This is a genomic window from Pseudomonas sp. LBUM1655, assembly GCF_059716085.1.
In genome coordinates, this window is the sequence record NZ_CP166801.1 from 5867629 (window position 1) to 5981334 (window position 113706).

At 60.3% G+C, this 113706-nt stretch carries 106 protein-coding genes and 1 other RNA gene (1 of these 107 only partly in view); 38 read left to right on the forward strand and 69 right to left on the reverse strand.

Features of this window, described 5'->3' with window-relative positions; all coding sequences use genetic code 11:
- Positions 1–168: 168 nt before the first annotated feature.
- A complete protein-coding gene (ilvD, locus tag ACA074_RS26440) occupies positions 169–2010 on the forward strand; it encodes a dihydroxy-acid dehydratase (protein WP_187679064.1) in 1842 nt (613 codons plus the stop codon).
- Positions 2011–2198: 188 nt separating this feature from the next.
- Here ilvD and ACA074_RS26445 read toward each other — a convergent pair whose 3' ends face one another.
- A complete protein-coding gene (locus ACA074_RS26445; protein WP_497678058.1) occupies positions 2199–3260 on the reverse strand; it encodes an HAD family hydrolase in 1062 nt (353 codons plus the stop codon).
- Positions 3261–3501: 241 nt separating this feature from the next.
- Here ACA074_RS26445 and ACA074_RS26450 point away from each other — a divergent pair, with 241 nt between their 5' ends.
- A complete protein-coding gene (locus ACA074_RS26450) occupies positions 3502–4893 on the forward strand; it encodes an L-cystine transporter (protein ID WP_401395774.1) in 1392 nt (463 codons plus the stop codon).
- 113 nt (positions 4894–5006) lie between these two features.
- On the opposite strand, the gene ACA074_RS26455 is transcribed toward ACA074_RS26450, so the two are convergent.
- Positions 5007–5519, reverse strand: coding sequence for a dihydrofolate reductase (locus tag ACA074_RS26455; RefSeq protein ID WP_497261553.1), 513 nt, complete (start codon positions 5517–5519; stop codon positions 5007–5009).
- An 85-nt stretch (positions 5520–5604) separates the two neighbouring features.
- Here ACA074_RS26455 and ACA074_RS26460 point away from each other — a divergent pair, with 85 nt between their 5' ends.
- Together ACA074_RS26460 and ACA074_RS26465 are read left to right on the forward strand one after the other, a co-directional pair.
- Positions 5605–6978: a DUF2868 domain-containing protein gene (locus ACA074_RS26460; RefSeq protein ID WP_497678059.1), complete on the forward strand. Its 1374-nt coding sequence runs from the start codon at positions 5605–5607 to the stop codon at positions 6976–6978.
- Positions 6971–8347: a GTPase/DUF3482 domain-containing protein gene (locus ACA074_RS26465; protein WP_497678060.1), complete on the forward strand. Its 1377-nt coding sequence runs from the start codon at positions 6971–6973 to the stop codon at positions 8345–8347. Before ACA074_RS26460 ends, ACA074_RS26465 begins: the two co-directional genes overlap by 8 nt.
- 103 nt (positions 8348–8450) lie before the next feature.
- Here the strand turns inward: ACA074_RS26465 and ACA074_RS26470 are convergent, their stop codons facing one another.
- From ACA074_RS26470 to ACA074_RS26505, 8 genes are all read right to left on the reverse strand, one after another.
- On the reverse strand, positions 8451–9008 hold the full coding sequence (locus tag ACA074_RS26470; RefSeq protein WP_497678061.1) for a phosphonate degradation HD-domain oxygenase: 558 nt from the start codon (positions 9006–9008) through the stop codon (positions 8451–8453).
- Positions 9008–10141, reverse strand: coding sequence for a TIGR03364 family FAD-dependent oxidoreductase (locus ACA074_RS26475; protein WP_497678062.1), 1134 nt, complete (start codon positions 10139–10141; stop codon positions 9008–9010). The genes ACA074_RS26470 and ACA074_RS26475 overlap by 1 nt, the downstream gene beginning before the upstream one ends.
- A gap of 146 nt (positions 10142–10287) precedes the next feature.
- Positions 10288–11313 (reverse strand): putative 2-aminoethylphosphonate ABC transporter substrate-binding protein, encoded by a 1026-nt coding sequence (locus ACA074_RS26480; RefSeq protein ID WP_187679072.1) that lies wholly within the window; start codon positions 11311–11313, stop codon positions 10288–10290.
- Positions 11314–11359: 46 nt separating this feature from the next.
- A complete protein-coding gene (locus ACA074_RS26485; RefSeq protein ID WP_489879298.1) occupies positions 11360–13084 on the reverse strand; it encodes a putative 2-aminoethylphosphonate ABC transporter permease subunit in 1725 nt (574 codons plus the stop codon).
- Positions 13084–14160: a putative 2-aminoethylphosphonate ABC transporter ATP-binding protein gene (locus ACA074_RS26490; protein ID WP_401270348.1), complete on the reverse strand. Its 1077-nt coding sequence runs from the start codon at positions 14158–14160 to the stop codon at positions 13084–13086. The genes ACA074_RS26485 and ACA074_RS26490 overlap by 1 nt, the downstream gene beginning before the upstream one ends.
- A gap of 206 nt (positions 14161–14366) precedes the next feature.
- On the reverse strand, positions 14367–14732 hold the full coding sequence (locus ACA074_RS26495; RefSeq protein WP_497678063.1) for a DUF6124 family protein: 366 nt from the start codon (positions 14730–14732) through the stop codon (positions 14367–14369).
- Positions 14733–15260: 528 nt separating this feature from the next.
- A complete protein-coding gene (locus ACA074_RS26500) occupies positions 15261–16124 on the reverse strand; it encodes a LysR family transcriptional regulator (protein ID WP_497615549.1) in 864 nt (287 codons plus the stop codon).
- A 15-nt stretch (positions 16125–16139) separates the two neighbouring features.
- Complete coding sequence (locus tag ACA074_RS26505) at positions 16140–18455, reverse strand: heavy metal translocating P-type ATPase (protein WP_497678064.1); 2316 nt, start codon at positions 18453–18455, stop codon at positions 16140–16142.
- Between the two features lie 84 nt (positions 18456–18539).
- On the opposite strand from ACA074_RS26505, the gene cadR reads away from it, so the two are divergent.
- Positions 18540–18989 (forward strand): Cd(II)/Pb(II)-responsive transcriptional regulator, encoded by a 450-nt coding sequence (gene cadR / locus ACA074_RS26510; RefSeq protein WP_008088440.1) that lies wholly within the window; start codon positions 18540–18542, stop codon positions 18987–18989.
- A gap of 125 nt (positions 18990–19114) precedes the next feature.
- On the opposite strand, the gene ACA074_RS26515 is transcribed toward cadR, so the two are convergent.
- From ACA074_RS26515 to ACA074_RS26525, 3 genes are all read right to left on the reverse strand, one after another.
- Positions 19115–20086, reverse strand: a complete 972-nt coding sequence (locus ACA074_RS26515; protein WP_187679078.1) for a thymidylate synthase — start codon at positions 20084–20086, stop codon at positions 19115–19117.
- Between the two features lie 50 nt (positions 20087–20136).
- Positions 20137–20952 (reverse strand): prolipoprotein diacylglyceryl transferase, encoded by an 816-nt coding sequence (gene lgt, locus ACA074_RS26520; protein ID WP_103304351.1) that lies wholly within the window; start codon positions 20950–20952, stop codon positions 20137–20139.
- A 79-nt stretch (positions 20953–21031) separates the two neighbouring features.
- Positions 21032–21814: a sulfite exporter TauE/SafE family protein gene (locus tag ACA074_RS26525; RefSeq protein WP_187679079.1), complete on the reverse strand. Its 783-nt coding sequence runs from the start codon at positions 21812–21814 to the stop codon at positions 21032–21034.
- Between the two features lie 130 nt (positions 21815–21944).
- Here ACA074_RS26525 and ACA074_RS26530 point away from each other — a divergent pair, with 130 nt between their 5' ends.
- Complete coding sequence (locus tag ACA074_RS26530; RefSeq protein ID WP_497678065.1) at positions 21945–22691, forward strand: NRDE family protein; 747 nt, start codon at positions 21945–21947, stop codon at positions 22689–22691.
- 109 nt (positions 22692–22800) lie between these two features.
- Here ACA074_RS26530 and ptsP read toward each other — a convergent pair whose 3' ends face one another.
- Positions 22801–25080: a phosphoenolpyruvate--protein phosphotransferase gene (gene ptsP, locus ACA074_RS26535; protein ID WP_497678066.1), complete on the reverse strand. Its 2280-nt coding sequence runs from the start codon at positions 25078–25080 to the stop codon at positions 22801–22803.
- A 22-nt stretch (positions 25081–25102) separates the two neighbouring features.
- Positions 25103–25582, reverse strand: a complete 480-nt coding sequence (locus tag ACA074_RS26540) for an RNA pyrophosphohydrolase (protein WP_497678067.1) — start codon at positions 25580–25582, stop codon at positions 25103–25105.
- A gap of 143 nt (positions 25583–25725) precedes the next feature.
- Between ACA074_RS26540 and ACA074_RS26545 the strand changes: the two genes are divergently transcribed.
- Complete coding sequence (locus tag ACA074_RS26545; protein ID WP_401271569.1) at positions 25726–26382, forward strand: histidinol-phosphatase; 657 nt, start codon at positions 25726–25728, stop codon at positions 26380–26382.
- A gap of 105 nt (positions 26383–26487) precedes the next feature.
- Here the strand turns inward: ACA074_RS26545 and ACA074_RS26550 are convergent, their stop codons facing one another.
- Both ACA074_RS26550 and ilvA read right to left on the reverse strand, forming a co-directional pair.
- Complete coding sequence (locus ACA074_RS26550; protein ID WP_489879287.1) at positions 26488–26901, reverse strand: DUF2269 family protein; 414 nt, start codon at positions 26899–26901, stop codon at positions 26488–26490.
- Between the two features lie 40 nt (positions 26902–26941).
- Positions 26942–28456, reverse strand: coding sequence for a threonine ammonia-lyase, biosynthetic (gene ilvA, locus ACA074_RS26555; RefSeq protein WP_497678068.1), 1515 nt, complete (start codon positions 28454–28456; stop codon positions 26942–26944).
- Positions 28457–28764: 308 nt separating this feature from the next.
- Here ilvA and rpiA point away from each other — a divergent pair, with 308 nt between their 5' ends.
- Positions 28765–29439, forward strand: a complete 675-nt coding sequence (gene rpiA / locus ACA074_RS26560; RefSeq protein WP_100846912.1) for a ribose-5-phosphate isomerase RpiA — start codon at positions 28765–28767, stop codon at positions 29437–29439.
- A gap of 84 nt (positions 29440–29523) precedes the next feature.
- Here the strand turns inward: rpiA and ACA074_RS26565 are convergent, their stop codons facing one another.
- The 4 genes from ACA074_RS26565 to ACA074_RS26580 form a co-directional block, all read right to left on the reverse strand.
- Positions 29524–30441: an SdiA-regulated domain-containing protein gene (locus tag ACA074_RS26565; protein ID WP_497658279.1), complete on the reverse strand. Its 918-nt coding sequence runs from the start codon at positions 30439–30441 to the stop codon at positions 29524–29526.
- 117 nt (positions 30442–30558) lie between these two features.
- On the reverse strand, positions 30559–31482 hold the full coding sequence (locus ACA074_RS26570; RefSeq protein ID WP_497678069.1) for an SdiA-regulated domain-containing protein: 924 nt from the start codon (positions 31480–31482) through the stop codon (positions 30559–30561).
- 287 nt (positions 31483–31769) lie between these two features.
- Positions 31770–32435 carry a fumarylacetoacetate hydrolase family protein gene (locus tag ACA074_RS26575; protein WP_401271587.1) on the reverse strand — a complete coding sequence of 222 codons (666 nt, stop codon included), beginning with the start codon at positions 32433–32435 and terminating at the stop codon, positions 31770–31772.
- A gap of 41 nt (positions 32436–32476) precedes the next feature.
- On the reverse strand, positions 32477–33871 hold the full coding sequence (locus ACA074_RS26580; protein WP_497678070.1) for a D-2-hydroxyglutarate dehydrogenase: 1395 nt from the start codon (positions 33869–33871) through the stop codon (positions 32477–32479).
- 206 nt (positions 33872–34077) lie between these two features.
- Here ACA074_RS26580 and serA point away from each other — a divergent pair, with 206 nt between their 5' ends.
- Positions 34078–35307: a phosphoglycerate dehydrogenase gene (serA, locus tag ACA074_RS26585; protein ID WP_064116317.1), complete on the forward strand. Its 1230-nt coding sequence runs from the start codon at positions 34078–34080 to the stop codon at positions 35305–35307.
- Positions 35308–35368: 61 nt separating this feature from the next.
- On the opposite strand, the gene ACA074_RS26590 is transcribed toward serA, so the two are convergent.
- Positions 35369–35794, reverse strand: a complete 426-nt coding sequence (locus ACA074_RS26590) for a DUF4399 domain-containing protein (protein WP_187681036.1) — start codon at positions 35792–35794, stop codon at positions 35369–35371.
- 134 nt (positions 35795–35928) lie between these two features.
- Between ACA074_RS26590 and ACA074_RS26595 the strand changes: the two genes are divergently transcribed.
- Complete coding sequence (locus ACA074_RS26595; RefSeq protein ID WP_497658281.1) at positions 35929–36504, forward strand: transporter substrate-binding domain-containing protein; 576 nt, start codon at positions 35929–35931, stop codon at positions 36502–36504.
- Positions 36505–36514: 10 nt separating this feature from the next.
- Here the strand turns inward: ACA074_RS26595 and ACA074_RS26600 are convergent, their stop codons facing one another.
- Positions 36515–37000: a 2-thiouracil desulfurase family protein gene (locus ACA074_RS26600; protein WP_497658282.1), complete on the reverse strand. Its 486-nt coding sequence runs from the start codon at positions 36998–37000 to the stop codon at positions 36515–36517.
- Positions 37001–37002: 2 nt separating this feature from the next.
- Positions 37003–37635: a 2OG-Fe(II) oxygenase gene (locus ACA074_RS26605; RefSeq protein WP_497678071.1), complete on the reverse strand. Its 633-nt coding sequence runs from the start codon at positions 37633–37635 to the stop codon at positions 37003–37005.
- Between the two features lie 108 nt (positions 37636–37743).
- Between ACA074_RS26605 and ACA074_RS26610 the strand changes: the two genes are divergently transcribed.
- Positions 37744–38496, forward strand: coding sequence for a DUF2059 domain-containing protein (locus tag ACA074_RS26610; RefSeq protein ID WP_401271600.1), 753 nt, complete (start codon positions 37744–37746; stop codon positions 38494–38496).
- 104 nt (positions 38497–38600) lie between these two features.
- Here the strand turns inward: ACA074_RS26610 and bipL are convergent, their stop codons facing one another.
- Complete coding sequence (gene bipL / locus ACA074_RS26615; RefSeq protein WP_401271603.1) at positions 38601–39548, reverse strand: phospholipase BipL; 948 nt, start codon at positions 39546–39548, stop codon at positions 38601–38603.
- 98 nt (positions 39549–39646) lie between these two features.
- Here bipL and ACA074_RS26620 point away from each other — a divergent pair, with 98 nt between their 5' ends.
- Both ACA074_RS26620 and ACA074_RS26625 read left to right on the forward strand, forming a co-directional pair.
- Entirely contained in the window at positions 39647–40225 is a 579-nt protein-coding gene (locus tag ACA074_RS26620) for a DUF6436 domain-containing protein (protein WP_497658283.1), read from the forward strand.
- Between the two features lie 103 nt (positions 40226–40328).
- Positions 40329–42737 carry a penicillin acylase family protein gene (locus ACA074_RS26625; protein WP_497678072.1) on the forward strand — a complete coding sequence of 803 codons (2409 nt, stop codon included), beginning with the start codon at positions 40329–40331 and terminating at the stop codon, positions 42735–42737.
- Between the two features lie 114 nt (positions 42738–42851).
- Here ACA074_RS26625 and ACA074_RS26630 read toward each other — a convergent pair whose 3' ends face one another.
- Complete coding sequence (locus tag ACA074_RS26630) at positions 42852–43817, reverse strand: GlxA family transcriptional regulator (protein ID WP_497678073.1); 966 nt, start codon at positions 43815–43817, stop codon at positions 42852–42854.
- 310 nt (positions 43818–44127) lie between these two features.
- On the opposite strand from ACA074_RS26630, the gene ACA074_RS26635 reads away from it, so the two are divergent.
- Positions 44128–44769 carry an HD domain-containing protein gene (locus ACA074_RS26635; protein WP_497678074.1) on the forward strand — a complete coding sequence of 214 codons (642 nt, stop codon included), beginning with the start codon at positions 44128–44130 and terminating at the stop codon, positions 44767–44769.
- A gap of 145 nt (positions 44770–44914) precedes the next feature.
- Here ACA074_RS26635 and ACA074_RS26640 read toward each other — a convergent pair whose 3' ends face one another.
- The 8 genes from ACA074_RS26640 to ACA074_RS26675 all read right to left on the reverse strand — a co-directional run bounded on the left by ACA074_RS26640 (position 44915) and on the right by ACA074_RS26675 (position 53728).
- Complete coding sequence (locus ACA074_RS26640) at positions 44915–45805, reverse strand: ABC transporter permease subunit (protein WP_187681046.1); 891 nt, start codon at positions 45803–45805, stop codon at positions 44915–44917.
- Positions 45802–46683: an ABC transporter permease subunit gene (locus ACA074_RS26645; protein ID WP_401271625.1), complete on the reverse strand. Its 882-nt coding sequence runs from the start codon at positions 46681–46683 to the stop codon at positions 45802–45804. The genes ACA074_RS26640 and ACA074_RS26645 overlap by 4 nt, the downstream gene beginning before the upstream one ends.
- 35 nt (positions 46684–46718) lie before the next feature.
- A complete protein-coding gene (locus ACA074_RS26650) occupies positions 46719–47861 on the reverse strand; it encodes an ABC transporter ATP-binding protein (protein ID WP_100846904.1) in 1143 nt (380 codons plus the stop codon).
- Between the two features lie 66 nt (positions 47862–47927).
- A complete protein-coding gene (locus tag ACA074_RS26655; RefSeq protein WP_187681048.1) occupies positions 47928–49025 on the reverse strand; it encodes a polyamine ABC transporter substrate-binding protein in 1098 nt (365 codons plus the stop codon).
- Between the two features lie 187 nt (positions 49026–49212).
- Complete coding sequence (locus ACA074_RS26660) at positions 49213–50325, reverse strand: polyamine ABC transporter substrate-binding protein (protein WP_497678075.1); 1113 nt, start codon at positions 50323–50325, stop codon at positions 49213–49215.
- A 171-nt stretch (positions 50326–50496) separates the two neighbouring features.
- Positions 50497–51861: an aspartate aminotransferase family protein gene (locus ACA074_RS26665; protein WP_497678076.1), complete on the reverse strand. Its 1365-nt coding sequence runs from the start codon at positions 51859–51861 to the stop codon at positions 50497–50499.
- Between the two features lie 56 nt (positions 51862–51917).
- Entirely contained in the window at positions 51918–53276 is a 1359-nt protein-coding gene (locus tag ACA074_RS26670) for a glutamine synthetase family protein (protein ID WP_034151968.1), read from the reverse strand.
- A 95-nt stretch (positions 53277–53371) separates the two neighbouring features.
- Positions 53372–53728: a gamma-glutamyl-gamma-aminobutyrate hydrolase family protein gene (locus ACA074_RS26675; RefSeq protein WP_489880611.1), complete on the reverse strand. Its 357-nt coding sequence runs from the start codon at positions 53726–53728 to the stop codon at positions 53372–53374.
- A 278-nt stretch (positions 53729–54006) separates the two neighbouring features.
- Here ACA074_RS26675 and ACA074_RS26680 point away from each other — a divergent pair, with 278 nt between their 5' ends.
- A complete protein-coding gene (locus ACA074_RS26680; RefSeq protein ID WP_007913842.1) occupies positions 54007–55383 on the forward strand; it encodes a glutamine synthetase family protein in 1377 nt (458 codons plus the stop codon).
- Between the two features lie 258 nt (positions 55384–55641).
- Complete coding sequence (locus tag ACA074_RS26685; protein WP_489880610.1) at positions 55642–56274, forward strand: TetR/AcrR family transcriptional regulator; 633 nt, start codon at positions 55642–55644, stop codon at positions 56272–56274.
- A gap of 80 nt (positions 56275–56354) precedes the next feature.
- Here the strand turns inward: ACA074_RS26685 and ACA074_RS26690 are convergent, their stop codons facing one another.
- From ACA074_RS26690 to ACA074_RS26725, 8 genes are all read right to left on the reverse strand, one after another.
- Complete coding sequence (locus ACA074_RS26690; protein ID WP_003229256.1) at positions 56355–56570, reverse strand: TOBE domain-containing protein; 216 nt, start codon at positions 56568–56570, stop codon at positions 56355–56357.
- A 27-nt stretch (positions 56571–56597) separates the two neighbouring features.
- Positions 56598–57404, reverse strand: coding sequence for an aliphatic sulfonates ABC transporter ATP-binding protein (gene ssuB, locus ACA074_RS26695; RefSeq protein ID WP_497678077.1), 807 nt, complete (start codon positions 57402–57404; stop codon positions 56598–56600).
- Entirely contained in the window at positions 57401–58183 is a 783-nt protein-coding gene (ssuC, locus tag ACA074_RS26700; RefSeq protein ID WP_187681054.1) for an aliphatic sulfonate ABC transporter permease SsuC, read from the reverse strand. Before ssuC ends, ssuB begins: the two co-directional genes overlap by 4 nt.
- 8 nt (positions 58184–58191) lie before the next feature.
- The gene (gene ssuD / locus ACA074_RS26705) at positions 58192–59340 is read right to left on the reverse strand and encodes an FMNH2-dependent alkanesulfonate monooxygenase (protein ID WP_187681055.1); all 1149 of its coding nucleotides are present in this window, start codon (positions 59338–59340) and stop codon (positions 58192–58194) included.
- 25 nt (positions 59341–59365) lie between these two features.
- Positions 59366–60352 carry a sulfonate ABC transporter substrate-binding protein gene (locus ACA074_RS26710; protein WP_497678078.1) on the reverse strand — a complete coding sequence of 329 codons (987 nt, stop codon included), beginning with the start codon at positions 60350–60352 and terminating at the stop codon, positions 59366–59368.
- Between the two features lie 102 nt (positions 60353–60454).
- Positions 60455–61048 (reverse strand): NADPH-dependent FMN reductase, encoded by a 594-nt coding sequence (ssuE, locus tag ACA074_RS26715; protein ID WP_497678079.1) that lies wholly within the window; start codon positions 61046–61048, stop codon positions 60455–60457.
- A gap of 223 nt (positions 61049–61271) precedes the next feature.
- Entirely contained in the window at positions 61272–61910 is a 639-nt protein-coding gene (locus ACA074_RS26720) for a peroxiredoxin (protein ID WP_187681058.1), read from the reverse strand.
- Between the two features lie 295 nt (positions 61911–62205).
- Positions 62206–63549 (reverse strand): OprD family porin, encoded by a 1344-nt coding sequence (locus ACA074_RS26725; RefSeq protein WP_497678080.1) that lies wholly within the window; start codon positions 63547–63549, stop codon positions 62206–62208.
- A gap of 364 nt (positions 63550–63913) precedes the next feature.
- Here ACA074_RS26725 and tauA point away from each other — a divergent pair, with 364 nt between their 5' ends.
- The gene (gene tauA / locus ACA074_RS26730; RefSeq protein WP_497615563.1) at positions 63914–64903 is read left to right on the forward strand and encodes a taurine ABC transporter substrate-binding protein; all 990 of its coding nucleotides are present in this window, start codon (positions 63914–63916) and stop codon (positions 64901–64903) included.
- Between the two features lie 116 nt (positions 64904–65019).
- Here the strand turns inward: tauA and argA are convergent, their stop codons facing one another.
- Both argA and argE read right to left on the reverse strand, forming a co-directional pair.
- Positions 65020–66321, reverse strand: coding sequence for an amino-acid N-acetyltransferase (gene argA / locus ACA074_RS26735; RefSeq protein ID WP_095186912.1), 1302 nt, complete (start codon positions 66319–66321; stop codon positions 65020–65022).
- A 239-nt stretch (positions 66322–66560) separates the two neighbouring features.
- Positions 66561–67706: an acetylornithine deacetylase gene (gene argE, locus ACA074_RS26740; RefSeq protein ID WP_489880606.1), complete on the reverse strand. Its 1146-nt coding sequence runs from the start codon at positions 67704–67706 to the stop codon at positions 66561–66563.
- 156 nt (positions 67707–67862) lie between these two features.
- On the opposite strand from argE, the gene ACA074_RS26745 reads away from it, so the two are divergent.
- Entirely contained in the window at positions 67863–69233 is a 1371-nt protein-coding gene (locus ACA074_RS26745) for a CYTH domain-containing protein (RefSeq protein ID WP_187678191.1), read from the forward strand.
- 148 nt (positions 69234–69381) lie between these two features.
- On the opposite strand, the gene ACA074_RS26750 is transcribed toward ACA074_RS26745, so the two are convergent.
- A complete protein-coding gene (locus ACA074_RS26750; protein ID WP_007913818.1) occupies positions 69382–69852 on the reverse strand; it encodes an Lrp/AsnC family transcriptional regulator in 471 nt (156 codons plus the stop codon).
- A gap of 126 nt (positions 69853–69978) precedes the next feature.
- Here ACA074_RS26750 and ACA074_RS26755 point away from each other — a divergent pair, with 126 nt between their 5' ends.
- From ACA074_RS26755 to ACA074_RS26775, 5 genes are all read left to right on the forward strand, one after another.
- Positions 69979–70317, forward strand: coding sequence for an ACT-like domain-containing protein (locus tag ACA074_RS26755; protein WP_497658291.1), 339 nt, complete (start codon positions 69979–69981; stop codon positions 70315–70317).
- A gap of 91 nt (positions 70318–70408) precedes the next feature.
- Complete coding sequence (gene tfpB / locus ACA074_RS26760) at positions 70409–72193, forward strand: type IV pilus assembly ATPase TfpB (protein WP_401264475.1); 1785 nt, start codon at positions 70409–70411, stop codon at positions 72191–72193.
- A 91-nt stretch (positions 72194–72284) separates the two neighbouring features.
- Positions 72285–73205 carry an SPFH domain-containing protein gene (locus tag ACA074_RS26765; protein ID WP_064116343.1) on the forward strand — a complete coding sequence of 307 codons (921 nt, stop codon included), beginning with the start codon at positions 72285–72287 and terminating at the stop codon, positions 73203–73205.
- A gap of 3 nt (positions 73206–73208) precedes the next feature.
- On the forward strand, positions 73209–73652 hold the full coding sequence (locus ACA074_RS26770) for an NfeD family protein (protein ID WP_187678195.1): 444 nt from the start codon (positions 73209–73211) through the stop codon (positions 73650–73652).
- A gap of 65 nt (positions 73653–73717) precedes the next feature.
- A complete protein-coding gene (locus tag ACA074_RS26775; RefSeq protein ID WP_169843014.1) occupies positions 73718–74038 on the forward strand; it encodes a DUF2388 domain-containing protein in 321 nt (106 codons plus the stop codon).
- Between the two features lie 130 nt (positions 74039–74168).
- On the opposite strand, the gene gcvP is transcribed toward ACA074_RS26775, so the two are convergent.
- Positions 74169–77042, reverse strand: a complete 2874-nt coding sequence (gene gcvP / locus ACA074_RS26780) for an aminomethyl-transferring glycine dehydrogenase (protein WP_497678081.1) — start codon at positions 77040–77042, stop codon at positions 74169–74171.
- Positions 77043–77200: 158 nt separating this feature from the next.
- Here gcvP and ACA074_RS26785 point away from each other — a divergent pair, with 158 nt between their 5' ends.
- Complete coding sequence (locus ACA074_RS26785; protein WP_489880602.1) at positions 77201–78343, forward strand: DegT/DnrJ/EryC1/StrS family aminotransferase; 1143 nt, start codon at positions 77201–77203, stop codon at positions 78341–78343.
- Between the two features lie 150 nt (positions 78344–78493).
- Here the strand turns inward: ACA074_RS26785 and gcvH are convergent, their stop codons facing one another.
- The 9 genes from gcvH to ACA074_RS26830 all read right to left on the reverse strand — a co-directional run bounded on the left by gcvH (position 78494) and on the right by ACA074_RS26830 (position 87858).
- The gene (gcvH, locus tag ACA074_RS26790) at positions 78494–78877 is read right to left on the reverse strand and encodes a glycine cleavage system protein GcvH (protein WP_401264480.1); all 384 of its coding nucleotides are present in this window, start codon (positions 78875–78877) and stop codon (positions 78494–78496) included.
- A gap of 48 nt (positions 78878–78925) precedes the next feature.
- Positions 78926–80008 (reverse strand): glycine cleavage system aminomethyltransferase GcvT, encoded by a 1083-nt coding sequence (gene gcvT, locus ACA074_RS26795; protein WP_187678198.1) that lies wholly within the window; start codon positions 80006–80008, stop codon positions 78926–78928.
- A 155-nt stretch (positions 80009–80163) separates the two neighbouring features.
- Positions 80164–81780 carry an ABC transporter permease gene (locus tag ACA074_RS26800; protein ID WP_489880601.1) on the reverse strand — a complete coding sequence of 539 codons (1617 nt, stop codon included), beginning with the start codon at positions 81778–81780 and terminating at the stop codon, positions 80164–80166.
- 151 nt (positions 81781–81931) lie between these two features.
- Positions 81932–82936, reverse strand: a complete 1005-nt coding sequence (locus ACA074_RS26805) for an extracellular solute-binding protein (RefSeq protein WP_497678082.1) — start codon at positions 82934–82936, stop codon at positions 81932–81934.
- Positions 82937–83046: 110 nt separating this feature from the next.
- A complete protein-coding gene (locus ACA074_RS26810; protein WP_497679350.1) occupies positions 83047–84264 on the reverse strand; it encodes a 2-octaprenyl-3-methyl-6-methoxy-1,4-benzoquinol hydroxylase in 1218 nt (405 codons plus the stop codon).
- 9 nt (positions 84265–84273) lie between these two features.
- Positions 84274–84759 carry a DUF4442 domain-containing protein gene (locus ACA074_RS26815; protein ID WP_187678201.1) on the reverse strand — a complete coding sequence of 162 codons (486 nt, stop codon included), beginning with the start codon at positions 84757–84759 and terminating at the stop codon, positions 84274–84276.
- The gene (gene ubiH, locus ACA074_RS26820) at positions 84752–85939 is read right to left on the reverse strand and encodes a 2-octaprenyl-6-methoxyphenyl hydroxylase (RefSeq protein WP_497615570.1); all 1188 of its coding nucleotides are present in this window, start codon (positions 85937–85939) and stop codon (positions 84752–84754) included. The genes ACA074_RS26815 and ubiH overlap by 8 nt, the downstream gene beginning before the upstream one ends.
- Positions 85936–87270, reverse strand: coding sequence for a Xaa-Pro aminopeptidase (gene pepP, locus ACA074_RS26825; RefSeq protein WP_187678203.1), 1335 nt, complete (start codon positions 87268–87270; stop codon positions 85936–85938). The genes ubiH and pepP overlap by 4 nt, the downstream gene beginning before the upstream one ends.
- Positions 87271–87297: 27 nt before the next feature.
- Positions 87298–87858, reverse strand: coding sequence for a YecA/YgfB family protein (locus ACA074_RS26830; protein WP_187678204.1), 561 nt, complete (start codon positions 87856–87858; stop codon positions 87298–87300).
- A gap of 118 nt (positions 87859–87976) precedes the next feature.
- Here ACA074_RS26830 and ACA074_RS26835 point away from each other — a divergent pair, with 118 nt between their 5' ends.
- The 4 genes from ACA074_RS26835 (at position 87977) to ACA074_RS26850 (ending at position 89396) form a co-directional block, all read left to right on the forward strand.
- On the forward strand, positions 87977–88186 hold the full coding sequence (locus ACA074_RS26835; protein WP_016985919.1) for a TIGR02449 family protein: 210 nt from the start codon (positions 87977–87979) through the stop codon (positions 88184–88186).
- Positions 88183–88500, forward strand: a complete 318-nt coding sequence (locus ACA074_RS26840; protein WP_007967943.1) for a cell division protein ZapA — start codon at positions 88183–88185, stop codon at positions 88498–88500. The genes ACA074_RS26835 and ACA074_RS26840 overlap by 4 nt, the downstream gene beginning before the upstream one ends.
- A 30-nt stretch (positions 88501–88530) precedes the next feature.
- Positions 88531–88709: non-coding RNA, 6S RNA (ssrS, locus tag ACA074_RS26845), on the forward strand.
- Positions 88710–88790: 81 nt separating this feature from the next.
- Positions 88791–89396 carry a 5-formyltetrahydrofolate cyclo-ligase gene (locus ACA074_RS26850; protein ID WP_489880597.1) on the forward strand — a complete coding sequence of 202 codons (606 nt, stop codon included), beginning with the start codon at positions 88791–88793 and terminating at the stop codon, positions 89394–89396.
- Between the two features lie 35 nt (positions 89397–89431).
- Here ACA074_RS26850 and ACA074_RS26855 read toward each other — a convergent pair whose 3' ends face one another.
- Positions 89432–89587 carry a hypothetical protein gene (locus ACA074_RS26855; RefSeq protein ID WP_095186895.1) on the reverse strand — a complete coding sequence of 52 codons (156 nt, stop codon included), beginning with the start codon at positions 89585–89587 and terminating at the stop codon, positions 89432–89434.
- A gap of 197 nt (positions 89588–89784) precedes the next feature.
- On the opposite strand from ACA074_RS26855, the gene ACA074_RS26860 reads away from it, so the two are divergent.
- On the forward strand, positions 89785–90234 hold the full coding sequence (locus tag ACA074_RS26860; protein ID WP_187678207.1) for an EVE domain-containing protein: 450 nt from the start codon (positions 89785–89787) through the stop codon (positions 90232–90234).
- 102 nt (positions 90235–90336) lie between these two features.
- On the opposite strand, the gene ACA074_RS26865 is transcribed toward ACA074_RS26860, so the two are convergent.
- Positions 90337–90744: a flagellar basal body-associated protein FliL gene (locus tag ACA074_RS26865; RefSeq protein WP_187678208.1), complete on the reverse strand. Its 408-nt coding sequence runs from the start codon at positions 90742–90744 to the stop codon at positions 90337–90339.
- Between the two features lie 150 nt (positions 90745–90894).
- On the opposite strand from ACA074_RS26865, the gene ACA074_RS26870 reads away from it, so the two are divergent.
- Positions 90895–91872 carry an NADPH:quinone oxidoreductase family protein gene (locus tag ACA074_RS26870; protein ID WP_497678083.1) on the forward strand — a complete coding sequence of 326 codons (978 nt, stop codon included), beginning with the start codon at positions 90895–90897 and terminating at the stop codon, positions 91870–91872.
- A gap of 72 nt (positions 91873–91944) precedes the next feature.
- Here ACA074_RS26870 and ACA074_RS26875 read toward each other — a convergent pair whose 3' ends face one another.
- A complete protein-coding gene (locus ACA074_RS26875) occupies positions 91945–92559 on the reverse strand; it encodes an energy transducer TonB (RefSeq protein ID WP_497678084.1) in 615 nt (204 codons plus the stop codon).
- A 179-nt stretch (positions 92560–92738) separates the two neighbouring features.
- Complete coding sequence (locus tag ACA074_RS26880) at positions 92739–93368, reverse strand: flagellar basal body-associated protein FliL (RefSeq protein ID WP_497678085.1); 630 nt, start codon at positions 93366–93368, stop codon at positions 92739–92741.
- Positions 93369–93594: 226 nt separating this feature from the next.
- Here ACA074_RS26880 and glpT point away from each other — a divergent pair, with 226 nt between their 5' ends.
- The gene (gene glpT, locus ACA074_RS26885; RefSeq protein ID WP_187678212.1) at positions 93595–94944 is read left to right on the forward strand and encodes a glycerol-3-phosphate transporter; all 1350 of its coding nucleotides are present in this window, start codon (positions 93595–93597) and stop codon (positions 94942–94944) included.
- Here glpT and ACA074_RS26890 read toward each other — a convergent pair.
- The 7 genes from ACA074_RS26890 to ACA074_RS26920 form a co-directional block, all read right to left on the reverse strand.
- On the reverse strand, positions 94920–95588 hold the full coding sequence (locus tag ACA074_RS26890; protein WP_187678213.1) for a gamma-glutamylcyclotransferase: 669 nt from the start codon (positions 95586–95588) through the stop codon (positions 94920–94922). The genes glpT and ACA074_RS26890 overlap by 25 nt on opposite strands.
- Positions 95589–95797: 209 nt before the next feature.
- Positions 95798–96766: a CDP-6-deoxy-delta-3,4-glucoseen reductase gene (locus tag ACA074_RS26895; protein ID WP_497678086.1), complete on the reverse strand. Its 969-nt coding sequence runs from the start codon at positions 96764–96766 to the stop codon at positions 95798–95800.
- Entirely contained in the window at positions 96766–98232 is a 1467-nt protein-coding gene (ubiD, locus tag ACA074_RS26900) for a 4-hydroxy-3-polyprenylbenzoate decarboxylase (RefSeq protein WP_187678215.1), read from the reverse strand. The genes ACA074_RS26895 and ubiD overlap by 1 nt, the downstream gene beginning before the upstream one ends.
- Before the next feature lie 80 nt (positions 98233–98312).
- On the reverse strand, positions 98313–100274 hold the full coding sequence (locus ACA074_RS26905; RefSeq protein ID WP_497678087.1) for an acyltransferase family protein: 1962 nt from the start codon (positions 100272–100274) through the stop codon (positions 98313–98315).
- A gap of 141 nt (positions 100275–100415) precedes the next feature.
- The gene (rho, locus tag ACA074_RS26910; protein WP_042561678.1) at positions 100416–101675 is read right to left on the reverse strand and encodes a transcription termination factor Rho; all 1260 of its coding nucleotides are present in this window, start codon (positions 101673–101675) and stop codon (positions 100416–100418) included.
- A 249-nt stretch (positions 101676–101924) separates the two neighbouring features.
- Positions 101925–102254 carry a thioredoxin TrxA gene (gene trxA / locus ACA074_RS26915; protein ID WP_003206727.1) on the reverse strand — a complete coding sequence of 110 codons (330 nt, stop codon included), beginning with the start codon at positions 102252–102254 and terminating at the stop codon, positions 101925–101927.
- Between the two features lie 120 nt (positions 102255–102374).
- Positions 102375–103082 carry a FadR/GntR family transcriptional regulator gene (locus tag ACA074_RS26920; protein ID WP_187678217.1) on the reverse strand — a complete coding sequence of 236 codons (708 nt, stop codon included), beginning with the start codon at positions 103080–103082 and terminating at the stop codon, positions 102375–102377.
- Between the two features lie 256 nt (positions 103083–103338).
- Here ACA074_RS26920 and ACA074_RS26925 point away from each other — a divergent pair, with 256 nt between their 5' ends.
- The 5 genes from ACA074_RS26925 (at position 103339) to ppx (ending at position 107895) form a co-directional block, all read left to right on the forward strand.
- Positions 103339–104124: a transporter substrate-binding domain-containing protein gene (locus ACA074_RS26925; protein ID WP_083353795.1), complete on the forward strand. Its 786-nt coding sequence runs from the start codon at positions 103339–103341 to the stop codon at positions 104122–104124.
- Between the two features lie 21 nt (positions 104125–104145).
- Complete coding sequence (locus tag ACA074_RS26930; protein WP_187678219.1) at positions 104146–104814, forward strand: amino acid ABC transporter permease; 669 nt, start codon at positions 104146–104148, stop codon at positions 104812–104814.
- Positions 104811–105461: an amino acid ABC transporter permease gene (locus ACA074_RS26935; RefSeq protein ID WP_187678220.1), complete on the forward strand. Its 651-nt coding sequence runs from the start codon at positions 104811–104813 to the stop codon at positions 105459–105461. Before ACA074_RS26930 ends, ACA074_RS26935 begins: the two co-directional genes overlap by 4 nt.
- A complete protein-coding gene (locus ACA074_RS26940; protein ID WP_489880590.1) occupies positions 105448–106185 on the forward strand; it encodes an amino acid ABC transporter ATP-binding protein in 738 nt (245 codons plus the stop codon). Before ACA074_RS26935 ends, ACA074_RS26940 begins: the two co-directional genes overlap by 14 nt.
- A gap of 207 nt (positions 106186–106392) precedes the next feature.
- Positions 106393–107895 (forward strand): exopolyphosphatase, encoded by a 1503-nt coding sequence (ppx, locus tag ACA074_RS26945; RefSeq protein ID WP_489880589.1) that lies wholly within the window; start codon positions 106393–106395, stop codon positions 107893–107895.
- A gap of 178 nt (positions 107896–108073) precedes the next feature.
- Here ppx and ppk1 read toward each other — a convergent pair whose 3' ends face one another.
- Entirely contained in the window at positions 108074–110299 is a 2226-nt protein-coding gene (gene ppk1, locus ACA074_RS26950) for a polyphosphate kinase 1 (protein WP_497678088.1), read from the reverse strand.
- Positions 110300–110317: 18 nt separating this feature from the next.
- Positions 110318–111331, reverse strand: coding sequence for a porphobilinogen synthase (hemB, locus tag ACA074_RS26955; protein ID WP_497615577.1), 1014 nt, complete (start codon positions 111329–111331; stop codon positions 110318–110320).
- Between the two features lie 207 nt (positions 111332–111538).
- On the opposite strand from hemB, the gene ACA074_RS26960 reads away from it, so the two are divergent.
- Entirely contained in the window at positions 111539–112189 is a 651-nt protein-coding gene (locus tag ACA074_RS26960; RefSeq protein WP_187678225.1) for a DedA family protein, read from the forward strand.
- Here the strand turns inward: ACA074_RS26960 and ACA074_RS26965 are convergent.
- A complete protein-coding gene (locus tag ACA074_RS26965; protein ID WP_401264516.1) occupies positions 112170–113405 on the reverse strand; it encodes a sterol desaturase family protein in 1236 nt (411 codons plus the stop codon). The genes ACA074_RS26960 and ACA074_RS26965 overlap by 20 nt on opposite strands.
- A gap of 115 nt (positions 113406–113520) precedes the next feature.
- On the opposite strand from ACA074_RS26965, the gene elbB reads away from it, so the two are divergent.
- Positions 113521–113706, forward strand: the start of a protein-coding gene (gene elbB / locus ACA074_RS26970) for an isoprenoid biosynthesis glyoxalase ElbB (protein ID WP_401264517.1). It continues 483 nt past the right edge of the window; 186 of the gene's 669 nt are visible here — the first part of the coding sequence; its start codon is at positions 113521–113523; its stop codon lies beyond the right edge, outside the window.

Genomic DNA, 113706 nt, shown 5'->3' on the forward strand with positions numbered 1-113706 from the left:
TGATTCATCGCCATTCATCCCCCGGCGGGTTTATGAGCTCAGGCTGAGGCAAGCGGCGATCCCGCAAAGTCATCGGCAACTTCAGGACACACGGCCATTTCTGAGTGTTCCAGACGTCAATAGAAGCTCACTCCCCTTTGATACCTGATTAGCCGCCCGGAGTGCTCCATGCCAGATTACCGCTCGAAAACATCCACCCACGGCCGCAACATGGCCGGCGCCCGCGCACTGTGGCGTGCCACCGGGATGAAAGATGACGACTTCAAAAAGCCGATCATCGCCATTGCCAACTCCTTCACCCAGTTCGTGCCGGGCCACGTCCACCTGAAAGACCTGGGCCAGCTGGTTGCTCGCGAAATCGAGCGCGCCGGTGGCGTTGCAAAAGAATTCAACACCATCGCCGTGGATGACGGCATCGCCATGGGTCACGACGGCATGCTTTATTCGCTGCCGAGCCGCGAGATCATTGCCGACTCCGTCGAATACATGGTCAACGCCCACTGCGCCGACGCCATCGTCTGCATCTCCAACTGCGACAAGATAACCCCCGGCATGTTGATGGCTGCCTTGCGCCTGAACATTCCGGTGATCTTCGTTTCCGGCGGCCCGATGGAAGCCGGCAAGACCAAACTCGCTTCTCACGGCCTCGACCTCGTCGACGCCATGGTGATCGCCGCCGACTCCAGCGCTTCTGACGAGAAAGTCGCTGAATACGAGCGCAGCGCCTGCCCGACTTGCGGTTCGTGCTCCGGCATGTTCACCGCCAACTCAATGAACTGCCTGACCGAAGCCCTGGGCCTCGCACTGCCGGGCAACGGTTCGACCCTCGCCACCCACAGCGACCGCGAACAACTGTTCCTGCAGGCCGGCCGCACCATCGTCGAGCTGTGCAAGCGGTACTACGGCGAGAACGATGAATCGGTTCTGCCGCGCAACATCGCCAACTTCAAGGCGTTCGAGAACGCAATGATGCTCGACATCGCCATGGGCGGCTCGACCAACACCATCCTGCACTTGCTGGCGGCTGCCCAGGAAGCCGAGATCGATTTCGACCTGCGCGATATCGACCGTCTCTCGCGCAGCGTTCCACAGTTGTGCAAGGTTGCGCCGAACATCCAGAAGTACCACATGGAAGACGTGCACCGCGCTGGGGGTATCTTCAGCATCCTCGGTTCGCTGGCCCGTGGCGGCTTGCTGCACACCGATCTGCCGACCGTGCACAGCCGCAGCATGGAAGAAGCCATCGCCAAGTGGGACATCACCCAGACCACCGATGAAGCGGTGCATCACTTCTTCAAGGCCGGCCCGGGGGGCATTCCGACCCAGACCGCGTTCAGCCAGTCGACTCGCTGGGAAACTCTGGACGATGACCGTGAAAACGGCTGCATCCGCAGTTTCGAACACGCTTACTCGCAAGAAGGTGGCTTGGCCGTGCTGTACGGCAACATCGCCCTGGACGGCTGCGTGGTGAAAACCGCCGGTGTCGACGAGTCGATCCACGTCTTCGAAGGCAACGCGAAGATCTTCGAGAGCCAGGACAGCGCCGTACGCGGCATCCTCGCCGACGAAGTGAAGGCGGGTGACATCGTCATCATTCGCTACGAAGGCCCGAAAGGCGGCCCGGGCATGCAGGAAATGCTTTACCCGACCTCGTACCTGAAATCCAAAGGCCTGGGCAAAGATTGCGCCCTGCTCACCGATGGTCGCTTCTCCGGCGGCACCTCGGGCCTGTCCATCGGCCACGCTTCGCCAGAGGCTGCGGCCGGCGGCGCAATCGGTCTGGTGCAGGACGGCGACAAAGTGCTGATCGACATTCCGAACCGCTCGATCAACCTGTTGGTCAGCGACGAAGAACTGGCTGCACGCCGCGCCGAACAGGACAAGAAGGGCTGGAAACCTGTTGAAGTGCGTCCACGTAAAGTGACCACCGCGCTGAAGGCATACGCCCTGCTGGCGACCAGTGCCGACAAGGGTGCTGTGCGTAACAAGGCGATGCTCGACGGGTTGTAAGTCTTAGCTATCGAACAAAAAATGCCCCGCCAAGTGCGGGGCATTTTTTTGTCTGACACGAGCTACTGAACACTGTAAATCCCCTGTGGGAGCGAGCCTGCTCGCGAATGCGGTATGTCAGAAACGAAGATGGTGACTGACACAACGCATTCGCGAGCAGGCTCGCTCCCACATTCGATCTGTGTGGGTTACTGGATTTCTTCAGGCTTGACGATCACCCAGTTCTTGTCCGCCGTCACCGGCAAACCTTCCTTGGCCTGCGCTGCCGCGTGCTTGGCCATCATGCCGTTTAGCTGGGTCATGTATTTGTCCTTGCGGTTGATCCACAAGTGAATACCGCCCTTGGCCACATCGACATCGTGGAACAGCATGTAGCCGTCACTGGTTGGCGTATCGCCGCCTACCAGAACCGGTTTTTTCCACTCATCGATGTAGGTCAGAATCGCCGCGTGCTTGCCGGCCATCCAGGTCGCCGGGGTCCACAGGTACGGGGTCAATTCGAGGCCGAGGTTGGCCTTCTCGTCATACTTGCCGGCGGTGATCTGCTTGCGCGCGGTGGTCAGTTCGCCAGTCTTCGGATCCTTGAGCAGCAGCGACACACCGATGACGTTCTGCGGTTTGACGTTATAGCCGTACTTCGGATCGGCCGCGACCATGCGCACCAGTTCTTCGGAGGCGGCGGTCATCACGTAGACCTCGATGCCGTTCTCCATCAACTTGTTGTAGAGCTCTTGCTGACCGGTGAAGATCTTCGGCGGATTGACGTCGAGCTTCTTGACCACATCGCCTTCGTAATACGTCGCCGGCACCGGCTTGCCCGAGGCCATCAGCTCATCGACATAGCCTTTGAGTTCCTTGAGGGTGAAGCCGGAGAACACCTGCGCCACCCACGGGTAGCAGACCATGTCGTCGACTTCGCACAGACGATAGTAGTAACTGAACAGGCTTTCCTTGTGGTCGGCGGTGTCCTTGAACGGCATCAGTTTCAGGGAAGGATCGAGTTTGTCGCGGGTGATCAGCCCCTTGTTTTCCATGAACGGCAGCAAGGATTCTTCAAGGTCGTAGCGGTAACTGGTGTTGTCCATGTCGAACACCGCGTAGTTACCCTTGTTGGCGTTGGCGGCGATCATCGCATCCAGTGCCTTGGCCTGATCGGCCGGCCAGTGTTTGAGGTCAGTGGCGAAAGCCTGACCGGCCAGGCCCAAACCTACCGTCAGTGCGACAGCCAGAAATTTCGGTGCGAATGTCATCGATGCTTTCTCCCTGAGCTAAAGACATCGACGCTAACAAATAAGTGTGACAGCCCTCGTCTGTCAGCGACTGTCCACGTCCCCATCGCGCCAGATGCATTCCCGAGAGCGACGCGCGCTTATTCCAAAAGCGACTATCACCATACGTTTTCGGTATTAATTCATTGGAAATCAAACTGTTAGGCTTGCCGGTTCGCAGCAGCCCCGGAAGGCTGCCGGCAAAGTCTTTCCTGGAGATCTCATGAATCTACCGCTGATTCTCAACCTGCTGGTGTTCCTCGCCCTGCTCTTCGGTCTGGCGCAAACCCGCCACACTTCGTGGAGCCTGGCGAAAAAAGTCCTGCTCGCGCTGGTGTTGGGCGTAGCGTTTGGCGTGGCCCTGCACAGCGTTTACGGTGCCGGCAACCCGGTGCTGAAAGCCTCGATCGGCTGGTTCGATCTGGTCGGCAACGGTTACGTGCAGTTGCTGCAAATGATCGTCATCCCGTTGGTGTTCGCCTCGATCCTCAGCGCCGTGGCGCGTCTGCACAACGCTTCGTCGCTGGGCAAGATCAGCTTCCTGACCATCGGCACGCTGCTGTTCACCACGGCGATTGCGGCGCTGATCGGTATCGGCCTGACCAACCTGTTCGGCCTCACCGCCGAAGGTCTGGTAGCCGGCACGCAGGAAATGGCCCGTCTGCAAACCATTCAGAGCGACTACGCCGGCAAGGTCGCCGACCTGAATGTGCCGCAACTGTTGCTGTCGTTCATCCCGCAGAACCCGTTCGCCGATCTGGCGCGGGCCAAGCCGACCTCAATCATCAGCGTGGTGATCTTCGCCGCGTTCCTGGGGGTTGCCGCGCTGCAACTGCTCAAGGATGACGTCGAGAAAGGTCAGAAAGTGATCAACGCCATCGATACCCTGCAAGCCTGGGTGATGCGTCTGGTGCGTCTGGTGATGAAGCTGACCCCGTATGGCGTGCTGGCGCTGATGACCAAAGTGGTCGCCGGCTCCAACCTGCAAGACATCATCAAGCTCGGCAGTTTCGTGGTGGTGTCGTACCTCGGTCTGGGCCTGATGTTTGTGGTGCATGGCTTGCTGGTGTCGGCTGCCGGGATCAACCCGCTGCGGTTCTTCCGCAAGATCTGGCCGGTACTGACATTTGCGTTCACCAGTCGTTCCAGCGCGGCGAGCATTCCGCTGAGCATTGAAGCGCAGACCCGTCGTCTGGGCATTCCGCAATCGGTGGCCAGTTTCGCGGCTTCGTTCGGTGCGACCATCGGCCAGAACGGTTGCGCGGGTCTGTACCCGGCGATGTTGGCGGTGATGGTGGCGCCGACCGTGGGCATCAACCCGCTGGATCCGCTGTGGATCGCGACGCTGGTGGCGATTGTCACGCTGAGTTCGGCCGGTGTGGCGGGCGTGGGTGGCGGTGCGACGTTTGCCGCGCTGATCGTGCTGCCGGCGATGGGCTTGCCGGTTTCACTGGTGGCGTTGCTGATTTCGGTCGAGCCGCTGATCGACATGGGTCGCACGGCGTTGAACGTGAGTGGTTCGATTACTGCCGGTGCGATTACCAGCCAGGTGATGCAGCAGACCGATAAAGAACTGCTGGATGCTGATGAGCATGCGGAGTTGGCGCAGGCTTAAGTAGCGCCTGAAAGACCGCTTTCGCGAGCGGGCTCGCTCCCACATTGGATCTGTGATCGACACAAATCCCCTGCGGGAGCGAGCCTGCTCCGGGCGGCGTTCCGACGAAGCTCTTAAGCTTTTTCCCAGACTTCGAAGTTGTACGCCGGTTTGTCGCCTTCAGCCGGATTCGGCACATTCGACACCAGTGTCCACTGGTTCAAATCAAACTCCGGAAACCACGCATCGCCTTCCGGGCTCAACGCTACACGGGTCAGATACAGACGATCCGCCTGCGCCAGCCCCTGCGCATACAACTGCGCGCCGCCAATCAGCATCAACTCATCGACGCCCTGCTCTTTCGCCCATTCTTCGGCGCGAACCACCGCAGCTTCCAGCGACGGATAAACCTCCGCACCTTCCAGTACCAGGTCTTGCTGACGGCTGACCACGATGTTCAACCGGCCCGGCAGCGGACGACCGAGCGAGTCCCAGGTCTTGCGACCCATGATGATCGGCTTGCCCAAGGTCGTGGCCTTGAAGTATTTGAAGTCCCCCGGCAGGTGCCAGGGCATGCTGTTGTCGACGCCGATCACGCGGTTTTCACCGAGGGCTGCAATCAGGCTGAGGGGGAGTGATTTAGTCATGCCGGCGAGGATACCAGAGCCTCGCTTGACCCGATAAGCGCCACAGCGGTTATGCTCACGGCTCAATTGAGCGACGGGATGCCGCGTGACACAACTGACTCCACTGCAAAACCTCTGGTTAACCGAAACCGTGCGCCTGCGCGAAGAACACGCAGGCCCCCTGGAAGATCTGGAAGCCAATCGTCTGGCCCGGGCGGCCGGCGGTGATCTGCCGAGCCGGATTCAGCGCCGTGCCTTGTGGCTGGCCGAGCGTGACGGGCTGACGAGCGCACTCACACACTGGCTGCAAGGCGCACGTCTGGCGCTGGTGCTGCTGATGGTTTTCGCCGTGTTGAGCGGCGCCGGACTGGCCTTCGCCGCGCTGGGGCAACCCCCGGTCAATGTGTTCTGGGCCTTGGGCAGCCTGCTCGGGCTGAATCTGATTCTGCTGCTGAGCTGGGCGCTAGGGCTGATCTTTGCCGGCGAACACGGCGCCACGCTCGGGCGCCTGTGGTTATGGCTCAGCGAAAAACTCGCCCGCGATGCCAAAGCCGCGCAACTGGCGCCGGCCCTGCTGCTGATGCTGCAACGCAAGAAACTCAATCGCTGGGCCCTCGGCGCAATGGTCAACGGCCTGTGGCTGCTGGCGATGCTCAGCGCGTTATTGTTGCTGCTGACCCTGATGGCGACCCGGCGCTACGGCTTCGTCTGGGAAACCACCATTCTCAGCGCCGACACGTTCATCAACATGACCCAGGCCCTCGGCTCGCTGCCGGCGCTGCTCGGTTTCAATGTGCCGACGGTGGAAATGATCCGCGCCAGCGGTGACGGTGCGCTCGATATCGAAAGCGCGCGTCAGGCCTGGGCGACGTGGCTGGTGGGCGTGCTGGTGGTTTACGGCGTGCTGCCGCGCCTGCTGCTGGCGCTGTTGTGCTTCTGGCGCTGGAGCAGTGGCAAATCGGCGCTGCGCCTTGACCTGAACCTGCCCGGCTACGCCCAACTGCGCGAACGCCTGATGCCGACCAGCGAGCGCCTCGGTGTCACCGACGCGGCGCCCGAGCACCTGCACCGCGTCGAAAGCAGCGTCAGCGAACACGCCAGCGACGGCGCATTGCTGGTGGCCATCGAACTCGACGAGCAACGCCCATGGCCGCCCGCGTTGCCGAAAAACGTCAGCAATGCCGGCGTCCTCGACAGCCGCGAATCGCGCAACAAACTCCTCGAACAACTCAGCCGCTTCCCCCCGGCACGGTTGGCGATTGCCTGCGACCCACGACGCTCGCCGGATCGCGGCAGCCTTGCGCTGATCGCCGAACTGGCGCGCAACGCCAGCGCCACCCGCGTTTGGCTGCTACAGGCGCCACCTGGCGAAGCGCTGGACGCTGAACGCCTCGGTGACTGGCACATCGCGCTGCAACAGTTGGAGCTGCCATTTGCCGATAGCGCGCCGTTGAACTGGCTGGAGAACGGTCATGAATGATGCCTTCAAAGCACCGCTGAAACTCGCGGTGGTGGGCCACACCAACGTCGGCAAGACCTCGCTGCTGCGCACGCTGACTCGCGACGTAGGCTTCGGCGAAGTCTCGCATCGGCCGAGCACCACCCGACATGTCGAGGGCGCGCGGTTGTCGGTGGACGGCGAGCCGTTGCTCGACCTCTACGACACGCCGGGGCTGGAAGACGCCATCGCCCTGCTGGATTTTCTCGAACGACTGGAACGCCCCGGCGAACGCCTCGATGGCCCGGCGCGATTGGCGCGGTTTCTCGACGGCAGCGAGGCGCGTCAGCGTTTCGAGCAGGAGGCCAAAGTGCTGCGGCAACTGCTCGCTTCCGACGCCGGTCTGTATGTGATCGACGCCCGCGAGCCAGTGCTGGCGAAATATCGTGATGAACTGGAAGTGCTGGCCAGTTGCGGCAAACCGCTGCTGCCGGTGCTGAACTTCGTCAGCAGCGCCAACCACCGTGAGCCGGACTGGCGCGAGGCGTTGGCGCGCTTGGGCCTGCATGCGCTGGTGCGTTTCGACAGCATCGCACCGCCGGAGGATGGCGAGCGGCGATTGTATGAAAGCCTCGCGCTGCTGCTGGAAAATGCCCGGCCGCAACTGGAGCGGTTGATTGCTGATCAGCAGGCTCAGCGCCTCGCCCGTCAGCAAAGTGCAGCACGGTTGATCGCCGAACTGCTGATCGACTGCGCCGCGTGCCGACGCAGTGTGGTCAGCGAGGCCGAGCAGGAACAGCAAGCCATCAGCGAATTGCGCAAGGCTGTGCGTCAGCGTGAGCAGAAGTGCGTCGAGGCGTTGCTCAAGCTCTATGCGTTCCGCCCGCAGGATGCAGCGGCCAGTGATTTGCCGTTGCTGGATGGGCGTTGGGGCGATGACTTGTTTAACCCGGAAACCTTGAAGCAACTCGGTGTGCGGGTGGGCGGTGGGATCGCTGCCGGTGCGGCTGCCGGGGCTGGAGTCGATTTGCTGGTGGGCGGAATCACCCTCGGTGCTGCCGCGTTGGCGGGTGCGATTGCCGGTGGCGCGCTGCAAACCGCACGCAGTTATGGCAGCCGCTTGCTGGGCAAGATCAAGGGGCAGCGGGAATTGACGGTGGACGATGGGGTGTTGCGGCTGTTGGCGTTGCGGCAGCGGCAGTTGCTGTTGGCGCTCGATCAGCGCGGGCATGCGGCGATGGATGCGGTTCAGGTGGCGACACCGCAGGACAAGACCTGGCGTGAGGGCAAGTTGCCTGAAGCGTTGAGCAAGGCGCGGGCACATCCGCAGTGGTCGTCGCTGAATCCGCACGCGAAGTTGAATCAGGCTGAGCGGCAGGAGCAGATTGAGTCTTTGGCCAAGGATTTGTAGCGGCTGATCTGGCGCTATCGCGAGCAGGCTCACTCCTACAGTGGATCGCGTTTACCTTGTAGGAGTGAGCCTGCTCGCGATAGCCGCACCTCGGTCCAAAGACTCAAGCAGCAAGAAGTCGCACCGCTTTCTCCTTCAACACCCGAAGATCAATCACCGGCACCGCCGTCTCCTTCGCCAACTCATCCCACTGGCGCATCCGCAGACTGATGGCACACAAGGGATCACGCTCGAAAGCATCCGCCTCGGCCTCAGTCATCACGCCGCCCTGATAGTCCAGCGTCCTGCGACTCGCCTCACTCAACCGCTCGAAGTACCCAAGCTCACGCAACGTCAGATAGCGCTTGGCCTGCACGTGATACTCCACCAACCGCGCCATCCGCTCGCCGAATCCCGCCTCACGCAAATAATCCGCGCCAAGCCGTTCATGGCTGACCACACCATAGCCGCCCATGTTCTCCGCGCCCTCGGCACACAAATGGCCGATGTCGTGGAAGAACGCTGCGAGCACCACTTCATCATCAAACCCTTCAGCCATCGCCAACTGCGCAGCCTGAGACATGTGCTCGATCTGCGACACCGGCTCGCCGATGTAATCGCTGCTGCCAAAGTGTTCATACAGGGTAAACACCCGATCAACGACATGCTCGTGACCTGCCATCAAACCTCCTCCAGCAACTGCGCCACATTGCGCTCGGCCATCGCCGGGCCGACGCTCATGCCGACACCAGTGTGCATCAGCGCCACACTGAGCCCCGGTGCCGGGCGCAAGAATGAAAACGGCCCCGGTCCCCGAGAACCATAGACGCCCTGCCAGCGCTCGACCACTTGCACCTTGCAGCCCAGCGTCTGCTCGGCCAGTTCAATCATCCAGTCATCCACTCGCTCGGCGTTGAACGGTGACGGATCATTACCATAATGGTGCGAGTCACCAATGATCAGTTCGCCGTAGGGGGTCGGGCTGATCAGCAAGTGAATGCCGTTTTCATGCAGGTGCGGTTGTTCACGCAGGATCTGCGCCTGCACTGCCGCCGCCTCTGGCAAATCAGCGAAGGCGCCGTAATGCACGCAACTCAGGCCGGTGAGCAAGGCGTGTTGCAAATTCAGTTCGACTTGCGGTTTGGCGCGGAGCATTTGCAGGCGGCAGATTTGTGGGTCGAGTGCGGCAATCGGCTCGGCCAGCAGGGTCTGATAATCGTGGCCGGAGCAGACGATGATTTGCTCGGCGGTGAAGATCCCGGCCGTGCTGTGCAGGCGCCCCGGTTCGACATCGCGCACCAGCGTGGAGAAGTGAAACTCGACGCCGAGGTCGCGGCGCAGGTAATCGATCAGCGCCAGAATCGCTTCACGCGAGTACAACTGTTGATCATCCATGCCGTGGAGTGCGGCGCGGTGATGGCTGAACTGGCCGTGGTACAGATCGCGCAATGCGGCGCCGCGCAGCAAGTCCACGTTGTAACCGTGTTCCACGGCGCGGCCGGCGCAGAAGGCCTCAAGCAAGTGCTCTTCGGCTTCGGTTCGGGCGAACAGGTACGAGCCGTTGCGCTTGATTTTCAGGCCGGCGAGTTGCGCCCAGTCGCCCCATATCTCGCGGCTGGCCTTGGCCAGTTCGAGCATCGGGCCGGGTGGCTGGCCAGTGACCAGTGCCTGACCGAAGTTGCGCACCGAAGCGCCGAGGGGCGTGGCGGTACGTTCGAAAACCGTAACCTTCAGGCCGCGCTTGGCGGCGGCGTAGGCGTGGGAGAGGCCGAGAATGCCGGCGCCGATGATGAGCAGGTCTTTGTGTTGTGTCATTTAGAGGTGCTCTGAATGAGAGACCGATTTCGCGAGCAGGCTCGCTCCCACAGGGGATTTTTGGTGCCCACGGACTTTGTGTTCACTGAAGATCCAATGTGGGAGCGAGCCTGCTCGCGAAGGGGCCCTGTCAGTCGATAAAGATCTTACTTGGCCACGACTTTCTCGGACTTGCCGTCATAGCGCTTGCGCCACTCGGTGAGGATCTCGTCGCGGTTCTTCGAGGCCCAGGCAAAGTCGTTCTTGATCAAACGCTGCTCATAATCCGCCGGCAATTCAGTCTGCGGTTTGGCGATGCCTGGTTGGGCGAGAACGGCGAAGTTCTCTTTGTACAGATCCATCGCTTGGGCGCTGGCGGAGAAGTCGGCGAGTTTCTTCGCGGCTTCTTCATGCGGCGTGCCTTTGATCACGGCGGTCGCTTCGATCTCCCAGCCCAGGCCTTCCTTCGGCAGGATGATGTCCAAAGGCGCACCTTGACGCTTCAGCTGTACCGCCGGGTATTCAAAGGAAATGCCGATCGGGAACTCCCCCGCCGCCGCCAGTTTGCAAGGCTTGGAACCGGAGTGAACGTATTGGCCGATGTTCTGGTGCAGGCCGTCCATGTAAGCCCAACCCTGCTTTTCGCCAAAGGTTTGCAACCAGGCGCTGACGTCGAGGAAACCGGTGCCGGAGGACGCCGGGTTCGGCATGACGATCTTGCCTTTGTACTCAGGCTTGGTCAGATCCTGCCAGCTCACCGGTTTGCTCAGACCCTGCTTCTCGGCCTCGACGGTGTTGAAGCAAATGGTTGCGGCCCACACATCCATACCGACCCAGGCTGGCGGGTTGGCGGCGTCGCGGTAGTTCGCGCCGATTTTGCCCAGATCCTTCGGCGCGTAGCTTTGCAGCATGCCTTGCTGATCAAGGATCGCCAGGCTGGAAGCGGCCAGGCCCCACACGGCGTCAGCTTGCGGGCGGGCCTTCTCGGCCAGCAGTTTGGCGGTGATGATCCCGGTGGAATCGCGCACCCACTTGATCTCGACGTCCGGGTTGGCCTTTTCGAAGGCTTCTTTGTAGGACTTGAGTTGTTCGGCTTCGAGGGCGGTGTACACCGTCAACTCGGTTTTTGCCGCGAAGGCATTCAGGCTGAAAGTAGCGAGCACAGCAGCGGCCAGGGCCATAGGCTTGAACATGATCGTTTTCCTGTCTTTTGAGTTGAAGGGCAGTTGAAGGTGCAAATCAGTGACCGGGCGCGGTTTGCCGCCAGGCCTGGGAACGGCGCAGCAAGCCGCGCGAAGCCCACGCCAGCAGCAAGGACACGCCCGCCGAAGTGAACAGAATCAGGGTCGACATCGCCGCCGCGCCGCCGACGTTGCCGGCGTCGTCCATATTCAGCACCGCCACCGCCGCGAGGATGGTGTCGGGGCTGTAGAGGAAGATCGCCGCCGACACGGTGGTCATCGCCGAGACGAACAGGTAGCGCACGATGTCGAGCAGCGCCGGCAGGCAGATCGGCACGGTCACGCGCAGGTAATGCCGGTACAGCGGCGCCTTGAGCGACAGCGCGGCGGCTTCGAACTCGGCGTCGAGCTGACGCAGCGCGGTGGTCGCGGTCATTTGTGCGGTGGTCAAATAATGCGCAATGGTGCAGACGATCAGCAGCGTCATCGTCCCGTACAGCACGTGCAGCGGGTTGCCGGTCAGGTTGAAAAAGAAGACGTAACCCAGACCGAGCACCAGCCCCGGCACCGCCATCGGCACAAAACTGAGCATGCGCAGGGCCAGGTTGAGGCCGCGTTGCGTGCGGGTCTTTTCCATCAGATACGCGCCAGTGAAGATCAGCACACTGCCGATCAGCGCCGTGCCCAGCGCCATCTTCAAACTGTTGCTGTAGGCCAACCAGCCACCGCCGGCGGTTTCGTTGAACTGGTAGTGGTTAAGCGACAGCGACAGGTTGTACGGCCAGAACTTCACCAGCGACGAAAACACCGCCATGCCGAACACCAGCAGCAGCGCCGCGCAGATCAGCAGGACGATCACCAGATAACAGCCATCGCGCAGTTTCGACGGCGCCGGTTTGAACACCTGAGCGCGGCCACTCATGGAATCGCCGTGACGTCGACGCAACCACGCATCGACGCCGAAGCTGAACAGCGCTGGCACCAACAGCACCATGCCGATCAACGCGCCGCGACCGAATTGCTGCTGGCCGACCACGGCTTTATAGGCTTCCAGCGCCAGCACCTGATAGTCGCCACCGACCACCACCGGCACGCCGAAATCGGTGATGGTCAGGGTGAACACCAAACAGAACGCGGCGAACACAGCCTGCCGGGTTGCCGGCCAAGTGATGCTGCGAAACGCCTTGGCCGGGCTGGCGCCCATGCTCGACGCCGCATCGAACAGCCGCGCATCGGCCAGCGACAGCGCCGAGAGCAAAATCATCAGCGCATGGGGAAAGGTGTAAATCACCTCACCCAGCACAATCCCCCAGAAGCCGTAGATGTTGTCCGAGAGCAACCCACGCAACATGCCCTGATTGCCGAACAGATAAACCAGCGCAATCCCCGGCAGCATCGATGGAGCCATCAGCGGCAGCAAGGAAATCCCGCGCCAGATGCCCTTGGCCGGAATCAATGTGCGTTGCAGGGCGTAGGCAAACAGGTAGGCCAGCGGTACGACGATGGCCGCAACGCTGAGGGAAACTTTCAGGCTGTTGCCGAGCAGCCAGTGGAAATTCTCACTGCTCACCAGCTCCTTCGCCGCAACCCAACCACCGCCCTGCCCGGCTTCGCTGCTGAAGCCACGCCAGAAGATCGCCAGCAACGGCAGCAACACCGCGACGCCGAGCAACACCAGCAGCAAGAGTTTGCCGCCGACCACAAAAATCCGGTCGCCGACTTCGGCACGGGAAGTCTGCCGCACCTGCTTGTGCGGTAGCGGCAGCGCGAGGTTGCTGTTCATCAGGCAAACACCTGCAAGCTGCGCGGCGGCAACGCGACCATGATCTGCTGGGCGCCGAGGCGCGGCATGGCTTCTGGCGCCAGTTCGGCGAGTAGCGCATGGCCCGGCAGTTGATCGAGTTCGAAGCTCATGCGGCAGCGATTGCCGAGGAAGGTGATCTCGCGCACCTTGGCCGGGAACAGGTTTTCCTCATGCACCAGCGGATTGACGCTGATCGCTTCCGGGCGGCAGAACAGTCGACCCGAGGCGCCGCTGACGCTGCCATCGGCCAGACGCACATCCATCCCGCCAACCCGGGCGTGGCTGTCGCTGCTGCGCTGGAATGGCAGCCAGTTGCCCTGACCGACAAACTCGGCCACGAACGGCGTAGCCGGGCGGTTGTAGATTTCCTGCGGGGTGGCGTACTGCTCGACGCGGCCGTTGTTCATCACGGCGATGCGGTCGGCCATCAGCATGGCTTCGTCCTGATTGTGGGTGACCATCAGGGTGGTGATGCCGAGGTTACGTTGCAGCTGGCGCAGCTCGGTGCACAGATGCTCGCGCACCCGGGCGTCGAGGGCCGACATCGGTTCATCGAGCAACAACAGCGACGGTGCCGGCGCCAAGGCACGGGCCAGTGCAACCCGTTGCTGTTGGCCGCCAGACAACTGGCCCGGGTACTTTTTCTCACTGCCGGTGAGGCCGACCAGCTCAAGCATCTCACCCACCCGGCGGCGCACTTCATCGCGACCGCTGCCGGCGAGGCCGTAGGCAATGTTCGCTTCGACGGTAAGATTGGGGAACAGCGCGTAGGACTGGAACAGAATGCCGTAGTCCCGGGCTTGCGGGGCGAGGTGCGAGACGTCGCGGGCGCCGAGGTACAACTCGCCGCTGTCCTGTTTTTCCAGCCCGGCGATGCAGCGCAGCAGCGTGGTTTTACCGCAACCCGAGGGGCCGAGCAGACAGACCAGCTCACCGGCCGCGACGTCGAGGGAGACGTTATCCAGCGCAGTGAACGCGCCAAAGCGCTTCTGCACGCCGCGCACTTTCATCGGCGCACCGGGGTTGGTCAGGGCAGTTGCGATTGCAGGATTCATGGGACAGACCTCATCAAGCAGATGAGGCCAATCCTAGAGTTGTAATGCGTCCGTCATGTGGCAGTGAGGCAAAAACGGCTGATAGTGGTATTCGGGGATTTGGGTTCCCCAGAGATCGTTCCCACGCTCTGCGTGGGAATGAAGCCCGGGTAAGCCCGGCCAACCGCACTCAGCGGCACCTGCACAGGCGCCGCTGAGTGCGTTGATCACTCCGTCGGCACTAACTTATCCAACACCCGATTGACCGCCAGCTCTGCCAGCATCACCACTTGGGCGATGCCTTGCAGGGTTTTGCGGTGCGTGCCTTCAACCATTGCCACATGGTTGTGCAGCAACACGATGGCCGAGCCGAGGGTTTCACTGGCGTCCGCGATCAGGGATTCGGTGTCGGCCTCGGGGTGCGCCATGTACAGGGTGTTGGGTTTGTAAGGTGCGGCCATGATGGCTGCAGTTGGCGGGCAGAGATAGTGGTCGAGGGCGCGCTCGGCGGCTTCGTGGAATTTCTTTGAATCGGGCGATTCGTAGGGGGAGCCCGGGTCGGTGACCGGCGGGTTTGGCGTTGGTTTAATCATCTTCAGGTTCCGAAATTAAGCTGGAACCGCTTCTCTGCTAAAAGAAGGGGGGGCAGCTGAACGCAGGTTAGCAGACCGGGGAACCTAAGGAAGCCGGCGCGCCGAAGCGCCCTGCGCACAGCCGCCATCGAGTGCAGGCACGGAGCCTGACTGATGATGTATGTGCACCCTTAGATTAACCACGGGCTGCTAAACCCGATCACTGGGAATCAGTGATGCGAACCAAGTTACGCAGCCCGCCCAAGGCGCACAAGCCGGCGGATTCTGGTGCATGCGTAGGCAGCGGCGCAAGGATTTGTAGGCTGTCGGGCGTAACACCGAGTGTCTTTAAACACCTGTGCTGGAAAGGGTTTATTGCACTACAGGGATTGTGGATTTGCCTGTCGGATTTTGCTGCGGCGACTGACGCCTTCGCGAGCAGGCTCGCTCCCACAGGGGATTTTGGGTGTTTACAAATTATGTGTTCACCACAGACCCTATGTGGGAGCGAGCCTGCTCGCGAAGAGGCCCGGCCATTCACCGCAGCATTCAGGCCGGAGACATCTCCTGCGCCAACCCCAGAAACGCCGCCGGCAACCGCGCACTCTTGCGCTCCTTGAGGCAGTACAGATACTCCGGAATCTGCGGCGCATTCTCGATGGTCAGCACGCGTAACTGCGGATCATGCGGCACTTCCTGGCGGGCAATGATGCTGATGCCGATGTTGCGCAGCACCGCCTCACGAATTGACTCGCGGCTGCCGATCTCCAGCAACGGGCCGAAACTCACCCCGGCGCTGGCCAGCAATTCTTCGGTCAAGCGCCGCGTGGTCGAACCGGACTCGCGCATCAGCAAGGTATGCCCGGCCAACGCACTCAACGTCACATGCTCATGCACCGCCAACGGATGATTGCGATGCACCGCCAGCACCAGCGGATCGGTGCCGAGCACCCGGCGAATCAGCCGCGCGTCATCGAGCAACTGCGATGACGCGGCGACGTCCACCCGGTAATCCTCAAGCGCTTCCAGCACCTGCTGCGAGTTGCCGATTTCCACCGACACTTCCACCTGCGGCAGACGCTCGCGGAAGGTCTTCACCAGATCAAGGATGTAATACGGCGCGGTGGCGGCGATGCGCAGCGTGCCTTGCACCTGGCCGCTGTTGCGCAGGAAGAACTCGATATCGGCCTCCTGCTGCAACAACGCCTTGACCATCGGCAGCAACCGCGCGCCTTCGTCGCTGACGCTGAGGCGGCGACCGCCCCGGTAGAACAGCTCTACCGAATACTGGCTTTCCAGATTGCGGATCTGCGTGGTCACGGTCGGTTGGCTGAGGCCGAGTTTCTTCGCCGCCAGGGTGATGCTGCCCAAGCGGGCCACCATGTAAAACGCCTTCAGCTCGGCACTCAGCACACCCGTCCCTCTCGTTTATTTGCGCAGCAGGCGCAAACCGTTGAACACCACCAACAGGCTCACGCCCATGTCGGCAAACACCGCCATCCACATGGTGGCGAGTCCGGCGAAGGTTACTCCAAGGAAGATCGCTTTGATCACCAGTGCCAACGCGATGTTTTGTTTCAGGATGCTCGCAGTATCGCGCGACAGGCTGATGAATGCCGGAATCTTGCGCAGATCATCGTCCATCAGGGCGACATCAGCGGTTTCAATCGCGGTATCGGTGCCGGCGGCGGCCATGGCAAAACCGATCTCGGCGCGGGCCAGCGCCGGGGCATCGTTGATGCCGTCGCCGACCATGCCGACGCGATGACCTTTACCGTAAAGCTCTTCAATGGCTTGCAGCTTGTCGGTCGGCAGCAAGTCGCCCTTGGCCTGATCGATGCCGACCTGCGCGGCAATCGCCTGCGCGGTGTGGACGTTGTCACCGGTCAGCATCAGTGTTTTCACGCCCAGTGCATGCAACTGACGGATCGCCTCGCGGCTGGTCTCCTTGACGGTGTCGGCCACAGCAAACAACGCCAGCGGGCCGGACTTGTCGAGCAGCAACACCACGGACTTGCCCTGTTTCTCCAGCGCAAAGAGCTTTTCTTCCAGTGCCGGCGAGCACAGGCCCAGCTCTTCAACCAGGCGATGGTTGCCCAAGTGATAGGTCTGGCCGTTGATATCACCCTTCACGCCACGCCCGGCCAGCGCTGCGAAGTTATCCACAATCAGCGCGGCGAAGTTTTTATCCACAGCATTCTTAGCGATGGCCAGCGACACCGGGTGGTCGGAGCGACCGGCCAGTGCGGCAGCAATTGCCGGAGCCGTGGCGTCGGCGGTCGGGTCGAGGGACAGGTAGTCCGTCTGCACGGGTTTGCCGTGGGTGATCGTCCCGGTTTTATCCAGCGCCAGATAGTCGAGCTTGAAACCGCCCTCCAGGTACACGCCGCCCTTGACCAGAATGCCTTTGCGCGCCGCCGCCGCGAGGCCGCTGACGATGGTCACCGGAGTGGAAATCACCAAGGCACAGGGGCACGCGACCACCAGCAACACCAGCGCGCGGTAGATCCAGTCGAACCACACGGCGCCCATAAACAGCGGCGGAATGATCGCCACGGCCAGGGCCAACACGAACACCACTGGGGTGTAGATGGTCGAGAATTGATCGACGAAGCGCTGGGTCGGTGCGCGTGCGCCTTGTGCCTGTTCGACGGCGTGGATGATCCGCGCCAGAGTCGAGTTGTTCGCCGCCGCGGTGACCGCGTATTCCAGCGAACCGGCCTGGTTAATGGTGCCGGCGAAGACTTTGTCGCCCACGGCTTTCTCAACCGGCAGGCTTTCACCGGTGATCGGCGCCTGGTCGATGGTCGAGTTGCCGCTGACGACTTCGCCGTCCAGTGCAATGCGCTCGCCGGGTTTCACCCGCACGCGGGCACCGAGTTCGACGACTTTCACGTCCTGCTCGAGCCAACTGCCGTCGGCCTGCTGCACGGTGGCCTGCTCCGGGGTCATCTGCATCAATCCGCTGATCGCATTGCGTGCGCGGTCCAGCGAGCGCGCTTCGATCAGCTCGGCCACGGTGAACAGGAACATCACCATCGCCGCTTCCGGCCATTGGCCGATGAGAATGGCGCCGGTCACCGCGATGCTCATCAGCGCATTGATGTTGAGGTTGAGGTTCTTCAGGGCGATCCAGCCCTTTTTGTAGGTGGTCAGGCCGCCGCTGAGGATCGACACCAGCGCAATGATCGCCACCACCCAGGTCGGCGCGGCGTTGGTGAAGTGGATGACTTCCGCCACCAGAGCACCGACGCCGGACAACGCCAGCGGCCACCAGTGTTTTTTCACTGGCGCGGGGGCCGGAGCTTCGACGCCAGCCTCCAGCGGCTCGGCGTGCATGCCGAGGGATTTGATCGCCTCGGTGATCGGCTCGGTGCCCGGCAGCGTGTGGGTCACGCCGAGTACGCGGTTGATCAGGTTGAATTCCAGTTGCTCAACGCCCGCAAGTTTGCCGAGTTTGTTCTGGATCAGCGTCTGCTCGGTCGGGCAGTCCATCGCCTCGATGCGGAAACTGCTCAGCCGGGCGTCCGCGCTTTTCGCCTCGCTCAGTTGCACCAGCGCAGGCGCGGTCGCTTTCGTCGAGCAGCATGAATCTGCGCTCGTTTGAACTGGCGCAGGCGCAGCGGCTTTCGACCCGCAGCAGGAATCGCCGCCATGGTCGTGCTTATGCACAGGCTGCAATTTTGGGCTGTGGTTATGATCGTGCCCGTCGCCGGGCTTGTGGGTGTGCTGGGAATCGCTCATTGGTCGCGTCCATGAAGGTGCCTGTTGCCAAGTAAAGACCCTGTAGCCACTATAGGGTCAAGCACCCTTTTGGAGATTGTCGTCATGAAGATCGGAGAACTGGCCAAACTGACCGATTGCGCCGTGGAAACCATCCGCTACTACGAGCGCGAAAACCTGCTGCCGGAACCGGCCCGCAGCGACGGCAACTACCGCGTCTACACCCAGGCCCACGCCGAACGCCTGACCTTCATCCGCAACTGCCGCACCCTCGACATGACCCTCGAAGAAATCCGCAGCCTGCTGGCCATGCGTGACAGCCCGCAGGATCAGTGTGAAAGCGTGAACACGTTGATCGACGAGCACATCCAGCATGTGAAGGCGCGGATTGATGGGTTGTTGGCGTTACAGACACAGTTGCTCGACCTGCGCCAACGCTGTGGCGAAGGGCCGGGGGCCGATCAATGCGGGATTTTGCAGCGGCTGGAAGTGAGTGGCGGGGTGGTGGCGACGGAGGTTGAGCATTCCCATGTGGGCCGCAGTCACGGCCACTGAGCCTTACACAAAACCAAATGTGGGAGCGAGCCTGCTCGCGAATGCGGTGTGCCAGCCAGTATCTCTATGACTGACACATCCTCTTCGCGAGCAGGCTCGCTCCCACATGGGTATCGCGTGGTGGCTTAAACCGCCATCGGCGCGGTCATTGGCGCGTGGTGCTCGTAGCCTTCCAGCGAAAAGTCGCTCGGCTCGACCAGCTCCAGCCATTCCGGCTGATACACGCCCGTCTTGGCAAACTCCGGCACACGATCCGAGATTTTCAGCTTCGGCATGGCGAACGGCTCGCGCTTGAGCTGTTCGTTGAGCATGTCCAGGTGGTTTTCGTAGACGTGGGCGTCACCGATGAAATAGGTGAACCAGCGCGGCGTGTAGCCGGTCAGGCGACCGATCAGGCTCAGCAGTGCGGCGCCTTCGGTGAGGTTGAACGGCGTGCCCAGGCCCAGATCGTTGGAGCGGATGTAGAGGGTCAGGGAAATTTCCTTGGTCTCGACATTCGGGTGGAACTGGTACAGCAGATGGCATGGCGGCAGGGCCATTTCATCGAGCTGGGCGCAGTTCCAGCCGTGGAACAGGATGCGGCGGCTGCCCGGATCCTTGATGATCGTGTCGACGCACTGGCGAACCTGATCGATGGCTTTGTAAAGCACCACGTAGGCCTGACCGTCTTCTTCGCCTTGAGCGATCTGCTTGTAACCGTTGCTCAACGTTTGTTCGATGGCCGCTGTGTTGCTCAGCGGGATCTGCTTGTACGCCGGCCATTTGCGCCATTGCACGCCGTAGATTTCGCCGAGATCGTCGTCGCCCTGACGGAACGGGTTGGCCAGCCACTGGGCGTTTTCGTTGGCGTTCTGGTCCCAGACCTTGCAGCCCAGCTCACGGAATTCTGCGGCGTTGTTCACGCCACGCAGAAAGCCGCACATCTCGCCGATGGCCGATTTGAAGGCCATCTTGCGGGTGGTGATCGCCGGGAAACCTTCCTGCAGATCGAAACGCAGCATCGCCCCCGGAAAACTGATGGTGTTGATGCCGGTGCGGTTGGCCTGCTTGGTGCCGTTCTGGATGACGTGCGAGACCAGTTCGAGATATTGCTTCATGAGTTACCTGTGTCCTTTGAGCCCCGGCGTCGCGCGCCGGGGTTCGTAGTTTAAGCCGTCGGAGCGAGCGGTGCCGCCGGCGCGCGACGATAGGCCAGCCAGATCAGGAACAGCCCGCCGATGATCATCGGCACGCACAACACCTGGCCCATGGTCAGCCAGTTCCAGGCCAGATAGCCCAGTTGCGCGTCCGGGACGCGGACGAACTCGACGATGAAACGGAAGATGCCGTAGAACAGCGCGAACATGCCGGAAACCGCCATGGTCGGGCGCGGTTTGCGCGAGAAGATCCACAGGATCAGGAACAGCGCCACGCCTTCGAGCGCGAACTGATACAGCTGCGACGGGTGACGCGGCAGTTGCGCCGGATCGCTGAATGGCGGGAAGACCATGGCCCACGGCACGTCAGTCGCCTTGCCCCACAATTCGGCGTTGATGAAGTTGCCGATACGTCCGGCGCCCAGACCGATCGGCACCATCGGCGCGACGAAGTCCATCAGCTGGAAGAACGACTTGCCATTGCGCTTGCCGAACCACAAGGCCGCCAGCATCACGCCGATGAAACCGCCGTGGAACGACATGCCGCCCTTCCACACTTCGAAAATCAGCGTCGGGTTGGCCAGGTAAGCGCTCAGGTCGTAGAACAGCACATAGCCCAGACGTCCGCCGACAATCACGCCCATCGACAGCCAGAAGATCAGATCCGAGAGCTTCTCCTTGGACCAGGTCGGGTCGAAGCGGTTGAGCCGGCGCGACGCCAGCAGCCACGCACCGCCGATGCCGATCAGGTACATCAGGCCGTACCAGTGGATTTTCAGCGGACCGATGGCCAGGGCCACCGGGTCGATCTGCGGGTAAGGCAGCATTGCGACTCCTCGTTAGAGTTGAAAGCAGAATTCCCGGGCGACGCTGCCACCTCAGGATTAAGTCAGGATTGCGACGCGATCAAAGCAAAAAGCTTAAACCCACGGTGAACAGCAAAGCGGCGAACAGTCTTTTCAGCAAGCGCGGCGACAATTTGTGCGCCAATCGCGCGCCGATACGGGCGAATACCATGCTGGTCAGAGCGATGCCCAACAGCGCCGGCAAATAGACAAAACCGAGACTATGGGCCGGCAGCAACGGATCATGCCACCCCAGAATCATGAAACTTAATGCACTGGCCAGGGCGATCGGCAAACCGCAGGCAGATGATGTCGCCACGGCCTGCTGCATCGGCACGCTGCGCCAGGTCAGGAACGGCACAGTCAGCGAGCCGCCGCCAATGCCGAAAATCGCCGACGCCCAGCCAATCACACTGCCGGCCACGGTCAGACCGAGTTTGCCCGGCACGGTTCGGCTGGCCTTGGGTTTGACGTCCAGCGCCAACTGCACGGCGATCACCAGGGCGAACACACCGATGATTTTTTGCAGGTTGGGCCCGGAAATCGCTTCGGCCGTCAGCGCACCAAAACCGGCGCCGAGCAAAATGCCCACGGTCATCCACATGAAGATCGGCCAGCGCACGGCACCGCGTCGATGATGCTCACGCACCGCGTTGACCGAGGTGAAGATGATCGTCGCCAGCGACGTGCCCACCGCCAGGTGGGTGAGAATCGACTGGTCAAAGCCCTGCAAGGTAAAACTGAACACCAGCACCGGGACAATGATGATCCCGCCACCGACCCCGAACAGCCCGGCCAGCACACCCGCACAGGCGCCCAGCGCCAGATAGAGCAGAAATTCCATGACCGTCTCCCAGACGCATCCCCAAAACCGGAGCGGCATGGTAACGGATGCATGGCCTCCTGCTCCACTTGCGATGGATGCACGGACGCTGGATGCGTAGAGTGGGCAAAAAACACACAAGGACCACCTTATGTGCCTGATTGTTTTTGCCTGGCGCCCGGGCCATGCCCAGCCGCTGATCGTCGCGGCCAACCGTGACGAGTTCTACGCCCGGCCGAGCCTGCCGCTGGCGCAATGGCCAGAGGCGCCGCATGTGCACGCCGGGCGTGATCTCGAGGCCGGCGGCACCTGGCTGGGAATCGGCGCCAATGGGCGTTTTGCCGCACTGACCAATATTCGTGATCCGCATCAGCCGCCGGCGCGCAAATCGCGGGGTGAGTTGGTGGCGCGGTTTCTCACCGGTGATCTGTCGATTGATGATTATTTGATCGATGTGGTCGGTCGCTCGCCGGAGTACGCCGGGTTCAATCTGCTGCTCGGCAACAGCCATGAGTTGTGGCATTTCAATGCGCGGATGTCGGAGCCGGTGATGCTCGCGTCGGGTGTCTACGGGCTGTCCAATGCCGGGCTGGATACGCCGTGGCCGAAGTTGCTCAAGGCCAAGGCCGCGTTGGGCGCAGTGCTTGAAGATCCGCAGCCTGAACGCTTGATGGGATTGTTGAGCGATGCGCAGACGGCGCCATTCAACGAGTTGCCAGATACCGGCGTGGGGCTGGCAACTGAATCATTGCTGTCGAGTGTGTTTATTGCCAGCCAGAGTTACGGGACGCGGGCGAGTACGGCGTTGATTGTGCAGGCGGATGGGACGCGGCGGATGGTGGAGCGCAGTTTTGGGCCGTATGGCGGGCATTTGGGGGAAGTGGAGATCATCATTTAGTGGTGCTCGAACTTACGCCTTCGCGAGCAGGCTCGCTCCCACACTGGATCTGTGATCGACACAAATCCCCTGTGGGAGCGAGCCTGCTCGCGAAGGGGCCCTAAGGGTGTTAGAGGGCTTTGTTGACCGCCGGCGGATTGATCTTCGACAACCCAAGGTTCTTCAGCGCCAATTGCAGCGAGCTGTGGATAACTTGAGGGTTGTCGATAGTCATCAACTCCGCCAGCAATTCCTGGGCCTTGCTCAGGTTCACCTGGCGCAGCATCCACTTCACCTTTGGCAAGTTGGTGGCGTTCATCGACAGGCTGTCAAAGCCCATCGCCATCAACAGCACTGCCGCCGCCGGATCACCGGCCATCTCGCCGCAGATACTCACGGGTTTGCCTTCGGCATGGGCGTCGCGCACCACGTTCTGCAAGGCTTGCAGCACCGCCGGATGCAGGTAGTCGTAGAGGTCGGCCACCCGCGGGTTGTTGCGATCAACCGCCAGCAAGTATTGAGTCAGGTCGTTGGAGCCGACCGAGAGGAAGTCCACCTGCCGCGCCAGTTCCTTGGTCTGGTACACCGCTGCCGGAATCTCGATCATCACGCCAATCGGCGGCATCGGCACGTCGGTGCCTTCGTCGCGCACTTCGCCCCAGGCCCGGTGGATCAGGTGCAGGGCTTCTTCGAGTTCGTGGGTGCCGGAGATCATCGGCAGCAGAATCCGCAGGTTGTTCAAGCCTTCGCTGGCCTTGAGCATCGCGCGGGTCTGCACCAGGAAGATTTCCGGGTGGTCGAGGGTGACGCGAATGCCGCGCCAGCCGAGGAACGGGTTGTCTTCCTTGATCGGGAAGTACGACAGTGACTTGTCACCGCCGATGTCGAGGCTGCGCATGGTCACCGGTTGCGGATGGAACGCGGCGAGCTGTTCGCGGTAGATCGCCAGTTGTTCCTTCTCGCTCGGGAAGCGCTGGTTGATCATGAACGGCACTTCGGTGCGGTACAGACCGACGCCTTCGGCGCCGCGCTTCTGCGCCCGCGCCACGTCCGCCAGCAGGCCGGTGTTGACCCACAGCGGCATGCGGTGGCCATCGAGGGTTACGCACGGCAGGTCGCGCAGGGTGTCGAGCCCCAGCGCCAGTTGTTTCTCTTCTTCCACCACCTCGGAGAACTGCTTGCGCAGCACGTCGCTGGGGTTGGTGTAGACCTCGCCGCGCGTGCCATCGACGATCATCTCGATGCCGTCGACCTTGGCGTACGGCAGGTCAACCAGACCCATCACCGTCGGAATGCCCATGGCCCGGGCCAGAATCGCGACGTGGGAGTTACCCGAGCCGAGTACCGACACCAGACCGACCAGCGTGCCCTCCGGCACCTCGCCGAGCATGGCCGGCGTCAGCTCTTCGCTGACCAGAATGGTTTTTTCCGGATAGACCAGATTCTGCTGACGCTCTTCCTGCAAGTAGGCGAGCAGGCGGCGGCCGAGGTCTTTGACGTCCGACGCGCGTTCACGCAGGTAAGCGTCGTCCATCAGTTCGAAACGGTTGACGTGCTCGGTGACCACTTGGCGCAGCGCGCCCTGAGCCCACTGGCCGGTCTTGATCACGGTGGTGATTTCGCTGCCCAGCGAGGCATCGTCGAGCATCATCAGGTAGACGTCGAACAGCGCGCGCTCTTCCGGGCGCAGCTGGGTTGCCAGTTTGGCGGACAACGCGCGCATGTCGGCGCGCACGCCTTCGATGGCGGTCTTGAACAGCCCCAGCTCAGCATCGATGTCGGTGATGGTCTTGTCCGGCACCACGTCCAGATCGGCTGGCGGCAGCATGACCACTGCGGTACCCACCGCCGCACCCGGCGAGCCCGGCACGCCGACGAATTTGGCTTCCTGGATGCCTTTGCCCTGACGGCCCAGACCCCGGATCGAACCGGTGGCCTCGGCGTGGGCGATAACGCCGGCGAGCTGCGCGCTCATGGTCACGAGGAAGGCTTCTTCACCTTCATCGAACTGGCGGCGTTCTTTTTGCTGGATGACCAACACGCCGACAACGCGGCGGTGGTGAATGATCGGTGCGCCAAGGAACGAGGCGTAGCGCTCCTCGCCCGTCTCGGCGAAGTAGCGATATCGCGGGTGATCCGCGGCGTTTTCAAGGTTCAGGGGTTCTTCACGCGTGCCGACCAGACCGACCAGACCTTCGTTGGGTGCCATGCTGACCTTGCCGATCGAGCGCTTGTTCAAGCCCTCGGTGGCCATCAGGACGAAGCGATTGGTCTCGGGATCAAGCAGGTAGACCGAGCAGACCTGGCTGCCCATGGCCTCTTTGACGCGCAACACAATAATCCCCAACGCCGCCTTGAGATCCTTGGCGGAGTTAACTTCCTGGACGATCTTGCGCAGCGTATTGAGCATGGCTCGGGGTCGAACTCCGTCGTCAGTCGCGCGCTAAAAGGCGCGGGGCAAGCTCTTTGAGGGCGCGGCGATACACCTCGCGCTTGAATGTCACCACCTGGCCCAACGGATACCAATAGCTGACCCAGCGCCAGCCATCGAATTCCGGTTTACCGGTCAAATCCATCCGCACCCGCTGCTCGTTGGAGATCAGGCGCAGGAGAAACCATTTCTGTTTCTGGCCGATGCACAGCGGTTGGCTGTGGGTACGCACCAGACGTTGCGGCAAACGATAGTGCAACCAGCCCCGAGTACAGGCGAGTATTTCAACATCTTCACGTTCCAGGCCAACTTCTTCGTTCAGCTCGCGGTACAAGGCGTCTTCCGGCGTCTCTTCGGGGTTGATTCCCCCCTGCGGAAACTGCCAGGCATCTTGATTGATACGGCGAGCCCATAGCACCTGGCCGGCGTCATTCGTCAGAATGATCCCGACATTGGGACGGAAACCATCGGGGTCGATCACGGCAACAACCTCGCAAACGCATGTCGCCGCATTGTTCCACAAAGCTTGATAAGGCGGCAACGAAGGTTCCTACCTTATGTGCACTCTTGTGAAAAGACCGTATTCTTGTCGCCTTTTTACTGACTTATCAGCGGGTAACTGCAATGCGCCTGGCACTCTTCGATTTGGACAACACCCTTCTGGGCGGCGACAGCGATCACGCTTGGGGCGACTATCTGTGCGAACGCGGCTTCCTCGACCCGATCGCATACAAGGCGCGCAACGACGAGTTCTATCAGGATTACCTGGCCGGAAAGCTGGATAACGCTGCTTACCTGAACTTCTGCCTGGAGATCCTCGGCCGCACCGAAATGGCCGTGCTCAATCAATGGCACAGCGACTACATGCGCGATTGCATCGAGCCCATCGTGCTACCCAAGGCGCTGGAACTGCTGAAAAAGCACCGCGATGCCGGCGACAAACTGGTGATCATCACCGCGACCAACCGCTTCGTTACCGCGCCGATTGCCGTGCGCCTGGGCGTTGAAACCCTGATCGCCACCGAGTGCGAGATGATCGACGGTCGTTACACCGGACGCAGCACCGACATTCCGTGCTTCCGCGAAGGCAAGGTGACGCGCCTGAATCGTTGGCTGGCAGAGACTGGTTATTCGCTGGATGACAGCTATTTCTACAGCGATTCGATGAACGATTTGCCGTTGCTGGAGCAGGTGGCGAACCCGGTGGCGGTGGATCCGGACCCGAATCTGCGCGCTGAAGCCGAGAAGCGTGGCTGGCCGGTCATCACGCTGCGCGACTAATATCGCCTTCGCGAGCAGGCTCGCTCCCACATTGGATCTGTGTCATTCACAAATCCCCTGTGGGAGCGAGCCTGCTCGCGAATAGGGCCGACTCGGTCTCAAGCCCTAGACAGGCTTGGCCCCCATCAACCCCGCAATGGCGAGAAACCCGACGCCGCTGACAATCGCCAGCGCCAGATTGAATGTCCGGTTGCCAGCCCCTGTTGTCCACAGCCGATTCAGCCGAACAAGCAGCCAGACCGCACTGAACGTGGCCACGGCATAGATCACGCTGGAACCCAGAATCCACAACTGCCCTAACGGCCAGCCCACCAGGTGTACCAACCACCAGCCGGTGAACGGCATGCTGAACATGCCGAGGAGCATCAAACACCAGACGAACAACCACGGACGCTGCATCGTGCTCGCCGGCCCTTCGCTGCGATTACGCCAGGACAGCGCGGCGAGCCCCAGCCCGCTCACCAGGATCACCACGGTAGCCGCGACGTGAAGGACTTTCAGGGTGGTCAGGGTTTCCATGTGTTTCTCTTCCTTGGGTCATGCCCATCAGCGTAGCCGTTCAGCCAAGAAACAGCTGATAGGCCGGGTTCTCGCTTTCATCCCAGTATGGGTAGCCGATTTCCTCGAGCGCCGCCGGCACCAGATGACGTTCGTCATGGGGTACTTGCAGGCCTGCGACCACCCGGCCATCCGCCGCACCGTGGTTGCGGTAGTGGAACATCGAGATGTTCCAGCGCCCGCCGAGCTTGTTGAGGAAGTTGAACAGCGCACCCGGACGCTCCGGGAACTCGAAGCGGAACACCACTTCATCGATCACATGCGCCGCGTGGCCGCCGACCATGTGGCGAATATGCAGCTTGGCCAGTTCGTTGTCGGTCAGGTCGAGCACCGGGAAGCCTTGCTCGGTCAGGCTCGCCAGCAATGCGCTGCGCGGGTCGTTTTCCGGGTGGGTCTGCACGCCAACGAAAATGTGCGCTTCGCTGCCGGTGTTGTAGCGGTAGTTGAATTCGGTGATCTGGCGCTTGCCGATGGCCTCGCAGAACGCCTTGAAGCTGCCGGCCTTCTCGGGGATGGTCACGGCGATGATCGCTTCGCGGCCCTCGCCCAGCTCGGCGCGTTCGGCAACGTGACGCAAACGGTCGAAATTGACGTTGGCCCCAGAATCGATGGCGACGAAGGTCTGACCGCTGACGCCGCGCAGTTCGACGTACTTTTTGATCCCGGCCACGCCCAGGGCGCCGGAAGGCTCGGTGATCGAGCGGGTATCGTCGTAAATGTCCTTGATTGCCGCGCAGATCTCGTCGGTGCTGACGGTGATCACTTCATCGACATAGTCTTTGCAGATGTCGAAGGTGTGCTGACCGATCTGTGCCACGGCGACGCCGTCGGCGAAGATGCCCACGGTCGGCAACACCACGCGCTCACCGGCAGCCATAGCCGCTTGCAGGCAGTTGGAGTCGTCCGGCTCGACGCCGATGACTTTGATGTCAGGGCGCAGGTATTTCACATACGCCGCGATGCCGGCGATCAGACCGCCACCACCAACCGGAACGAAAATCGCGTCCAGCGGCTGCGGGTGCTGGCGCAGAATCTCCATTGCCACGGTGCCCTGCCCGGCAATGGTGTGCGGATCGTCGTAGGGGTGGATGTAGACGTAGCCTTTTTCGTCGACCAGTTTCAGCGAGTAGGCCAGCGCTTCCGGGAACGAATCGCCGTGCAGCACCACTTTGCCGCCGCGCGAACGCACGCCTTCGACCTTGATCTCCGGGGTGGTCTTGGGCATCACGATAGTCGCTTTGACGCCCAGCACTTTCGCCGCCAGGGCCAGACCCTGCGCATGGTTGCCCGCCGACGCGGTGACCACGCCACGGGCGCGCTCTTCTTCGGTCAGCTGGGTCAACTTGTTGTAGGCGCCGCGAATCTTGAACGAGAACACTGGCTGCAAGTCTTCGCGCTTGAGCCAGATGTCATTGCCCAGCCGCTCGGAGAGCTGGCGAGCTTTCTGCAGCGGGGTTTCTACGGCAACGTCATAAACGCGCGAGGTGAGGATCTTTTTGACGTACTGTTCGAGCATCGGAAAGCATCACTGAGCGGGTTGGGCAGGGCCATGGAGTCTAACCCGGCTTTTGCCCGTGCGACCACACTAAACAGTGTGGTCATAACCCGGACACTGGTGATGGAGAACCTTTGTGGTGAGGGGATTTATCCCCGACCGGCGGCGCAGCCGTCGCAAAACTGAGACCAAGTTATTTCTGAAAGAATGCCGGGGGAGCGCTTCGCACTCCATCGGGGATAAATCCCCTCGCCACAGGAGGTTTTAGCCCGGCTTGCGGCTATAATGCCGGCCTTTCCGTTCTTACCTTGCCCGCTTCCGGAGCCCGCATGACCCAGGATCAACTCAAACAGGCAGTGGCTCAGGCCGCCGTCGACTTCATCCTTCCGAAACTCGACGACAAGAGCATCGTCGGGGTCGGCACCGGCTCCACCGCCAACTGCTTCATCGATGCACTGGCTCAGCACAAGGGTGCGTTCGATGGCGCAGTCGCCAGCTCCGAAGCCACCGCCGCACGCCTGAAGGGCCACGGGATTCCGGTGTATGAGCTGAATACCGTCAGCGACCTGGAGTTCTACGTCGACGGCGCCGATGAAAGCGACGCGCATCTGAACCTGATCAAGGGCGGCGGCGCGGCCCTGACCCGCGAGAAGATCGTCGCGGCCGTGGCCAAGACGTTCATCTGCATCGCCGATGCCAGCAAACTGGTGCCGGTGCTGGGCGAGTTCCCGCTGCCGGTCGAAGTGATCCCGATGGCTCGCAGCCACGTCGCTCGCGAACTGGTGAAACTGGGCGGTGACCCGGTGTACCGCGAAGGCGTGCTGACCGACAACGGCAACATCATCCTCGACGTGTTCAATATGCAGATCACCAACCCGGTGGAGCTGGAAGCGCAGATCAATGCGATTGTCGGTGTCGTCACCAATGGTCTGTTCGCGGCGCGCCCGGCGGATTTGCTGCTGCTGGGTACGAGTGAAGGTGTGAAGACGCTGAAGGCTGAGTAAGCCCCGTCACCCACACATTTGTGGGCAGACGAATAAACCTGTGGGAGCTAGCCTGCTAGCTCCCACAGTGTTTTGTGGTGTTGGTTAGTTCGGCGTTGGTTTTTTGAACACGTAAAACAGATTCGGCTCACTCACCAGATACAACGTCCCGTCGTCATCCATCGCAATGCCTTCCGCCTGCGGCACCGTTTTCTGCAAACCCTGCCGGCCCTTGTTCAGGGACATGGTGCTCAACGGGCGCCCGTTCACATCCAGCTCCAGAATCAGCCGCGACTCGTCCGACAGCGCCAGCAAATGTCCGCTGCGCTCGTCGTATTGCAGGCTCGACAGGTCACGCACGAACATCCCGGCGTCACGCTTTGGGTTGTTGATCACATGCACCGCGTAGGACTTTTCCGGGTTGAAGTGCGGAAAACCGTGCACTTCGTAGATCAGCATCGGATCTCGCTCTTTCGCAACAAACAGACGCTTGCCCACCGAGTCATAAGCCAGCCCTTCGAAGCCTTTGTTGCTGCTCATGTGCACGCCGAGAGTCATCTGCTCGGCGTCGGCGGCATCGAGGTACGTGGTGTCTGTTTCCAGGTGGATCTTGATCAGCCGCTGCTGGCGCTCATCGGTGATCACGTAAGTATCGGCGCTGATGAATTCCACGGCTTCAGGGTCGCCAAAGCCGATCAGTGAGATGCGGCGAAGGATCTTGCCTTCCAGCGATAGCTCGACCAGTTCGGAATTCTTGTTGGTCACGGTAAACAGACTTTTGCGCACCGGATCGTAGGTCAGCGCCGACACATCGTCGTCCAGTCCATCAATGACGCGCGCTTCGATGTCCACACGATATTGATCCAGATCGATCGCTTCGCTGCTCAGCGGCTGCCAGAGCAAGTGCAGATTGAACCAGGCGCGCTCGAACAGGCGCATGTACTGGCCGATCGCAATCAACGCGATCAGGGCAATCACCGACAGGAGGATAACCAGAGGCTTGGGACGGGCAAGTCGACGCATTCGGGCGGGCTCGGAATCAAAACAGGCGGATGAAATATCACGCCCGTCTGAACTGAAGCTTAATGGCCACTTGCCTGCGACGACAACTGCACAATTCTGCAATTGCCGTAGGGAAAGTTACTTCTGTTTTTCGAAGCGATAGAACAGGTTCGGCTCACTGACTATATACAGCGTGCCAGACTCATCCATGGTCACGCCTTCAGCGCGGGGGATGGTCGATTTCAAGCCGTTGAAACCGCCAAGCAAAGTCATGAAGCTGACTTGCTCGCCCTTCTCGTCCAGCTCCAGCAGCAGGTGCGAATCGGCGGAAAGTACCAGCATATGGCCGGTGCGCGGATCAATCGCCAGAGCAGACAGATTGCGGATATCCAGTTCATCACTGGCCAGCTTCTGCTTGTCGCCCTTCAGGGCCTGGCTACCATCACTCTTCCAGGTGAACAGCGCCGGCGGTCGCTCCTCGCCCAGCCACAGTTGCTGATTGCGCGGGTCCCAGGTGATGGCTTCGAAAGCCTTGTTCTGGTCTTTCGACGGGCCGAGGTCGTATTTGGGAAAATTGGCGATATTGAGCTCACGGGTGTCAGCATCGACTTTGACAATCGACAGCGTGTGCTGACGCTCGTCGACGATCGCCATCAGGCCGTTTTCCATGACGGTCAGGCCTTCCGGATTGCTCCAGCCCACCAATGGCATCTTGCGCAGCACATCGCCTTGCAGCGTCAGCTCGGCGAGGAACGGGTTTTTGCCCATCACCGAGAACAGGGTTTTGGTTTGCGGGTTGTAAGCCAGGTCCGAAGCTTCGTCCTTCTCCATGCCTGCCAGCGGCTTGGCATCAATCACCGCCCGGTAGTCCGGCAGCCAGATACTTTCCTTTTGCTCCGCCGTGCTTTCGAAGCGCTCCAGCACCCACAGCACACCCCGGTCATCCCAATGCATGGCGAACGCCAACCCATACGCCGCAGCAATCGCCAACAGCAGCCAGGCATACCAGCGCAGGGCAAAACGTGAGCGGCGTGGGGATTTGAGCTGAGTTTGAGATGACATCGAGGGACGCGTTCCGAAAATTCAGGCTATGGGTAATAGCACAAAGAGGCCGGCTAAGACGCCAGAATTGCGGAAATTATCCGGACGGGATGTGAAAAAAACGGCAAATGGCGCGATTGTCGTGTGCGTTGCGTGGCGCGACACAAAACAAATGGGGCTCTTGTGGCGAGGGGATTCATCCCCGATGGGCTGCAAAGCGGCCCCAACAAACTGGGGACTGCTGCGCAGTCCATCGGAGATAAATCCCCTCACCACAAAAGCTCATTTCATCAGGGGTATGCGTTGAATCAGCGCACGCTGCTGCTGAAGCTGCTGGCGCCAACCAGTTCCAGCACGAGGTCGTCGCCGACGTTCAGCGGGCCAACGCCCACTGGCGTACCGGTGAGAATCACGTCACCGGCCTGCAACGAGAAACAGCCGGCCATGTGCTGGATCATCGGCACGATCGGGTTGAGCATCGCGCTGCTGTTGCCGTCCTGGCGGACTTCGCCGTTGATGGTCAAACGAATGCCGATGTCGGTCAGATCCGCGAAGGTGCTACCGACCACGAAAGGCGCTAGCACTGCCGCGCCGTCGAACGACTTGGCGATTTCCCACGGCAGGCCCTTGGATTTGAGCTCGGCCTGCTTGTCCCGCAAGGTCAGGTCCAGCGCCGGGGCGAAACCGGATATCGCGTCCAGCACTTCTTCACGGCTTGGCTTGGTCGACAACGGCTTGCCGATCAACACGGCAATTTCCGCTTCGTAGTGCACCGAACCGCGCTCGGTCGGAATGCTGAAACCGCCTTCCAGCGGCACCACGCAACTGCCCGGTTTGATGAACAGCAGCGGCTCGGTAGGCACCGGGTTGTCCAGTTCCTTGGCGTGTTCGGCGTAATTACGGCCGATGCACACCACTTTCCCGATCGGGAAGTGAATGCGCGTGCCGTCGACGTACTGGTGCTGATAGCTCATTTACCGACTCCTGCCTTCATTGATTCTTCAAGAATTACAGATCAAACCGCGAAGATCTTGCCCGGGTTCATGATGCCGTTCGGGTCGAACACCGCTTTGACCGCTTTCATGTATTCGATCTCAACCGGCGAACGGCTGTAGGTCAAGTAATCGCGCTTGGTCATGCCCACGCCGTGCTCGGCGGAAATCGAACCGTTGTACTTCTCGACGGTTTCGAACACCCACTTGTTGACGGTGGCGCACTTGGCGAAGAACTCGTCCTTGCTCAGGTTTTCCGGCTTGAGGATGTTCAGGTGCAGGTTGCCGTCGCCGATGTGGCCGAACCAGACGATTTCGAAGTCCGGGTAGTGTTCGCCGACGATCGCGTCGATTTCCTTCAAGAACGCCGGCACTTTCGAAACCGTGACCGAGATGTCGTTCTTGTAGGGCGTCCAGTGCGAGATGGTTTCGGAGATGTACTCGCGCAGCTTCCACAGGTTCTGCAACTGGGTTTCGCTCTGGCTCATCACGCCGTCCAGTACCCAGCCCTGCTCGACGCAGTGTTCGAAGGTTTCCAGCGCGCTGTTGGCCACTTCTTCAGTGGTCGCTTCAAATTCCAGCAGTGCGTAGAACGGGCAGTCGGTCTCGAACGGTGCCGGCACATCACCGCGGCCCAGCACTTTGGCCAGGGCTTTATCGGAGAAGAATTCGAAAGCGGTCAGGTCGAGCTTGCCCTGGAAGGCATGCAGCACCGGCATGATCGAGTCGAAATCGGCGGTACCGAGGACCATCGCGGTAAGGTTTTTCGGCGCGCGATCCAGACGCATGGTCGCTTCGACGACGAAACCGAGGGTGCCTTCGGCGCCGATGAACAGTTGCCGCAGGTCGTAACCGGTGGCGTTCTTGATCAGGTCTTTGTTCAGCTCCAGCACATCGCCCTTGCCGGTGACGACTTTCATGCCAGCGACCCAGTTGCGGGTCATGCCGTAGCGAATCACCTTGATCCCGCCGGCATTGGTGCCGATATTGCCGCCAATCTGGCTCGATCCGGCAGAAGCGAAATCCACCGGGTAGTACAGGCCATTTTCTTCGGCGACGTTCTGCAAATGCTCGGTGACCACGCCCGGCTGACAAACGGCGGTGCGATCAGTGAGGTTCACGTCGAGAATCTGGTTCATGTAGTCGAACGACACGACCACTTCGCCATTGGCGGCCACCGCAGCGGCGGAAAGCCCGGTACGCCCGCCCGATGGGACCAGCGCGACTTTGTGGGTATTGGCCCAGCGCACAACGGCCTGTACTTGTTCGATGGTCTTGGGGAACACGATGGCGCTGGGCGCCGGGGCGAAGTGCTTGGTCCAATCCTTGCCATACGTGTTCAGGGAGTCGGCGTCGGTCAGGACCTTGCCAGGCTCGACCAGGGTCTTCAGTTCATCAATCAGGGCAGGATTGGTCATCGACAGAACTCTCGAACAATTCATGGTCATCCTGAGAACGCTTCACGTCGCAGGAATGAGTGTTTAGCGGGGTGGCTATGCTAGCATACCGACCCCGCAGAACAGTGCCCAAGGCCAGTTCTGCGGCGACGGCTTTCCTGCCGTTCGGGTCAGCTCCAAGCTGCTCCCCTCCCTGCCATTTTTCTCCGGGATACAGGTTTACGCAGATGAGCAAGACTTCTCTCGATAAGAGCAAGATCAAGTTCCTTCTTCTCGAAGGCGTCCACCAATCGGCTGTCGACGTCCTCAAGGCGGCGGGCTACACCAGCATCGAGTACCTCACAGGTTCTCTGCCGGAAGCCCAGCTCAAGGAAAAGATCGCTGACGCTCACTTCATCGGCATTCGTTCTCGCACCCAACTGACCGAAGAGATCTTCGATCACGCGAAGAAGCTTGTCGCTGTAGGCTGTTTCTGCATCGGCACCAACCAGGTTGACCTCAGTGCAGCCCGCGAGCGCGGCATTGCCGTGTTCAACGCGCCGTACTCCAACACTCGCTCCGTAGCCGAGCTGGTGCTGGCCGAAGCGATCCTGCTGCTGCGCGGCATTCCGGAGAAAAACGCTTCCTGCCACCGTGGCGGCTGGATCAAGAGCGCGGCCAACTCCTTCGAGATCCGCGGCAAAAAACTCGGCATCGTCGGCTACGGCTCGATCGGTACTCAGTTGTCGGTTCTGGCTGAAGGTCTGGGCATGCAGGTGTTCTTCTATGACACCGTGACCAAGCTGCCGCTGGGCAACGCCACTCAGGTCGGCAACCTGCACGAACTGCTGGGCATGTCCGACATCGTCACCCTGCACGTTCCGGAAACCGCGGCGACCCAGTGGATGATCGGCGAGAAGGAAATCCGCGCCATCAAGAAGGGCGGCATCCTGATCAACGCTGCACGCGGCACCGTGGTCGAGCTGGACGCCCTGGCGGACGCGATCAAGGACAAGCACCTGATCGGCGCGGCCATCGACGTGTTCCCGGTGGAGCCTCGCTCCAACGACGAAGAGTTCGAAAGCCCGCTGCGTGGCCTCGACAACGTGATCCTGACCCCGCACATCGGTGGTTCGACCGCTGAAGCGCAAGCCAACATCGGTCTGGAAGTGGCGGAAAAACTGGTCAAGTACAGCGACAACGGTACTTCCGTTTCGTCGGTGAACTTCCCGGAAGTGGCCCTGCCGGCTCACCCGGGCAAGCACCGCCTGCTGCACATCCACGAGAACATCCCGGGTGTGATGAGCGAGATCAACAAGGTCTTCGCCGAAAACGGCATCAACATCTCCGGTCAGTTCCTGCAGACCAACGAGAAGGTTGGTTACGTGGTGATCGACGTCGACGCCGAGTATTCGGATCTGGCGCAAGAGAAGCTGCAGCACATCAACGGCACCATCCGTAGCCGCGTGTTGTTCTGATCGAACGCTCAGCGACAAAAAAGGGAGCCCTCGGGCTCCCTTTTTCATGCACGCCGCAAAGTTACTCGACGTTGACGGTGATCTTCTTCGACACGATGGGTGGATCGAACGGCATGTGGCCGCTGTCACCCAGTTCAAGTTGCAAGGTGTGTTTGCCCGGGGCCAGCTTGATGTCGGCCTGAGTCTGCGCCTTGCCGAAGTGCATGTGGTTGGCATCGTTGGGAATCGGCGCACCGGCCGCCGGCAACTTGTCGACATCAATCAAAAGATGATGGTGACCGGAGTGTTTGGTGACATCGCCCGCCGGTGCCAGCGAGACGTCCTTGACGCCAAATTTGACGGTAAAGGTTTGCGATACAGTCGCCCCGTCTTCGGGAGAAACGATGAACACTTCGGCACCCTTTGGAGCCGGGGTGGCCGCACTGGCCAGCACCGAAACGCCCATCAGCACACCCGCCAACGCTGCACGTGACATAAAGCTTTTCATTTTCTTCTCCAGTTTTTCCGTAAAATCCGCGTGGTCATGACAACTTCATGACCATTCGTTGTCGAAGGCACTCGACAACCATAGCAAAGCGAGCCAGAAAATCTGGCCGCGATAATGATTTCAAAGGAGTGACCATGCGTTTTCTGCCTGGCCTGATCTGCCTGCTACCCCTTCTGAGCCCGCTGGCTCACGCCGAACTGATTGATGACGTCAACGACCGTGGCGAGTTGCGTATTGCTCTTGAGGCTAATACACCGCCCTTTAATTACAAGGACGGCGACACACTCACGGGGTTCGAGGTCGAGCTTGGGCAACTGCTGGCCAAGGAGCTGGATGTTCGCGCCGACTTCATCGTCACCGACGAGGGCGATCTACTCCAGGGCGTTGAAAGCGGCAAGTACGACGTCGCGCTCAACCACATAGCACTGACAGCCGAACTAAAGGATCGTTTCGACTTCAGCGAGCCTTACAGCCAGATCGATTCGCAGTTGCTGGCGAAGAAAGATGAGCAGCCGCGGCCGATGGTATTGGTGCAATCGTTGACTGAGGAGAAGCCAGCAGTGGGTGCGCCAGTGGATTTGGCGATTCCGTTTCAGAAGGGTAATCCGGCGTTTCGCGCCAGCCTTGAAGGTGCGTTGCAGCGGATCAAGGCGGATGGGCGGTTGGCGGCGTTGTCCGAGAAGTGGTTCACCGAACCCAAGCAGCAATGAAACCTGGGTTTTAATCGAGCTGGATCAAGGCCTGTACGGCTTGCGGCAATTCAAGCTCGCTGAAGACTTGCACGCCGTGGCGCTTGAGCAGTGCAGCCGTCACGCCTTCGCCACTGACTTTGACCCCACTGAACGTCCCGTCATAGGTCAGCAGATTCCCGCAAGAAGGACTGTTGGCCTTGAGCACCGCGACGCGAATGCCGTGCCTTTGCACCAACGCCAGCGCCTGCCGCGCCCCATCGAGAAACTGCGCACTGACATCCTCGCCGTCGGTGGTGATCACCGCAGCCGTGCCATCCAGCACTTCAGCCCCCTGCCCGCCCGGAATCTCCGCCGCCGCACGCGGGGTCGGCAAACCACCGGCCACCTCCGGACACAACGGCACCACCCGACCTTCAGCAATCCACTGTTCCAGCACATCAAACGGCCCGCTGGCCCCGCCGTCGTAACGCACGCGGTGGCCCAACAGGCAGCGGCTGACCAGAATCTTTTCCATGATCAGAAAGGCTCGTTGCCACGGCGACGGAACCAACCCGTCAGCGACAAGCGCTCGCGATTGGCCGGCAGCACTTCATGGGGGACTTCGCCGGAAAGAAACACCACGAGGCAGCCGCCGGTAGGCTGCACGTCGTGAACGCGATCATCACCCAGGTACATGCGCAACTGACCGCCATCCTCCGGCAACCACGCTTCGTTGAGGTAAACCACCACCGAAACCATGCGCCGGTCGTCGTCACGGAAGCGGTCGACGTGCTTGCGATAAAAAGCCCCCGGCGGATACAGCGCGAAATGGCATTCGAAGTCTTCAAGACCGAGGAACAAACCCCGATTGAGCGACTCGCGCAGACTGTCCATCAGGCTCAGGTATCGGTCGCTGGCCTCGGCCTGACCGGGATCGATCCACTGAATATGATCGCCGCGAATCCCCTCGCGAATCTCTGAAAACGGCCCACGGCCGACCGCCGCCGGCGCCAGTTCACCCTCGGCCTCACGTTTACGGCACTCGTCCGCCAGCTCGAGGGTCAAACCCGCGGGCAGGAAAATGTTCTGCTGCGACCAGCCGTGCTCGGCCAAGTCGTCGACGATACGTAACAGCAGCGGGTGTTCAGAGGATATTTGCATGGCGCGCATAGTATGTCGGCGGCAAGAAATCCGACAGAGCCACGCGGCGGCTTGATACGAATTCTCGACAAGTACCGGCACCGCACGGAGAATAGTGCGCTGCTGACAGGAGTCCCTATGCGCCGTTTGCTTTTTTCACTGTTGATGTTCTGCGTTTTGCCCGCCTGGGCGGACGGCTACGATCAGTTGTACAAGGTCGCCGGCTGGCCAGATCAACGTGCGCATTTCAATGACGCCTTGAGTGCCGCGCAGCAGCGCTATCAAAACAGCCTGCCACCCGCCGTCTTTCAAGCGCTGGTCAACAACAGCAATCAGCGCTTCGCCCCACAGGCCATGGATCAACGCGCCGAAGCCCAACTGCGGCAGAACCTCGCCGATCCCAAACCGGCCCTGTCCTTTTTCCAGTCGCCGCTGGGCAAGAAAATCGTCGCCGCCGAATTGCTCGCGACCCGCCGCGATCAACTGGCAAAGAATGCCAAAGGCCTGCCGAAGATGCCGGCCAGTGACAGCCGCTTGCTGATCATCGGCCATCTGGCTCAAGCCCTGCCCGCCCGTGAAGCCGGCGCAGAAGTGAGTCTGGCGATTGCCGGCGTGGCGGCGGACAGTTTGAGTTCGATGATTCCGGGACTGCTCGGTGGTGGACAAGCGCAAGGCATGTTGAACGGTCAGCGCCAACGCCTGATGGATCAGATCGGCGCGGACATGAACAACACGCTGCTCTACGTGTATCGCGACTTGTCGGATGAAGAGCTGGAAGAGTTTGCGACGTTTGCCGAGTCGACCGAGGGCAAGGCTTACTATCAAGCGGCGTTGGCGGCCATTCGGGCGGGGTTGGCGGTGGGGCAGAATACTTCGAACCTCAACCAATGATCTGCGCTGTCTGACCGCCGTCTTCGCGAGCAGGCTCGCTCCGACATTTGGGAACGCGTGCCCCTGTGGGAGCGAGCCTGCTCGCGAAGAGGCCCTGACAGACGCTAGAGGTTCCGGCCCCTGATCCGCTTGCTCAAGAACTCGAAATACTCCTCGCGCATATCCGCCGTCTCATTCGCCAGATGATGCCGCGCCTGGGGCAGCAGCAAGATCTGCGGCCGATCGAACTTCCACTTCAACACCTGCAGATTGTGCTGCCAGTCCACGGTCATGTCCGCCTGCCCCTGAATGATCAGCGGTCGCCGCGGGCTTTTCTTCGCGTATTCCACTCGGTTGATCCAACGTGACAAGGCGCCGACCCATGCGGTGGGCAGGCGCTTGGGCTGCAGCGGATCGGCCAGCAGAAACGGCAGGAAATCCGGATCATTGGAGTTCTCGCTGAAGCGCCGCGCAATGCCCCGCACGAACGGCCGCAGCAGGTAATAACTGAGTTGCGACCAGCCCCACGCTCGCGGCCGTACCAGCGGCGACAGCAGAATCAACTGACCCTGCGCCGGACTGTTCTCGCCATGATTGAGCACATGATCGACCACGATCGCCCCGCCGGTACTTTGCCCGCACAGGTGCCACGGCTGCGGCAGCGCAATCGAATGGGCCTCGGCGAACAAGGCTTGCAGAGCGTCCTGATATTCGGAGAAATCACGAATACTCGCCCGCTCGCCGCTGGACAGACCATGCCCCGGCAAATCACAGGCGATCACGGCAAAATCCTGATCCAGCGCCCACTCGATCACATGTCGATACAGCCCGGTGTGATCGTAGAAACCGTGCAACAGAAACAGCGTGCCCTTGACCTTCTCCGGCCACCAGCAATGGCTGACCAGTTCGTAACCGTCCACTGAAAACCGTCCCATGCCGCGCCAGACATCGCGCTCGGAAAAGTCGGTTTTGTAGAACTGCTGATAGGCCTTGGCCTCCTCCGACAACGGCTGCCACTCGGCCAAAGGCTTGAGGCTGGCGCGTAAATGATCGGGATCGAAAATGGCAGGCATGGGGCAATTCCAGAACGGTGAACAGACTTTATCGGCCTGCGATATTCATCTGTCGCGACAAGCATGGCAAGCTAGCCGGCCTCTGAGGACACAAATCCATGCGCTCGCCCTACCGCACCGCACTGTTTGCCAGCCTGCTCGCGCTCGTGTGTGCAGGGGTGCTGTGGGCGGCGTACGACTGGTTTCAGGGCCGCTATTTGCGGGCGTTCAGTGAACACACCGCGGTGTTCTCCGGCGACCCGCTGCGCCTGCCCGATGATCTCGCCGGCCCCGGCAATATCCGTCTGGTGCATTTCTGGGACCCGGCATGCCCCTGCAATGTCGGCAATCAACAGCACCTGACCGAAATGGTCGAGCAGTTCAGCGCCAAAGGCGTGGAGTTTTTTGCCGTGCAAAAGGTCGGTAGCCACGGCCAGTTGCCCACCACGTTAAGCACGCTGAAAACCATCACGGTATTGCCCGGCTCCGAGCAGATCCCCGCCAGCCCGGCGGTGGCGATCTGGGATCGCAACGGCAAACTGGCGTACTTCGGCCCCTACAGCGAAGGCCTGACCTGCAACTCCAGCAACAGTTTTATCGAACCGATCCTGAATGCGCTGACGGATGATCGCCCGGTCAACGCCACACACACCTTGGCGGTCGGCTGCTATTGCCCATGGCCGGTGGAGCCGCAGTAAGGCATTCCGGACTTTTCGAGGACAGCGATGCACGGCACAGAAGGTCTGTGCTAATTGTTTGCAGCCCGACGGGGCGGCAATCCCGCCTGCACAAGGAGTCACCATGAAGCGCGTGTTCACCGTTCTCGCCCTGCTCATCGTCGTCCTGCTCGCTGGCACGGGCTGGTACGTCTACAGCAAGCAACCGACGCGTCAGGGCCAGATTGAACTGCGCAACCTGCAAGGTTCGGTGACTGTGCGCTATGACGAGCGCGGCGTGCCGCACATCCGCGCAGAGAACGAAACCGACCTCTATCGCGCCCTCGGCTATGTGCATGCCCAGGATCGCCTGTTCCAGATGGAAGCCATGCGCCGACTTGCACGCGGCGAACTGGCCGAGGTGCTCGGGCCGAAACTGCTCGACACCGACAAACTGTTCCGCAGCCTGCGCATCCGTGAACGCGCGGCCAGTTACGTCGCCAGCCTCGATAAACAATCCCCGGCGTGGAAGGGCCTGCAAGCCTATCTGGATGGCATCAACCAATATCAGGACACCCACGCCGCGCCCGTCGAGTTCGACGTGCTGGGCATCCCCAAGCGGCCGTTCACCGCCGAAGACAGCATCAGTGTCGCCGGCTACATGGCTTACAGCTTTGCCGCTGCGTTTCGTACCGAACCGTTACTGACCTATGTGCGCGATCAACTTGGCGCCGATTACCTCAACGTCTTCGACCTCGACTGGCAGCCCAAAGGCGTTTTGGCCAAGGGCCGCAACCCCGTTCCAGCGCTCGCGGCCGGCGATTGGAAAGACCTCAACGCCCTCGCCCGCCTCAGTGAGCAGGCGCTGATCGACAACGGCCTGCCGCAATTTGAAGGCAGCAATGCCTGGGTGATTGCCGGCAACCGCAGCCAGAGCGGCAAACCCTTGCTGGCCGGCGATCCGCACATTCGCTTCTCGGTGCCGTCGGTGTGGTACGAAGCGCAGTTGTCCGCGCCGGGCTTTGAACTCTACGGGCATCATCAGGCGCTGGTACCGTTCGCGTTCCTTGGGCATAACCTGGATTTCGGTTGGAGCCTGACGATGTTCCAGAACGACGACCTGGATCTGATCGCCGAGAAGGTCAACCCGGACAACCCGAATCAGGTCTGGTATCGCGGCCAGTGGACCGACATGGTCAGGACCGAGCAGCAGATCAATGTGAAGGGCCAGGCGCCGGTGACGATCACCCTGCGTCAATCGCCTCACGGCCCGATCGTCAACGACGCCCTCGGCACGGCTGCCGGCAAAACACCGATCGCCATGTGGTGGGCGTTCCTCGAAACACCGAACCCGATCCTCGAAGGCTTCTACCAGCTCAACCGCGCCGATACCCTGGCCAAGGCCCGCGCCGCTGCGGCCAAAGTGCAGGCGCCGGGGCTCAATCTTGTCTACGCCAACGCCAAGGGCGATATCGCCTGGTGGGCTTCGGCATTGCTGCCCAAGCGGCCGACCGGGGTGAAGCCGGGTTTCATTCTCGACGGCAGCACGAATCAGGCGGACAAGGACGGCTTCTACCCGTTCAGCGCCAACCCGCAGGAAGAGAACCCGGCGCGCGGCTATATCGTCTCGGCCAACTTTCAACCCGTTTCGCCCACCGGCATGGAAATTCCGGGTTACTACAACCTCGCCGACCGTGGCCAGCAGCTCAACCGCCAGCTCAGCGACAAGACGGTGAAGTGGAACAACGAAGCCAACCAGAAGCTGCAACTGGGCACCACCACCGGTTACGGCCCGCGTCTGCTGGCGCCGCTGTTGCCAGTGCTGCGTGAAGTGGTGAGCGATCCGGCGCAACTGAAGCTGGTCGAGCAACTGGCGCAGTGGCAAGGCGACTATCCGCTGGAGTCGGTCAGTGCGACGGTGTTCAACCAGTTCCTCTACGACCTCGCCGATGCGGCAATGCGCGACGAGTTGGGCAATGACTTTTTCGAGACGCTGCTGTCGACGCGAGTGATTGATTCGGCACTGCCGCGACTGGCGGCAAACGCCGATTCAGCGTGGTGGGATAACCGCACCACGCCAGACAAAGAGACCCGTGCCGACACCGTGCGCGCGGCTTGGCAGGCGAGCATGAAGCACCTGAAACTGACCCTCGGAGAGGATGCCTCCACCTGGAAGTGGGGCACGGCGCACACGCTGACCCATGGTCATCCGCTGGGGCAGCAGAAGCCGCTGGATCGCATTTTCAACGTCGGCCCGTTTGCTGCACCGGGCAGTCATGAAGTGCCGAACAACCTCTCGGCGAAGATTGGCCCGGCGCCATGGCCGGTGACCTATGGGCCTTCGACGCGGCGCCTGGTGGACTTCGCCGACCCGGCGCACAGCCTGACGATCAACCCGGTGGGCCAGAGTGGCGTACCGTTCAACAGTCACTATGACGATCAGGCAGAGGCGTATGTCGACGGGATTTATGTACAGGCGCATTTCAGTGAGGAAGAGGTGATGGCGAATACGCGCAGTACCTTGAAGCTGCTGCCAGCGCGGGCTGCGCAATAGATTTGTGCTGAATGAACTGACCCCATCGCGAGCAGGCTCGCTCCTACATTTGGAATGCATTTCCCTGTGGGAGCGAGCCTGCTCGCGATGGGGCCCTTCAGATCAATTAAGGCCTCAAACCATCACCGCAAAATTCATTCGAAACTGCTGCGGCGTCACACCCAACCTTCGATTGAACACACCGCGCATATGCTGCGCATCGCGAAATCCGCACTGATACGCCACAGTCTTCAGCGGCGCCGTGGTGCTTTCGAGCATCACCCGCGCCGCATCCACTCGCGCTCGCTCAACGAACTCCGCCGGCGTGACCTTCGCCTCCCGCGCAAACACACGCGAGAAGTTACGCGCACTCATGTTCGCCGCATTCGCCAGATCGGCAATGGTCAGATCCCCGGTGAGATTGGCCAGCACGTACAACTGCACCATCGCCACCGCCGACGTCGGCTCCGCGTGGGGCGTCAGGAACGGGCTGAACTGCGACTGCCCGCCCGAACGCTGGGTGAACACCACCAGCCGCTTGGCCACGCTCAGCGCCACCTCCGCGCCGTGATCGCGGGCCAGCAGGTACAGCGACAGATCAATCCCCGCCGTCACCCCGGCCGAGGTGTAGAGCGCGCCGTCCTCGACATACAAGCGATCCGCCTCCACCTGCGTCGATGGGCACAACTGCGCCAGGGCGTCGGCATCGTTCCAGTGCGTAGTGACCGTGCGCCCCTCGAGCAATCCCGCCCGCGCCAACATGAACGCGCCGTTGCAGATCGACCCGAAACGCCGTGCCCGCGCACAGGCTTCACGCAGCCAGGCATCGAAGGTCTTGCCGAAATCCATGAACGGCAAGGTCGGCCCGCCAGCCACCAACAACAAGTCATAGGCCTCAAGCGCTTCGCTGAAATGTCGATGAGCATTCAGGGTCAGGCCGTTGGAGCATGCCATCGGCCCGTGTTCGACACCGATCACATCGAGGCGATAGTGATCCTCTGGTGCAAGAAAACGGTTGGCCTCGGCAAACACATCCATGGGCCCGCTGACGTCCAGCGATTGCACACCCGGGAACACCACAATGGCGACGGTTTTGTTCATCTCTCTCGCAAACTCCTCTGAACCTGTGGCGAGGGGATTTATCCCCGATCGGCTGCGCAGCAGTCGTAAATCCTGTAATCGCGTTTTAACTGATAAGCCTAATCAGCAGGTTCTGGGGCTGCTGCGCAACCCATCGGGGATAAATCCCCTCACCACAATGAGTATCGCGATATCTCTCCCACTGGTGAGTTGGCACGATTTGCAGGTCGATTGGCAAGGATCGCAGCCATGGGTCGATTGTTCGTTTTGCAGCGCGGGAACAGACTTTCCTCATCGGCGCCACACCGGCGTTTTTCAAGAGGAAACTCTCATGAGCACCACCATTGCCGGCATCAAAATCCCTGACAGCGCCCTGGCCCGCGCGACCACCGAGTACATCCGCGACATCGAATCCGACCTGCTCTATCACCACTCGCGCCGGGTGTTTCTGTTCGGTGCATTGAGCGGTGAGCGTCAGCAACTGGCCTACGATCCGGAGCTGTTGTACGTCGGCGCGATGTTTCATGACCTTGGTCTGGTCGAAGGTCACCGCAGCGATGACGAACGTTTCGAGGTCGACGGCGCCAACGCCGCAGCGGCGTTTCTCAAGCCTTACGGGTTGAGCGATGACGACATCGAACAGGTCTGGCTGTCGATTGCCCTGCACACCACGCCGGGCGTGCCCAAGCATTTGCGCCCGACCGTGGCGCTGGTGACGGCAGGCGTGGAAATGGATGTGCTGGGCATGGACTACGCGGCGTTCAGCAGCGTGCAGCGTGAAGCGGTGGTGCATGCGCATCCACGGGGGGAAGGTTTCAAGAAGTGCATCATCTGCGCCTTTGCCGATGGGCTGCGCCATCGTCCGCAGACCACGTTCGGCAATGTGAAGACTGATGTGTTGAAGGATCAGGAACCGGGGTTCAAGCCGATGAACTTTGTCGAGGTCATCCGTAAATCCCCTTGGATTTCCTGAACGCCAAAGAACCTGTGGGAGCGGGCTTGCCCGCGATGACGTCAGCACAGTCAACTTCAATGTTGAATGTCAGACAGCTATCGCGGGCAAGCCCGCTCCCACAGGGATTTGGGTTGATCACCGACTTGTGAACAACCCCATTGGCTTACGCCGCTTCCGGCGCAGGCGCGCGGCGCGCGTCCGGTTGTTTCCACGAATCGGCAGCGCTTTCTTCGATGGCTTGCTGGATGGCTTTCTTGCGGGCTTCTTCGGCGCGGCGGCTGAAGAACCAGACCAGGAACGTCACGATCGATACCGCCAGCAGAATCAGGCTGGCCACGGCGTTGATCTCAGGCTTCACGCCCAGACGCACCGCCGAGAACACTTCCATCGGCAAGGTCGTCGAACCCGGGCCGGAGACGAAGCTCGCCAGTACCAGGTCGTCCAGCGACAGTGCGAACGACATCATACCGCCCGCCGCCAGCGACGGCGCGATCATCGGGATGGTGATCAGGAAGAACACCTTCCACGGCCGCGCGCCCAAGTCCATCGCCGCTTCTTCGATCGACAGGTCCAGCTCACGCAGACGCGCCGACACCACCACCGCCACATACGCCGCACAGAACGTCGTGTGGGCGATCCAGATGGTGACGATGCCACGTTCCTGCGGCCAGCCGATCATCTGCGCCATGGCCACGAACAGCAGCAACAGCGACAGACCAGTGATCACTTCCGGCATCACCAACGGTGCAGTGACCAGACCACCGAACAGCGTGCGGCCCTTGAAGTGGGTGATACGGGTCAGCACGAACGCGGCCAGCGTGCCCAGCGCCACCGCGGCAACCGCGGTGTAGCAGGCGATTTCCAGCGAGCGCAGCACCGAGCCCATCAGTTGGCTGTTGTCGAGCAGGCCGACGTACCACTTGATCGACCAGCCGCCCCACACCGTCACCAGTTTCGAGGCGTTGAACGAGTAGATCACCAGGATCAGCATCGGCAGGTAGATGAACACCAAACCAACGACCAGCATCAGGCTGGAGAAACGGATGCGCTTCATTCTTTACCCTCCATTTCCTTGGCCTGACTGCGGTTGAACAGAATGATCGGCACAATCAGGATCGCCAGCATCACCACCGCCAGGGCAGACGCCACCGGCCAGTCACGGTTATTGAAGAACTCTTGCCAGAGCACTTTACCGATCATCAGGGTTTCCGGGCCGCCGAGCAGTTCCGGGATCACGAACTCGCCTACTACAGGGATGAACACCAGCATGCAACCGGCAATGATCCCGTTCTTGGACAGCGGAATGGTGATTTTCCAGAAGCTGTTGAAGGTGCTCGAACCGAGGTCGGAAGCCGCTTCCAACAGACTGTTGTCGTGCTTCACCAGGTTGGCGTACAGCGGCAGGATCATGAACGGCAGGTACGAATAGACCACGCCGATGTAGACCGCGAGGTTGGTATTGAGGATCTGCAGCGGCTCGTCGATCAGGCCGATGCTCATCAGGAAACCATTGAGCAGACCGTTGTTGCTGAGGATGCCCATCCACGCGTAAACGCGGATCAGGATCGCCGTCCAGGTCGGCATCATGATCAGCAGCACCAGCACCGTTTGCAGCTCTTTACGGGCGCTGGCGATGGCGTAGGCCATCGGGTAGCCGATCAGCAGGCAGAGGACGGTGCTGATCAGCGCCATCTTCAGCGAGCCAAGGTAGGCGGCGATGTACAGCTCGTCGTCGCCGAGCATCGCGTAGTTGCCCAGGTTCAGCAGCAGTTGCAGCTTCTGCTCGGCAAACGTGTAGATCTCGGTATACGGCGGAATGGCCACGTCGGCTTCGGCGAAGCTGATCTTCAGGACGATGAAGAACGGCAACATGAAGAACAGGAACAGCCAGATGAACGGAACCCCGATGACCAATTGGCGGCCATTGGGAATTATTCGGTTGAGCCGTCGTTTGAACTTGCGCATGTTCATGAGCGAAGTACCACGCCGCTGTCGTCTTCCCACCACACGTAAACCTGATCACCCCAGGTTGGACGGGCGCCACGGCGCTCGGCGTTGGCGACAAACGACTGCACCAGTTTGCCGCTCGGCAATTCGACGTAGAACACCGAATGCCCGCCGAGGTAGGCGATGTCGTGCACCTTGCCGCTCGACCAGTTGTATTCGCAGGTCGGTTGATCGGCAGTGACCAGCAGCTTCTCCGGACGGATCGCGTAGGTCACGGATTTGTCCTGCACCGAAGTGCTGATGCCGTGGCCGACGTAGATCTGCCGGTCGAGATCCTTGCAGGTGATGGTCGCGTGGCCCTCGGCGTCGTCGATCACTTCGCCTTCGAAGATGTTGACGTTGCCGATGAATTCGCAGACCAGGCGGCTGGTCGGGGTTTCGTAGATGTCGATCGGGCTGCCGATCTGGGCGATCCAGCCCAAATGCATGATCGCGATGCGCTCGGCCATGGTCATGGCCTCTTCCTGGTCGTGGGTCACCATCACGCAGGTCACGCCGACGCGCTCGATGATTTCCACCAGTTCCAGCTGCATCTGCGAACGCAGTTTCTTGTCCAGTGCGCCCATCGGTTCGTCGAGCAGCAGCAGTTTCGGCCGCTTGGCCAGCGAACGGGCCAGCGCCACACGCTGACGCTGACCGCCAGACAATTGATGCGGCTTGCGCTTGGCGTACTGGCTCATCTGCACCAGTTTGAGCATCTCGGCCACACGGGCTTCGACTTCAGCCTTGGGAATCTTGTCCTGCTGCAGGCCGAAGGCGATGTTCTGCGCCACGGTCATGTGCGGGAACAAAGCGTAGGACTGGAACATCATGTTGATCGGACGTTCGTACGGCGGCATGTCGGTGATGTCGACGCCGTCGAGGAAAATGCGCCCCTCCGTGGGCCGTTCGAACCCTGCCAGCATCCGCAGCAGAGTGGATTTGCCCGATCCCGAACCGCCGAGCAGGGCGAAAATTTCGCCCTTTTTGATTTCCAGGGACACATCGTCCACGGCAATCGTCTCGTCGAACTTCTTCGTGACCCGGTCGATTTTGACCAGCACCTGTTTAGGTGTCTGGTCGCCCTCGAGGGCTTTCTTGTAGGCGCCGGAGGCAACTGCCATTTACGAAACTCCCAGAAAAAAAGAGTGCAGTTCGCCCAATGCGGACGAACCCAGGATAGTTGTGCCTTATTTGCCCGACTTGACCTTGGTCCAGCTACGGGTCATCAAACGCTGAATATTGGGTGGCAACTCGGTCGACACGTAGGTCTTGTCGAGGACTGCTTGCGGTGGATAAACCGCTTCGTCGGTGCGAATGGACTGCTCCATCAGCTTGTCCGAACCCGGGTTGGGGTTGGCATAACCGACATAATCACTGACCTGGGCGATCACCTCAGGTTTCAGCAAATAATTGATGAAGGCGTGGGCTTCTTTGACGTTGGACGAGTCCTTGGGAATCGCCAGCATGTCGAACCACAGCGCGCCGCCTTCTTTAGGGATCGAGTAGGCGATGTTCACGCCCTTCTTGGCTTCCTCAGCGCGATTCTTGGCCTGGAAGATGTCACCGGAGAAACCGATGGCTACGCAGATGTCGCCGTTGGCCAGGTCGCCGATGTATTTGGACGAATGGAAGTAGGTCACGTAAGGGCGCACCGCGAGCAGTTTGGCGGTGGCTTTTTCGTAGTCTTTGGTGTTGGTGCTGTTGGCGTTCAGGCCCATGTAGTTGAGCACGGTCGGCATCATTTCATCGGCCGAATCGAGGAACGCTACGCCGCAGCTGTGCAGCTTCTTGATGTTTTCCGGTTCGAAAAGCACGGCCCAGGAATCGATCTTGTCGACGCCCAGCACGGCTTTGACTTTATCGACGTTGTAACCGATGCCGTTGGTGCCCCACAGATAAGGCACAGCGTACAGGTTGCCCGGATCGTTCTGCTCCAGACGCTTGAGCAGCACAGGGTCGAGGTTGGAATAGTTCGGCAGCTGCGTCTTGTCGAGCTTCTGGAACGCGCCCGCCTTGATCTGTTTGCCAAGGAAATGGTTCGACGGCACGACCACGTCGTAACCGGTACGCCCGGCCAGCAGCTTGCCTTCCAGGGTCTCGTTGGAGTCGAACACGTCGTAGACCGGCTTGATCCCGGACGCTTTTTCGAAGTCGGCCAGAGTGGTCTCGCCGATGTAATCGGACCAGTTATAAATATGCACCGTACCGGCGGCTTGGGCACCGACAGCAATCGTCAGGCCGGCAGTGGCCAGCAGGGCTTTGCGCAAAGAAGAAAAAATAGGCAAGTGGAGGTCCTCTAAATTAGTTGGGCCCAAGTTGCCCCGCGCTGCATGACAGCCATGGCTGCCCGGCAACAAAACCGGCGCGCAACTTACCCTCGAAAAACCGTTCCAGCAAAACTTTCTGTCATTTAATTATCCCGCTGGCCGCCGTCGCGGGGACGACGGCCAGCGGTTGCTGCTTCAAACCGGCTTATTTACCGGATTTGATTTTGGTCCAGCTGCGAGTGATCAGTCGCAGGGTGGCGGCATCCAGATCGCTGATCGCGTAGAGCTGTTTCTTCACTTCAGCCGACGGATAGATGCTCGGATCGCTGGTGATGTCTTTGTCCACCAGCGGCGTGGCCGCCTTGTTGCCGTTCGGGAAGCGTACGGCGTTGGTGATCCCGGCCATCACTTCTGGCTCAAGCAGGTAGTTCATGAATTTGTAAGCGGCTTCGACGTTTTCGGCATCCTTGGGAATGGCGACCATGTCGTAGAAAGTACCGGCGCCTTCTTTCGGAATGGTGTAGGCCAACTTGACCTTGTCACCGGCTTCCTTGGCGCGGGTCTTGGATTGCTCCAGGTCACCCGAATAACCGACCGCCACACAGATGTTGCCGTTGGCAAGATCGGAGATGTATTTGGAGGAGTGGAAGTAGGCAACCGAAGGACGCACCTTGAGGAACAGGTCTTCGGCGGCTTTCAGGTCAGCCTTGTCCTTGCTGTTGGTCGGTTTGCCCAGATAGTGCAGAGCCGCCGGAATCATTTCGGTCGGGGCGTCGAGGAAGCTTACGCCGCAGCTTTTGAGTTTCTCGATGTTTTCAGGCTTGAACACGATGTCCCAGGAATCGATCTTGTCGATGCCCAACGCAGCCTTGACCTTCGCCGGGTTGTAGCCGATCCCGATGGAGCCCCACATGTACGGGAACGCGTGCTTGTTGCCCTGGTCGCTGGCATCGCCAACGGCCTTGAGCAGGTCTTCGTCGAGGTTCTTCCAGTTCGGCAGCTTGGACTTGTCCAGCTCCTGGTAAACACCGGCCTTGATCTGCTTGGCGAGGAAGTTGTTGGAAGGCACCACAATGTCGTAACCGGATTTACCGGCCAGCAGCTTGGCTTCCAGGGTTTCGTTGCTGTCGAATACGTCGTAGACGACTTTGATCCCGGTGGCCTTCTCGAAGTTGGCGACCGTGTCCGGCGCGATGTAGTCGGACCAGTTATAGACGTGCAATACCTTGTCGTCCGCCTGAACCGCACCCGCCATCATGCCCGCCATGGACAGCGCGAGAAGTGTCTTGCCAGCAAGCTTTTTACCTAATGCCTTCATGCGTCATGCTCCAAATTTTTCTTTTTTGAACCACTTTGTTCAGCGGCCGAACCCGGACAACTGGAACCGCGGCTAGTCTGGCAACATCCGAGGCGGTCTTTCAAGAAAAGACCAGCCTTTCTGACAGCTTCGAGCGAGTGCGCCGCAGCTCCCCCGCTCGAAGCCTAGCACCTAGCCCTGCAATGCACTGAGGGTCAGGTCCAGACACTTGCGTGCCTTTGTAACCAACTCATCGATCTCCGCTTTGCTGATCACCAGCGGCGGCGCAATGATCATGGTGTCGCCCACGGCACGCATGATCAGCCCGTTATCGAAGCAGAACTGCCGGCAGATCATGCCGACGCCCTTGCCTTCGTAACGCTTGCGAGTGGCTTTGTCCTGCACCAGCTCGATCGCCCCCAGCAGACCGACTCCGCGAACTTCACCCACCATCGGGTGATCGTTCAGTTCCCGCAGACGTTTCTGCAAATACGGTGCCGTTTCGTTGTGGACGTTCTCGATAATTTTTTCGTCGCGCAGAATGCGGATGTTTTCCAGACCCACCGCCGCCGCCACCGGGTGACCGGAGTAGGTGAAGCCGTGGTTGAAGTCGCCGCCTTCGTTGAGCACGGCCACCACCGAGTCACGGACGATCAGGCCACCCATTGGGATATAGCCGGAGGTCAGACCTTTGGCGATGGTCATCATGTCGGGTTTGAGGTCGTAGAAATCGCTACCGAACCACTCACCGGTACGGCCGAAGCCGCAAATCACTTCGTCGGCGACGAAGAGGATGTCGTACTTGGCGAGGATTTCCTTGATACGCGGCCAGTAGCTGTCTGGCGGAATGATCACGCCACCGGCACCCTGGATCGGCTCGGCAATAAAGGCACCGACGTTGTCGACGCCGACTTCGAGAATTTTCTCTTCCAGTTGATTGGCCGCCCAGACACCGAACTCTTCCGGCGACATGTCGCCGCCTTCGGCGAACCAGTACGGCTGAGCGATGTGGACGATGCCCGGTATCGGCAAGTCGCCCTGTTCGTGCATATAAGTCATGCCACCCAGGCTCGCGCCAGCCACGGTGGAACCGTGATAACCGTTCTTGCGGCTGATGATGACTTTCTTGTTCGGCTGGCCCTTGATCGCCCAGTAATGGCGAACCATACGCAGCATGGTGTCGTTGCCTTCGGAGCCGGAACCGGTGAAGAACACATGGTTCATGCCTTCTGGCGCGACGTTGGCGATGGCCTTGGCCAGTTCCAGTGCCGGCGGGTGCGCGGTCTGGAAGAACAGGTTGTAGTAAGGCAGTTCGCGCATTTGTTTGGCGGCGGCGTCGGCCAGTTCATCGCGACCATAACCGATGGCCACGCACCACAGACCGGCCATGCCGTCGAGGATCTTGTTGCCTTCGCTGTCCCACAGGTAAACGCCCTTGGCGTTGGTAATGATCCGTGGGCCCTTCTCTTTCAATTGCTTGAAGTCGCTGAACGGGGCCAGGTGGTGGTCGCTGCTCAGCGCTTGCCACTCACGGGTTTGCGGGTTGTTGCTGGTCATGCCAATTCTCCTTGTTATCGGTGAAGACGCGGCGCCTGAGCACCGCGCCCGGCGTATCAGACGGCGAAGAGCAGGTACTCACGCTCCCACGAACTGATCACGCGCTTGAAGTTTTCATGTTCGGCCCGCTTGACCGCGACGTAGCCCGTGATGAAAGTTTTGCCCAGGTATTTCTCGATGGTTGCGCTGTTTTCCATACGCTCCAGCGCGTCCTCGATGGTCAGCGGCAGGCGCAGGTTGCGGCGCTCATAGCCACGACCGACCACCGGCGCACTCGGGTTGAGGCCTTCAACCATGCCGATGTAACCGCAGAGCAGGCTCGCGGCAATCGCCAGATACGGGTTGGCGTCGGCGCCCGGCAGGCGGTTTTCCACACGGCGGTTCTGCGGGCCGGCATCCGGTACGCGCAGGCCCACGGTGCGGTTCTCTTCGCCCCACTCCACGTTCACCGGCGCCGAGGTGTCCGGCAGGAAGCGGCGGAACGAGTTGACGTTCGGCGCGAACAGCGGCAACAGCTCGGGGATCAGTTTCTGCAAGCCACCGATGTGGTGCAGGAACAACTGGCTCATGGTCCCGTCTTCATTGGAGAAGACGTTCTTGCCGGTTTCGATGTCGATGATGCTCTGGTGCAAGTGCATGGCACTGCCCGGCTCGCCCGTCATCGGCTTGGCCATGAAGGTCGCGGCCACGTCGTGCTTGAGCGCGGCTTCACGCATGGTGCGTTTGAACACCAGAATCTGATCGGCCAGCGACAGCGCGTCGCCGTGACGGAAGTTGATTTCCATCTGCGCCGTGCCGTCTTCGTGGATCAGCGTGTCGAGGTCCAGCTCCTGCAATTCGCACCAGTCGTAGACGTCTTCGAACAGCGGATCGAATTCGTTCGCTGCTTCAATAGAGAACGACTGACGTCCGATTTCCGGACGCCCGGAACGGCCGATCGGCGGCTGCAACGGATAGTCCGGGTCGTCACTGCGCTTGGTCAGGTAGAACTCCATTTCCGGCGCCACGATTGGCTGCCAGCCTTTGTCGGCGTAGAGCTTCAACACTTTCTTGAGGACGTTGCGCGGCGACAGCTCGATCGGGTTGCCTTGCTTGTCGTAGGTGTCGTGGATCACCTGGGCAGTCGGCTCTATGGCCCATGGCACCAGGTACACGGCGTTCTGGTCAGGGCGGCAGATCATGTCGATGTCGGCCGGGTCGAGCAGTTCGTAATAGATGTCGTCTTCGACATAGTCGCCGGTCACGGTCTGCAGCAGCACGCTCTCAGGCAGGCGCATGCCTTTCTCGGCGATGAACTTGTTGGTCGGCGAGATCTTGCCCCGGGTGATACCGGTCAAGTCGGCGATCATGCATTCGACTTCTGTGATCTTGTGGTCTTTCAACCAATCGGTGAGCTGGTCGAGGTTGTTACTCATAAATGCCTCTGGGCTGAGTCTCCTGACAGGGTGTCAGGCAAAGTTTGACGCCTGGGCGTCGCGTTAAAGGGGGCTTGCTTGCGCGCAGTACCGGCTTACGCCCGGCACCGCGCATAGACAATGAAAGAGGAGCTTACCTGCCCTTTACGCTGGCGTTGCATTTCCTGTGCAAACTCATGGCGTGCAGAATCATGAGCACGCTTTGCGGAGCGGCACGGGCTTTGGGAGAGAAAGAGATCTATATTGAAAGGAGACGCCATAAAGCGGATGCCTTGTCGTGCGTCCAGAATATCGGACGCTGCCGTTTTGGCTGCGGCTGACGACAACTTCGTCGCCAGGCTGCGAGCCTCAAAGGCTGCACTCTGTACGGACGATTCGCCACTGATGGGATAAGCATGCAGACCGGACTGTTGCGAGCAGTCGGTGACGCCGATTATCGGCAGGCGAGACATGAAGCACCCCGGTATTATTGCTGTTATGGGTTTGATCGGAGCTTAGCCTTGTTCATTTTTTTACACAACACCCCCGTAAAAAATACAACACGGCCTGCTCAAGCCCGCGGGTGCCAAGTCTCCCAAGGACAAAAAAATGCCCAAAACTGCCCCATAAATGCCCTCACAGCGCTTTTTTAGGGCAAAAAAGGCCTTGCTTGACTTCGGCAGGCCGTTCGGGTTGACTGAAACCAGAAAAGATCAATGATTGATATTTTTAACAACAAAGGTGTTGCATCATGTCGGTACCCCCGCGTGCCGTTCAGCTCAACGAAGCGAACGCGTTCCTTAAGGAACATCCTGAGGTTCTGTACGTTGACCTTCTGATTGCGGATATGAATGGTGTGGTGCGCGGCAAGCGCATTGAACGCACCAGCCTCCACAAGGTTTACGAGAAAGGCATCAACCTGCCGGCCTCTCTATTTGCTCTGGATATCAATGGCTCTACGGTGGAAAGCACCGGCCTGGGCCTGGACATCGGCGACGCCGATCGTATCTGCTATCCAATCCCCGATACCCTGTGCAACGAGCCATGGCAGAAGCGCCCTACCGCGCAACTGTTGATGACCATGCACGAACTCGAAGGCGACCCGTTCTTTGCGGATCCGCGCGAAGTACTCCGTCAAGTTGTTGCAAAGTTTGACGAGCTCGGCTTGACCATCTGCGCCGCTTTCGAACTCGAGTTCTACCTGATCGACCAGGAAAACGTGAACGGGCGCCCACAGCCGCCACGCTCGCCGATCTCCGGCAAACGCCCGCACTCGACTCAGGTCTACCTGATCGACGACCTCGACGAATACGTCGACTGCCTCCAGGACATTCTGGAAGGTGCAAAAGAGCAAGGCATCCCGGCCGACGCCATCGTCAAGGAAAGTGCCCCGGCGCAGTTCGAAGTGAACCTGCACCACGTCGCCGACCCGATCAAGGCGTGCGACTACGCGGTACTGCTCAAGCGTCTGATAAAGAACATCGCCTACGACCATGAAATGGACACCACCTTCATGGCCAAGCCTTACCCGGGCCAGGCAGGTAATGGTTTGCACGTGCATATTTCGATTCTGGACAAAGAAGGCAAGAACATCTTTGCCAGCGAGGATCCCGAGCAGAACGCCGCATTGCGTCACGCAATCGGCGGTGTGCTGGAGACCCTGCCCGCTCAAATGGCGTTCCTGTGCCCGAACGTCAACTCGTACCGCCGTTTCGGTGCACAGTTCTACGTGCCGAACTCGCCGTGCTGGGGCCTGGACAACCGCACCGTGGCGATTCGCGTACCGACCGGCTCGTCCGATGCCGTGCGTATCGAGCATCGTGTAGCCGGCGCCGACGCCAACCCGTACCTGCTGATGGCTTCGGTACTGGCGGGCGTGCACCACGGCCTGACCAACAAGATCGAGCCGGGCGCGCCTGTCGAAGGCAACAGCTACGAGCAGAACGAGCAAAGCCTGCCGAACAACTTGCGCGATGCCCTGCGTGAGCTGGACGACAGCGAGGTGATGGCCAAGTACATCGATCCGAAATACATCGATATCTTCGTCGCCTGTAAAGAGAGCGAGCTGGAGGAGTTCGAACACTCCATCTCCGACCTCGAGTACAACTGGTACCTGCATACCGTTTAAGCGGATTGCAGCTTCAGAAAAAACGCCGTTGGCTGATTCAGCCCATGGCGTTTTTTTATGGCCTCTGTGGCGAGGGGATTTATCCCCGATCAGCTGCACAGCAGCCGTAAACCCTGAGAACCAGTTATTCCTGATACACCAAGCTGAATGGCTTTGGGGCCGCTTCGCAGCCCATCGGGGATAAATCCCCTCGCCACAGGTCGGCAGACAACACCGAACCCGCCTCGTACAATGCCCGCTGCCCCGCAGGAGACTTCCATGACGCGACCCGCCCCCCTTCGCAAACCCCGCGCCCGCAGTCAGGCACGGATCGATTCGATACTCGACGCCGCGCGTATTTTGCTGGCAACCGAGGGCGTGGCCAGTCTGTCGATCTACAGCGTGGCCGAGCGCGCACAGATTCCGCCCTCCTCGGTTTATCACTTCTTCGCCAGCGTCCCGGCGCTGCTCGAAGCACTGACGGCGGATGTGCACGCGGCATTCCGCGCCTGCCTGCAAGCGCCGATCGATCATGAGGCCCTGCGCGACTGGCGCGACCTGTCACGACTGGTTGAACAGCGGATGTTGGAGATCTACGACGAAGACGCTGCCGCCCGGCAGTTGATCCTCGCCCAGCACGGGCTCACTGAAGTCACCCAGGCTGACCGTCAGCACGACATCGAGTTGGGCGACCTGATGCACAAGCTGTTCGACCATCACTTCGAACTGCCGAGGCTGCCGAATGATGTCGATGTGTTTGCTCTCGCCATGGAGCTGGGCGACCGCGTCTATGCGCGCTCGGTGCAGCAGCACGGGCAGATCACGCCGCGCATGGCTGAAGAAGGGATGCGGGTGTTTGATGCTTATATCGGGCTGTATCTGCCGACGTATCTGCCCAAAAGATCTCTGTAGGTTACTGAGGCAATCGTTCCCACGCGGAGCGTGGGAACGATCAGGGCTCATACCCTCCGGGGTTGTTTTTATCCACAGCCTTACAACTTGGCGATGGAAACCTCAGTGGATTTCACAAAGGCAATCACTTCGCTGCCGACCACCAGTTCCAGCTCCTTGACCGAGCGAGTGGTGATCACCGAAGTGACGATGCCGGAAGCGGTCTGCACGTCGATTTCCGACAGCACGTCACCGAGAACGATTTCCTTGATCGAGCCTTTGAACTGGTTGCGGACGTTGATGGCTTTGATAGTCATGGCAATGATTCCTGTCGTTTGCTTGAGTTATTGAGCCCAACGCAGTTGCGTAGGCAGTGGTGAAACAGGTTCCGGCGCCGGCGGTTCGCCGGGCAGGGAGAGAACGCGGTTGAGCACTTCGGTTTCCAGCGCGGCCAACCGGTGCGAACCTCGCACCCTCGGCCGCGGCAGTTCCACAGGCAGATCGAGACCGACTTCGCCGTCCTCGATCAGAATCACGCGGTCGGCAATCGCCACCGCTTCGCTGACATCGTGGGTCACCAGCAACACGGTGAAACCATGCTGCTGCCAGAGGCGTTCGATCAGTTGCTGCATCTCGATCCGGGTCAGCGCATCCAGCGCGCCGAGCGGTTCGTCGAGCAACAGCAGACGCGGTTGATGGATCAGCGCTCGCGCCAGAGCGACACGTTGTTTCTGGCCACCGGACAAGGCTGCCGGCCATTCGTTGGCGCGATCCGCCAGCCCCACTGCTTCCAGCGCGTCCAGTGCTTGCGGGCGCCAGTTGCCCCTGAGGCCGAGACCAACGTTGTCGATGATCTTTTTCCACGGCAGCAGCCGTGCTTCCTGGAACATCAGGCGGGTGTCTTCCCGCGCATCGCTGAGCGGCGCCGAACCTGCGAGCAAGTCGCCACCAGTCGGCTGATCAAGCCCGGCGAGCAGGCGCAGCAAGGTACTTTTGCCGCAACCACTGCGCCCGACCACAGCGACGAACTGCCCCGCCGGAATGTGCAGATCGATGTCACGCAAAACCTGGCGCGTACCGAAGGTCTTTTGCAGATTGCGCACCGCCAGCGGAATCCCGCGCAGCAGGCGCGGAGGTTGTTGAGCGGTCATGCCGCACCTCCCTTGGCAACCTGATAGGCCGGATGCCAACGCAGCCACACACGCTCGAGTCCTCGTGCTGCGAGGTCGGCGAGTTTGCCGAGCACCGCGTAAAGCAGGATCGCCAGCACCACCACGTCGGTCTGCAAGAACTCCCGGGCGTTCATCGCCAGATAGCCGATGCCGGAGCTGGCCGAGATGGTTTCAGCGACGATCAGCGTCAGCCACATGAAGCCCAACGCGAAGCGCACGCCGACCAGAATCGAAGGCAGCGCGCCCGGCAGAATCACCTGCCAGAACAGGCTGAAACCGGAGAGGCCATAACTGCGCGCCATCTCCACCAGCGCCGGGTCAACGTTGCGGATGCCGTGATAGGTGTTGAGGTAGATCGGGAACAACGTGCCCAACGCCACCAGAAAAATCTTCGCCGACTCGTCGATGCCGAACCACAGGATTACCAGCGGAATCAGCGCCAGATGCGGCACATTGCGGATCATCTGCACCGAGCTGTCGAGCAAGCGTTCGCCCCACTTCGATAGGCCGGTGATAAAACCCAGTGCCAGACCGATGCCGCCACCAATGACAAAACCCAGTGCTGCGCGCCAGCCGCTGATTGCCAGGTGCGTCCAGATCTCGCCGCTGCGCACCAGACTGACGCCAGCCTCGATCACCGCCACCGGTGCCGGCAGGATCCGTGTCGACAACCATCCCGCCGACACCGACAACTGCCACACCGCCAGCAGCAACACCGGCAACGCCCACGGCGCGAGGCTGTGGATAATTTTCTTCATGGCGCGCCTCAGCTCTGCGACGCGGCTTTGGGAAGAATGTCGTTGGCGACCATCTCGCCGAACGGACTGACGTAACCGGTGCTTTTCGGCAGTTCCGGGCGCTCAATGTCGAGGTGTGGGAACAACAGTTCGGCGACGCGATACGACTCTTCGAGGTGTGGATAACCGGAGAAGATGAAGGTGTCGATGCCCAGATCGGCGTATTCCTTCACGCGAGCGGCCACAGTCGGGCCATCGCCGACCAGCGCCGTACCGGCACCGCCGCGCACCAGACCGACACCGGCCCACAGGTTCGGGCTGACTTCCAGGTTGTCGCGACTGCCGCCATGCAAGGCCGCCATGCGTTGCTGGCCGACCGAATCGAAACGCGCCAGCGAGGCTTGAGCACGAGCGATGGTTTCGTCGTCCAGGTGCGAGATCAGCCGATCCGCCGCTTGCCACGCCTCGGCATTGGTTTCGCGGACGATCACATGCAGTCGGATGCCGAAGCGCACGGTGCGGCCGAGCTTGGCGGCTTTGGCGCGCACCTGCTCGATCTTCTCGGCCACTGCGGCTGGCGGTTCGCCCCAGGTCAGAACCATTTCAACTTGCTCGGCAGCCAAGTCCTGCGCCGCCTCCGACGAACCGCCGAAGTACAGCGGCGGACGCGGTTGCTGGATCGGCGGATAGAGCAATTTGGCGCCTTTCACGCTGATGTGCTGACCGTCGTAATCCACGGTTTCGCCTTCCAGCACACGACGCCAGATGCGGGTGAATTCCACCGAGGCCTGATAGCGTTCTTCGTGGCTGAGGAATAAACCATCACCGGCCAGTTCTTCCGGATCGCCACCGGTCACCAGATTGAACAACGCACGACCACCGGACAGGCGATCCAGGGTTGCAGCCTGACGCGCCGCGACTGTCGGGGAAATGATCCCGGGGCGCAGCGCGACAAGGAATTTCAAACGCTGGGTCACCGGGATCAGCGACGCGGCCACCAGCCACGAGTCTTCGCAGGAGCGGCCAGTGGGAATCAGCACACCGCCAAAGCCCAGACGATCCGCCGCTTGCGCGACCTGTTGCAGATAGCCATGGTCGACGGCGCGCGCACCTTCGGCGGTGCCAAGGTAATGGCCGTCGCCGTGGGTAGGCAGGAACCAAAAGATATTGAGGCTCATGGAGTGGTCTCCTTGGGGATTCGAATTACGGGGCTTGGGTGACTGAGCTTTGGGCCACAGCGGCCGGTGGTGTCCAGATCACATCCTTGATGCTCAACGGCTTGGGAATCAGCTTGAGCTGGAAGAAGGTGTCAGCGATTTTCTGTTGCGCGGCGACCACTTCCGGGGTCAGGAACAGCGCGCCGTAGCCTTGGCGTTTCACCGAGGTCAGGGTGATATCCGCCGGCAGACCGAGCAGAGGCGCAACCTGCTGGGTCACGTCTTCAGGATTGGCTTTGGACCACTCGCCAACGGCGCGCACTTCTTCAACGAGGGCTTTGATCACCTCGGGATTTTTCTGCGCGTAAGGTTTGGTCGCCAGATAGAACTGGTGGTTGTCGACGATGCCTTTGCCGTCACGCAGGGTGTGCGCTTGCAGCTGTTTCTCGGCGGCCGCCTGGTACGGATCCCAGATGACCCAGGCGTCGACGCTGCCCCGTTCGAACGCGGCGCGGGCATCGGCCGGCGGCAGGAATACGGTTTGAATGTCGGTGTATTTGAGGCCGGCGTCTTCCAGCGCACGCACCAGCAGGTAGTGGACGTTGGAGCCTTTGTTCAGCACGACTTTCTTGCCCTTCAGATCCGCGACGGATTTGATCGGCGAGTCTTTCGGCACAAGGATCGCTTCGCTGTTCGGCGCTGGCGGCTCGTAGGCGACGTAGAGCAAATCGGCGCCGGCAGCCTGGGCGAATACGGGTGGGGTTTCGCCCGTCACGCCGAAGTCGATCGAGCCGACGTTCAGGCCTTCGAGCAGTTGTGGGCCACCGGGAAATTCAGTCCATTGCACGTCCACGCCTTGGGCGGCCAGACGTTTTTCCAACGTCCCTTTGGCCTTGAGCAGCACCAGCGTGCCGTACTTTTGATAACCGATCCGCAAAGTCTCGGCTTGAGCTTGAGCTTGAGTGATGGCGCCGAAAGACACAGCCGCAGCAAACAGAGCGACCAGACCACGACGCAAAAATACAGTGCGCATAGCGCTCTCCTTTTTTGCTGTTGGGTTTTGGCTGCACCTGCTGGGCCGTTGGCGGCTGAGTAAGGTGAGTACTTCAAATTCCGGTGTAACTGAAAAGCAGGCTCAAATGCTCCAGAGAGCACTCAACAAACGTTCGTTCAACAGTCCCGGCTCCAGCGGTTTAGGCCGGCGGGCCATGGCGCTGACAAACTGCTCCAGCGCTTCATGCAGACGCTGCTCCAGCGCCGGTGCCAGTTGTGCCGCGGCACTGCCTTCGCCATACGCGATCTGGCTGTCCTCGGCAAAAATCCCTTGCAGCATTTCCTGGGCTTTCAGTGCCGACAGCACAGGCTTGAGGGCGTAATCGACCACCAGCATGTGGGCGATGCTGCCACCGGTGGCCATCGGCAAAACAATCTTGTGGCTCAAGGCACGCTCGGGCAGCAGGTCCAGCAGAGTCTTCAGGGCGCCGGAGAACGAAGCCTTGTAAACCGGCGTGGCGATCAGCAGGCCATCGGCGCTTTCAATCTGAGCGAGCAGGTCGAGCACCTTGGGGCTGTCGAAACGGGCGTGGAGCAAATCCTCGGCAGGGAAGTCCCGCACCTGATAACTCACCACTTCCACCCCTTGCTCCTGCAACCAGCGTTGCGAGCGCTCCAGCAACACCCCGGATCGGGAGCGTTGGCTAGGACTGCCACCGAGTGAGACAACCAGCATTCAGACGATTCCTTGAGCGTTACAGGCGATTCGCGGGTTGCGATCTCGCTTCGATGGGAGTGACCTTACCAGCTGATTTATATATCCATAAATCATATTTATTCATTTAGTTATGCGTTTTAGAGATATACGTTCTACCTTTTTTCGGGCGAAAAAAAGGCCGTCGAAACGGCCCGAAATCCCCTGCTTTGTGGCTACACGCTGATCGGATCACCTCAAAAGGTTATTTGTTCGGCTGCGGCGTCAGGCGCAGATATGGCTTCACCGCGCGATACCCCTTTGGAAAGCGTTTCTTGATCTCTTCCTCATCCTTGAGCGACGGCACGATCACCACCTCCTCACCGTCCTGCCAGTTGGCCGGCGTGGCCACTTTGTAGTTGTCGGTGAGTTGCAGCGAATCGATCACCCGCAGGATCTCGTGGAAGTTGCGCCCGGTGCTCGCCGGGTAGGTGATGGTCAGGCGAATCTTCTTGTTGGGATCGATCACGAACAGCGAACGCACGGTGAGGGTGTCGTTGGCATTCGGGTGGATCAGGTCGTAAAGATCGGAAACCTTGCGATCGGCATCGGCCAGGATCGGGAAGTTGACGATCGTGTTCTGGGTTTCATTGATGTCTTCGATCCACTTGTGGTGCGAGTCCACCGGGTCGACCGACAGCGCGATGGCTTTGACGCCGCGCTTGCTGAACTCATCCTTGAGCTTGGCGGTAAAACCCAGCTCGGTGGTGCACACCGGGGTGAAGTCCGCCGGGTGGGAGAACAGCACGCCCCAGCTATCGCCCAGCCATTCGTGGAAACGAATCTTGCCGGCGCTGGAGTCTTGTTCGAAATCGGGGGCGATGTCGCCGAGTCTGAGGCTCATGGTGCTGCTCCTGATGAGTTGTTGGAGACCTCAACTGTAGCTTGGCTTTTGATCTTCTGAAAAAGAATAAATAAATAGATATCTAGATCTTAAAAGAATATTAAAGATCTGTTCACTGGACGCCCGGCCGCATCCCGACGAACATCGGTCGCAAGGTTCGAGAAGGCCTTGAGTTGCTGTAAAGAGGGAAATTCGGGGAGGGCTTACGGGGGTGGGCCTGACTCGAAAACGCAAAAGCCCCGTCCGGCGCGATGCCGGACGGGGCTTTTTTACATCAGCGGTTCGAAGCGCGCTATTACATCAGCGGGATCGAGTAGCTGACGATCAGGCGGTTTTCGTCCTGCGAACGGGTGTTCGGCAGGTCGGTGCGCCATACAGCGTTTTTCCACATCAGGCCGACGTTTTTGAACGGGCCTTCCGGCACTACGTAGCCGATGGTGAAGTCGCGTTCCCACTCGGAACGGTTCGAAGCATTCTCGCGACCGTTGGTGCCAACGGTATCGATCGAATCACCTTTGAGGTAAACCACACCAGCGGTCAGACCAGGTACGCCGACTTTAGCGAAGTCATACGAGTAGCGAGCCTGCCAGGTTTTCTCGCCGGCACGACCGAACTTCTGGATCTGCATGTCGGTGATGGTGTAGTTCGACGAACCGTCGCCCTGGTTCAGCCAAGGGAAGTCGCTGCTGCCGTTGGAAACCTGGTAGCCGCCGCCGAAGGTGTGACCGGCAACGGTGTACAGGAACAGGCCGCTATACAGGTTGTTGTCGACTTCACCACGACCGTTACGGAAGCCAGTGTAGTTACCCGAACTGTAGTAGGCCGAGTCAGTGCCGTTCTTGCCGTCATCGGAACTGTTGAAGTAACGGAAGTCCGACTTCAGCACGCCCGGGCCGATTGCCCAGTTGTGTACCAGACCCAGGAAGTGCTGCTTGTAGAAATCTTCCAGGTTGCCGTAGTAGTACTGGGCAGTCAGGTCTTTGGTGATTTTGTAGTCACCGCCACCGTAGATGAACTTGTTGCTGTCACGGAAAGCTGTGCCGCGGCTGTTTGCACCGCCGATGGACAGGTTTTCGTTGTTGCTGGAGTTACGACCTTTTACGGCTTCGATCTGACCACCGACCAGCGTCAAGTCTTTGATCTCGCCGGAAGTGATCTGGCCACCCTGCCAGGTTTGTGGCAGCAGACGACCGTCGTTGGTCACAATCACTGGCAGTTTTGGCTGCAGGGTGCCCAACTTCAGTTCGGTCTGGGAAACCTTGGCTTTGGCAGTCAGGCCCAGGCTGGAGAAGTTGTCCACCGCTTTGCCATTGGACTCGCTAGGGAACACAGTGCCGCCGTAAGCGGTACCACTGTTGCCGTTAGTGCCGCCGCCCGAATCCAGACGCACGCCCAGCAGGCCGATGGCGTCGATACCGAAGCCTACGGTGCCTTGGGTGTAACCGGAGGTGAAACGCAGATCGAAGCCTTGGCCCCATTCTTCGTTCTTGTTGGCGCCAGCGCCATCACGGTTATCAGTGTTGATGTAGAAGTTACGCAGCCCCAAAGTTGCCTTGCTGTCTTCGATGAAACCGGCGGCGCCTGCCTGCTGCGCCATAACCCCTACGGCCACAGCCAGGGCCAAGGTGGACTTGTTCATGTAAAGCTCCTCTCGTTTCTAATTCTTGTGTTCCTGGCCCGGGATCTGATGCCCTGGGTCCTAAGATGCGCGATTAGCGCCAGACCGTGACTGACAAGTCAATCGTAACCTTGTGTGTCTACGACCAAGGTCTAATCGCAGTGATTTGGTCCGTGCAGGGTAAAGACTTCCTGATAAACCCAAAAAGAATTTATTCATTCTTTTTCATATCATTTCGGAATATGGCCAGTAAGTGGCCATCAATGCCGGGATACAGCGTATCGGCGACTAAGCTCATTCCTAAATGGTATTTGTTAGCCTTTTTTTAGATCGATTAGCTTTGGCGCAACCCAAAAACGTCAAACCCTATCGAAAAGGCGACGCCATGATGGCCAAACGCGCACTATCTAGTCAATTTGTTACAGTTTGTGTGTCGGCACTGATTTCTTTTTCCGCTCACGCCGCCAACCTTACTGTGGGTTACCAGACCGGGATCGACCCGAGCAAAGTGCCTCAGGCCGACGGCGTCTACGAGAAAACCATTGGCGAGAAGATCGACTGGCGTCGCTTCAACAGTGGCCCGGAAGTTGTGACAGCCATTGCTTCCGGTGATGTGCAGATCGGCAACCTCGGTTCCAGCCCCCTCGCTGCAGCCGCTTCGCGCAACTTGCCGATTGTTGCCTTCATCGTGTCGGCACAGATCAACGCCGCCGAAGCCTTGGTGGTGCGCAACGGCAGCGGCATCAACAACCCGCAGGATCTGGTGGGCAAAACCATCGCCACGCCCTTCGTGTCCACCTCTCACTACAGCCTGCTCGGCGCACTCAAGCACTGGGGCCTGGACACTTCAAAAGTCAAAGTGGTGAACCTGCAACCGGCGGAAATCGCGGCGGCCTGGAAGCGCGGGGATATTGATGGCGCCTTTGTCTGGTCGCCGGCACTGGGTGAAATCCGCAAGACCGGCAAGACCCTGACCGATGCCGCACAGGTCGGCCAGTGGGGTGCTCCAACCTTCGAAGTCTGGGTCGCGCGAAAGGACTTCGCCGAGAAGCATCCTGAGGTCGTGGCCAAATTTGCCAAGGTCACACTGGACTCGTTCGCTGACTATGCGGCGCATAAAGACAGCTGGACGGCTGACTCCGAGCCTGTGCAAAAAATCGCCAAACTGACCGGTGCCAACGCGGTTGATGTTCCTGAGTTACTGGCCGGTTCTGCATTTCCTGATGCCAAGGCACAGAAAACTACTGCGCTGCTGGACGGCGGCACGGCGAAGGCGATCGGGGAGACGGCGAAGTTTCTGAAGGAACAGGGCAAGGTTGAGACGGTGCTGACGGATTACTCGCCTTATGTCAGCGCGAAGTTCGTAGCTGAATAAAAAACCTGTAGGAGCTGCCGAAGGCTGCGATCTTTTAATCTTGTCTTTTTATAAACAAGGTCAAAAGATCGCAGCCTCGTTTCACTCGACAGCGCCTACAGAGCTCCTGATCAGGATCAAAGGGTTTTTTCGAAGATCTTCGAATTACGCTGATAGTTGTACAGCGACGCCCGCGCCGCAGGCAGACGTTCAACGCTGCTCGGTTCGAACCCGCGCTCACGGAACCAGTGCGCGGTGCGGGTGGTGAGGACGAACAGCGTCTTCAAACCCTGCGCACGGGCACGCGTCTCGATGCGTTCCAGCAGTTCATCACCACGACCGCCATGACGGTACTCCGGGTTCACCGCCAGACAGGCCAGCTCACCGGCATCCGAATCGGCAATCTGATAGAGCGCCGCACAGGCGATGATCATGCCTTCACGCTCGACCACGCTGAACTGCTCGATCTCGCGCTCCAGCACTTCGCGCGAACGACGCACCAGAATCCCCTGCTCTTCCAGCGGACTGATCAGGTCGAGCAAGCCACCGACGTCTTCAATCGCCGCCTCACGCACCAGTTCGAATTGCTCCTGGGCCACCAGCGTACCGCCACCATCACGGGTGAACAGTTCGGTCAGCAGCGCGCCGTCCTCGGCATAGCTGACGATGTGGCTGCGCGCCACGCCGCCACGACAAGCTTCGGCGGCGGCATCCAGCAGTTCCGCCTGATAGTTGCTGCTGCCCAGACGCTGCAAATGCGCCGGCACTTGCTGTGGGCGCAGTTCGCGCACCAGCCTGCCGTTCTCGTCGATCAAGCCGAGGTCAGCGCCGAACAGCAGCAGCTTGTCGGCACCCAGATCGATGGCGGCGCGGGTGGCGACGTCTTCGCAGGCGAGGTTGAAAATCTCACCGGTCGGCGAGTAGCCCAGTGGCGACAGCAGCACGATGGAGCGCTCGTCGAGCAGACGATTGATGCCCTTGCGATCGACCCGACGCACTTCGCCGGTGTGGTGATAGTCGACGCCTTCAAGTACGCCGATCGGGCGCGCGGTGACGAGGTTGCCGCTGGCCACGCGCAGGCGCGAGCCCTGCATTGGCGATGAGGCCATGTCCATCGACAGCCGTGCTTCGATGGCGATGCGCAACTGGCCAACCGCGTCGATCACACACTCAAGGGTCGCGGCATCGGTGATGCGCATGCCGTGGTGGTAATGCGGGGTCAGGCCACGCGCGGCGAGGCGGGTTTCGATCTGTGGGCGCGATCCGTGGACCAGCACCAGACGCACGCCGAGACTGTGCAGCAGCACGATGTCGTGAACGATGTTACCGAAGTTCGGATGCTCCACCCCATCGCCGGGCAGCATGACGACAAAGGTGCAGTCGCGATGGGCATTAATATAAGGAGACGCGTGACGAAGCCAATTGACGTATTCGGGCATGAACCTGGGCCTGTAATAAAGAGCAGCCGGGAAAAAGGGCGAAACGGAAAACGCACAGCGGGCTGATGGTTATCGTCGGAACAGGCTTGGCGACACGCGCGCTCTCCTCATGAATACGGGTTGGGTAACCGCTAATTTAACGGCTTGCCCCTGTAGGAGCTGCCGAAGGCTGCGATCTTTTGATCTTCAAAACAAAACCAAAAGATCGCAGCCTTCGGCAGCTCCTACAAGGAATGCGTTCAATTCTTCAGGCAGTAATGTTCAATCAGCTGTCGCAATAGATGCACGGTAGGCTGTAAACGTGACATTTCAAGGTACTCGCCGGGCTGATGCGCACAGGCGATGTCGCCGGGGCCGAGCACGATGGTTTCGCAGCCAAGGCGCTGAAGATAAGGCGCTTCGGTGCCGAACGCTACCGCTTCAGCCTTGTGGCCTGTGAGTTTTTCCGCTATCCGCACCAGTTCAACGTCTTCAGCCTGCTCGAACGGCGGCACTTCGGGGAACAGTGGCTTGTAATCGATCTTCACCTGATGCCGCTCGGCAACCGGTTTGAGCTTACGCAGAATCTCGGCACGCAGGACTTTCGGGTCCATGCCCGGCAGCGGTCGCAAGTCAAACTCCAGCGAACACTGGCCGCAGATGCGGTTGGGGTTATCGCCGCCATGGATGCAGCCGAAGTTCATCGTCGGTTGCGGCACGCTGAATTGCGGATTGTTGAATTCGCGCTGCCACAGCAGGCGCAGACCACGCAGTTCACCGATGGCATCGTGCATGGCTTCGAGGGCGCTATGGCCCAGGCGCGGATCCGACGAGTGGCCGCTCTGCCCGAGAATGTCGATGCGCTCCATCATGATGCCTTTGTGCATGCGGATCGGTTTGAGCCCGGTCGGCTCGCCGATCACTGCAGCACGGCCTAGCGGACGTCCGGCCTCGGCCAGCGCACGGGCGCCGGACATCGAGCTTTCTTCATCGCAGGTCGCGAGGATCAGCAGCGGTTGCTTGAACGGCTGATCGAGCAGCGGTTGCACGGCCTCGATGATCAGGGCGAAGAAGCCCTTCATGTCGCAACTGCCCAAGCCAACCCAACGGCCATCGACTTCGGTGAGTTTCAACGGATCGGTCTGCCACAGCGCGTCGTCGTACGGCACCGTGTCGCTGTGCCCGGCCAGCACCAGCCCACCGGGGCCGCTGCCGAAACTGGCGAGCAGGTTGAATTTTCCGGGGCTGACCTGCTGGATATCGCAACTGAAGCCCAGATCACCCAACCATCCGGCGAGCAAATCGATCACGGGCCGGTTGGACTGATCCAGGCTCGGTTGCGTGCAGCTGACCGACGGCGCAGCAATCAGCGCGGCGAACTGGTCTTTCATGGACGGCAAAGGCATCGCTGACTCCAACTCCCGAATTGAGGTCCATCATAGAACCATCCGGCGCCAGGAATAAACCGCCGCAGGGCGTAGGACGAATCAGTCCTGTACACTGCACGGCCTTGGCAGCCACACATTCCCCCGGCTGCGCTCCCGATCCTGGATTTTCCGGCCATGCAGAAAGAAACCGAAATCAAACTCCGCGTCAGCCGCGAAACCCTCGCTGCCCTGCGCGAGCACCCGTTACTGAAAAAACGCAACAAAAATGGCTGGGAACGCCGTGAGTTGATGAACCAGTACTTCGACACTCCAGAGCGTGACCTGGCCCAGGCCAAAGTCGCCCTGCGCCTGCGCAAGGATGGCGATGAGGTGATTCAGACCCTCAAAACTCGCGGCCAAAGCGTCGCCGGTCTGTCCGAGCGTAACGAGTACGACTGGAAATTGCCCAAAGCCAAACTCGACGTGAAGAAACTCGACGGCGAATGCTGGCCCGAGTCGCTGGCCGAGCTGGACAAGAAAACCCTGAAGCCGATCTTCACCACCGATTTCGTCCGCGAGCGCGCCGAAATCGCCTGGGGCCGCGGCAAGGCCAAAGTGGTCATCGAAGCCGCTCTGGATCTGGGCCACGTCGTGGTCGGCAAACAGAAAGAAGAAATCTGCGAGCTGGAACTGGAATTGCGCGAAGGCGAGCCTGCCGCGCTGCTGGAGCTGGCCGCCGAACTGGCTGAAACCCTGGCCCTGATGCCGTGCGACATCAGCAAGGCCGAGCGCGGCTATCGTCTTTACGACGCCAACAGCTACTCGCTGAGCCTGCCGGCGCCACAACTGACGACCGAAACCCAGCTGGACGATGCATTCGCCGCGCTGTGCTGGCATTTGCTCGGTAGCAGCCAGCGTCTGGCTGAGCAATACCGTTTCAACGGTCACTGGCGTCTGCTGCTGGACTGGGTCGAGAACCTCGCCGAAATGCGCGCCCTGCTCAGCAGCCTCGGCCAGGCCGCACCGCGTCCGTCGACCCACGACCTGCGTGTGGCCCTCGATGCACTGCTGGAAGACTGGCGCCCGCTGGTTCAGGCCGGTATCGAAGATGAAGACGTGCGCAAAGCCGCGCCGGAGCAATTCCTCGAAGAACTGGAAGATCCGCGCTGGGGCCTGTTCTCGCTGAACGCGTCCCGCTGGTTACTGGCTCGCACCTGGACTGCCGAGCGCAACACTCGTGGCAACCGTCAGGGCGCCGCGCAACTGCACAGTTGGTTGCCGCGCATGCTGGGCGAAGAAGCCACCTCCCTGCAATTGCAGCGCTATCAGCAGCAGCCGGAAGATCTGGCTGAGCAACTGCCGCGTATCGAGCGCATTCAGGTCTGGCTGCACCACGCGCGTAACGTGCTGGAGATCCCGGAAATGGATCGCCTGTACGGCGAGCTGAACAAACTGGCACAACTGGCCAACGAGCCGACGATCACTGACGAACTGCTCGATGCGCGCAAGCAGCAGGCGATTGCCGTTTATCAGAATCGTGCGTGGAAAATGCTGCTGCGTATGTGATTACTTTGTGGTGAGGGGATTTATCGAAACGTCGCACCGCCCCGATGGGTCGTGAAGCGGCCCGCTTTTATTAGAAAGCTGGGACTGCTCCGCAGTCCATCGGGGATAAATCCCCTCACCACAGTAAATCTCCTCACCACAAAGGCTTTCAGCGCAGTACCGGCAAACTGGTGGTGGACTTGATCTCCGACAACGCCACAATCGAATTCACTTCCTGTATCCCCGGCACCAGCGACAGCTTCTCGAAGAAGAACCGCTCATACGCCTCGATGTCCGCCGCGACGATGCGCAACAGAAAATCCACCGCGCCCATCAGCACATAACACTCCAGCACTTCCGGAAACCCACGAATCGCCTCGGTGAATTCGGTGAAGTTCGAACGCCCGTGCGCATTGAGTTTGATCTCGGCAAAAATCTGCGTGTTCAGGCCGATTTTCTTGCGATCCAGCAACGTCACCTGCCCGCGAATGATCCCCTCTTCTTTCATCCTCTGAATCCGCCGCCAGCACGGCGATTGCGACAGTCCCACCTGCTCGGCGATCTGCGCACTCGAAAGAGAAGCGTCCTCTTGCAGCAGGGCGAGAATCTTGCGGTCGTAGCTGTCCAGCTCGCTATGCATAGGAAAACCTCTAATTAACCATCTTACGAATTGATCAATTCGATCATTCGCCAATAACGCCCATCATAGATAAGAAATACCCGGCACCGAATGTAAAAATTCCTCCTGTGATTTTGGAGACCTGCCATGCCCCACCTCGAAGCCGTCAACACCAGTCCGACCCGCGCCGACGTCTGGAACGTCAGCAACGCCCACTGCCTGGCGCAGTATCAGATCCTCGCCGAGGCCGAGCCGGATGTGCTGGTGCGGGTGCTGAATTTATTCGCGCTGCAATTCCTCACGCCCGAGCAGGTCAACGTGCAGCGGCTGGATGACATGCTGTCGATCGACCTGGTGATGAGCGGTTTGAGCTGGCACCGCGCCCAAGTGATTGCGGAAAAACTTCGTAACCTGATCAGCGTCTGCTCGGTGAATCTGCAAAACGCCGACACGGTGTGGGATGCGCCGGCGCAAGCGGCCGGCTGAAAAATCCGGCAACGGCTTCGTCGGGTAGTGGCCCAACGGTCTGCGGGGCCACGACTATCCTTTGCGCAATGTCGCTCAAAAGGAAGCCCGCATGTCCGTTCAACTCGCCACTCAGGACCGCTGGCTGGAACTCAACGATGTATTGCGTGAACTGGTCGCCCAAGGCTTCATCAGCCAGGACTCGGCGGAACAGGCGCTGAATGCCCGTCGTCGCCACGCCGCACATGGCCAGAAGCATCCGCTGGAGTTCATCGCCGGCCAACAACTGGACGACCTCAGCCGACCGGGCAAACACCTCGATCTGGAAAGCCTGACCCTGTGGCTGGCGCAACAGGCCGGGCAGCCGTATTTGCGCATCGACCCGCTGAAGATCAACGTCGCCGCCATCACGCCGCTGATGTCCTATGCCTTTGCCCAACGCCACAAGATTCTCGCCGTCGCCGTCGACCGCGACTCGGTGACCGTGGCCAGCGCCCAGCCCTACGTGAATGGCTGGGAAGCCGACCTGACTCACGTCCTGAAGCTGCCGGTCAAGCGGGTGGTGGCCAACCCGGCGGACATACAGCGTTTCAGTGTCGAGTTTTTCCGCTTGGCCAAATCGGTCAGCGGCGCCAGCAACGCCGATCAGCAGAGCGGCAATCTGGGCAACTTCGAACAACTGCTCAATCTCGGCGCCAGTGATCAGGAGCCGGATGCCAACGACGCGCACATCGTCAACATCGTCGATTGGCTGTTCCAGTACGCCTTTCAGCAGCGCGCCAGCGATATCCATATCGAGCCGCGCCGCGAGCAAGGCACCGTGCGTTTTCGCATCGACGGCGTATTGCACAACGTCTACCAATTCCCGCCGCAGGTGACCATGGCGATTGTCAGCCGCCTGAAAAGCCTCGGCCGGATGAACGTCGCCGAGAAGCGCAAACCTCAGGACGGCCGGGTCAAGACCAAGACCCCGGACGGTGGCGAAGTCGAATTGCGCCTGTCGACCCTGCCCACCGCGTTCGGCGAAAAAATGGTCATGCGGATCTTCGACCCCGAAGTGCTGCTCAAGGATTTCGATCAGCTCGGGTTTTCAACTGACGACCTGCGCCGCTGGCAGGACATGACCCGCCAGCCCAACGGCATCATTCTGGTTACCGGCCCCACCGGTTCGGGCAAGACCACCACGCTCTACACCACGCTGAAAAAACTGGCGACGCCGGAGGTCAACCTCTGCACCATCGAAGATCCGATCGAGATGGTCGAACCAGCCTTCAACCAGATGCAGGTTCAACACAACATCGACCTGAGCTTCGCCGCCGGGGTGCGCGCACTGATGCGGCAGGACCCGGACATCATCATGATCGGCGAGATTCGCGACCTCGAAACCGCCGAAATGGCGATTCAGGCGGCGCTGACCGGTCACCTAGTGCTATCGACCTTGCACACCAACGACGCCCCCTCCGCGATCAGCCGCTTGCTGGAACTCGGCGTGCCGCACTATCTGATCAAAGCCACCGTTCTCGGGGTGATGGCGCAACGACTGGTGCGCACCTTGTGCCCGCACTGCAAGGCACCGCTGACCCTGGACGAAGAAGACTGGCAAACCCTGACCCGTCCTTGGCAGGCGCCGTTGCCGAACAATGCACAACGCGCGATCGGCTGCGTGGAGTGCCGCGACACCGGTTATCGCGGCCGCGCCGGGGTCTACGAAATCATGCAACTGAGTGATAGCCTCAAGGCCTTCATCACCCCCGACACCGACCTCACGGCGATCCGTCGCCAGGCGTTCAAGGAGGGTATGCGCAGCTTGCGTCTTTCGGGTGCACAGAAAGTTGCGGCCGGGCTGACGACGATTGAGGAGGTGTTGCGGGTGACGCCGCAAAGCGAGCAGAAATAGCCAAATTGCCATCAAGCGGTTCTTAACCCCGGGCCACGCCGTTACACTTGCGCCATTGCAACTCTATTGATCCATCCAACAAGGAATCGTTATGCAAACCGGAAGTGTGCTTTTACTGTTTGTGGCCCTGGCAATCGCCATCCTGTTCATGGGTTTCAAAGTCGTGCCACAGGGTTTCGAGTGGACGGTCGAGCGCTTCGGTCGCTACACCAACACCCTTAAACCGGGCCTTAACATCATCATTCCAGTGATGGATCGCATCGGTCGCAAGATCAACGTGATGGAAAGCGTGCTGGATATCCCACCGCAGGAAGTCATCACTGCCGACAACGCCACGGTACAGATCGATGCCGTGTGCTTCTTCCAGGTTGTGAACACGGCCCAGGCCGCTTACGAGGTAAACAACCTCGAACACGCCATTCGCAACTTGCTGCAAACCAACATCCGCACCGTGCTCGGTTCCATGGAACTCGACGCCATGCTCAGCCAGCGTGACAACATCAACGAAAGACTGCTGCGCACCGTGGACGAAGCCACCGCACCGTGGGGCATCAAGATCACCCGGATCGAAATCAAGGACATCAGCCCGCCTGCCGACCTGATGGCTGCAATGTCCGGCCAGATGAAGGCCGAACGAATCAAACGCGCGCAAATCCTCGAAGCCGAAGGCCTGCGAGCCTCGGCGATTCTCACCGCAGAGGGCAAAAAGCAGGCACAGATTCTGGAAGCCGAAGGTAGCCGTCAGGCGGCGTTTCTTGAATCCGAAGCCCGGGAGCGTCAGGCCGAAGCCGAAGCCCAGGCGACCAAAGTGGTGTCCGAAGCCATCGCTGGCGGCAACGTGCAGGCGGTCAACTATTTCGTCGCGCAGAAATACATCGACGCGCTGGGCAAGCTGGCTTCGGCCAACAACAGCAAAGTCATTCTGATGCCACTGGAAGCCAGCTCGATGATCGGTGCAGTGGGTGGCATCGGCGAGATCGTCAAAGCGACCTTCGACGGCAAGAAGGCCTGAGCCATGCCAGCTGAACTGTTCACTTTCTGGAGCTGGCTGGGGCTGGGCACTGTGTTGCTCATTCTTGAAGTGTTCGGGGCTGGCGGTTACCTGTTGTGGATCGGCATGGCCGCCGCTGCAGTCGGCGTCACGACGTTTGTCCTGCCGACGCTGCCGTGGGAAATCCAGCTGGTGCTGTTTGCGCTGTTTTCGATCCTGACCGCGCTGTATTGGTGGCGACGCCAACGCACTGCCGTGCGCCGCAGCGATCAACCGAATCTGAATCTGCGGGGCCAGGAGCTGATCGGCAAAGTGTTTGTGGTCAGCGAGGCGATCGTCGACGGCCGCGGCAAAATCAAAGTTGCAGATGGCGTCTGGATTGCCCGTGGGCCTGACACACCGGTCGGCGAGCGCGTTCGCGTAACGGGACAACAAGGCGTGATATTCCTGGTGGAACGTGCCGATTAGTGTGCATGGAACCGGATCGGTAAATGACGATCCAACGCCGTAGTTAACCCCCAGGAGTCACCTAAATCATGCGTCTCAAACTTGCTGTCGCCACTCTGGCCTTGCTGTCCCTTCCCGTTGGTTCAGCGATGGCCGACAGCTTTTGGCGTAACGTCATTTCGTCCGGCGCCACCACTGGCTCGACTTACCTGACCTTCAAGGATCACAAGCTGATCGTCGCTGCGCAGGATGATGCCGGCAGCTTCGTTGCCAGCGATGGCGGCATTCGTGGGCCGTATCTGGAAGCAGCGATGCAGAAAGTCCGCGCCGACAACCCGGGCCTGCAAGCGACGGACATGGAACTGGCGAATGCGATTCTGGCGAAGAACGCCGTGGCTTCCGAGTAAGCCTTTCGCCCACAAAAATGCCGCTCATATGAGCGGCATTTTTTTTGGGACGAAATCAAAAAATCGCAGCCTTCGGCAGCTCCTACACCCGTCCCTGTAAGAGCTGCCGAAGGCTGCGATCTTTTGATCTTCAGCGGTAATCGTCCACGGGGACACAAGCGCAAAACAGATTGCGATCCCCGTAAACGTTATCCACCCGGTTCACCGCCGGCCAATACTTGTGGGCCTTGGTATGCGCATCCGGTGTGATGCCTTGCTCGATGCTGTAGGGCCGCTCCCAGACTCCGGTGACATCCGCCAACGTGTGCGGCGCACGTTTGAGCGGGTTGTCTTCCGCCGGCCAGTTGCCGTTCTGAACTTCGGTGATTTCTGCACGAATGCTCAACATGGCGCCGATGAACCGGTCCAGTTCAGCCTTCGATTCACTCTCGGTCGGTTCGACCATCAATGTCCCCGGCACCGGGAATGACATGGTTGGCGCATGGAAACCGTAATCCATCAAACGCTTGGCGACGTCCTCTTCGCTGATGCCGGTCTGTGCCTTCAACGGCCGCAGATCGAGGATGCATTCATGGGCCACCCGCCCGTTGCGCCCGGTGTAAAGCACCGGGAACGCTCCAGATAAATGCTGCGCCAGATAGTTCGCCGCCAGAATCGCCACTTCACTGGCGTCCGCCAGTTGCGAGCCCATCATGGCGATGTACATCCAGCTGATCGGCAGAATACTTGCGCTGCCCCACGGCGCCGCGCTGACCGCGCCGTTCTGCGCCAGCGGCCCGTCGATCGGCACCACCGGATGATTGGCGACGAACGGAGCGAGATGCGCGCCAACCCCGATCGGCCCCATCCCTGGCCCACCGCCGCCATGGGGAATGCAGAAAGTCTTGTGCAAATTCATGTGCGACACATCGGCGCCAATGTCCGCCGGCCGCGCCAGCCCGACTTGTGCGTTGAGGTTCGCGCCGTCCATGTAAACCTGACCGCCGTGCTGGTGGATAACCTCGCAGATTTCGCTGATGCCCTCCTCGTACACGCCGTGGGTCGATGGATAGGTCGCCATCAGGCACGACAACCGGGCCCCGGCTTCGGCGGCCTTCGCCTTCAAATCCTCCAGATCGACGTTCCCCGCTTCATCGCACTCGACGATTACCACACGCATCCCCGCCATCTGCGCCGAGGCCGGGTTGGTGCCGTGGGCCGAGGACGGAATCAGGCAGATGTCCCGCGTACCCTGCTGGCGGCTCTCGTGATATTTGCGGATCGCCAGCAACCCTGCGTACTCACCCTGTGCGCCGGAGTTTGGCTGCATGCAGATCGCATCGAACCCTGTGATCGCGCACAGCCAACGCTCCAGTTCTTCGATCATCAACGTGTAGCCGACTGCCTGCTCTCGCGGCGCAAACGGATGCAGATGGGCGAACTGCGGCCAGGTGATCGGGATCATCTCGCTGGTGGCATTGAGTTTCATGGTGCAGGAGCCCAGCGGGATCATCGACTGGTTGAGCGCCAGATCCTTGTTCTCCAACTGCTTGAGATAACGCAGCATCTCGGTTTCGCTGTGATGGGCATTGAACACCGGATGGCGCAGATAAGGCGTCTTGCGCTGGAGGTTTTCGGGAATGCCGCAAACCAGTGCCTCAGCGTCAAGATCGTCGACGATCAGCCCATGATCAGCGCCGAGCAACACATCAAACAGCTTCGCTACGGTGTTCTCATCGCAAGTTTCATCGAGGCTCAGGCCGACTCGACCACGGCCCAGAATTCTCAGGTTGATCTGCGCGGCTTGGGCACTTTCGATGATCGCAGTTTGCGCGCCGCCAACCTCCAGCGTCAGCGTGTCGAAAAACTGCGCGTTGACCCGTTTGATGCCGTGGCGCTCAAGACCGGCAGCCAGAATGCAGGTCAGCCGATGCACGCGCTGGGCGATGCGTTTCAAGCCTTCCGGCCCGTGATAGACCGCATAGAAACTGGCGATATTGGCCAGCAAAACCTGCGCCGTGCAGATGTTCGAATTGGCTTTTTCGCGGCGAATATGTTGCTCGCGGGTCTGCAGGGCCATGCGCAGCGCCACATTGCCCCGAGCGTCTCTCGACACACCGATGATCCGCCCGGGGATTGCCCGTTTGTATTCCTCGCGACTGGCGAAAAACGCGGCGTGCGGGCCGCCGTAGCCCATCGGCACGCCAAAGCGTTGGGATGAACCGAACACCACATCGGCGCCCAGTTCGCCTGGCGGTGTGAGCAACAGCAAACTCAGTAGATCGGTGGCAACACAGGCCAGCGCTTGCTGCGCATGCAAATGATCAATCAATGGCCGCAAATCCCGGATCTCACCATGGCTGTCAGGATATTGCAGCAGCGCACCGAACACCTGGTGCTGCCTCAAGTTATCGACAGCGTCGACGATCACTTCGAAACCGAAGCCTTCGGCGCGGGTCTGCACCACGGAAATGGTCTGGGGATGGCAGTTCTCATCGACGAAAAACAGATTGCTCTTCGACTTGGCAACGCGCTTGGCCAGCGCCATGGCTTCGGCGGCGGCGGTGGCTTCATCGAGCAGCGAGGCGTTGGCCAGTTCGAGGCCGGTGAGGTCGATGGTCAGTTGCTGGAAATTCAGCAGCGCTTCGAGCCGGCCTTGGGCGATTTCCGGTTGGTAGGGCGTGTACGCGGTGTACCAACCGGGGTTTTCCAGCACGTTGCGCAGGATGACGGTCGGCGTGAGGGTGCCGTGATAGCCCATGCCGATCAGGCTGGTCCAGACCTGATTCTGCTCGGCATACCCGCGCAGTTTCGCCAGCGCGGCTTGCTCATCCAACGCTGGCGGCAGATCCAGTGCGCGATTGAGGCGGATGCCCGGTGGCACCGTCTGTTCGATCAGCTCGGCCCGGCTGCCGAGGCCGAGGCTGTCGAGCATCGCCTGTTGCTCGGCGGCATCGGGGCCGAGATGACGGCGCAGGAAGGCTTCGGGATCACGTAACTGGCTCAGGGACGGCAACTGGGACATGACGGGCTCTCTCTTGGCTGGCGCTCGGCGTCAATGCAGCACGGTCAAACCAGCATAGCAGCCGATATCGGTGCGCACGGCTTGGCGCGAGCGGCGGTTTCGGGCCATGCTGTGGCGCGCCGGCCCCAGGCACCCAACCAGCGGACGATCAATGCACGATGAGCCAATTGCCCTTTCTGCCATTTTCCAAACCGGTCATTGATGAAGCCACGATTGCCGCCGTGGGCGAGGTGCTGCGCTCCGGCTGGATCACCAGCGGCCCCAAGGTTCAGGCCTTTGAGGCGCAGTTGTCGGAATATTTCGGCGGGCGTCCGGTTCGCACCTTCAACTCCGGCACCTGCACCATGGAAATCGCCTTGCGCATCGCCGGCATCGGCACGGGCGACGAGGTGATCACCACGCCGATTTCCTGGGTGGCCACCGCCAACGTGATTCTTGAGGTCGGAGCCACACCGGTGTTTGCCGATATCGACCCGGTGACCCGCAACATCGATCTGAACCAACTGGAAGCAGCCATCACACCGCGCACCAAAGCGATTATTCCGGTGTATCTGGCCGGTTTGCCGGTGGACATGGATCGCCTGTACGCCATCGCCCGCAAACACAATCTGCGCATTGTCGAAGACGCGGCGCAGGCCTTGGGTTCGGGCTGGAATGGCCAGCGCATCGGCGCCACTGGAGACTTCGTGTCGTTCAGCTTTCAGGCGAACAAGAACGTGACCTGCGCCGAGGGCGGTTGCTTGGTGCTGAACACGCCCGAGGAAGCAAGGCTGGCGGAGAAATACCGCTTGCAGGGCGTCACCCGCAATGGCTTCGACGGTCTGGACGTTGATGTGCTGGGTGGCAAGTTCAACATGACCGATATCGCAGCCACCATCGGCCTTGGCCAATTTGCCCATATCGATGCGTTGACCGCCCATCGGCGTGAACTGGCCCGGCACTATTTCAAATGTTTCGGCGAGGACTTCGAAAGCACCTATGGCGCACAACTGCCGCCGGCGGATTTCGAGAACAGCAACTGGCACCTGTTTCAGTTGCTCTTGCCGGAGCGCAAGGATGGCCTGCCGGCGCGGGCGACGTTCATGGAGCAGATGCAGGCGCGGGGAATCGGGATCGGCTATCACTACCCGCCGATTCATTTGTTGAGCCTGTACCGCGAACGCGGTTTCAAGGAAGGTATGTTACCGGTGGCGGAACGGGTTGGACGGCTGATTGTGTCGCTGCCGATGTTCACGGCCATGAGCAGAGACGATGTCGAGCGCTCGGTGGCCGCCGTAAAAGCCGTACTGCACCACGCCTGACAGGCAGGCACACGCAACTGTGGCGAGGGGATTTATCCCCGATCGGCGGCGCAGCCGTCGTAATCCACCGCACTGGGTCTGCCTGATAATCCGATGCAGCACTTGGGGGCGGCTTCGCCCCCATCGGGGATAAATCCCCTCGCCACAGGCTTACTCGCCGATGGCAGCCTTGTAGGCGGCGGCGTCGAGCAGTTTTTCCAGATCAGCGGTGTTGCTTGGCTTGAGCTTGAAGATCCAGGCGCCGTACGGGTCGGAGTTGAGCAATTCCGGGGAGCCGCTCAGCTCTTCGTTGACTGCAATGACTTCACCGGCGATTGGCGAGTAGATATCGGAAGCGGCTTTCACCGATTCGACCACACCGGCCTGATCTTCAGCAGCAAACACTTTGCCCACTTCGGTCAGCTCGACGAACACCACATCACCCAGCGCTTCCTGCGCGTGATCGCTGATGCCCACCGTGACGGTGCCGTCGGCTTCCAGACGTACCCATTCGTGACTTTCGGCAAAACGCAGTTCGGCAGGGATATCGCTCATCTTCGGTGTCCTCGAGAAATTGTCAGCGGTCGTGCCCGCCGGGAAAGGTTAGATCAAAGTTTTGCCATGGCGAACGAAGGTCGGTTTGACCACTCGTACCGGATACCACTTGCCACGGATTTCCACTTCGGCGCGGTCGGCGGTTGCCATCGGAACACGCGCCAGAGCAATCGATTTGCTTAGCGTAGGAGAGAAACTACCACTGGTGATCTCCCCTTCGCCAACATCGGCGATGCGAACCACTTGATGAGCGCGCAAAACACCCCGCTCTTCCAGCACCAGACCGACCAGTTTGTGCGCAACGCCGGCGGCTTTTTCCGCCTCTAGCGCGGCGCGGCCGATGAACTGACGCGAGACTGGCTCCCAGGCAATGCTCCAGGCCATGTTCGAAGCCAGCGGCGAAACATCCTGATGAATGTCCTGACCGTAGAGGTTCATCCCGGCTTCCACCCGCAGGGTGTCCCGAGCGCCGAGACCAATCGGGGAAATGCCTGCACCGACCAGATCGTTGAAGAACGCCGGCGCCTGATCGGCCGGCAGGGCGATTTCCAGACCATCTTCACCGGTGTAGCCGGTGCGGGCAATGAACCAGTCGCCGTCGGCGTGGGCTTCGAAAGGCTTGAGGTGCTGGATCAGCGCGGCGCGGGACTGGGTCACCAGCTCGGCAATCTTGTGCCGGGCCTGCGGCCCCTGAATGGCCAGCATCGCCAGCTCCGAGCGTTCGTGCAATTGCACGTCGAAACCGCCGAGCTGCGCCTGCATCCACGCCAGATCCTGATCGCGGGTGGAGGCGTTGACCACCAGGCGATAACCGTCGTCGAGGCGGTAGACGATCATGTCGTCGACGATGCCGCCACGCTCGTTGAGCATGGTGCTGTACAAGGCACGGCCGGGGCGGTGCAGGCGTTCGACGTCATTGGCCAGCAAATGCTGGAGCCAGGCTTTGGCCTGGGCACCGGTGACGTCGATAACGGTCATATGGGAAACATCGAACACCCCGCAATCGCGGCGCACTTCGTGGTGCTCCTCGACTTGCGAGCCGTAATGCAGTGGCATGTCCCAACCGCCAAAATCGACCATCTTCGCGCCAAGGGCGAGATGCAGGTCATACAGAGGCGTACGCTGTCCCATGGGTTTCTCCTTCCGGGCGTGGCGAGGGTGCGGACAGCCGCTGCACGGGTGAAAGCCTTGAAATAGAGGGCTTTCAGCCAATCCCAGCGAACAGATCTGTCAGACGAACCGCACCGAATGCCGCGCATTGTAGCCGCATGATTCAGGACTGACGACTAAGTGTTTCGATGCGCCGAGCGGCGGATCAGGCCAATGACCGGCAATAGTCCGACCAAGACAAGCGTCAATGCCGGCAGCGAAGCCCTCGCCCACTCGCCTTCGCTGGTCATTTCAAAGATGCGCACCGCCAGCGTGTCCCAGCCAAACGGGCGCATCAGCAGGGTCGCAGGCATTTCCTTGAGCACATCGACGAACACCAGCAACGCCGCACTCAGGGTGCCGGGTAGCAACAGCGGCAGATACACTTTGAAAAACAGTCGCGGCCCACTGACACCCAGGCTACGTGCCGCTTCGGGCAAAGACGGCCGTATACGCGCCAGACTGTTTTCCAGCGGGCCATAAGCAACGGCAACAAAACGCACCAGATACGCCATCAGCAACGCCGCCAGACTGCCGAGCAGCAGCGGTTTGCCGGCACCACCGAGCCAGCCGGAAAGCGGGATCACCAGTTCGCGATCCAGATAACTGAACGCGAGCATGATCGATACCGCCAGAACCGACCCCGGCAAGGCGTAGCCAAGGTTGGCCACACTGACGCCTGAGCGGATCGCCCGGGTCGGCGCCAGCCGTCGGGCGAAGGCCAGCAGCAACGCGACGCTGACGGTGATCAGCGCAGCCATCCCGCCCAGATACAAGGTATGCAGGATCAACCCGGCGTAGCGCTCGTCCAGATCAAAGCGACCGCGCTGCCAGAACCACACGATCAGTTGCAGCAGCGGAATGACGAAGGCGCAGGCGAATACCAATCCGCACCAGCTCATTGCCGCGAACGCCTTTAATCCGCGCAGGTGATACAACGCCTTGACTCGCGGCCGCTCGTTGCTAGCCCGATTGGCCCCGCGCGCGCGACGTTCGCCGTAGAGCACCAGCATCACCACCAGCAGCAACAGGCTGGCCAGTTGCGCCGCGCTCGACAGGCTGAAAAAGCCGTACCAGGTTTTGTAGATCGCGGTGGTGAACGTGTCGAAGTTGAACACCGAGACCGCACCGAAATCCGCGAGGGTTTCCATCAGCGCCAGCGCCACACCCGCACCAATGGCCGGACGCGCCATCGGCAACGCCACACGCCAGAACGCTTGCCACGGCGACTGGCCAAGCACCCGCGCGGCTTCCATCAGGCCTTTGCCTTGAGCAAGGAACGCAGTGCGCGCCAGCAGGTAGACGTAGGGATAGAAAACCAGCACCAGCACCACGATCACACCGCCGGTGGAGCGCACGCGTGGCAGGCGCAGCCCAGTGCCGAACCATTCGCGCAGCAGGGTTTGCACCGGGCCGGCGAAGTCCAGCAGGCCGACGAAGACAAACGCCAGCACGTAGGCAGGAATGGCGAACGGCAGCATCAGTGCCCAGTCGAGCCAGCGTCGGCCGGGGAATTCGCAGAGGCTGGTGAGCCAGGCGAGGCTGACACCGAGCAGCGTCACACCGATGCCGACGCCGAGTACCAGCGTCAGGGTGTTGCCCAACAGGCGCGGCATCTGGGTTTCCCACAGGTGCGACCAGATCTGTTGATCGATGGTTTGCCATGAGAGCAGCAGAACGCTCAGGGGCAACAGCACCAACGCGGCGATGGCGAAGACGATGGGGTACCAGCGGCGTTGGGCGGGGTGGGCCAAGGAAACTATCTCGTTCAAATGATTGTGCCCACGCTCTGCGTGGGCACACATCCTGTGACGCTGCTCGTCACGGTTTCAGCAAATCGACGCGGAGCGTCGAGGGATGCATTCCCACGCGGAGCGTGGGAACGATCAAATTATACGAAAAGCCTCAGTTCCAACCCGCCCGATCCATCATCCGGATCGCCTCGGCCTGACGCTTGCCCGCCACTTCCACCGGCAAGGTGTCGGCAATGAACTTGCCCCACGCCGCCACTTCTTCCGAAGGCGCAACCTTCGGGTTGGCCGGGAACTCCTGGTTCACGTCAGCGAAGATTTTCTGCGCTTCGGGCGTGGTCATCCACTCGACCAAAGCCTTGGCCGCTTCAGGGTGCGGTGCATGTTTGGTCAGGCCAATGCCCGATAGATTGACGTGCACGCCGCGATCCGCCTGGTTCGGCCAGAACAGTTTCACCGGCAGCTCCGGCTTCTGCTTGTGCAGGCGGCCGTAGTAGTAAGTGTTGACGATGCCGACATCGCACTGCCCGGCGTTGATCGCTTCCAGCACCGCGACGTCGTCGGAGAACACATCGGTGGACAGGTTGTTGACCCAGCCCTTGAGGATTTTTTCCGTCTTCTCGGCGCCGTGGACTTCGATCATGGTCGCGGTCAGCGACTGGTTGTAGACCTTTTTCGCCGTGCGCAGGCACAGGCGCCCTTCCCAGTTCTTGTCGGCCAGCGCTTCGTAGGTGGTCAACTCGCCCGGCTTCACGCGCTGGGTGGAGTAAGCGATGGTACGCGCGCGCAGGCTCAGACCGGTCCAGCCGTGAGTGGACGAGCGGTATTGCGCGGGAATGTTGGTGTCGATGGTTTTCGAGGTGAACGGCTGAAGAATGCCCATTTGCTCGGCCTGCCAGAGGTTGCCGGCGTCGACGGTCAGCAGCAGGTCAGCGGTGGCGTTTTCGCCTTCGGCCTTGATGCGCTGCATCAGCGGCGCTTCCTTGTCGGTGATGAACTTGATCTTCACCCCGGTCTTGGCGGTGTAGGCATCGAACACCGGTTTGATCAGCTCATCGATACGCGAAGAGTAAACCACCACCTCGTCGGCGGCCTGGGCAGTGGTGCTGCCGATCAGGGTCAAGGCCAGTGCGGTCAGAAGACGCTTGGGTGCCAACATGGGAGTGGTCTCTCGGTCGGGAAATGTGGGTCAAATGATAAGGACTCACATTTAGCTTCTCAATCGAACACTTTCCCAAGGAGTTACCAGATGTTGCACAAATGTAGACCTTAGGGTTTAGCGAGCGCCGGAAGGTCGCCGGTTAACCCGAGTGCTTCGCGCACAAACAACGCCTTGGCCTCAGGCATTTGCTCCACCAGCTTCAACCCGGCATTACGCAACCAGCGCACCGGCAGCGGATCAGCCTGGAACAAGCGCTCGAAGCCTTCCATCGCCGCCATCAGCGCCAAATTGTGCGGCATGCGCCGACGCTCGTAACGGCTCAGCACCTTCACATCTGCCAGTCGCTCGCCACGCTCGACCGCTTGCAACAGCACTTCGGCCAACACCGCGGCGTCGAGGAAACCCAAGTTCACGCCCTGACCGGCCAACGGGTGAATGGTGTGCGCCGCATCGCCGATCAGCGCCAGCCCTTCGGCCACATAACGCTTGGCGTGACGCTGACGCAGCGGCACGCACAGTCGCGGATCAGCACTGATGACTTCGCCGAGGCGACCCTCAAAGGCACGCTCCAGCTCACGGCAGAAGTCCGCCTCACCCAGCGCCATCAAACGCTCGGCTTCGCTCGGCGTGGTCGACCAGACGATCGAGCACCAATCCTGCTGCCCGTCGCGTTCCAGCGGCAGGAATGCCAGCGGCCCGTGATCGGTAAAGCGCTGCCACGCAGTCATCTCATGCGGTTTACTGCTGCGCACGCTGGTGACGATGGCGTGATGCAGGTAATCCCACTCGCGGGTGGCGACGCCGGTCAGGCGACGCACTGCCGAGTTGGCGCCATCCGCCGCGATTACCAGCGGCGCGCGCAATTTGCGACCATCCGCCAGGGTCAGCAGCCAGTCGTCACCGGAGCGGCGCATCTGCTCCAGCCGCGCGTTGGCCAGCATGCCGAGATCGCAATCGTGCAAACGATCGAGTAAGGCATCCTGCACCACGCGGTTTTCGACGATATGGCCGAGTACCTCGGCATGCACACTGCTCGCCGAAAAGTGAATCTGCCCGGTGCCGCTGCCGTCCCAGACGTGCATGTCGGTGTACGGACTGCTGCGTCGCTGGGCGATGCCGTCCCACACGCCGAGGCGTTCGAGAATGCGTTGGCTGGCCGCCGACAGCGCACTGACACGCGGCTCAAATGGCGCTTGAGCATCGAACGGTTTGACGCTCAAAGGGCTGCCGTCGAGCAGCAGGACTTCCAGCCCGCTGTCCTGCAACGCCAGCGCCAGGGCGCTGCCGACCATTCCGGCTCCGACAATCAGCAGATCTGCGCGCATTTCCATGCTTTAAGCCTGTCTCGCTTGCGGCTTGAGCCGCACGTAAAGGGTTTTACCGACCCGCGCGACAAGGTTGCCGGCGCCGTCATGAATATCGACCTGCAACTGCGGCAGGTATTTCTCGCCATTGGCGGTCTGCCGGCGGATCTCGTCGAGCAAGGTCTCGTCGATGTTGAATCGGGCGAACACCGGGCCTTTGCCCGGCGCGATGAAATCGATGTCGGCGGCCTTGTCCCAGACGATGTAACGCGACCCGAGGTTTTCCATCAGCATCAGCATGAAAAACGGATCGACCATCGAGTACAGGCTGCCGCCAAACTGGGTGCCAACGTAGTTGCGGTTGTACAAGCCCAGGCCCATCGACACCTGTACATCGCGAAAGTCATCACTGATGTGTCGCACACGCACACCGGCGCCGAGGTAGGGCGGATAGAACGTCATGATCCAACGCATCAACCGCGCCTTGCCGAACGTACGGATCAGCCAGTTACGCATCCGGGCGTGTTCCCAGGCCCATGGCCTGACGGGCGAACCAGCGCTTGGCCGGCGGTAGCAGATCGAGACCGAGCAGGCCGATGTTGCGACCCAGCGAGACCAGCGGCTGGGTGCTGCCGAACAGGCGCGTGACCTGATCGGAGAAGCCCACGGTGAGGTCTTGATCCAGACGCTGACGCTCGCGATACGCCTGCAACGTGGCGAAGTCGCCCGGCGGTTTGTCGCTGGCCAGCAACGCGGCGGCCAGAGCATCGGCATCGCGCAGGGACAGGTTGAAACCCTGCCCGGCAATCGGATGCAGGCTGTGCGCAGCGTTGCCGAGCACGGCCAGATGCGAACGCACTTGCTCTTCAGCTTCCACCAGCGACAGCGGATACAAATGCCGCGCGCCGACTTGTTTCAGGGTGCCGAGGCGGTAACCGAACACGCCCTGCAATTCACTGAGAAAATCGCGCTCACTCAAGTCGGCCAGACGTTGCGCGTCCATGCCCAAACGGGTCCAGACCAATGCGCAGCGGTTTTCCGGCAGCGGCAGCAGTGCCATCGGCCCGTCGTCGGTGAAGCGCTCGAAGGCCATGCCGTTGTGCGCTTCGCTCGGGGTGATGTTGGCGATCAACGCACTCTGGTTGTACGGACGTTTGCGCACGTTGATGCCTAACTGCTCGCGCAGCCCCGAACGGCCGCCATCAGCGAGCACCGCGAGGTCGCACTCAATGGTGGTTTCATCGTTGAGGGTCAGGCGATAACCATCAGGCAGCGGCTCCATGCGCGTGACTTCTGCCGGACAGCGCCAAGTGATCACATCTTTATCAATGTGTTGCCACAGGCACTGGCCGAGCCAGGCGTTCTCCACCACATAGCCAAGCGCCGGCACACCCTCTTCCATCGCCGACAAACGCGCGGTGGAGAAGCGGCCACGGTCGGAGACGTGAATCTGTTTGATCGGCTCGGCGCGGCGGGAGATTTCCTGCCACACGCCCAACCGCTGATAGATTTGCCGCGAACCAAAGGACAGCGCCGACGAGCGCGCATCGTAGCTCGGCTGCCAACTGTTGCCGGGGGCGAACGGTTCGATCAAGACGATTTTCCAGCCACGGGCCTTGGCCCCGGCCTGCAAGGCCAACGCCAGACTGGCGCCGACCAGACCACCACCGATGATTGCCAGATTGACTCGACTCATGCCGCGTGTGTCCGCGCTTGCGCCATCAGTGCTTCGATGTCGGCGACGGTTTTCGGTACGCCGTTGGTCAGGATTTCACAGCCAGTCTTGGTCACTACCACGTCGTCCTCGATGCGCACGCCAATGCCGCGCCATTTCTTCGCTACGTTCTGATTGTCCGGGGCGATGTAGATGCCCGGCTCCACGGTCAGCGCCATGCCGACCTCGAGCACGCGCCATTCGCCGCCAACCTTGTACTCGCCGACGTCGTGTACATCCATGCCCAGCCAGTGGCCGGCGCGGTGCATGTAAAAGGCTTTATAGGCTTCCGTCGCGATCAACTCGTCGACGTCGCCTTGCAACAGCCCCAGTTTCACCAACCCGGTGGTGATCACTCGCACCGTGGCTTCGTGCGCTTGGTTCCAGTGTTTGTTCGGGGCGATTTCGGCGAATGCGGCTTCCTGCGAAGCCAATACCAATTCATAGATCGCTTTCTGCTCGGGCGAAAACCTGCCGTTGACCGGCCAGGTGCGAGTGATGTCGCTGGCGTAGCAGTCGATCTCGCAACCGGCGTCGATCAGCACCAGATCACCGTCCTTTAGCAACGCGTCATTCTGCTGGTAATGCAGGATGCAGCTATTGCGCCCGGCCGCGACGATCGAGCCATAGGCCGGCATCTTCGCCCCGCCCTTGCGGAATTCGTAATCGAGTTCGGCTTCCAGGCTGTACTCGTAGAGCCCGGGACGACTGGCCTGCATCGCGCGGATGTGGGCCTGGGCCGAGATTCGCGCAGCCTCGCGCATCACCTTCACTTCTGCCGCCGATTTATACAGGCGCATGTCGTGGAGCAGATGATCCAGGGCAACGAATTCATTCGGCGGCTGGGCGCCGAGGTGCGCTTTGGAGCGGATCACGTTGATCCAGTCCATCAAATGCCGATCGAATTCAGGGTTGCTGCCCATCGCCGAATACACCCGGTCGCGCCCTTCGATGAGGCCCGGCAGGATGTCGTCGATGTCGGTGATGGGGAAGGCGTCGTCGGCGCCGAAGTCGCGGATCGCGCCTTCCTGCCCTGCGCGCAGGCCGTCCCACAATTCGCGTTCGGCATTGCGTTCACGGCAGAACAGCACGTATTCCCCATGCTCGCGGCCGGGCATCAAAACGATGACGGCTTGCGGCTCGGGAAACCCGCTGAGGTACTGAAAATCGCTGTCCTGACGGTAGACGTGCTCGACGTCGCGGTTACGGATAGCAACCGCGGCGGCGGGCAGGATCGCGATGCTGTTGGGTTCCATCTGCGCCATCAGGGCCTTGCGGCGACGGCTGTATTCCGCTTTCGGGATATGGGTCATGGGCAGATGGCTTTCCCTGGCTCGCGATTAATGCAGCGACGGCTTGGCGGCTGGCGGCACGTCGGCTTTTTTGGTTTCCGAAAACAGCAGCAACGGCGCAACGCGCAGGTACTCCATGACTTCCATGTAGTCGGTTTCGCCGTCTTCGGATTCTTCCAGGGCGTCTTGCACTTGGGAAATTGCTGCCAGATCCTGCAGCACTTCGGTAGCTTCGGTGCTGAGCATGCTGCTGTCGCGGCAGTTCAGGCCGAACCCGCTGAGGAAGCCCTGGCACCATTCGCCCAGTGCGGCGGCGCGGTCAGCGAGAGGCGCGTCATCGGTTGGCAGCAGCAGGACGACAGTGACGTCGTCGCCGGTCAGCTCGCCTTTGACCATCTCTTGCAGGCCGATCAGGGCGTTGCGGACGTTGTCCTGAATGTCGCCTTCGAGCAGTTCAGCGGCGTCGATCAGCCAGCCTTCGTTATCGAAGCCGGCACCGGCGCAACTGCGTCCGAGCAACTGGCCATGCAGTTCGGCAGGCGAGACGTTGTGGCCGCTGGAGGTCAGCAGGGTGGCAAAGGCTTGGTACGGGGAATTCGCAATGGTCATGGGCAGCTAGGCGCCAGACGGCGCTATGTCTAGAATGAAGGCCTTGTATCCTACATCGACAGACTCGCCAAGACTATTAAAGGCTGTCCGCCAGCTAACCCATCAGACAGTGAACCCAATGGAAGACAACGACCTGCAAGCGCTGATGGCCAGACTCGAGCTGCTGATTGGCCGAGTCGAGCAACTAAAGAGTCAAAACGCACTCTTACTAGCTCAGGAAAAGACCTGGCGCGAGGAACGCGCTCACCTCATTGAAAAAAACGAAATCGCCCGGCGTAAGGTCGAATCGATGATTTCGCGCCTCAAGGCCCTGGAGCAAGACTCATGAGTTCAAGCAATAGCGTTACCGTGCAGATCCTCGACAAAGAATATTCGATCATCTGCCCGCAGGAAGAGCGCAGCAACCTGGTCAGTGCCGCGCGCTACCTGGACGGCAAGATGCGCGAGATCCGCAGCAGCGGCAAAGTCATCGGTGCCGACCGCATCGCCGTGATGGCCGCACTGAACATTACCCATGACCTCTTGCACAAAGAAGAGCGTCCGGACATCCAGGCCAGCGGCTCGACCCGTGAACAGGTGCGCGACTTGCTTGATCGTGTCGATCTGGTCCTCGCCGACGATCCGGACATCAGCAAGGGCTGATTCGCCAGACCGCTTGAGGTATACTCGCGGCACTCCCTGGGGTGCTTGCCAGTTGACGATGTCCCTGAGCCGATTCGCACTACCCTGGAAGTTGCACGTTGGGCTGGTGTGCATGTCCGCCAGACGGAAAGCCTTAAAGTCTACTGCATCTTCCACCTTGAACTTTCGGGTTCAAGGGCTAAGTTGACAGCGGTTCATCCGGGGAGCCTGATTCGAATCCGATGTCGGTGAATGCCGACATCGGATTTTTTATGCGTACGTTTTTGCACCCACCCTGCCGAAGCCGAACCATGACCGAACCCTCGCTGCTGCCCCGCCCGCAACTCCGCCGCCTGCTGCGCAAGGCGCGCCGCTCACTGACTCCCGGTGAACAACGTCAGGCCGCCAAAGGGCTGTTTCGGCAATTGGCGCAAGACCCGCACTTTCGTCGGGCCAAACATATCTCCCTGTACCTGCCTACCGACGGTGAAATCGATCCGCGCTTGCTGCTGCGTGAAGCGCAGCGTCGGGGCAAGGCCACGTATCTGCCGGTGCTCAGCGCCTGGCCGCGAACCAAAATGGTCTTTCAGCGCATCCATCCAGGCGAAAAACTCAAACCCAACCGTTTCCGCATTCTCGAGCCGCGCGCCAATCTGGCTCGCCAGCGCAAGATCTGGACGCTGGATCTGGTGTTGTTGCCGCTGGTGGGATTTGACGACGTCGGCGGACGGCTGGGGATGGGCGGCGGTTTCTATGATCGTAGCCTGGCGTATCTGGCGCGGCGCAAGAACTGGCGCAAGCCGACGCTATTGGGCCTGGCCCATGAATGTCAGAAGGTCGAACGACTGGCGCAGGCGAGCTGGGATGTGCCGTTACAAGGCACGGTCACTGACAAGGCGTGGTATTTCGCGGAATAGACGCCGCAGGGTACAGCGGCGTCGGGAGAGCAGTTTCAGCGCTTGAAGGCTGTCGACTGTTGAACCTGTTGCGCCACTTCAATCGGCGCGTCGGTCTTGTTGGACCACAGGCTCTGCGCATAACCGGTGGTCACGACGCCCAAGCCGAACAAAATAACCAAAGTCCATAGCAAATCCGGTTTGCGTTTCATCGATTGCCCCCCTCAAGGCACATCATCACGATGACAGCAGCGGTTTCCGTTCGTAGGCCGTGCAGCAGCGTCAAGCTTTAAAGGCCGGCATTTTGCGACAACGTGAACCTGCGCGCAAACGCTGAAGTCAACCGACTGTCGGTTTGTCATAAAATTGCCCGACAACTTGCCCAAAGAACGCTTCAGGAGCAAAAACCATGGCCTATTGGCTGATGAAATCCGAGCCGGACGAACTCTCGATCAAAGGTTTGGAAAAACTCGGTAAAGCGCGCTGGGACGGGGTTCGCAACTATCAGGCGCGCAATTTCCTGCGGACGATGGCGGTTGGCGATGAGTTCTTTTTCTATCATTCCAGCTGCCCGGAGCCGGGGATTGCCGGGATTGGAAAAATAATCGAAGCGGCGTACCCGGATCCCACCGCACTGGAACCGGAAAGCCACTACTTCGACCCGAAGGCTACCCCCGAGAAAAACGCCTGGAGTGCGATCGATGTGGCGCATGTCGAGACGTTTGGGCGGGTATTGAAGCTCGATTACCTGAAGCAGCAGACGGCGTTGGCGCAAATGCCGCTGGTGCAGAAGGGTTCGCGGCTGTCGGTGATGCCGGTGACGGCGGAGCAGTGGGCGGCGGTGCTGGGATTGCGGTAACGGCCACAAAAAAGATCGCAGCCTTCGTCAGCGCCTACAGGGGAACGCATTCCAATGTAGGCGCTGACGAAGGCTGCGATCTTTTGACTTTCAGAATTTGTATTACTGAATGATCAGGTTGTTGAACAACAGATCCTCGACCACCGGTTTGCCGGTCTCGTCATTCATCACTTGCTGAGTCTGCTTCAGCGCTTCCTGACGCAGCTTTTCCTTGCCCTCGATGCTGCCCATCGCCTCGGTGCTCTGCTGGGTGAACAGCGCCACCAGCTGATTGCGGATCAGCGGCTCGTTGGCCTTGACCAGTTTGGTCGCCTCTTCGCCAGTCACGCGCAGCGCCACGTCGGCCTTGTAGACCTTCAGTTTCGGCGTGCCGTCCAACCCGTAATTGCCCACGAACGGCGGGCTCAGGGTGATGTAGTTGACCTTCGGCGCCTCGCCTTCTTTGGCTTCTTCGGCCTGCGCTGCCACAGGCAGAGACAGGGCCAGCAACAACATGATCCACGCTTTCACAATTCGCTCCTTATCCGGTTTGCGGCCTAGCATAACGACCCGCCGCGCAAGCACAAGCTTATGGCTGACTATCAGGGCCGGGCATGCTCGTTGACCCGTTGACTGACACACCTACACTTATCGGCCATCACTCCCAAAGGAATAGCCCTGATGAAAGCCGTGCTGTGCAAAGCCTTCGGCCCTGCCGAATCGCTGGTGCTGGAAGACGTCGCCAGTCCTGTCGCCAAGAAGAACGAAATCCTGCTGGACGTGCACGCCGCCGGGGTCAACTTCCCGGACACGCTGATCATCGAGGGCAAATACCAGTTCAAGCCGCCCTTCCCGTTTTCTCCGGGTGGTGAAGCGGCCGGTGTGGTCAGCGCTGTGGGTGAAAAGGTCAGCCATCTGAAAGTCGGCGACCGGGTCATGGCCCTGACCGGTTGGGGCAGCTTCGCCGAACAAGTCGCGGTGCCCGGCTACAACGTGCTGCCGATTCCGCCATCGATGGACTTCAACACCGCCGCCGCTTTCAGCATGACCTACGGCACCTCGATGCATGCGCTCAAGCAGCGCGGCAACCTGCAACCGGGCGAAACCCTGCTGGTGCTCGGTGCTTCCGGCGGCGTCGGCCTGGCGGCGGTGGAAATCGGCAAAGCCATGGGCGCGCGGGTCATCGCCGCCGCCAGCAGCGCGGAAAAACTCGCCGTGGCCATGGCCGCCGGCGCCGATGAGCTGATCAACTACAGCGAAACCAATCTCAAGGACGAAATCAAACGCCTCACCGATGGCCAGGGAGCCGATGTGATCTATGACCCGGTTGGTGGCGACCTGTTTGACCAGGCCGTCCGTGCCATCGCCTGGAACGGCCGACTGCTGGTGGTCGGTTTCGCCAGCGGGCGCATTCCCGAACTGCCGGTCAACCTCGCCCTGCTCAAGGGCGCAGCGGTGGTCGGCGTGTTCTGGGGCTCGTTCGCCCAGCGTCAGCCGCAGGACAACGCGGCCAACTTCCAGCAGCTGTTCGGCTGGTTCGCCGAAGGCAAGCTGAAACCGCTGGTGTCGCAGGTGTACCCGCTGAGTAATGCGGCGCAGGCGATCAATGATCTTGGACAGCGCAAAGCTGTGGGCAAGGTCGTGGTGCAGGTGCGCTGAGTTTTCTTTTTAAAAAAGCCAGAACTGTCCGCGCGGTAGTTCTGGCCTCTCTTTAGATGCGCAGACCCGAGATCAAAGCAACTCCCGAATTTCTACCGGCAACAGGCTCATGTATTTACGTGTCGGGCTGTCCCGACAGCCCCGCACAATCGCGGGCACGCGCTTGTTCATCTTGGCGATCATCGCCAGACGCTGCTCATCCGGTAGTTGTTTCTTGTGGAATACATTCGAAAGATAAGCGCGAGTCTGCGCAAACACCGGCGAATCGATCCACGAATACTCGTCAATGTTTGCAAGGTTTTCGTTAATCGCACGGCATCTCAGCGCCTTCAGCTGCTGGTTGACATGAATCGGCTGGTCCAGATCAAGCCGGAAAACCATCGGTGCGAGGAGTGTCTTTTCAGCGGGCTTGCCCGCATCAACCGCCCAAGGCTTGAAACGCCACTGTGCTACCGCGACCCTGACCGCTTCGGCCATATCGGGGTGATCACTTTGCACAATGGCGATCTCGTTGACCGAGCCATCCGCCCTGACGTTGAAACGGACCTTCACCTCACCCGTAACACCCGCCCTAGACAGCGCTTTTGGATAAATCGGTACGGGATTGTTTTCGGGTATCAACAACACCTCTGAAGCCTGCGCAAAACCGGCAACCACCAACAAACACAAAGCAAAAATCCATCGCATGATCCCGCCCCTTCACTACTGAAATGCCCTTCCAGGCAACAGCTCAAAGGTTACGGAGCAATGGTTTTTAACTGAATGGCGCTGCTTCGCCTTTATGCGCAGGACATTTCCTAAACCCATACGGTAAAACGGGTAAAAACGCCTCGCGGCCGTTAGCAGGTAATTTTTCTGACGGACATTTAGCCTCCGCTGGTGGAGCCAACATCCCCCGGCAGCAGGTGTTCCTGAATCTTCTGACTGCGGGACTGCATCAGTTGTCCCTTGTCATCGAAACGCAGCACGATGAGCCAGTCATAGGTATCCACTGGCCATTTCGCTTGGCCGATCAGTGCCGGGCCATCACCGCCGAAAGCTGCGATGAGTTTGTTGATGTGCCCATGGTGCCAGGCAATCAGCACTGTCTTGGCCTGATTGCTCTCGCGCAACAGACTCACCAGCTTATCGACCTTGCTATTGGCAAATGGCTGTTCGATCGGCAATTGCAGACGTTGTGACAGAGGGATCAGCGTCTGACGAGGGCGGATGCTTTCCGGGCTGTCGGCGGTAGCAATGAGGCGCTGGGGCGTGAGTGCCTCGCCAGCCAGTTTCAGCGGATTGAAGTAGTCGGAATAGGCGGCGGCGCGCTGTTCACCGCGGGCATTGAGCTCCCTGCCGACATCGGGTTTTTCCGCATGCCGGACGATCAGCACCGTGACATTGCGCAGCCCCGGTGCAGCAGAACCTTGCGCGAAACTCAATGCCAGAACAGAAACGGTAAGGGCTACTGCCACCAACAATCGCGGCAGCAACATGCGAACCTTCAAGTCCATTATTTATCTCGGTTGACTCAGTCGGAGTGACTGATCACGAGTCTATGACAGCCATCGTCGACCGCTTCAAAAACGCCCTGTTCTTACAGCTGAGCGACAGGTTCGTAAAGGAACATGCGAGTTCCAACATTTTCCGCTGTTTGGTCGATGCGAACCGGTGCTATTTTCGGTAACGAAACTGTAACATTCGCATCCGCAGTCAAAACAAGAAATCTGGAGCTCTTGAATGTTTGCTTTCTTTCGTCCTGCCGCACATCAGGCTCCATTGCCTGAAGAAAAAATAGACAGCACGTACCGACGCCTGCGTTGGCAGATCTTCGCCGGCATTTTCATTGGCTACGCGGGTTATTACCTGCTGCGCAAAAACTTCTCCCTGGCCATGCCGTACCTGATCGACGAAGGCTACAGCCGCGGTGATCTGGGGCTGGCGATGTCGGCCATTGCCATCGCGTATGGCTTGTCGAAATTCCTCATGGGCCTGGTCTCCGACCGTTCCAACCCGCGTTACTTCCTGCCGTTCGGCCTGTTGGTATCGGCCGGGGTGATGTTCGTTTTCGGTTTCGCGCCTTGGGCGACGTCCAGCGTGACCATGATGTTCATCCTGCTGTTCATCAACGGCTGGGCCCAAGGCATGGGCTGGCCGCCGAGCGGACGCACCATGGTGCACTGGTGGTCGCAGAAGGAACGTGGCGGCGTGGTCTCGGTGTGGAACGTGGCGCATAACGTCGGCGGCGGCCTGATCGGCCCGCTGTTTTTGCTCGGCATGGGCCTGTTCAACGACTGGCACGCGGCATTCTACGTACCGGCAGCCGTGGCGCTGGGCGTGGCGGTGTTTGCCTTCATCACCATGCGCGACACCCCGCAATCGGTCGGCCTGCCGCCGATCGAGAAGTACAAAAACGACTATCCGGAAGGCTACGACGCCAGCCACGAAGACGAATTCAGCGCCAAGGAAATCTTCGTCAAATACGTGCTGCGCAACAAAATGCTCTGGTACATCGCCATGGCCAACGTCTTCGTCTACCTGCTGCGCTACGGCGTGCTGGACTGGGCGCCGACCTACCTCAAGGAAGCCAAGGGTTTCACCGTGGATAAAACCTCGTGGGCCTATTTCTTCTACGAGTGGGCAGGTATTCCGGGCACGCTGCTGTGCGGCTGGATGTCGGACAAGATCTTCCGTGGCAACCGTGGCCTGACCGGCATGGTGTTCATGGCGCTGGTGACTGTCGCGACGCTGGTTTACTGGCTGAACCCGGCCGGCAACCCGACCGTCGACATGATCGCGCTGTTCTCGATCGGCTTCCTGATCTACGGCCCGGTGATGCTGATCGGCCTGCAAGCGCTGGAACTGGCACCGAAAAAAGCCGCCGGCACCGCTGCGGGCTTCACCGGTTTGTTTGGTTACTTAGGTGGTTCGGTGGCGGCCAGTGCAGCCATGGGCTACACCGTCGACCATTTCGGCTGGGACGGCGGTTTCGTCCTGCTGGTAGGCGCTTGCCTGTTGGCGATGGCCTTCCTTGCCCCGACGCTATGGCACAAGCAAGTCGCCAGTCAGAGCCGCGAAGCCGTCGCCTGATCGGCTTGTGACTGACAGCGCTTGAGCCGCGCCTCCAGATTCCGGTCTGGCATGGCGTGGCTGCGCAGGGCGTGGGCGGTCTGCTCGACATAATCGCGAGTGGTGCCGTAACGCCCTCTCGCGCTTTCGAACACCTGGCTCAGCACATGATCCGGCAAGTTGCCGGCATAGCTGGGCAGGTGTCGCTCCAAAACAAATCCCAACGCCTGCACCTGAGTGCCATCTTCGAGCCGGCAGTTGAGCCAGTGCGGCCGATACGACGGCACCGGCATCTCGCGTTTCCACAGGGCATACAGCGCGCTATCGAGATTGTCTTCCGGCAACCGGTAGGCGAAGCCGCTGCACGAACCGCCACGATCCAGACCAAACACCAGCCCCGGCATTTCCGGCGTACCCCGGTGCTCGTGCGACCACAGGTACAAACCGCGATGGTAGCCATGCACGCGTCCACGTACTCGCTCCACCGCTGAGCACTCCGGGCGCCAGATCAGCGAACCGTAGGCGAACAGCCACACCGGCCCGCCCTTATGGCGCGCCATTGTCGATTGCATCGAGGCGAGAAGTTGTTCGTGCGTCAGCTGCGGCCCAAGATCGAGCCGCGGAGGGTAATTCAAATTCAGAAAAGCGTTTTCAATGGCGCTCATGGCGAATAGCGTTCAGCTCCCCGCGGGTAAAGAATTACTTAATAGAACGCACCGCTGTAACAATAAGGCACATATGTTTTAAGGCAATTTAAGTGCCATGGCACAGTTCTTAATTAATTGCCTGATGGATATATAACCTACCGATATTTACGCCATTGCATAAATACCGATCGGCTATATAGGGAGTTATAAAGAATCAGCCACGCGGCTCAAGAGCGAGGTGCGTAGGCGAACACGTCGGCGAGCATTTGATGAGCATCCATCCCCGCTTCCACCAGCGCGTCCAGCGTGCCGTAGACCATGGCCGGCGAGCCGCTGGCGTAGACGTGCAGAGGCTTGAGATCCGGGAAGTCTTCGCAGACCGCCTCGTGCAGCATCCCGCAACGCCCTTCCCAGCCGCATTGGTCGCTGACGACTTTGTGCAGGAACAGATTGGGTAGCTTCAGCCACTCGTCCCAATGTTCTATGTCATAGAAGTCTTCCGGACGGCGCACACCCCAATACAGATGCACCGGGTGTTTGAAGCCCGCAGCGCGGCAGTGCTCGATCAGGCTGTGAATCTGGCCCATGCCGGTGCCGGCGGCAATCAGCACCAGTGGCCCGTCGGGCAATTCGGCAAGGTGGGTATCGCCGAACGGCAGCTCGACGCGCACCATCGCGTTGCGTTGCAGCTGCTCGATCAGGCTCAGCGCACTGGCTTCGCGCGCCAGCACGTGGATTTCCAGGTCACGTCCACCGTGCGGGGCCGAGGCCATGGAGAACGCCGACTTCTCGCCGCTCTCGCGCTCGATCATCAAATACTGCCCGGCGTGATAGCGCGGAGGTTTACCGGCCGGGGCTCGCAGGCGCACACGCCAGGTGTCGCCACCCACGTCCCGGCATTCGATGACCTGACACGACAGGCTGTGCACCGGCAGTTCTCCCAAAGCGAGCACGCCATCCCACAGCAGGATGCAGTCTTCCAGCGGCTCGGCTATGCAAGTGTAGAACTCGCCATGGTCATGCACCTTGCCAGCCTGTTCGACCCGGCCTTCCACCAGCAGCGCCGCACACACGTGGCAATTGCCGTTGCGACAGCTTTGCGGGCAGTCGTAGCCCAGGCGCCGTGCACCATCGAGAATTCGCTCACCGGGCTGTATCTCAAGCACCGCTCCGGAGGGCTGCAGGGTTACACGCATCAATCTATTCCTAACTGATTCCAGATGGCATCGATCCGTTGGGTGACGGCGTCGTCCTTGACGATCACGCGGCCCCACTCGCGAGTGGTTTCGCCCGGCCACTTGTGGGTGGCATCCAGGCCCATTTTCGAACCCAGGCCGGAAATCGGCGAGGCGAAGTCGAGGTAGTCGATCGGCGTGTTATCGATCATCACCGTGTCGCGCTTGGGGTCCATGCGCGTGGTGATGGCCCAGATCACATCGTTCCAGTCCCGTGCGTTGATATCGTCGTCACAGACAATAACGAACTTGGTGTACATGAACTGTCGCAAAAACGACCACACACCCAGCATCACGCGCTTCGCATGCCCCGGATAAGACTTTTTCATGGTCACGATGGCCATGCGATACGAGCAGCCTTCCGGCGGCAGGTAGAAGTCGGTGATTTCCGGGAACTGCTTCTGCAGAATCGGCACGAACACTTCGTTCAGCGCCACGCCCAATATCGCCGGCTCATCCGGCGGACGGCCGGTGTAGGTGCTGTGGTAGATCGGCTTGATCCGGTGGGTAATGCGCTCGACGGTGAACACCGGGAAGCTGTCAACTTCGTTGTAGTAACCGGTGTGATCGCCGTAAGGGCCTTCATCGGCCATTTCGCCCGGGTGGATCACGCCTTCGAGGATAATCTCGGCAGTGGCCGGCACTTGCAGGTCATTGCCACGGCACTTGACCAGTTCGGTGCGGTTGCCGCGCAAGAGACCGGCGAAAGCGTATTCAGAAAGGCTGTCCGGCACTGGCGTCACAGCGCCAAGGATGGTCGCCGGATCGGCGCCAAGGGCCACGGACACCGGGAACGGCTGGCCCGGGTGCTTCTCGCACCACTCGCGGTAATCCAGCGCGCCGCCACGATGGCTGAGCCAGCGCATGATCACCTTGTTGCGGCCGATCACTTGCTGACGGTAAATGCCGAGGTTCTGCCGCTCTTTGTTCGGACCTTTGGTGACGGTCAGGCCCCAGGTGATCAGCGGGCCGACGTCGCCGGGCCAGCAGGTCTGCACCGGCAGCATGGCCAGATCGACGTCGTCGCCTTCGATGACCACTTCCTGGCACACCGCGTCTTTGACGACTTTCGGCGCCATCGAGATGATCTTGCGGAAGATCGGCAGTTTCGACCACGCGTCTTTCAAGCCCTTCGGCGGCTCCGGCTCCTTGAGGAAGGCCAGCAGCTTGCCAATTTCGCGCAGTTCGCTGACCGACTCGGCGCCCATGCCCATGGCCACCCGCTCGGGGGTGCCGAACAGGTTGCCGAGCACCGGGATGTCGTAGCCCGTCGGCTTCTCGAACAGCAGCGCCGGGCCTTTGGCCCGCAGCGTGCGGTCGCACACCTCAGTCATCTCCAGCACCGGCGAGACGGGAATCTGGATGCGTTTCAACTCTCCGCGCTGCTCAAGCTGCTGCACGAAATCCCGAAGATCCTTGAATTTCATTGACGATGACACCCTCAAAATAGGCGTACATCCTACCTGCTCTGAAGGGCAAACAGCAGCCCGTCAGAGCCTGGCATCGCTCAATTTTGACTAGCACCCAACAGCAACGGCGCAAACAACGGGCTCAGTCGGGCGCTGCCCACGTCCGAAAGATGATCCGCATCCTTGTACTGTGAGTGGCCGTCGACATCGATGGGGCACAAGCCGTCCTTGCACATCAGCGGCGTCGGATCGATGACATGAATGCCGGGATCGGCGGCGCTCATCGAGCCAAACAGCGAAGTGAAAAACTGCTGGCGAGCCAGGTGTTCGTTGAGCGGGCGACCGAGACCTTCTGCCGAACGGCCGATGCGCGCCAGGCTGGTCAGACGGTCGATGAAGCTCTTGTGTTGCAGCGGCACTTCCTTGAACAGCCAGACTTGCACACCGGCTTCACGCAGCTCAGCCACTTGCGCCTTGATGGCGGCGGCCATGCGCTGCTCTGCCTGGCGTGGATTGTCTTTGCGATCAAGCAGGAACTGCAGGTCGCCGTCGCCGTCTTCACGACCATAAACGTACAGGCTCCAGTTCGCTGCCAGCACCACGTCCTTGATCCCCAGACTGATGACGCGCTCCATGTTGCGCTTATTGAAGTCTTTGCACTGCTGGCGCAGCTTGTCATCGATAATCGGCGGGCAACCCGTCAGGCTGTACAACCACGCCGGCTGGACATTACGACCGGTGTTGCCTTCGATGGCCGGCAACAATGCGGCGGCGTGGCTGTCGCCCCAGAACAACTTTGTCGCCCCACTCTCCGGATCGCCGCCCACCAGACATGACTTGGTCAGCGCCTTGTCTGTGCTCAAGTGCATGCATTTCGATTGCCCGGCGTTCCACTCCCGGGACTGAGCGTACTCCAGCGCCTTGCCGCTCAGACGCTGTGGAACACCGTCTGCCGAGCGAATCGCCGAACCGGTGATCGCCAGAACGGTGATCGACACCAAACCACCGACCAATACCGAGTTACGGCTGGCAAACACACGCTTTTCACGAAACGGAAGCTCGATATAGCGCAGGCTCAACCAGGCCAGGCCCAGCGCCAGGGCCATCCAGCCCAGCGCCTCAAGCGGCTGGATGCCGTCGATCGAGATCGCATTGGCATACACATAGACCGGCCAATGCCAGAGATAAAGCGAATAGGACAGCAGGCCGATCCACACCAGGACTTGCATACTCAACAGCCGGCTAGTCCATGTCGCGCCCTGCGCGCCCGACCAGATCAGCGCCGTCGTGCCCAATACCGGCAGTAATGCTGCCCAGCCCGGAAACACCGTGGAACGGTCAAAGGTGAAGATCGCCACCAGCACCGCAGCCAATCCGGCTAGGCCGACAGACTGCCGAAGCCATGCGCGTGGTGCCTGCTTCGGCGCAGGCACCACCGCCAGCATGGCGCCGCACAGCAACTCCCAGGCGCGGGTAGGCAATGAGAAAAACGCAAACTCGGGCCGACGCTCGATGTAGACGATGTTCAGGCCGAACGACACCAGCAGCACGGCGAACAACATCCAGCGCCAATGCCGGACATAGCGCATCAGCAACACCATCATCAGCGGGAAGAAGATGTAGTACTGCTCTTCCACCGCCAGCGACCAAGTATGCAGCAGCGGTTTGAGCTCGGACGCCGGCGCAAAGTAGCCATCTTCACGCATGAACAGGATGTTGGAGATGAACAACGACTGGTAACGAATCGTGCGCCCCAGCTCGGAAAGGTCTTTGGCCGTCAGCAACAGCCAACCCAGCGCCAGCGTTACCACGACCACCACGGTCAAGGCGGGCAGGATGCGACGGGCGCGGCGCCCCCAAAAATCAAGGAAGCTGAAACGCTGCGCACTGATTTCACGGAACAGGATAGTGGTGATCAGGAAGCCGGAAATGACGAAAAAGACGTCAACCCCGACAAAACCGCCACTGAATGTATTGAAGCCGAAATGAAACAGTACGACGGGAATAACCGCCAATGCCCGTAATCCGTCGATATCACGGCGATTGCCAAACGTATGCATGAAAAACCTTTCTTCTTTTGGATACAAAGTCCCTGAAAGCGCGAAAGTTATCAGCAGCGTCCATTTCAAGCCAGATACAAATAATCCGGCGCAAAAAAAAACGCCCCCTTTCGGGAGCGCTCTTTTTAAACAGCTTTCGTATTACTTGCGCTTCATCGACAAGAAGAACTCATCGTTGGTCTTGGTCGTCTTCAGCTTGTCGATCAGGAACTCGATGGCCGCCACTTCGTCCATCGGGTGCAGCAGCTTGCGCAGGATCCACATGCGCTGCAGTTCGTCATCGGCGGTCAGCAACTCTTCGCGGCGGGTGCCGGAACGGTTGATGTTGATCGCAGGGAACACACGCTTCTCGGCGATCTTGCGATCCAGAGGCAGCTCCATGTTGCCGGTACCCTTGAACTCTTCGTAGATCACTTCGTCCATCTTCGAGCCGGTTTCAACCAGCGCCGTGGCGATGATGGTCAGCGAGCCGCCTTCTTCGATGTTGCGCGCAGCGCCGAAGAAACGCTTTGGTTTCTCCAGGGCGTGAGCATCGACACCACCGGTCAGTACCTTGCCGGAGCTCGGGATCACAGTGTTGTAGGCACGGGCCAGACGAGTGATGGAGTCGAGCAGGATCACCACGTCTTTCTTGTGTTCGACCAGGCGTTTGGCCTTCTCGATCACCATTTCGGCAACCTGTACGTGACGGGTCGGCGGCTCGTCGAAGGTCGAGGCAACCACTTCGCCGCGCACGGTGCGCTGCATTTCGGTCACTTCTTCCGGACGTTCGTCGATCAGCAGAACGATCAGGTGAACTTCAGGATTGTTACGGGCGATGTTCGCTGCGATGTTCTGCAGCATGATCGTTTTACCGGCTTTCGGCGGTGCAACGATCAGACCACGCTGGCCTTTGCCGATCGGGGCGCACAGGTCGATCACACGACCGGTCAAGTCTTCGGTGGAACCGTTGCCGGCTTCCATCTTCATGCGCACGGTCGGGAACAGCGGGGTCAGGTTCTCGAAGAGAATCTTGTTTTTCGCGTTCTCGGGACGATCGAAGTTGATCGTGTCGACCTTGAGCAGGGCGAAATACCGCTCGCCTTCCTTCGGAGGGCGAATCTTGCCAACGATGGTGTCACCGGTGCGCAAGTTGAAACGGCGGATCTGGCTTGGCGAGACGTAGATATCGTCCGGGCCGGCCAGGTAGGAAGCGTCAGCGGAGCGCAGGAAGCCGAAGCCGTCCTGGAGAATCTCCAGCACGCCATCACCGGAGATTTCCTCGCCGCTTTTAGCGTGCTTTTTCAGCAGGGAGAAAATCACGTCCTGCTTGCGCGAACGGGCCATATTTTCTATGCCCATCTGTTCGGCCAATTCGAGCAGTTCGGTAATCGGCTTTTGCTTGAGTTCAGTCAGATTCATATAGGAATGACGTAATCATTTATGGAGGGGGGGAAATTAAGCTTTTGGCTTAATGAGGCCGCGCCGCAGAGAAGGCGACAGGATCGCGTACTTATTCGAAAAGGAGTGCGTCGGCGACGGCTAGCAGGGGGCAATGGAGAAACCAGTGCGGGGCCGAATGTACCACCTGAGTTTCGGAGCGTCTAGCCCTGATTACGCAAAAAGCCCCGCAATTTGCGGGGCTTTTTTTCAGGCACTTTGCAGCGACGCTTAGATGTTGGCGTCGAGGAAAGCAGCCAGTTGCGACTTCGACAGGGCGCCGACTTTGGTCGCTTCAACGTTGCCGTTCTTGAACAGCATCAGAGTAGGGATACCACGCACGCCGTGCTTGGCCGGGGTTTCCTGGTTCTCGTCGATGTTCAGTTTGGCAACGGTCAGCTTGCCTTTGTAAGTCTCGGCAATCTCGTCCAGAACCGGAGCGATCATTTTGCAAGGGCCGCACCATTCAGCCCAGTAGTCGACCAGTACAGCGCCTTCGGCCTTGAGTACGTCGGCTTCGAAACTAGCGTCGCTAACGTGTTTGATAAGATCGCTGCTCATGGAATTCTCCAGGTTGTAAGCAAAAAAACGTGGCCCATCATATCCGCCCTTCCCCCGTTCAGGAAGCCGCAGATGATTGAGTCTTGCTATGGTGCCCTATGAGTTTGGGTATAGCTCAAGTCACGCCGTGGCGGGGGCGATGAAGGCGATTCCGGTGCGCAACGCAGCGTTGCGCACGTGTTCCTGCATGGCTTTTTGCGCGGCACCGGAGGCTCGGCGGGCCAAAGCACGAAGGATTTTGCGGTGTTCCTGCCAGGTTTCCATGGCGCGCTCGGCGCGGATGAACGGTAGTTTCTGGCTTTCCAGAAAGATTTCCGCGCTGGCGGTAAGGATGCTGAGCATCGCCTGATTGCCGCTGGCCAGCAGGATTCGCCGGTGGAATTCGAAATCCAGCTTCGCCGCCGCCTCGAAGTCGCCGACCTTCAGTTGCTCGCGCATGGCCGCGACGTTGTCTTCCAGCGCATCCAGATCGAACGTGCTCAACGTTACCGCCGCCAGCCCCGCCGCAAAGCCCTCCAGCGCATAGCGCAATTGAAAGATATCCAGCGGCGACGCCTGCGCTGCGAACGACCAGCCCGGCGCGCTCTCACCGCGCGACAATTCCACCGGCGACTGCACGAAAACACCCTTGCCCGGCTGAATGCTCACCACGCCGAGCGCACTCAACGACGACAACGCTTCACGCAGCGAGGCCCGACTGACGCCCAACTGCAACGCCAGATCCCGTTGCGACGGCAAGGCATCGCCCGCGCCGAAACCTTGTTCGGTGATCAGTTTGCGGATCGCTTGCAGTGCCACTTCGGGTACCGCGCGGGAGATCGAGTTCATGGTTTTTCAGACGCGCCAGGCCAATGTGCGGCTAGTTGTAAAGCTATTCGCCGAGTCCGGCAAGTCGTGCCCCAGCGGGGTTCGGCGATTTCGGCCGATGCGCCATCGCAGTGCGAAAAACAACCTGACTGTTCAGACCAGTAAGACCGAGCAAAACCGCTGAAACCGCGGCCTGCCGAGGCAAAACCCACGTATTGGCACGGCCCATGCTCTGTCCGATCGCAGAAATCACTTCCCGCCGATCCGGAGATTGTCCATGACCCAGCGTTACAGCGCCCTCCTCGCTTCCCTGTTTGCCGGCCTGCTGTTGTGCCAAGCCCCCGCCCACGCCGACGGTCTGGACGACGTGGTCAAACGTGGCACGCTGAAAGTCGCCGTGCCTCAGGACTTCCCGCCGTTCGGTTCGGTCGGCCCGGACATGAAACCCCGCGGCCTGGACATCGACACGGCAAAACTGTTGGCCGATCAATTGAAGGTCAAACTCGAACTGACCCCGGTCAACAGCACCAACCGTATTCCGTTTCTGACCACCGGCAAGGTCGACCTGGTGATTTCCAGCCTCGGCAAGAACCCTGAGCGCGAGAAAGTCATCGATTTCTCCCGCGCCTACGCACCGTTCTACCTCGCCGTGTTCGGCCCACCAGACGCTGCGATCACCAGCCTCGACGACCTCAAGGGTAAAACCATCAGCGTCACCCGTGGCGCCATCGAAGACATCGAATTGAGCAAAGTCGCCCCCGAAGGCGTGACCATCAAGCGCTTCGAAGACAACAACTCGACCATCGCCGCCTACCTCGCCGGCCAAGTCGATCTGATCGCCAGCGGCAACGTGGTCATGGTTGCGATCAGCGAGAAGAACCCGAAGCGTGTGCCGGCCCTGAAAGTGAAGCTCAAGGACTCGCCGGTCTATGTCGGCGTGAACAAGAACGAAGCGGCGCTGCTGGCCAAGGTCAACGACATCCTGACCACCGCCAAGGCTGACGGCGCGCTGGAAAAGAACTCACAGACCTGGCTGAAAGAGCCGCTGCCGGCCGATCTCTGATCGACTGCGCGGGAGACCTTCATGGCTTATCAGTTCGATTTCATGCCGGTGGTGCAGAACACCGACCTGCTGTTGCGCGGGGCGCTGTTCACCCTTGAGCTGACGGCCATCGGTGCGGTGCTCGGGGTGGGCGTGGGCATCGTCGGGGCGCTGGTGCGGGCGTGGAACATTCGCCCGTTCTCGGCGATCTTCGGCGTCTACGTCGAGTTGATCCGCAACACGCCGTTTCTGGTGCAACTGTTCTTTATCTTCTTCGGTCTGCCGTCGCTCGGCGTGCAGATTTCCGAGTGGCAGGCGGCGGTGCTGGCGATGGTGATCAACCTCGGCGCGTATTCGACCGAGATCATCCGCGCCGGCATCCAGGCGATTCCCAAAGGACAACTGGAAGCCGCAGCAGCGCTGGCAATGAGTCGCTTCGAGGCGTTCCGCCACGTGGTGCTGCTGCCGGCGCTGGGCAAGGTCTGGCCGGCCCTGAGCAGCCAGATCATCATCGTCATGCTCGGCTCGGCGGTGTGCTCGCAGATCGCCACCGAAGAGTTGAGCTTTGCTGCCAACTTCATTCAGTCGCGCAACTTCCGCGCCTTTGAAACCTACGCGCTGACCACACTGATCTACCTGTGCATGGCGCTGCTGATCCGCCAACTGCTCAACTGGCTCGGTCGCCGCTACATCTCCAGGAGCAGCCAATGAGCGACTTCACGTTCTGGGACATCCTGCGCAACCTGCTGATCGGCCTGCAATGGACACTTGCATTGTCGCTGGTGGCGTTTATCGGCGGTGGGCTGGTCGGGCTGCTGATCCTGATCATGCGCATCTCGAAAAACGCCCTGCCGAGCAGCATCGCGCGCACCTGGATCGAGCTGTTCCAGGGCACGCCGCTGCTGATGCAACTGTTTCTGGTGTTCTTCGGCGTGGCGCTGGCCGGGATCGAAATCTCGCCGTGGATGGCGGCAGCGATTGCGCTGACGTTGTTTACCAGCGCTTATCTGGCAGAGATCTGGCGCGGCTGCGTCGAGGCGATTCCCAACGGTCAGTGGGAAGCTTCGTCGAGTCTGGCGCTCAATCCGCTGGAGCAATTGCGCTACGTGATCCTGCCACAGGCCCTGCGCATCGCCGTGGCGCCGACCGTGGGTTTCTCGGTGCAAGTGGTCAAAGGCACCGCTGTGACCTCGATCATCGGCTTCACCGAGCTGACCAAGACCGGCGGCATGCTCGCCAACGCCACGTTTGAACCGTTCATGGTCTATGGCCTCGTCGCCCTCGGCTACTTCCTGCTCTGCTACCCCTTGTCCCTCAGTGCGCGCTACCTGGAAAGGAGACTGCATGCCTCTGCTTAGAATTTCCGCCCTGCATAAATACTACGGCGATCACCACGTACTCAAAGGCATCGACCTCAGCGTCGAGGAAGGCCAGGTGGTGGCGATTATCGGCCGCAGCGGCTCGGGCAAGTCCACTCTGCTGCGTACCCTCAATGGTCTGGAGTCGATCAACGACGGGGTGATCGAAGTCGACGGCGAATATCTCGACGCCGCACGCGCCGACTTGCGCAGCTTGCGGCAGAAGGTCGGCATGGTGTTCCAGCAGTTCAACCTGTTCCCGCACCTGACGGTCGGCGAGAACGTGATGCTCGCCCCGCAAGTGGTGCAGAAAGTGCCGAAGGCCAAGGCGGCGGAGCTGGCGCGCAAGATGCTTGAGCGTGTGGGTCTGGGGGAAAAGTTTGATGCCTTTCCGGATCGGCTGTCCGGTGGGCAGCAGCAACGGGTGGCGATTGCCCGGGCTTTGGCGATGTCACCGAAAGTGCTGCTGTGCGACGAGATCACCTCGGCGCTGGACCCGGAGCTGGTCAACGAGGTTCTCAGCGTGGTTCGTCAATTGGCCAGGGAGGGCATGACGCTGATCATGGTCACCCACGAAATGCGTTTTGCCCGCGAGGTGGGGGATAAGTTGGTGTTCATGCATCACGGCAAGGTGCATGAGGTGGGGGACCCGAAGGTGTTGTTTGCCAATCCGCAGACGGCGGAGCTGGCGAATTTTATTGGGACCGTTGAAGCCGCCGGTTAACGATCATTCCCACGCTCCGCGTGGGAATGCAGCCCGGGTCGCTCGGCGTCCCATTGGAACGCGAAGCGTCCCTTGAGGCATTCCCACGCAGAGCGTTGGAACGATCATCCGCCCCGGTGCTCTGGATCAAGGCTTTGAGCTCTGCGCGTTGGCGCCAGCGTTTGATCGTGGCACGATGTCGGGGTTATCGACCGAGACCCCCTGACCATGCCGCAATCCCAAGCCAAGAATCTGTCCCTGATCGCCGCAATCGACCTGGGCTCGAACAGCTTTCACATGGTCGTGGCCAAGGCCCAGAACGGCGAGATCCGTATTCTCGAGCGCCTCGGCGAGAAGGTTCAACTGGCCGCCGGCATCGACGATGAGCGCAAGCTCAACGAAGAATCGATGCAACGTGGCCTCGATTGCCTCAAGCGTTTTGCCCAACTGATCAACGGTATGCCGCTGGGCGCCGTGCGCATCGTCGGCACCAACGCCCTGCGCGAAGCGCGCAACCGCCTCGAATTCATTCACCGCGCCGAAGAAATCCTCGGCCATCCGGTGGAAGTCATCTCCGGCCGTGAAGAAGCGCGCCTGATTTATCTGGGCGTGTCGCATACCCTCGCCGACACCCCGGGCAAACGTCTGGTCGCCGACATCGGCGGCGGCAGTACCGAGTTCATCATCGGCCAGCGCTTCGAACCACTGCTGCGCGAAAGCCTGCAAATGGGCTGCGTCAGCTTCACCCAGCGCTACTTCAAGGACGGCAAGATCACCCCGGCCCGCTACGCCCAGGCATATACGGCGGCGCGACTGGAGATCATGAGCATCGAACACGCCCTGCATCGCCTGACCTGGGATGAAGCCATCGGCTCCTCGGGCACCATCCGCGCCATCGGTCTGGCGCTGAAGGCCGGCGGGCATGGCACAGGGGAAGTGAATGCTGAAGGCCTTGCGTGGCTCAAGCGTCGACTGTTCAAGCTCGGCGACGTCGACAAGATCGATTTCGACGGCATCAAACCTGACCGCCGGGCAATCTTCCCGGCCGGCCTGGCGATTCTCGAAGCGATTTTCGACGCGCTCGAACTGCAACGCATGGATCACTGCGAAGGCGCGCTGCGAGAAGGCGTGCTCTACGACCTGCTGGGTCGCCATCACCACGAAGACGTGCGCGAACGCACCCTGACCTCGCTGATGGAGCGCTACCACGTCGACCTGGAACAAGCGGCGCGGGTTGAACGCAAAGCCCTGCACGCCTTCGATCAGGTGGCCGTGGACTGGGAACTGGATGACGGTATCTGGCGCGAACTGCTGGGCTGGGCGGCGAAAGTGCACGAAGTCGGCCTCGACATCGCCCACTATCACTACCACAAGCACGGCGCCTACCTGATCGAGCACTCGGACCTGGCCGGTTTCTCCCGCGAAGACCAGCAAATGCTCGCCCTGCTGGTGCGCGGCCATCGTCGCAATATTCCCAAGGACAAATTCGCCGATTTTGGCGAAGACGGCGACAAGCTGATCCGTCTGTGCGTGCTGCTGCGTTTTGCGATTCTTTTCCACCACATCCGTGGTACTCAGGCAATGCCACAGGTGGTGCTACATGCCAAGGGCGACAACCTTGACGTGGAGTTCCCGGAGAATTGGCTGGATGAGAATCAGCTGACTCAAGCGGATTTCGGCCTCGAAGCCGATTGGCTGACGCGGGTTGGCATCGCCCTCACCGTCCACTGATCACCCTGTGGCGAGGGGATTTATCCCCGATGGGCTTCGGAGCAGTCCCAGCATTCTTGGCGAAAAAGACCGGGGCCGCTTCGCGCCCCATCGGGGATAAATCCCCTCACCACGAATGACTGCATGCAGGTACAAAAAAGGCGATCCCATGGGATCGCCTTTTTTATTGGGCTGAAGGTCAGCTACTCACCGGCAAAATCGGACTACCCAACCGCTCCAGCAGCGTCGCCTGCGCACTGCGCGGGTTCTGGTTGCCGGTTGGCGTGTTGCGGATGTAACGGCCATCCGATTGCAGGCTCCAGCTGTGGGTGTTGTCGGACAGGTACAGCTCCAGCTCTTTCTTCACCCGGGTCAGCAGCTTCTTGCCTTCCACCGGGAAGCAAGTCTCGACGCGCTTGTCGAGGTTGCGCTCCATCCAGTCGGCGCTGGAGAGGAACATCTGCTCCTCGCCGCCGTTGAGGAAGTAGAACACTCGGGTGTGTTCCAGGAAGCGACCAATGATCGAGCGCACATGAATGTTGTGCGAAACCCCGGCAATGCCCGGTCGCAGGCAGCACATGCCACGCACCACCAGATCGATACGCACGCCCGACTGGCTGGCCTTGTACAGCGCGCGGATAATCTTCGGATCGGTCAGCGAGTTGAACTTGGCGATGATGTGCGCCGGTTTGCCTTCGACGGCGAACTGGGTCTCGCGGGCAATCATGTCGAGCATGCCCTTCTTCAAAGTGAACGGCGCATGCAGCAGCTTCTTCATGCGCAGGGTTTTACCCATGCCGATCAACTGGCTGAACAGTTTTCCGACGTCTTCGCACAAGGCGTCGTCGGAGGTCAGCAGGCTGTAGTCGGTATAGAGCTTGGCGTTGCCGGCGTGGTAGTTACCGGTGCCGAGGTGCGCGTAACGCACGATCTCGCCCTGTTCGCGACGCAGAATAAGCATCATCTTGGCGTGGGTCTTAAAGCCGACCACGCCGTAGATCACCACTGCCCCGGCCGCTTGCAGACGGCTGGCCAGTTGCAGGTTGGACTCTTCGTCGAAGCGCGCCCGCAGCTCGATGACCGCCGTCACTTCCTTGCCGTTACGCGCGGCATCCACCAGCGCATCGACGATTTCCGAGTTGGCGCCGGAGCGATACAGCGTCTGGCGCACGGCCAGAACATGCGGATCTTTCGCGGCTTGACGCAGCAGATCGACCACCGGGGTGAACGACTCGAACGGGTGCAGCAGCAAAATATCCTGCTTGCTCACCACGCTGAAAATGTTCTCGCTGTTTTGCAGCAGTTTCGGGATCTGCGGGGTGAACGGCGTGTATTGCAGCTCCGGATGGCTGTCCAGGCCGGTGATGCTGAACAGTCGCGTCAGGTTGACCGGGCCGTTGACCTGATACAGCTCGGTCTCGCTCAGGTTGAACTGCTTTAGCAGATAGTCCGACAGATGTTTCGGGCAGGTGTCGGCGACTTCCAGACGCACCGCATCGCCGTAGCGACGCGAGAACAACTCGCCACGCAGAGCGCGGGCCAAGTCTTCGACGTCTTCGGAATCGAGCGCCAGGTCGGCGTTTCGGGTCAAACGGAACTGGTAGCAGCCCTTGACCTTCATGCCCTGGAACAGGTCATCGGCGTGGGCGTGGATCATCGACGACAGGAACACATAGTTGTCGCCAGCGCCGCCGACTTCTTCCGGCACCTTGATGATGCGCGGCAGCAGGCGCGGCGCCGGGATGATCGCCAGACCGGAGTCGCGACCGAAGGCGTCGATACCTTCAAGCTCAACGATGAAGTTCAGGCTCTTGTTCACCAGCAACGGGAACGGGTGCGTCGGGTCGAGGCCGATCGGGGTGATGATCGGCGCGATCTCGTCGCGGAAATAACGACGAACCCAGGTCTTGAGCTTGGTCGTCCAGTTGCGGCGACGGATGAAGCGCACCTGATGCTTTTCCAGCTCTGGCAGCAGGATGTCGTTGAGGATCGCGTACTGGCGATCAACGTGACCGTGCACCAGTTCGCTGATCCGCGCCAGTGCTTGATGCGGTTGCAGGCCATCGGCACCGGCCTGTTCACGGGCAAAGGTGATCTGTTTTTTCAGGCCGGCAACGCGGATTTCGAAGAATTCGTCGAGGTTGCTGGAGAAGATCAGCAGGAACTTCAGCCGCTCCAGCAACGGATAGGACTCGTCCAGCGCCTGTTCCAGCACGCGGATGTTGAACTGCAGTTGCGAGAGCTCACGGTGGATATACAGGCTGCTGTCATCCAGGCCTGGGATCGCAATCGCCGGCACCGCCGCAGCGGGTTCGGTGACCGGCGCGGGTGGCGCTGGCTCCAGCTCCGGCGGGGTTTCGGTGATTTGTTCCACCACCGGCTGAGCTTCTTTTACTGCAACTTCAGTGAGTCCTTCGGTATTCATTGAATGTTCCTGGGAGGGCTATTTCTGCTCTCGTAACAATTGAGCGGCGCGGACAGCAAAATAAGTCAGGATGCCATCAGCACCGGCACGTTTAAAGGCGGTCAGTGATTCGAGAATCACCGCCTCGCTCAACCAGCCATTCTGGATCGCCGCCATGTGCATGGCGTATTCGCCGCTAACCTGATAGACGAAGGTCGGCACCTTGAAGGCATCTTTTACCCGGAAAAGAATGTCCAGGTACGGCATGCCCGGCTTGACCATGACCATGTCCGCGCCTTCAGACAAGTCCGCGCCGACTTCGTGCAGCGCTTCGTCGCTGTTGGCCGGGTCCATCTGATAAGAAGCCTTGTTCGCCTTGCCAAGGTTCGAGGCCGAACCCACGGCATCGCGGAAAGGCCCGTAATAGGCGCTGGCGTACTTGGCCGAGTAGGCCATGATCCGCACGTTGACGTGGCCGGCGATTTCCAGCGCTTCGCGGATCGCCTGAATGCGCCCGTCCATCATGTCCGACGGAGCAACGACCTGAGCGCCGGCCTCGGCGTGGGACAGCGCCTGGCGCACGAGCGCATCGACGGTGATGTCGTTCTGTACGTAGCCTGCTTCGTCGAGAATGCCGTCCTGACCGTGGGTGGTGAACGGGTCGAGCGCGACGTCGGTGATCACGCCCAGTTCCGGGAAGCGATCACGCAGGGCGCGAGTGGCGCGCTGGGCGATGCCTTCGGGATTCCAGGCTTCGGCGGCGTCGAGGGATTTGAGTTCTGCAGGCGTGACCGGGAACAATGCCAGCGCCGGAATCCCCAGTTCGACCCACTTGGCGGCTTCTTCAAGCAGCAAATCGATGGTCAAGCGCTCTACACCCGGCATCGAGGCCACGGCTTCGCGGCGGTTTTCACCGTCGAGCACGAAGACGGGCAGGATCAGGTCGTCGACCGTCAGTACATTTTCCCGCACCAGCCGACGCGAAAAATCATCACGGCGATTGCGACGCAGGCGGGTGGCGGGGAACAAACGGTTGGCAGGGGTAAAGCTCACGGCAGACTCCTGAGCCCGCGCAAACGGGCGAGCGTGACAGTTATAGACGGCCATTATGACGAACAGATTACAGTTGTGCGCACCCCGTGACATGTAGCCGCATTCCATTGTCTGTGTAGGAAATGTTCACGTCGAGACACATTTGGACACTTTCCTGAATGTGTTCGAAGGGTTAGGCTGCGCGTTCATTTCGCCAGCACCCAGACAATGCTCCAACAATTTCTGCATGACTTCGGCTACTTTGCCCTTTTTCTCGGCACGTTCTTCGAAGGCGAAACCATCCTGGTGCTCGCGGGTTTCCTCGCGTTTCGCGGATACATGGATATCAACCTGGTCGTGGTCGTGGCGTTCTTCGGCAGTTATGCCGGTGATCAGTTGTGGTACTTCCTGGGGCGCAAGCACGGGCGCAAATTGCTTGCACGCAAACCGCGCTGGCAATTGATGGGCGACCGGGCACTGGAGCACATCCGTAAGCATCCGGACATCTGGGTTCTGAGTTTCCGCTTCGTTTATGGGTTGCGCACGGTGATGCCCGTGGCGATCGGCTTGTCGGGTTATCCGCCGGGACGTTACCTGCTTCTGAACGGCATTGGCGCAGCGATCTGGGCCACCGCGCTGGCCGCTGCCGCTTACCATTTCGGCGCTGTGCTCGAAGGCATGCTCGGCAGCATCAAGAAATACGAGCTGTGGGTACTCGGCGCGTTGCTGGTGCTGGGTGTTGGCCTGTGGCTGCGCCGCCGCTTCAAGAATGCCCGTTTGGCGAAGCAGGTTTACGCCGACGAGCAGGCAGCGAAAGCCGCGCAGTTGCATCAGATCGAGCAGGCCAAAGTCGCCGACCCTAAGACGCCAAACGAGTAATTCGCTGGCGAACGCCATACAGCCCGATGCCACTGAGCAGGCTGTAACCGAGCAAGCCAGCCCAGGCCACCGGGCTGGCCGGCCATAGCCCGACCAGCGGCGCCAGCCACACCAGCGGCAGATTCGACGCCAACCGCAACAGCTCGACCTTCAGCGCCCACGGGCGATTCTCCAGGGCCACGCCCAACGCAAACAGACCGAACGCCACCGCCCCCCAACCGAGCACCAGCGCGGCGCTCGGCAGAGTGGTTTCCAGATTCATCAGGTAACTGCCCAGCGCGATATAGACGCAGAATTGCGCCGCCACGTACCACTGCTGGCGGCTCTCGAGCGGTATGTCGAATTTGCGAAACCGGGTCAGGTCCGGCTTGTTCAGCGGGTACTTCGCCGCCACATCCGCCGGACGCCAACCGGTGCGCATAAACCAGATCCGCAGCTTGTCCCACATGCTCTCCGTGCGCCGCGCGTCATCCCACAACTGCGCATAAAACTGCAGGTTGGCCCACAACGGATTCCAGCTCGCCAATGGCGTGGTCACGCCGAAAATCACCGGTTCGTTGTCGTCCTCTTCCTGGAACGAGCCAAACAGCCGATCCCAAATAATGAACACCCCGCCGTAGTTGCGATCCATGTAGAGAGCGTTCTGTGCATGGTGAGCCCGATGATTGGATGGCGTGACGAAGAACCATTCGAACCAGCCAAGCTTGGGAATGTGCTGGGTGTGCACCCAAAACTGATAGAGCAGATTCAGCGCCGCAACGCTGACGAACACCAGCAGCGGCACGCCAAGTACGGCCATCGGCAGGTAGAAGATCCAGCTCAGCAGAAATCCGGTGCTGGTCTGGCGCAACGCCGTCGAGAGGTTGTACTCCTCGCTCTGGTGATGCACCGAATGCGCCGCCCAGAGGATGTTGCGTTCATGGCCCATGCGGTGCAGCCAGTAATAGCAGAAGTCATAGAGGATGAAAGCGAACACCCAGACCCAGAGGCTCTGCGCCGGCAGCCTGAGCAACGCCAGATGTTCCAGGGCAAAGGCATAGGTCACAAGGCCGACGCCTTTGGTCAGCAGCCCGGTAGTGGTCGACAGCACACCGGTGCTGATGCTGTTCACCGCATCGGCCAGGCGATAGTGGCTGACCCCGCGCCAACGGTCGGCGATCAGCTCCACCACAATCAAAACGAAGAAAAACGGCACCGCATACAGAATGAAGTTCATGACGTGTTCCGAGCCAATTCCATGCAACAGATCGTAGGCCTGAGCGCGAATTTACCCTATGGCAACGCGCGACAAATTAGTGGACATTTAGCGCCATGAAACTGGAGAGAAACCCATGAGCAAAAAAGTTGCAGTGATCCTGTCCGGCAGTGGCGTTTACGACGGAGCAGAAATCCAGGAAAGCGTCATCACCCTGCTACGCCTTGATCAACGCGGCGCGCAGGTACAGTGCTTCGCCCCGAACATTGCGCAATTGCATGTAATCAATCACCTGACCGGCGACGAAATGCCCGAGTCGCGC

Excerpts from the sequence above, each read along its gene's own strand:
- ACA074_RS26960 (WP_187678225.1), top strand. The coding sequence starts at position 111,539 with ATGCTCCAACAATTTCTGCATGACTTCGGCTACTTTGCCCTTTTTCTC.
- serA (WP_064116317.1), top strand. The coding sequence starts at position 34,078 with ATGAGCAAGACTTCTCTCGATAAGAGCAAGATCAAGTTCCTTCTTCTC.
- ACA074_RS26720 (WP_187681058.1), bottom strand. The coding sequence starts at position 61,910 with ATGAGCCTCAGACTCGGCGACATCGCCCCCGATTTCGAACAAGACTCC.
- ACA074_RS26965 (WP_401264516.1), bottom strand. The coding sequence starts at position 113,405 with ATGAACTTCATTCTGTATGCGGTGCCGTTTTTCTTCGTTTTGATTGTG.
- ACA074_RS26635 (WP_497678074.1), top strand. The coding sequence starts at position 44,128 with ATGAGCACCACCATTGCCGGCATCAAAATCCCTGACAGCGCCCTGGCC.
- ACA074_RS26530 (WP_497678065.1), top strand. The coding sequence starts at position 21,945 with ATGTGCCTGATTGTTTTTGCCTGGCGCCCGGGCCATGCCCAGCCGCTG.
- ACA074_RS26450 (WP_401395774.1), top strand. The coding sequence starts at position 3,502 with ATGAATCTACCGCTGATTCTCAACCTGCTGGTGTTCCTCGCCCTGCTC.
- pepP (WP_187678203.1), bottom strand. The coding sequence starts at position 87,270 with ATGACCCATATCCCGAAAGCGGAATACAGCCGTCGCCGCAAGGCCCTG.
- ACA074_RS26755 (WP_497658291.1), top strand. The coding sequence starts at position 69,979 with ATGCCCCACCTCGAAGCCGTCAACACCAGTCCGACCCGCGCCGACGTC.
- ACA074_RS26920 (WP_187678217.1), bottom strand. The coding sequence starts at position 103,082 with ATGAACTCGATCTCCCGCGCGGTACCCGAAGTGGCACTGCAAGCGATC.
- ACA074_RS26505 (WP_497678064.1), bottom strand. The coding sequence starts at position 18,455 with ATGAGCGATTCCCAGCACACCCACAAGCCCGGCGACGGGCACGATCAT.
- ACA074_RS26570 (WP_497678069.1), bottom strand. The coding sequence starts at position 31,482 with ATGTCATCTCAAACTCAGCTCAAATCCCCACGCCGCTCACGTTTTGCC.
- ACA074_RS26680 (WP_007913842.1), top strand. The coding sequence starts at position 54,007 with ATGTCGGTACCCCCGCGTGCCGTTCAGCTCAACGAAGCGAACGCGTTC.
- ACA074_RS26835 (WP_016985919.1), top strand. The coding sequence starts at position 87,977 with ATGGAAGACAACGACCTGCAAGCGCTGATGGCCAGACTCGAGCTGCTG.
- cadR (WP_008088440.1), top strand. The coding sequence starts at position 18,540 with ATGAAGATCGGAGAACTGGCCAAACTGACCGATTGCGCCGTGGAAACC.
- ACA074_RS26455 (WP_497261553.1), bottom strand. The coding sequence starts at position 5,519 with ATGACTAAATCACTCCCCCTCAGCCTGATTGCAGCCCTCGGTGAAAAC.
- ACA074_RS26485 (WP_489879298.1), bottom strand. The coding sequence starts at position 13,084 with ATGAACAGCAACCTCGCGCTGCCGCTACCGCACAAGCAGGTGCGGCAG.
- ACA074_RS26630 (WP_497678073.1), bottom strand. The coding sequence starts at position 43,817 with ATGAACAAAACCGTCGCCATTGTGGTGTTCCCGGGTGTGCAATCGCTG.
- ACA074_RS26525 (WP_187679079.1), bottom strand. The coding sequence starts at position 21,814 with ATGGAATTTCTGCTCTATCTGGCGCTGGGCGCCTGTGCGGGTGTGCTG.
- ACA074_RS26670 (WP_034151968.1), bottom strand. The coding sequence starts at position 53,276 with ATGAGTAACAACCTCGACCAGCTCACCGATTGGTTGAAAGACCACAAG.
- ilvD (WP_187679064.1), top strand. The coding sequence starts at position 169 with ATGCCAGATTACCGCTCGAAAACATCCACCCACGGCCGCAACATGGCC.
- ACA074_RS26875 (WP_497678084.1), bottom strand. The coding sequence starts at position 92,559 with ATGCGATGGATTTTTGCTTTGTGTTTGTTGGTGGTTGCCGGTTTTGCG.
- ACA074_RS26925 (WP_083353795.1), top strand. The coding sequence starts at position 103,339 with ATGACCCAGCGTTACAGCGCCCTCCTCGCTTCCCTGTTTGCCGGCCTG.
- tauA (WP_497615563.1), top strand. The coding sequence starts at position 63,914 with ATGATGGCCAAACGCGCACTATCTAGTCAATTTGTTACAGTTTGTGTG.
- ACA074_RS26880 (WP_497678085.1), bottom strand. The coding sequence starts at position 93,368 with ATGGACTTGAAGGTTCGCATGTTGCTGCCGCGATTGTTGGTGGCAGTA.
- ACA074_RS26765 (WP_064116343.1), top strand. The coding sequence starts at position 72,285 with ATGCAAACCGGAAGTGTGCTTTTACTGTTTGTGGCCCTGGCAATCGCC.
- ACA074_RS26620 (WP_497658283.1), top strand. The coding sequence starts at position 39,647 with ATGCGCTCGCCCTACCGCACCGCACTGTTTGCCAGCCTGCTCGCGCTC.
- ACA074_RS26840 (WP_007967943.1), top strand. The coding sequence starts at position 88,183 with ATGAGTTCAAGCAATAGCGTTACCGTGCAGATCCTCGACAAAGAATAT.
- ACA074_RS26445 (WP_497678058.1), bottom strand. The coding sequence starts at position 3,260 with ATGACATTCGCACCGAAATTTCTGGCTGTCGCACTGACGGTAGGTTTG.
- ACA074_RS26690 (WP_003229256.1), bottom strand. The coding sequence starts at position 56,570 with ATGACTATCAAAGCCATCAACGTCCGCAACCAGTTCAAAGGCTCGATC.
- tfpB (WP_401264475.1), top strand. The coding sequence starts at position 70,409 with ATGTCCGTTCAACTCGCCACTCAGGACCGCTGGCTGGAACTCAACGAT.
- ACA074_RS26785 (WP_489880602.1), top strand. The coding sequence starts at position 77,201 with ATGAGCCAATTGCCCTTTCTGCCATTTTCCAAACCGGTCATTGATGAA.
- ACA074_RS26580 (WP_497678070.1), bottom strand. The coding sequence starts at position 33,871 with ATGACCAATCCTGCCCTGATTGATGAACTGAAGACCCTGGTCGAGCCT.
- lgt (WP_103304351.1), bottom strand. The coding sequence starts at position 20,952 with ATGCTGCCTTACCCGCAGATCGACCCGGTGGCCCTGGCCATCGGTCCG.
- ACA074_RS26595 (WP_497658281.1), top strand. The coding sequence starts at position 35,929 with ATGCGTTTTCTGCCTGGCCTGATCTGCCTGCTACCCCTTCTGAGCCCG.
- glpT (WP_187678212.1), top strand. The coding sequence starts at position 93,595 with ATGTTTGCTTTCTTTCGTCCTGCCGCACATCAGGCTCCATTGCCTGAA.
- ACA074_RS26685 (WP_489880610.1), top strand. The coding sequence starts at position 55,642 with ATGACGCGACCCGCCCCCCTTCGCAAACCCCGCGCCCGCAGTCAGGCA.
- ACA074_RS26750 (WP_007913818.1), bottom strand. The coding sequence starts at position 69,852 with ATGCATAGCGAGCTGGACAGCTACGACCGCAAGATTCTCGCCCTGCTG.
- ACA074_RS26830 (WP_187678204.1), bottom strand. The coding sequence starts at position 87,858 with ATGACCATTGCGAATTCCCCGTACCAAGCCTTTGCCACCCTGCTGACC.
- ACA074_RS26650 (WP_100846904.1), bottom strand. The coding sequence starts at position 47,861 with ATGGCAGTTGCCTCCGGCGCCTACAAGAAAGCCCTCGAGGGCGACCAG.
- ACA074_RS26860 (WP_187678207.1), top strand. The coding sequence starts at position 89,785 with ATGGCCTATTGGCTGATGAAATCCGAGCCGGACGAACTCTCGATCAAA.
- ACA074_RS26850 (WP_489880597.1), top strand. The coding sequence starts at position 88,791 with ATGACCGAACCCTCGCTGCTGCCCCGCCCGCAACTCCGCCGCCTGCTG.
- ACA074_RS26665 (WP_497678076.1), bottom strand. The coding sequence starts at position 51,861 with ATGACCAGCAACAACCCGCAAACCCGTGAGTGGCAAGCGCTGAGCAGC.
- ACA074_RS26905 (WP_497678087.1), bottom strand. The coding sequence starts at position 100,274 with ATGCATACGTTTGGCAATCGCCGTGATATCGACGGATTACGGGCATTG.
- gcvH (WP_401264480.1), bottom strand. The coding sequence starts at position 78,877 with ATGAGCGATATCCCTGCCGAACTGCGTTTTGCCGAAAGTCACGAATGG.
- ACA074_RS26895 (WP_497678086.1), bottom strand. The coding sequence starts at position 96,766 with ATGCGTGTAACCCTGCAGCCCTCCGGAGCGGTGCTTGAGATACAGCCC.
- ptsP (WP_497678066.1), bottom strand. The coding sequence starts at position 25,080 with ATGCTCAATACGCTGCGCAAGATCGTCCAGGAAGTTAACTCCGCCAAG.
- ACA074_RS26855 (WP_095186895.1), bottom strand. The coding sequence starts at position 89,587 with ATGAAACGCAAACCGGATTTGCTATGGACTTTGGTTATTTTGTTCGGC.
- gcvP (WP_497678081.1), bottom strand. The coding sequence starts at position 77,042 with ATGTCCCAGTTGCCGTCCCTGAGCCAGTTACGTGATCCCGAAGCCTTC.
- argA (WP_095186912.1), bottom strand. The coding sequence starts at position 66,321 with ATGCCCGAATACGTCAATTGGCTTCGTCACGCGTCTCCTTATATTAAT.
- ACA074_RS26640 (WP_187681046.1), bottom strand. The coding sequence starts at position 45,805 with ATGAAGCGCATCCGTTTCTCCAGCCTGATGCTGGTCGTTGGTTTGGTG.
- ssuD (WP_187681055.1), bottom strand. The coding sequence starts at position 59,340 with ATGAGCCTCAATATCTTTTGGTTCCTGCCTACCCACGGCGACGGCCAT.
- ssuB (WP_497678077.1), bottom strand. The coding sequence starts at position 57,404 with ATGACCGCTCAACAACCTCCGCGCCTGCTGCGCGGGATTCCGCTGGCG.
- ACA074_RS26940 (WP_489880590.1), top strand. The coding sequence starts at position 105,448 with ATGCCTCTGCTTAGAATTTCCGCCCTGCATAAATACTACGGCGATCAC.
- ACA074_RS26675 (WP_489880611.1), bottom strand. The coding sequence starts at position 53,728 with ATGTCTCGCCTGCCGATAATCGGCGTCACCGACTGCTCGCAACAGTCC.
- ACA074_RS26935 (WP_187678220.1), top strand. The coding sequence starts at position 104,811 with ATGAGCGACTTCACGTTCTGGGACATCCTGCGCAACCTGCTGATCGGC.
- ACA074_RS26515 (WP_187679078.1), bottom strand. The coding sequence starts at position 20,086 with ATGAAGCAATATCTCGAACTGGTCTCGCACGTCATCCAGAACGGCACC.
- ACA074_RS26890 (WP_187678213.1), bottom strand. The coding sequence starts at position 95,588 with ATGAGCGCCATTGAAAACGCTTTTCTGAATTTGAATTACCCTCCGCGG.
- ACA074_RS26545 (WP_401271569.1), top strand. The coding sequence starts at position 25,726 with ATGCGCCTGGCACTCTTCGATTTGGACAACACCCTTCTGGGCGGCGAC.
- ACA074_RS26710 (WP_497678078.1), bottom strand. The coding sequence starts at position 60,352 with ATGCGCACTGTATTTTTGCGTCGTGGTCTGGTCGCTCTGTTTGCTGCG.
- ppk1 (WP_497678088.1), bottom strand. The coding sequence starts at position 110,299 with ATGAATACCGAAGGACTCACTGAAGTTGCAGTAAAAGAAGCTCAGCCG.
- ACA074_RS26475 (WP_497678062.1), bottom strand. The coding sequence starts at position 10,141 with ATGACACAACACAAAGACCTGCTCATCATCGGCGCCGGCATTCTCGGC.
- ilvA (WP_497678068.1), bottom strand. The coding sequence starts at position 28,456 with ATGCTCGAACAGTACGTCAAAAAGATCCTCACCTCGCGCGTTTATGAC.
- argE (WP_489880606.1), bottom strand. The coding sequence starts at position 67,706 with ATGCCTTTGCCGTCCATGAAAGACCAGTTCGCCGCGCTGATTGCTGCG.
- ACA074_RS26495 (WP_497678063.1), bottom strand. The coding sequence starts at position 14,732 with ATGATTAAACCAACGCCAAACCCGCCGGTCACCGACCCGGGCTCCCCC.
- ACA074_RS26480 (WP_187679072.1), bottom strand. The coding sequence starts at position 11,313 with ATGTTCAAGCCTATGGCCCTGGCCGCTGCTGTGCTCGCTACTTTCAGC.
- ubiH (WP_497615570.1), bottom strand. The coding sequence starts at position 85,939 with ATGAGTCGAGTCAATCTGGCAATCATCGGTGGTGGTCTGGTCGGCGCC.
- bipL (WP_401271603.1), bottom strand. The coding sequence starts at position 39,548 with ATGCCTGCCATTTTCGATCCCGATCATTTACGCGCCAGCCTCAAGCCT.
- trxA (WP_003206727.1), bottom strand. The coding sequence starts at position 102,254 with ATGAGCAGCGATCTTATCAAACACGTTAGCGACGCTAGTTTCGAAGCC.
- ACA074_RS26600 (WP_497658282.1), bottom strand. The coding sequence starts at position 37,000 with ATGGAAAAGATTCTGGTCAGCCGCTGCCTGTTGGGCCACCGCGTGCGT.
- ACA074_RS26870 (WP_497678083.1), top strand. The coding sequence starts at position 90,895 with ATGAAAGCCGTGCTGTGCAAAGCCTTCGGCCCTGCCGAATCGCTGGTG.
- ACA074_RS26745 (WP_187678191.1), top strand. The coding sequence starts at position 67,863 with ATGCAGAAAGAAACCGAAATCAAACTCCGCGTCAGCCGCGAAACCCTC.
- ACA074_RS26575 (WP_401271587.1), bottom strand. The coding sequence starts at position 32,435 with ATGAGCTATCAGCACCAGTACGTCGACGGCACGCGCATTCACTTCCCG.
- gcvT (WP_187678198.1), bottom strand. The coding sequence starts at position 80,008 with ATGGGACAGCGTACGCCTCTGTATGACCTGCATCTCGCCCTTGGCGCG.
- rpiA (WP_100846912.1), top strand. The coding sequence starts at position 28,765 with ATGACCCAGGATCAACTCAAACAGGCAGTGGCTCAGGCCGCCGTCGAC.
- ACA074_RS26815 (WP_187678201.1), bottom strand. The coding sequence starts at position 84,759 with ATGCGTAACTGGCTGATCCGTACGTTCGGCAAGGCGCGGTTGATGCGT.
- ACA074_RS26625 (WP_497678072.1), top strand. The coding sequence starts at position 40,329 with ATGAAGCGCGTGTTCACCGTTCTCGCCCTGCTCATCGTCGTCCTGCTC.
- rho (WP_042561678.1), bottom strand. The coding sequence starts at position 101,675 with ATGAATCTGACTGAACTCAAGCAAAAGCCGATTACCGAACTGCTCGAA.
- ACA074_RS26470 (WP_497678061.1), bottom strand. The coding sequence starts at position 9,008 with ATGGCAGGTCACGAGCATGTCGTTGATCGGGTGTTTACCCTGTATGAA.
- ubiD (WP_187678215.1), bottom strand. The coding sequence starts at position 98,232 with ATGAAATTCAAGGATCTTCGGGATTTCGTGCAGCAGCTTGAGCAGCGC.
- ssuC (WP_187681054.1), bottom strand. The coding sequence starts at position 58,183 with ATGAAGAAAATTATCCACAGCCTCGCGCCGTGGGCGTTGCCGGTGTTG.
- ACA074_RS26770 (WP_187678195.1), top strand. The coding sequence starts at position 73,209 with ATGCCAGCTGAACTGTTCACTTTCTGGAGCTGGCTGGGGCTGGGCACT.
- ACA074_RS26930 (WP_187678219.1), top strand. The coding sequence starts at position 104,146 with ATGGCTTATCAGTTCGATTTCATGCCGGTGGTGCAGAACACCGACCTG.
- ssuE (WP_497678079.1), bottom strand. The coding sequence starts at position 61,048 with ATGCTGGTTGTCTCACTCGGTGGCAGTCCTAGCCAACGCTCCCGATCC.
- ACA074_RS26725 (WP_497678080.1), bottom strand. The coding sequence starts at position 63,549 with ATGAACAAGTCCACCTTGGCCCTGGCTGTGGCCGTAGGGGTTATGGCG.
- ACA074_RS26610 (WP_401271600.1), top strand. The coding sequence starts at position 37,744 with ATGCGCCGTTTGCTTTTTTCACTGTTGATGTTCTGCGTTTTGCCCGCC.
- ACA074_RS26605 (WP_497678071.1), bottom strand. The coding sequence starts at position 37,635 with ATGCGCGCCATGCAAATATCCTCTGAACACCCGCTGCTGTTACGTATC.
- ACA074_RS26805 (WP_497678082.1), bottom strand. The coding sequence starts at position 82,936 with ATGTTGGCACCCAAGCGTCTTCTGACCGCACTGGCCTTGACCCTGATC.
- ACA074_RS26590 (WP_187681036.1), bottom strand. The coding sequence starts at position 35,794 with ATGAAAAGCTTTATGTCACGTGCAGCGTTGGCGGGTGTGCTGATGGGC.
- ACA074_RS26550 (WP_489879287.1), bottom strand. The coding sequence starts at position 26,901 with ATGGAAACCCTGACCACCCTGAAAGTCCTTCACGTCGCGGCTACCGTG.
- ACA074_RS26490 (WP_401270348.1), bottom strand. The coding sequence starts at position 14,160 with ATGAATCCTGCAATCGCAACTGCCCTGACCAACCCCGGTGCGCCGATG.
- ppx (WP_489880589.1), top strand. The coding sequence starts at position 106,393 with ATGCCGCAATCCCAAGCCAAGAATCTGTCCCTGATCGCCGCAATCGAC.
- ACA074_RS26565 (WP_497658279.1), bottom strand. The coding sequence starts at position 30,441 with ATGCGTCGACTTGCCCGTCCCAAGCCTCTGGTTATCCTCCTGTCGGTG.
- ACA074_RS26810 (WP_497679350.1), bottom strand. The coding sequence starts at position 84,264 with ATGCGCGCAGATCTGCTGATTGTCGGAGCCGGAATGGTCGGCAGCGCC.
- ACA074_RS26660 (WP_497678075.1), bottom strand. The coding sequence starts at position 50,325 with ATGAAGGCATTAGGTAAAAAGCTTGCTGGCAAGACACTTCTCGCGCTG.
- ACA074_RS26465 (WP_497678060.1), top strand. The coding sequence starts at position 6,971 with ATGAATGATGCCTTCAAAGCACCGCTGAAACTCGCGGTGGTGGGCCAC.